General features: G+C 72.0%; 107 protein-coding genes (1 of these 107 running past the window's edge). 57 read left to right on the top strand and 50 right to left on the bottom strand.

The annotated features are described in order from the left end of the window. The 12 genes from ABZS69_RS26880 to ABZS69_RS26935 all read right to left on the bottom strand — a co-directional run. The coding region (locus ABZS69_RS26880) for a beta-galactosidase (protein WP_355377797.1) at nt 1–143 on the bottom strand (143 nt) is incomplete at its 3' end. 8 nt (nt 144–151) lie between these two features. Beyond that, nucleotides 152–1,183: a LacI family DNA-binding transcriptional regulator gene (locus tag ABZS69_RS26885; RefSeq protein WP_355377347.1), complete on the bottom strand. Its 1,032-nt coding sequence runs from the start codon at nt 1,181–1,183 to the stop codon at nt 152–154. Nucleotides 1,184–1,274: 91 nt separating this feature from the next. Further along, nucleotides 1,275–2,309, bottom strand: a complete 1,035-nt coding sequence (locus ABZS69_RS26890; RefSeq protein WP_355377349.1) for a LacI family DNA-binding transcriptional regulator — start codon at nt 2,307–2,309, stop codon at nt 1,275–1,277. Then, nucleotides 2,306–3,412 carry a Gfo/Idh/MocA family oxidoreductase gene (locus ABZS69_RS26895; protein ID WP_355377350.1) on the bottom strand — a complete coding sequence of 369 codons (1,107 nt, stop codon included), beginning with the start codon at nt 3,410–3,412 and terminating at the stop codon, nt 2,306–2,308. The genes ABZS69_RS26890 and ABZS69_RS26895 overlap by 4 nt, the downstream gene beginning before the upstream one ends. Then, entirely contained in the window at nt 3,409–4,281 is an 873-nt protein-coding gene (locus ABZS69_RS26900) for an amidohydrolase family protein (protein ID WP_355377352.1), read from the bottom strand. The genes ABZS69_RS26895 and ABZS69_RS26900 overlap by 4 nt, the downstream gene beginning before the upstream one ends. Before the next feature lie 40 nt (nt 4,282–4,321). Continuing rightward, on the bottom strand, nt 4,322–4,783 hold the full coding sequence (locus ABZS69_RS26905) for a VOC family protein (protein WP_355377354.1): 462 nt from the start codon (nt 4,781–4,783) through the stop codon (nt 4,322–4,324). After that, nucleotides 4,780–5,763 carry a transketolase C-terminal domain-containing protein gene (locus tag ABZS69_RS26910; protein ID WP_355377356.1) on the bottom strand — a complete coding sequence of 328 codons (984 nt, stop codon included), beginning with the start codon at nt 5,761–5,763 and terminating at the stop codon, nt 4,780–4,782. The genes ABZS69_RS26905 and ABZS69_RS26910 overlap by 4 nt, the downstream gene beginning before the upstream one ends. Beyond that, the gene (locus tag ABZS69_RS26915; protein WP_355377358.1) at nt 5,756–6,703 is read right to left on the bottom strand and encodes a thiamine pyrophosphate-dependent dehydrogenase E1 component subunit alpha; all 948 of its coding nucleotides are present in this window, start codon (nt 6,701–6,703) and stop codon (nt 5,756–5,758) included. The genes ABZS69_RS26910 and ABZS69_RS26915 overlap by 8 nt, the downstream gene beginning before the upstream one ends. Then, the gene (locus ABZS69_RS26920) at nt 6,696–8,036 is read right to left on the bottom strand and encodes an adenylosuccinate lyase family protein (RefSeq protein ID WP_355377360.1); all 1,341 of its coding nucleotides are present in this window, start codon (nt 8,034–8,036) and stop codon (nt 6,696–6,698) included. Before ABZS69_RS26920 ends, ABZS69_RS26915 begins: the two co-directional genes overlap by 8 nt. 2 nt (nt 8,037–8,038) lie before the next feature. Further along, nucleotides 8,039–8,797 (bottom strand): SDR family NAD(P)-dependent oxidoreductase, encoded by a 759-nt coding sequence (locus ABZS69_RS26925; protein ID WP_355377362.1) that lies wholly within the window; start codon nt 8,795–8,797, stop codon nt 8,039–8,041. 85 nt (nt 8,798–8,882) lie between these two features. Next, nucleotides 8,883–10,661, bottom strand: coding sequence for an aldehyde ferredoxin oxidoreductase C-terminal domain-containing protein (locus ABZS69_RS26930; protein ID WP_355377364.1), 1,779 nt, complete (start codon nt 10,659–10,661; stop codon nt 8,883–8,885). A 73-nt stretch (nt 10,662–10,734) separates the two neighbouring features. After that, nucleotides 10,735–11,580, bottom strand: coding sequence for an IclR family transcriptional regulator (locus ABZS69_RS26935; RefSeq protein ID WP_355377366.1), 846 nt, complete (start codon nt 11,578–11,580; stop codon nt 10,735–10,737). A 264-nt stretch (nt 11,581–11,844) separates the two neighbouring features. Between ABZS69_RS26935 and ABZS69_RS26940 the strand changes: the two genes are divergently transcribed. The 3 genes from ABZS69_RS26940 to ABZS69_RS26950 all read left to right on the top strand — a co-directional run bounded on the left by ABZS69_RS26940 (nt 11,845) and on the right by ABZS69_RS26950 (nt 16,928). Further along, nucleotides 11,845–14,331 carry a glycoside hydrolase family 3 C-terminal domain-containing protein gene (locus ABZS69_RS26940; RefSeq protein ID WP_355377368.1) on the top strand — a complete coding sequence of 829 codons (2,487 nt, stop codon included), beginning with the start codon at nt 11,845–11,847 and terminating at the stop codon, nt 14,329–14,331. Continuing rightward, on the top strand, nt 14,328–15,890 hold the full coding sequence (locus tag ABZS69_RS26945; RefSeq protein WP_355377370.1) for a carboxylesterase family protein: 1,563 nt from the start codon (nt 14,328–14,330) through the stop codon (nt 15,888–15,890). Before ABZS69_RS26940 ends, ABZS69_RS26945 begins: the two co-directional genes overlap by 4 nt. Nucleotides 15,891–15,956: 66 nt before the next feature. Beyond that, nucleotides 15,957–16,928, top strand: a complete 972-nt coding sequence (locus tag ABZS69_RS26950) for a glycosyltransferase family 2 protein (RefSeq protein WP_355377372.1) — start codon at nt 15,957–15,959, stop codon at nt 16,926–16,928. Between the two features lie 45 nt (nt 16,929–16,973). On the opposite strand, the gene ABZS69_RS26955 is transcribed toward ABZS69_RS26950, so the two are convergent. The 7 genes from ABZS69_RS26955 to ABZS69_RS26985 all read right to left on the bottom strand — a co-directional run bounded on the left by ABZS69_RS26955 (nt 16,974) and on the right by ABZS69_RS26985 (nt 23,538). Then, the gene (locus tag ABZS69_RS26955; protein WP_355377374.1) at nt 16,974–18,200 is read right to left on the bottom strand and encodes a glycosyltransferase family 4 protein; all 1,227 of its coding nucleotides are present in this window, start codon (nt 18,198–18,200) and stop codon (nt 16,974–16,976) included. Further along, nucleotides 18,197–19,438: a hypothetical protein gene (locus ABZS69_RS26960; protein ID WP_355377376.1), complete on the bottom strand. Its 1,242-nt coding sequence runs from the start codon at nt 19,436–19,438 to the stop codon at nt 18,197–18,199. Before ABZS69_RS26960 ends, ABZS69_RS26955 begins: the two co-directional genes overlap by 4 nt. Further along, nucleotides 19,426–20,175 (bottom strand): NTP transferase domain-containing protein, encoded by a 750-nt coding sequence (locus ABZS69_RS26965; protein ID WP_355377378.1) that lies wholly within the window; start codon nt 20,173–20,175, stop codon nt 19,426–19,428. Before ABZS69_RS26965 ends, ABZS69_RS26960 begins: the two co-directional genes overlap by 13 nt. Further along, nucleotides 20,172–20,834: an HAD family phosphatase gene (locus ABZS69_RS26970; RefSeq protein ID WP_355377380.1), complete on the bottom strand. Its 663-nt coding sequence runs from the start codon at nt 20,832–20,834 to the stop codon at nt 20,172–20,174. The genes ABZS69_RS26965 and ABZS69_RS26970 overlap by 4 nt, the downstream gene beginning before the upstream one ends. A gap of 89 nt (nt 20,835–20,923) precedes the next feature. Further along, the gene (locus ABZS69_RS26975; protein WP_355377382.1) at nt 20,924–22,084 is read right to left on the bottom strand and encodes a 2-phospho-L-lactate transferase CofD family protein; all 1,161 of its coding nucleotides are present in this window, start codon (nt 22,082–22,084) and stop codon (nt 20,924–20,926) included. Next, complete coding sequence (locus ABZS69_RS26980; protein ID WP_355377384.1) at nt 22,081–22,857, bottom strand: glycosyltransferase family 2 protein; 777 nt, start codon at nt 22,855–22,857, stop codon at nt 22,081–22,083. Before ABZS69_RS26980 ends, ABZS69_RS26975 begins: the two co-directional genes overlap by 4 nt. 3 nt (nt 22,858–22,860) lie before the next feature. Continuing rightward, nucleotides 22,861–23,538, bottom strand: coding sequence for a hypothetical protein (locus ABZS69_RS26985; RefSeq protein WP_355377386.1), 678 nt, complete (start codon nt 23,536–23,538; stop codon nt 22,861–22,863). Between the two features lie 661 nt (nt 23,539–24,199). Between ABZS69_RS26985 and ABZS69_RS26990 the strand changes: the two genes are divergently transcribed. Continuing rightward, nucleotides 24,200–25,381: an ROK family transcriptional regulator gene (locus ABZS69_RS26990; protein ID WP_355377388.1), complete on the top strand. Its 1,182-nt coding sequence runs from the start codon at nt 24,200–24,202 to the stop codon at nt 25,379–25,381. A 319-nt stretch (nt 25,382–25,700) separates the two neighbouring features. Here ABZS69_RS26990 and ABZS69_RS26995 read toward each other — a convergent pair whose 3' ends face one another. Genes ABZS69_RS26995 through ABZS69_RS27005 form a run of 3 tightly spaced genes read right to left on the bottom strand, consistent with a single transcriptional unit; the run spans nt 25,701 to nt 29,287 of the window. Further along, a complete protein-coding gene (locus tag ABZS69_RS26995; RefSeq protein WP_355377390.1) occupies nt 25,701–28,163 on the bottom strand; it encodes a protein kinase in 2,463 nt (820 codons plus the stop codon). Nucleotides 28,164–28,220: 57 nt separating this feature from the next. Then, nucleotides 28,221–28,481: a hypothetical protein gene (locus tag ABZS69_RS27000; RefSeq protein WP_355377392.1), complete on the bottom strand. Its 261-nt coding sequence runs from the start codon at nt 28,479–28,481 to the stop codon at nt 28,221–28,223. Next, nucleotides 28,478–29,287 carry a phytanoyl-CoA dioxygenase family protein gene (locus ABZS69_RS27005; RefSeq protein WP_355377394.1) on the bottom strand — a complete coding sequence of 270 codons (810 nt, stop codon included), beginning with the start codon at nt 29,285–29,287 and terminating at the stop codon, nt 28,478–28,480. Before ABZS69_RS27005 ends, ABZS69_RS27000 begins: the two co-directional genes overlap by 4 nt. Nucleotides 29,288–29,379: 92 nt before the next feature. Between ABZS69_RS27005 and ABZS69_RS27010 the strand changes: the two genes are divergently transcribed. Further along, a complete protein-coding gene (locus ABZS69_RS27010; RefSeq protein ID WP_355377396.1) occupies nt 29,380–30,156 on the top strand; it encodes a helix-turn-helix transcriptional regulator in 777 nt (258 codons plus the stop codon). An 85-nt stretch (nt 30,157–30,241) separates the two neighbouring features. Continuing rightward, nucleotides 30,242–31,159, top strand: coding sequence for a lytic transglycosylase domain-containing protein (locus ABZS69_RS27015; RefSeq protein ID WP_355377398.1), 918 nt, complete (start codon nt 30,242–30,244; stop codon nt 31,157–31,159). Nucleotides 31,160–31,190: 31 nt separating this feature from the next. On the opposite strand, the gene ABZS69_RS27020 is transcribed toward ABZS69_RS27015, so the two are convergent. Together ABZS69_RS27020 and ABZS69_RS27025 are read right to left on the bottom strand one after the other, a co-directional pair. Then, nucleotides 31,191–32,945 carry a glycoside hydrolase family 15 protein gene (locus tag ABZS69_RS27020; RefSeq protein WP_355377400.1) on the bottom strand — a complete coding sequence of 585 codons (1,755 nt, stop codon included), beginning with the start codon at nt 32,943–32,945 and terminating at the stop codon, nt 31,191–31,193. A gap of 81 nt (nt 32,946–33,026) precedes the next feature. Next, nucleotides 33,027–33,629 (bottom strand): hypothetical protein, encoded by a 603-nt coding sequence (locus ABZS69_RS27025; protein ID WP_355377402.1) that lies wholly within the window; start codon nt 33,627–33,629, stop codon nt 33,027–33,029. 63 nt (nt 33,630–33,692) lie between these two features. Here ABZS69_RS27025 and ABZS69_RS27030 point away from each other — a divergent pair, with 63 nt between their 5' ends. Next, nucleotides 33,693–35,123, top strand: a complete 1,431-nt coding sequence (locus ABZS69_RS27030) for a PLP-dependent aminotransferase family protein (RefSeq protein ID WP_355377404.1) — start codon at nt 33,693–33,695, stop codon at nt 35,121–35,123. A gap of 28 nt (nt 35,124–35,151) precedes the next feature. Here the strand turns inward: ABZS69_RS27030 and ABZS69_RS27035 are convergent, their stop codons facing one another. Continuing rightward, entirely contained in the window at nt 35,152–35,760 is a 609-nt protein-coding gene (locus ABZS69_RS27035; RefSeq protein ID WP_355377406.1) for a trimeric intracellular cation channel family protein, read from the bottom strand. Between the two features lie 10 nt (nt 35,761–35,770). Further along, the gene (locus ABZS69_RS27040; protein WP_355377408.1) at nt 35,771–37,231 is read right to left on the bottom strand and encodes an oligopeptide:H+ symporter; all 1,461 of its coding nucleotides are present in this window, start codon (nt 37,229–37,231) and stop codon (nt 35,771–35,773) included. A gap of 140 nt (nt 37,232–37,371) precedes the next feature. On the opposite strand from ABZS69_RS27040, the gene ABZS69_RS27045 reads away from it, so the two are divergent. From ABZS69_RS27045 to ABZS69_RS27055, 3 genes are all read left to right on the top strand, one after another. After that, nucleotides 37,372–39,213 carry an AMP-dependent synthetase/ligase gene (locus tag ABZS69_RS27045; protein ID WP_355377410.1) on the top strand — a complete coding sequence of 614 codons (1,842 nt, stop codon included), beginning with the start codon at nt 37,372–37,374 and terminating at the stop codon, nt 39,211–39,213. 682 nt (nt 39,214–39,895) lie between these two features. Then, complete coding sequence (locus tag ABZS69_RS27050; RefSeq protein WP_355377412.1) at nt 39,896–40,483, top strand: hypothetical protein; 588 nt, start codon at nt 39,896–39,898, stop codon at nt 40,481–40,483. Between the two features lie 149 nt (nt 40,484–40,632). Next, nucleotides 40,633–41,115, top strand: coding sequence for a hypothetical protein (locus tag ABZS69_RS27055; RefSeq protein WP_355377414.1), 483 nt, complete (start codon nt 40,633–40,635; stop codon nt 41,113–41,115). Nucleotides 41,116–41,198: 83 nt separating this feature from the next. On the opposite strand, the gene ABZS69_RS27060 is transcribed toward ABZS69_RS27055, so the two are convergent. After that, a complete protein-coding gene (locus ABZS69_RS27060; RefSeq protein WP_355377415.1) occupies nt 41,199–41,852 on the bottom strand; it encodes an NAD(P)H-binding protein in 654 nt (217 codons plus the stop codon). Nucleotides 41,853–41,957: 105 nt separating this feature from the next. Here ABZS69_RS27060 and ABZS69_RS27065 point away from each other — a divergent pair, with 105 nt between their 5' ends. The 3 genes from ABZS69_RS27065 to ABZS69_RS27075 all read left to right on the top strand — a co-directional run bounded on the left by ABZS69_RS27065 (nt 41,958) and on the right by ABZS69_RS27075 (nt 44,445). Continuing rightward, nucleotides 41,958–42,326 carry a helix-turn-helix domain-containing protein gene (locus ABZS69_RS27065; RefSeq protein ID WP_355377417.1) on the top strand — a complete coding sequence of 123 codons (369 nt, stop codon included), beginning with the start codon at nt 41,958–41,960 and terminating at the stop codon, nt 42,324–42,326. 153 nt (nt 42,327–42,479) lie between these two features. Then, nucleotides 42,480–43,469 carry a GTP 3',8-cyclase MoaA gene (gene moaA, locus ABZS69_RS27070; protein ID WP_355377419.1) on the top strand — a complete coding sequence of 330 codons (990 nt, stop codon included), beginning with the start codon at nt 42,480–42,482 and terminating at the stop codon, nt 43,467–43,469. A 4-nt stretch (nt 43,470–43,473) separates the two neighbouring features. After that, entirely contained in the window at nt 43,474–44,445 is a 972-nt protein-coding gene (locus ABZS69_RS27075) for an NTP transferase domain-containing protein (RefSeq protein ID WP_355377421.1), read from the top strand. Nucleotides 44,446–44,771: 326 nt separating this feature from the next. Here the strand turns inward: ABZS69_RS27075 and ABZS69_RS27080 are convergent, their stop codons facing one another. Beyond that, a complete protein-coding gene (locus ABZS69_RS27080) occupies nt 44,772–45,086 on the bottom strand; it encodes a DUF3099 domain-containing protein (RefSeq protein ID WP_355377423.1) in 315 nt (104 codons plus the stop codon). A gap of 99 nt (nt 45,087–45,185) precedes the next feature. On the opposite strand from ABZS69_RS27080, the gene ABZS69_RS27085 reads away from it, so the two are divergent. Further along, nucleotides 45,186–45,398, top strand: a complete 213-nt coding sequence (locus tag ABZS69_RS27085; RefSeq protein WP_185076887.1) for a dodecin — start codon at nt 45,186–45,188, stop codon at nt 45,396–45,398. A gap of 244 nt (nt 45,399–45,642) precedes the next feature. Continuing rightward, the gene (locus tag ABZS69_RS27090; RefSeq protein ID WP_355377425.1) at nt 45,643–46,200 is read left to right on the top strand and encodes a hypothetical protein; all 558 of its coding nucleotides are present in this window, start codon (nt 45,643–45,645) and stop codon (nt 46,198–46,200) included. A 147-nt stretch (nt 46,201–46,347) separates the two neighbouring features. On the opposite strand, the gene ABZS69_RS27095 is transcribed toward ABZS69_RS27090, so the two are convergent. Both ABZS69_RS27095 and ABZS69_RS27100 read right to left on the bottom strand, forming a co-directional pair. Beyond that, nucleotides 46,348–47,703 carry a metallopeptidase TldD-related protein gene (locus ABZS69_RS27095; protein ID WP_355377798.1) on the bottom strand — a complete coding sequence of 452 codons (1,356 nt, stop codon included), beginning with the start codon at nt 47,701–47,703 and terminating at the stop codon, nt 46,348–46,350. Between the two features lie 80 nt (nt 47,704–47,783). Then, complete coding sequence (locus tag ABZS69_RS27100) at nt 47,784–49,280, bottom strand: TldD/PmbA family protein (RefSeq protein WP_355377427.1); 1,497 nt, start codon at nt 49,278–49,280, stop codon at nt 47,784–47,786. 77 nt (nt 49,281–49,357) lie between these two features. On the opposite strand from ABZS69_RS27100, the gene ABZS69_RS27105 reads away from it, so the two are divergent. Together ABZS69_RS27105 and fabI are read left to right on the top strand one after the other, a co-directional pair. Then, nucleotides 49,358–50,053: a beta-ketoacyl-ACP reductase gene (locus ABZS69_RS27105; protein ID WP_355377429.1), complete on the top strand. Its 696-nt coding sequence runs from the start codon at nt 49,358–49,360 to the stop codon at nt 50,051–50,053. Between the two features lies 1 nt (nt 50,054). Further along, on the top strand, nt 50,055–50,819 hold the full coding sequence (fabI, locus tag ABZS69_RS27110) for an enoyl-ACP reductase FabI (protein ID WP_355377431.1): 765 nt from the start codon (nt 50,055–50,057) through the stop codon (nt 50,817–50,819). A 70-nt stretch (nt 50,820–50,889) separates the two neighbouring features. Here the strand turns inward: fabI and ABZS69_RS27115 are convergent, their stop codons facing one another. Beyond that, nucleotides 50,890–51,699 carry a hypothetical protein gene (locus ABZS69_RS27115; RefSeq protein WP_355377433.1) on the bottom strand — a complete coding sequence of 270 codons (810 nt, stop codon included), beginning with the start codon at nt 51,697–51,699 and terminating at the stop codon, nt 50,890–50,892. A gap of 136 nt (nt 51,700–51,835) precedes the next feature. Then, on the bottom strand, nt 51,836–52,783 hold the full coding sequence (locus ABZS69_RS27120) for an aldo/keto reductase (RefSeq protein ID WP_355377435.1): 948 nt from the start codon (nt 52,781–52,783) through the stop codon (nt 51,836–51,838). A gap of 124 nt (nt 52,784–52,907) precedes the next feature. Here ABZS69_RS27120 and ABZS69_RS27125 point away from each other — a divergent pair, with 124 nt between their 5' ends. From ABZS69_RS27125 to mshC, 5 genes are all read left to right on the top strand, one after another. Further along, a complete protein-coding gene (locus ABZS69_RS27125) occupies nt 52,908–53,594 on the top strand; it encodes an MSMEG_4193 family putative phosphomutase (protein WP_355377437.1) in 687 nt (228 codons plus the stop codon). Nucleotides 53,595–53,603: 9 nt separating this feature from the next. Further along, nucleotides 53,604–54,152 (top strand): DUF3090 domain-containing protein, encoded by a 549-nt coding sequence (locus tag ABZS69_RS27130; protein WP_355377439.1) that lies wholly within the window; start codon nt 53,604–53,606, stop codon nt 54,150–54,152. Further along, on the top strand, nt 54,149–54,913 hold the full coding sequence (locus tag ABZS69_RS27135; RefSeq protein WP_355377441.1) for an SCO1664 family protein: 765 nt from the start codon (nt 54,149–54,151) through the stop codon (nt 54,911–54,913). The genes ABZS69_RS27130 and ABZS69_RS27135 overlap by 4 nt, the downstream gene beginning before the upstream one ends. A 71-nt stretch (nt 54,914–54,984) precedes the next feature. Beyond that, on the top strand, nt 54,985–55,632 hold the full coding sequence (locus ABZS69_RS27140) for an NRDE family protein (protein ID WP_355377443.1): 648 nt from the start codon (nt 54,985–54,987) through the stop codon (nt 55,630–55,632). Between the two features lie 10 nt (nt 55,633–55,642). Further along, nucleotides 55,643–56,866 (top strand): cysteine--1-D-myo-inosityl 2-amino-2-deoxy-alpha-D-glucopyranoside ligase, encoded by a 1,224-nt coding sequence (mshC, locus tag ABZS69_RS27145; protein ID WP_355377445.1) that lies wholly within the window; start codon nt 55,643–55,645, stop codon nt 56,864–56,866. Between the two features lie 361 nt (nt 56,867–57,227). On the opposite strand, the gene ABZS69_RS27150 is transcribed toward mshC, so the two are convergent. Both ABZS69_RS27150 and ABZS69_RS27155 read right to left on the bottom strand, forming a co-directional pair. Then, entirely contained in the window at nt 57,228–57,968 is a 741-nt protein-coding gene (locus ABZS69_RS27150) for a CbiX/SirB N-terminal domain-containing protein (RefSeq protein ID WP_355377447.1), read from the bottom strand. After that, a complete protein-coding gene (locus ABZS69_RS27155; protein WP_355377449.1) occupies nt 57,965–59,128 on the bottom strand; it encodes a uroporphyrinogen-III synthase in 1,164 nt (387 codons plus the stop codon). Before ABZS69_RS27155 ends, ABZS69_RS27150 begins: the two co-directional genes overlap by 4 nt. Before the next feature lie 229 nt (nt 59,129–59,357). Between ABZS69_RS27155 and ABZS69_RS27160 the strand changes: the two genes are divergently transcribed. Then, on the top strand, nt 59,358–59,840 hold the full coding sequence (locus ABZS69_RS27160; protein ID WP_355377451.1) for a peptide deformylase: 483 nt from the start codon (nt 59,358–59,360) through the stop codon (nt 59,838–59,840). 68 nt (nt 59,841–59,908) lie between these two features. Here ABZS69_RS27160 and ABZS69_RS27165 read toward each other — a convergent pair whose 3' ends face one another. Together ABZS69_RS27165 and ABZS69_RS27170 are read right to left on the bottom strand one after the other, a co-directional pair. Beyond that, a complete protein-coding gene (locus ABZS69_RS27165; protein WP_355377453.1) occupies nt 59,909–60,151 on the bottom strand; it encodes a WhiB family transcriptional regulator in 243 nt (80 codons plus the stop codon). 73 nt (nt 60,152–60,224) lie between these two features. After that, the gene (locus tag ABZS69_RS27170; protein WP_355377455.1) at nt 60,225–60,815 is read right to left on the bottom strand and encodes an HAD-IIIA family hydrolase; all 591 of its coding nucleotides are present in this window, start codon (nt 60,813–60,815) and stop codon (nt 60,225–60,227) included. A 168-nt stretch (nt 60,816–60,983) separates the two neighbouring features. Between ABZS69_RS27170 and ABZS69_RS27175 the strand changes: the two genes are divergently transcribed. Together ABZS69_RS27175 and ABZS69_RS27180 are read left to right on the top strand one after the other, a co-directional pair. Further along, nucleotides 60,984–62,204 carry a glycosyltransferase family 9 protein gene (locus ABZS69_RS27175; protein ID WP_355377457.1) on the top strand — a complete coding sequence of 407 codons (1,221 nt, stop codon included), beginning with the start codon at nt 60,984–60,986 and terminating at the stop codon, nt 62,202–62,204. Continuing rightward, complete coding sequence (locus ABZS69_RS27180) at nt 62,201–63,388, top strand: glycosyltransferase (RefSeq protein WP_355377459.1); 1,188 nt, start codon at nt 62,201–62,203, stop codon at nt 63,386–63,388. The genes ABZS69_RS27175 and ABZS69_RS27180 overlap by 4 nt, the downstream gene beginning before the upstream one ends. 7 nt (nt 63,389–63,395) lie before the next feature. Here the strand turns inward: ABZS69_RS27180 and ABZS69_RS27185 are convergent, their stop codons facing one another. The 4 genes from ABZS69_RS27185 to ABZS69_RS27200 all read right to left on the bottom strand — a co-directional run bounded on the left by ABZS69_RS27185 (nt 63,396) and on the right by ABZS69_RS27200 (nt 67,058). Further along, entirely contained in the window at nt 63,396–64,349 is a 954-nt protein-coding gene (locus ABZS69_RS27185; RefSeq protein WP_355377461.1) for an NAD(P)-dependent oxidoreductase, read from the bottom strand. Between the two features lie 143 nt (nt 64,350–64,492). Then, nucleotides 64,493–64,984, bottom strand: coding sequence for a hypothetical protein (locus ABZS69_RS27190; RefSeq protein ID WP_355377463.1), 492 nt, complete (start codon nt 64,982–64,984; stop codon nt 64,493–64,495). A gap of 227 nt (nt 64,985–65,211) precedes the next feature. Beyond that, nucleotides 65,212–66,066 (bottom strand): PAC2 family protein, encoded by an 855-nt coding sequence (locus tag ABZS69_RS27195; RefSeq protein WP_350735337.1) that lies wholly within the window; start codon nt 66,064–66,066, stop codon nt 65,212–65,214. A 536-nt stretch (nt 66,067–66,602) separates the two neighbouring features. Then, nucleotides 66,603–67,058 (bottom strand): universal stress protein, encoded by a 456-nt coding sequence (locus tag ABZS69_RS27200; RefSeq protein ID WP_355377466.1) that lies wholly within the window; start codon nt 67,056–67,058, stop codon nt 66,603–66,605. Between the two features lie 179 nt (nt 67,059–67,237). Here ABZS69_RS27200 and metH point away from each other — a divergent pair, with 179 nt between their 5' ends. The 9 genes from metH (at nt 67,238) to ABZS69_RS27245 (ending at nt 79,631) form a co-directional block, all read left to right on the top strand. Next, nucleotides 67,238–70,702 carry a methionine synthase gene (gene metH, locus ABZS69_RS27205; protein ID WP_355377468.1) on the top strand — a complete coding sequence of 1,155 codons (3,465 nt, stop codon included), beginning with the start codon at nt 67,238–67,240 and terminating at the stop codon, nt 70,700–70,702. A 460-nt stretch (nt 70,703–71,162) separates the two neighbouring features. Continuing rightward, the gene (locus tag ABZS69_RS27210; protein ID WP_355377470.1) at nt 71,163–71,807 is read left to right on the top strand and encodes an HAD family phosphatase; all 645 of its coding nucleotides are present in this window, start codon (nt 71,163–71,165) and stop codon (nt 71,805–71,807) included. A gap of 98 nt (nt 71,808–71,905) precedes the next feature. Further along, complete coding sequence (locus ABZS69_RS27215) at nt 71,906–72,784, top strand: LysR family transcriptional regulator (protein WP_355377472.1); 879 nt, start codon at nt 71,906–71,908, stop codon at nt 72,782–72,784. 126 nt (nt 72,785–72,910) lie between these two features. Beyond that, a complete protein-coding gene (locus ABZS69_RS27220) occupies nt 72,911–73,381 on the top strand; it encodes a cellulose synthase (RefSeq protein WP_355377474.1) in 471 nt (156 codons plus the stop codon). A 265-nt stretch (nt 73,382–73,646) separates the two neighbouring features. Continuing rightward, nucleotides 73,647–74,645 (top strand): ABC transporter permease, encoded by a 999-nt coding sequence (locus ABZS69_RS27225; RefSeq protein WP_355377476.1) that lies wholly within the window; start codon nt 73,647–73,649, stop codon nt 74,643–74,645. 59 nt (nt 74,646–74,704) lie between these two features. Then, nucleotides 74,705–76,471, top strand: coding sequence for an ABC transporter substrate-binding protein (locus ABZS69_RS27230; RefSeq protein ID WP_355377478.1), 1,767 nt, complete (start codon nt 74,705–74,707; stop codon nt 76,469–76,471). A gap of 93 nt (nt 76,472–76,564) precedes the next feature. Continuing rightward, on the top strand, nt 76,565–77,578 hold the full coding sequence (locus tag ABZS69_RS27235) for an ABC transporter permease (RefSeq protein WP_355377480.1): 1,014 nt from the start codon (nt 76,565–76,567) through the stop codon (nt 77,576–77,578). Next, nucleotides 77,575–78,603, top strand: coding sequence for an ABC transporter ATP-binding protein (locus tag ABZS69_RS27240; RefSeq protein ID WP_355377482.1), 1,029 nt, complete (start codon nt 77,575–77,577; stop codon nt 78,601–78,603). The genes ABZS69_RS27235 and ABZS69_RS27240 overlap by 4 nt, the downstream gene beginning before the upstream one ends. After that, entirely contained in the window at nt 78,600–79,631 is a 1,032-nt protein-coding gene (locus ABZS69_RS27245) for a dipeptide ABC transporter ATP-binding protein (protein ID WP_355377484.1), read from the top strand. Before ABZS69_RS27240 ends, ABZS69_RS27245 begins: the two co-directional genes overlap by 4 nt. A 34-nt stretch (nt 79,632–79,665) precedes the next feature. Here ABZS69_RS27245 and ABZS69_RS27250 read toward each other — a convergent pair whose 3' ends face one another. From ABZS69_RS27250 to ABZS69_RS27260, 3 genes are all read right to left on the bottom strand, one after another. Next, nucleotides 79,666–80,349, bottom strand: coding sequence for a response regulator transcription factor (locus ABZS69_RS27250; protein WP_355377486.1), 684 nt, complete (start codon nt 80,347–80,349; stop codon nt 79,666–79,668). Then, nucleotides 80,346–81,521, bottom strand: a complete 1,176-nt coding sequence (locus tag ABZS69_RS27255) for a sensor histidine kinase (protein ID WP_355377488.1) — start codon at nt 81,519–81,521, stop codon at nt 80,346–80,348. The genes ABZS69_RS27250 and ABZS69_RS27255 overlap by 4 nt, the downstream gene beginning before the upstream one ends. A gap of 386 nt (nt 81,522–81,907) precedes the next feature. After that, nucleotides 81,908–82,768, bottom strand: coding sequence for a RecB family exonuclease (locus tag ABZS69_RS27260; RefSeq protein ID WP_355377490.1), 861 nt, complete (start codon nt 82,766–82,768; stop codon nt 81,908–81,910). A 115-nt stretch (nt 82,769–82,883) separates the two neighbouring features. Between ABZS69_RS27260 and ABZS69_RS27265 the strand changes: the two genes are divergently transcribed. Both ABZS69_RS27265 and ABZS69_RS27270 read left to right on the top strand, forming a co-directional pair. Then, nucleotides 82,884–84,020: a site-2 protease family protein gene (locus tag ABZS69_RS27265; RefSeq protein WP_355377492.1), complete on the top strand. Its 1,137-nt coding sequence runs from the start codon at nt 82,884–82,886 to the stop codon at nt 84,018–84,020. A gap of 344 nt (nt 84,021–84,364) precedes the next feature. Then, complete coding sequence (locus tag ABZS69_RS27270) at nt 84,365–85,840, top strand: FHA domain-containing protein (protein WP_355377494.1); 1,476 nt, start codon at nt 84,365–84,367, stop codon at nt 85,838–85,840. A 61-nt stretch (nt 85,841–85,901) separates the two neighbouring features. On the opposite strand, the gene ABZS69_RS27275 is transcribed toward ABZS69_RS27270, so the two are convergent. The 3 genes from ABZS69_RS27275 to ABZS69_RS27285 all read right to left on the bottom strand — a co-directional run bounded on the left by ABZS69_RS27275 (nt 85,902) and on the right by ABZS69_RS27285 (nt 88,700). Then, entirely contained in the window at nt 85,902–86,726 is an 825-nt protein-coding gene (locus tag ABZS69_RS27275) for a sugar nucleotide-binding protein (protein WP_355377496.1), read from the bottom strand. 136 nt (nt 86,727–86,862) lie between these two features. Further along, on the bottom strand, nt 86,863–87,375 hold the full coding sequence (locus tag ABZS69_RS27280; RefSeq protein WP_355377498.1) for a hypothetical protein: 513 nt from the start codon (nt 87,373–87,375) through the stop codon (nt 86,863–86,865). 236 nt (nt 87,376–87,611) lie between these two features. After that, nucleotides 87,612–88,700 (bottom strand): GNAT family N-acetyltransferase, encoded by a 1,089-nt coding sequence (locus ABZS69_RS27285; protein ID WP_355377499.1) that lies wholly within the window; start codon nt 88,698–88,700, stop codon nt 87,612–87,614. A 55-nt stretch (nt 88,701–88,755) separates the two neighbouring features. Between ABZS69_RS27285 and ABZS69_RS27290 the strand changes: the two genes are divergently transcribed. The 6 genes from ABZS69_RS27290 (at nt 88,756) to dop (ending at nt 97,953) form a co-directional block, all read left to right on the top strand. Beyond that, on the top strand, nt 88,756–89,607 hold the full coding sequence (locus ABZS69_RS27290) for a tRNA (adenine-N1)-methyltransferase (protein ID WP_355377500.1): 852 nt from the start codon (nt 88,756–88,758) through the stop codon (nt 89,605–89,607). A gap of 204 nt (nt 89,608–89,811) precedes the next feature. After that, a complete protein-coding gene (arc, locus tag ABZS69_RS27295; RefSeq protein WP_355377502.1) occupies nt 89,812–91,575 on the top strand; it encodes a proteasome ATPase in 1,764 nt (587 codons plus the stop codon). Nucleotides 91,576–91,713: 138 nt separating this feature from the next. Next, nucleotides 91,714–93,954, top strand: coding sequence for a carbamoyltransferase HypF (gene hypF, locus ABZS69_RS27300; RefSeq protein WP_355377503.1), 2,241 nt, complete (start codon nt 91,714–91,716; stop codon nt 93,952–93,954). Nucleotides 93,955–94,038: 84 nt separating this feature from the next. After that, entirely contained in the window at nt 94,039–95,205 is a 1,167-nt protein-coding gene (locus ABZS69_RS27305; RefSeq protein ID WP_355377505.1) for a pyridoxal-phosphate dependent enzyme, read from the top strand. A gap of 67 nt (nt 95,206–95,272) precedes the next feature. Beyond that, nucleotides 95,273–96,352 carry an acyltransferase gene (locus ABZS69_RS27310; protein WP_355377507.1) on the top strand — a complete coding sequence of 360 codons (1,080 nt, stop codon included), beginning with the start codon at nt 95,273–95,275 and terminating at the stop codon, nt 96,350–96,352. 86 nt (nt 96,353–96,438) lie between these two features. Then, on the top strand, nt 96,439–97,953 hold the full coding sequence (gene dop, locus ABZS69_RS27315; RefSeq protein WP_355377509.1) for a depupylase/deamidase Dop: 1,515 nt from the start codon (nt 96,439–96,441) through the stop codon (nt 97,951–97,953). A 31-nt stretch (nt 97,954–97,984) separates the two neighbouring features. Here the strand turns inward: dop and ABZS69_RS27320 are convergent, their stop codons facing one another. Continuing rightward, a complete protein-coding gene (locus ABZS69_RS27320) occupies nt 97,985–98,389 on the bottom strand; it encodes a hypothetical protein (protein ID WP_355377511.1) in 405 nt (134 codons plus the stop codon). Between the two features lie 147 nt (nt 98,390–98,536). Between ABZS69_RS27320 and ABZS69_RS27325 the strand changes: the two genes are divergently transcribed. After that, complete coding sequence (locus tag ABZS69_RS27325; RefSeq protein WP_188194040.1) at nt 98,537–98,746, top strand: ubiquitin-like protein Pup; 210 nt, start codon at nt 98,537–98,539, stop codon at nt 98,744–98,746. A gap of 35 nt (nt 98,747–98,781) precedes the next feature. Next, nucleotides 98,782–99,780 (top strand): endonuclease VII domain-containing protein, encoded by a 999-nt coding sequence (locus tag ABZS69_RS27330; RefSeq protein ID WP_355377512.1) that lies wholly within the window; start codon nt 98,782–98,784, stop codon nt 99,778–99,780. Here the strand turns inward: ABZS69_RS27330 and ABZS69_RS27335 are convergent. Both ABZS69_RS27335 and ABZS69_RS27340 read right to left on the bottom strand, forming a co-directional pair. Further along, nucleotides 99,753–100,814, bottom strand: coding sequence for a DNA polymerase IV (locus ABZS69_RS27335; protein ID WP_355377514.1), 1,062 nt, complete (start codon nt 100,812–100,814; stop codon nt 99,753–99,755). The two genes, ABZS69_RS27330 and ABZS69_RS27335, sit on opposite strands and share 28 nt — an antisense overlap. Before the next feature lie 225 nt (nt 100,815–101,039). Next, a complete protein-coding gene (locus ABZS69_RS27340) occupies nt 101,040–101,273 on the bottom strand; it encodes a hypothetical protein (protein ID WP_355377516.1) in 234 nt (77 codons plus the stop codon). Between the two features lie 359 nt (nt 101,274–101,632). On the opposite strand from ABZS69_RS27340, the gene prcB reads away from it, so the two are divergent. The 9 genes from prcB to ABZS69_RS27385 all read left to right on the top strand — a co-directional run bounded on the left by prcB (nt 101,633) and on the right by ABZS69_RS27385 (nt 109,257). Beyond that, on the top strand, nt 101,633–102,481 hold the full coding sequence (gene prcB, locus ABZS69_RS27345) for a proteasome subunit beta (protein WP_355377518.1): 849 nt from the start codon (nt 101,633–101,635) through the stop codon (nt 102,479–102,481). 21 nt (nt 102,482–102,502) lie between these two features. After that, a complete protein-coding gene (gene prcA, locus ABZS69_RS27350) occupies nt 102,503–103,294 on the top strand; it encodes a proteasome subunit alpha (RefSeq protein WP_355377520.1) in 792 nt (263 codons plus the stop codon). Nucleotides 103,295–103,649: 355 nt separating this feature from the next. Next, a complete protein-coding gene (locus ABZS69_RS27355; protein ID WP_355377522.1) occupies nt 103,650–104,219 on the top strand; it encodes a hypothetical protein in 570 nt (189 codons plus the stop codon). 153 nt (nt 104,220–104,372) lie between these two features. Next, on the top strand, nt 104,373–105,731 hold the full coding sequence (gene pafA, locus ABZS69_RS27360) for a Pup--protein ligase (protein WP_185076838.1): 1,359 nt from the start codon (nt 104,373–104,375) through the stop codon (nt 105,729–105,731). Nucleotides 105,732–105,835: 104 nt separating this feature from the next. After that, entirely contained in the window at nt 105,836–106,738 is a 903-nt protein-coding gene (locus ABZS69_RS27365) for an FKBP-type peptidyl-prolyl cis-trans isomerase (RefSeq protein ID WP_355377524.1), read from the top strand. A gap of 80 nt (nt 106,739–106,818) precedes the next feature. Then, nucleotides 106,819–107,718, top strand: a complete 900-nt coding sequence (locus ABZS69_RS27370; protein WP_355377526.1) for an FKBP-type peptidyl-prolyl cis-trans isomerase — start codon at nt 106,819–106,821, stop codon at nt 107,716–107,718. 15 nt (nt 107,719–107,733) lie between these two features. Further along, nucleotides 107,734–108,090, top strand: coding sequence for a hypothetical protein (locus tag ABZS69_RS27375; RefSeq protein ID WP_355377528.1), 357 nt, complete (start codon nt 107,734–107,736; stop codon nt 108,088–108,090). A gap of 9 nt (nt 108,091–108,099) precedes the next feature. Next, a complete protein-coding gene (locus tag ABZS69_RS27380; protein WP_355377529.1) occupies nt 108,100–108,744 on the top strand; it encodes a helix-turn-helix domain-containing protein in 645 nt (214 codons plus the stop codon). Between the two features lie 33 nt (nt 108,745–108,777). After that, complete coding sequence (locus ABZS69_RS27385; protein ID WP_355377531.1) at nt 108,778–109,257, top strand: DUF3291 domain-containing protein; 480 nt, start codon at nt 108,778–108,780, stop codon at nt 109,255–109,257. Here the strand turns inward: ABZS69_RS27385 and ABZS69_RS27390 are convergent. Continuing rightward, a complete protein-coding gene (locus tag ABZS69_RS27390; protein WP_355377532.1) occupies nt 109,203–110,270 on the bottom strand; it encodes a DUF3866 family protein in 1,068 nt (355 codons plus the stop codon). The genes ABZS69_RS27385 and ABZS69_RS27390 overlap by 55 nt on opposite strands. A 38-nt stretch (nt 110,271–110,308) precedes the next feature. Here ABZS69_RS27390 and ABZS69_RS27395 point away from each other — a divergent pair, with 38 nt between their 5' ends. The 4 genes in view from ABZS69_RS27395 to tatA are tightly spaced (at most 46 nt apart) and all read left to right on the top strand, a layout consistent with a single transcriptional unit that may run on beyond the window. After that, a complete protein-coding gene (locus tag ABZS69_RS27395) occupies nt 110,309–111,283 on the top strand; it encodes a WYL domain-containing protein (protein ID WP_355377533.1) in 975 nt (324 codons plus the stop codon). Between the two features lie 46 nt (nt 111,284–111,329). Beyond that, nucleotides 111,330–112,295 carry a WYL domain-containing protein gene (locus ABZS69_RS27400; RefSeq protein ID WP_192785549.1) on the top strand — a complete coding sequence of 322 codons (966 nt, stop codon included), beginning with the start codon at nt 111,330–111,332 and terminating at the stop codon, nt 112,293–112,295. Next, the gene (locus ABZS69_RS27405; protein WP_355377535.1) at nt 112,292–112,492 is read left to right on the top strand and encodes a hypothetical protein; all 201 of its coding nucleotides are present in this window, start codon (nt 112,292–112,294) and stop codon (nt 112,490–112,492) included. Before ABZS69_RS27400 ends, ABZS69_RS27405 begins: the two co-directional genes overlap by 4 nt. Before the next feature lie 29 nt (nt 112,493–112,521). Continuing rightward, nucleotides 112,522–112,664, top strand: partial view of a Sec-independent protein translocase subunit TatA gene (tatA, locus tag ABZS69_RS27410; protein ID WP_355377536.1) — the start only. The gene runs 208 nt beyond the window's last position; only the first 143 of its 351 coding nucleotides appear in the window; its start codon is at nt 112,522–112,524; the stop codon falls past the right edge of the window.

The raw sequence follows: 112,664 nt of genomic DNA on the forward strand, positions 1-112,664 counted from the left end.
AAGACGCCGATCGTGACGAGGTTGACCCCGGCGGCCCGCATCAGCTCGGCGTCCTCGGCCCAGACGTGCTCCGGCCACTGCTCGGGGTTGTAGTCACCGCCGAACAGCAGCCCGCGCCCGGCAGTGAGCGTGTGCGTGCCCAGTCGTCCCGTCAAGGTCCGGTCCTTTCGCCTTCGCGGGGTGGGGCGGAGCTGTCGCCGACCACGAGGCGGCAGGGCAGCAGCCGCTGCGCGGGCGGGCCGTCGCCCTCCAGCCGGTCGATGAGCATGCGGGCGCCGAGTCCGCCCAGCTCGGCGCTCGGCGGCTCCATCGTGGTGAGCCTGGGGTGGAACATCTCGGCGACCCGCGCCGACGACAGCACCAGCAGCAATGTCAGGTCCTCGGGGATGCGCCAGCCGCGCGCCGCCACGGCCGCGATCACCCCGACGGCCGCGTGGTCGTCCATCACCGCCAGCGCCGTCGTGTCGGGATGCGCGGCGACCAGCCGCTCGAACGCCTGCCCGCCCTCGTCGGCCGAGCCGGGCCGGAAGTCGTCCACGTACCCGATGCCGGCCGCGCGGGCGGCCGCGGCGAACTCCGTCCCGGCCCGGATCGCGGGTCCGTAGCGCGCCGCGTGCCGGTCCGCCGAAAGGTTGAAGAAGCCCAGCTTGCGGTGCCCGAGCCCGGCCACGTGCGCCACGGCGGCCACCGCCGTGGCAGCGAAGTCGATGTCGGCGTAGTCGATCGAGCCCGGGTCGCGGGTCCGCCCGATCATGCTGAACGGTACGCCGGCCGCCAGCAGGAACTCCGTGCGCTCGTCGTCCAGTCCGACCTCCATCAGCAGCACGCCGTCCACCAGCCCCAGCCCCGTGATGTGGCGCAGCTCCTCGATCGGGTCGGCGTGCTCGGGGGAGAGCAGCAGGTGGTAGCCCAGCTCGCGGGCCGCCTCCGCGGCACCGGTCGCGAACTGCATCTCGGTCAGCCCGAAACCGCTGCGCGGGGTCGGGTACAGCAGGGCCAGGATGCGGGTGCGCTTGCTCTGCAGCCCGCGGGCCAGCAGGCTCGGTCGGTATCCCAGCTCGGCCGCCGCCTGCTCGATCCGCCGCCGGGTGGCCGCCGCCACCGGGCGGGTGCCGTTGAGCGCGGCGGACACGGTGCTCACCGCCACCTGCGCCCGCTCGGCCACGTCACGTATCGAAGCCATCCCACTACCGATCCGCCTGGGTCGAAACGTTTCGCACAACGTAGGACGCGGTTTGCGGGACTGTCAATGGTGTGGAATCGGGCGTCCGAAATCAGGTTCCCGTACGCAGCACGTCGCCGCCGCCCGGGGCCGGGGGAGCGGTGGACTGGCGCTGGATCAGCTGGATCGGCCCGGCCAGCACCTCCGCCACCGTGTCCTCCGGCGCCAGGGCGGCCAGCAGGGTCACGCCGCGGCGGCCCAGCTCGCCCAGCGGCATGCGCACCGTCGTGAGCGCGGGATTGAGGTAGCCGGCCAGCTCCAGGTCGTGCACGGCCACGATCGAGACGTCCCGCGGGATCTCCAGCCCGGCCGCGCGCGCCCCCTCCATCGCCCCGATGGCCGAGGCCACGTTGGCGACGAACACCGCCGTCGGCCGCTCGGGGGCGCCCAGCAGCCGGGCCATGGCCGCCGCCCCGCCCGCCGGCGTGTAGTCGGCCGCCACGACCTGCCCCTCCGGCAGGCCGGCCGCGCGCATCGCCGCCGAGTATCCCGCCGACCTGCGCGTGGCGGTGTCGGCGCGCGACGGGCCCGCGAGGTGGGCGATGCGGCGGTGGCCGAGGCGTACGAGGTGCTCCACCGCCAGCGCGGCGGCCCGCGCGTCGTCGAGGATGACGTACCGCTTGACGCTCCTGCTGCGGTTGTTGAGCATGAGCCACGGAATGGCGGCCCGGTCGAGCTGGGCGATCAGCCCCGACTCGTCGCCGGTCCCGGCCAGCAGCAGGCCGTCGATGCGGCCCTGCCCGATCCGGTCCATGTAGTCGCCCAGCGCCGCGCCCGAGGCGCTGCCGGTGACCAGCACGTACCCCTGCGAGGCCGCCTCCGCCTCCGCGCCCTTGATGATCTCCGCGTAGACCGGGTTGGCGAAGTCGGGGATGAACAGCCCGAACATGTGCGCACGTGACGTGCGCAGGCTGCGCGCGGCCACGTTGGGCCGGTAGCCGAGCTCCTCGATCGCGGCCAGCACCCGCTCCCGCGTCTCCGGCCGGATGCTGAGCGTGGGGTCCTTGTTGACGACGCGGGAGACGACGGCCCGGTCGACCTTGGCGACGGCGGCGACGTCGGCCAGCGTGATCCGGGAGCGCTTCATGACGACGATCCTGTCCTGTCCGCCGGGCGGCAGCGCACGCTTTCGCCAGTGTCCATCGAGCGGTAGAGCGCGTCGAGCAGGCGCAGCGTGCCGAGGTTGTCCGCGCCGGACGTCGCCGGCTCGCCGCCCTCCGCGACGGCCCGCAGCAGCGAGCCCATCGGGCCGGCCACCGCGTCCGGCAGCCACCGCCGGGTCACCGGGTACGGCAGCCAGCCGTCCGTCGGCAGCGCCCGGCTGTTGACCGCCAGGGTGTCGGGGCGGCCGTGCGGGTAGTCGTACAGCAGGCCGAGCGTGCCCTTGATCGCGCCCTCGGTGCCGTCGATCCGGAAGGACGCCTCCTGGTCGCCGGCGCGGTTCTCGTGCGTGACGTGGACGAGCGCCCGCAGGTCGCCCGGGTAGACCAGCGTGCTCATCGTGCGCGTCTCGCCCTTGGCGAGCTGGCCCGGCGTGCGGCTGCCGGTGCAGAAGACCAGCTCGGGATCGCCCAGGATCGAGCGGATGGCGTCCAGGTAGTGGATGGAGTGGTAGACGATCTCCAGCCGGTCGGTGGTGACCAGCCAGTCCCAGGCGCTCCAGTCGGTGAGGATGTTCACGGTGAACGTCATCGCCGTCGGCTCGCCGATCCAGCCCGCGCGCACCATCGCGCGGGCGGCGGCGATGCCCTCGTCGAAGCGGAGCTGCTGGTTGACCGCGATCTTCAGGCCGAGGGCCGCCGCCAGGTCGACGAGGCCCCGGCCGGTCGCCACGTCCGGCGCGAACGGCTTCTGGCACAGCAGGTGCCTGCCCGCCGCCAGCGCCGCCCGCGCGATGCCGGGCTGCGCGCCGGGCGCGACGGCGATGTCCACGACGGCCACGCGCTCGTCGGCCAGCAACTCGTCGAGCGAGCCGTACGTCCTGGGGACCCCGTGGCGCCGGGCCACCTCGGCGGCGCGGCCGGCGTCGAGGTCGTACAGGCCGCTCACCTCCAGCCCGGCCTGCCGGTAGGCGGGCAGGTGGGCCACGTCCACGATGGCCCCCGCGCCGACGACGGCGACGGGCCGCCGGTGCGCGGCCGGGATCGACAGGTCGGCCGCGGCGGCGATGGGCGCGAACACGTCGATCACGGGGCGGCCTCCCGGGTGTGACCGGGCGCGTCCCGGAGGCCGTAGAAGCGGGTCGCGGTGCCGCCGAGCACGGCCGCGCGGTCGTCGGGCGACAATCCCGACAGCACGGCGTTCGTCTCGCGCCACACCTTCGCGTAGTCGCCGGCCAGCAGCGCCACCGGCCAGTCGCTGCCGAACATCAGCCGCCCGGGCCCGAACACCTCCAGCGCGTGCTCCACGTAGGGCCGCAGGTCATCGGCCGTCCACGTCTGGGCGTCGGCCGCCGTGTTCAGGCCGGACACCTTGGCGTACACGTCAGGGCACTCGGCCGCGCGGGCGAGCAGCGACGCCCACGGCTCCCAGCCCTTCGCCTCGATCGGCGGCTTGGCCAGGTGGTCGATCACCATCCGCAGCCCCGGCACCCGCTCGGCCAGCACCGGCACGTGCTCCAGATGCCGCGGCAGCACCGCCACCACGTCGAACGGCAGCCCGGCCGCGGCCAGCAGCCCGAGCCCCTCGATCACCGCGTCCCGGAGCACCCAGTCGGGGTCGGGCTCGTCGTGGATGAGGTGCCGCACCCCCGCGAACCCGGGATGCCGCCGGTACCGCTCCAGCGCCCCGGCGGCCTCGTCCGGCCGGTGCAGCGGCACCCAGCCCACCACGGCGCCGATGAAGTCGTGGGCGTCTGCCTGCGCGAGCATGGCGTCGGTGTCGGCGTAGGAGTCCATCGCCTGCACCAGCACCGTGCGGCCGACCCCCGCCGCCGCGAGCTGGGGGAGGAGCTCCGCGGGCTCGAACGTGCGGTGGATCGGCCCGTGCTCGGGCGTCAGCCACGGGTACGAGCCGGTCTCCAGGTTCCAGAAGTGCTGGTGGGCGTCGACGACGGTCATCCAGCCTCCTCACGTGATCAATCGTTTGAGCGTGCACATACTAGGGGGTGCCCGGCGGTTGCACGAGCTCCAAGGTGATGTCGTCGGGGTCGAGGAAGTAGCAGGCGTAGCCGCCCCTGTTCACCCCCGCGGTGATCGCCTCGGGCGGGTTGACGAAGCGCACCCCGGCCGCCGCCAGCCGGGCGTGCTCGGCCGGGGCGTCCTCGACGGTGAGCGCCAGGTGCGCGGCGCCCGGCAGGTGGCGGGCCGGGTCGCGCGGGGCGCCCCTGGGCCGCACGTACTCCACCAGCTCCAGGTCGTGCGTGGACAGGCCGCGCGGCTGGCCGGGCACGGCGAGCTGGGCCACGCGCAGCACGGCGTCGGGGTAGCCGACGAGCCTGCGGGTGTAGTCGTTGTCCTGCTCCTGCCGGTGCACCAGCGCGAACCCGAGCAGGTCGCGGTAGAACGCCACCGACCGGTCCAGGTCGGAGACCGTGAACGAGAAGTGCCAGACGCCCCTCATCGCTCACCCGCTCCGGCCAGCCGCCCGACCTCCTGGACGATCCGCGCGGCGTCGGGGACCAGGGCCTGCGCGAGGACCGGCGCGGCGGGCATCCGCACGTCCGGCGCGCCGATCCGGATCGGCGGCGCGGCCAGCGCCACCCCGGCGCCCGCGACGCGGGCCACGACCTCGGCGCCGAAGCCGCCGGTGACGTTCGCCTCGTGGACGACCGCCAGCCTGCGGGTGCGGCGCGCGCTCCCGACCACCGCCCCGGTGTCGAACGGGTTGAGCCACGGCGTCTCCAGCACCTCGGCCTCGACCCCCTCGCGGGCCAGCGCCTCGGCCGCCGCCAGCACCCGGTGGGTCATCGCGCCCCAGGTGACGACGGTGACGTCGGAGCCCGCGCGGCGGGTGCGCGCCCCGCCCATCGGCCGGACCGGGCCGTCCGTCATGACCGGCTCCTTCGGGCCGGAGTACAGCGTGCGGTTCTCGATCACCAGCACCGGGTCGTCGCCGTGCACGGCCGTCACCAGCAGGTCGTACGCGTCCTGCGGCGTGCTCGGCATGCACACCCGCAGCCCCGGCACGTGCAGGAACAGCGCCTCCAGGCACTGCGAGTGCTGCGCGCACGCGCCCGGCGCGCCGCCCTGCTGGGTGCGGATCGTCAGCGGGGCCCGCAGCCGCCCGCCCGACACGTAACGGACGTTGGCCGCCTGGTTGACGATCTGGTCCAGCGCCACCAGGGAGAAGTCGGCCCACATGATCTCGACGATCGGGCGGCGGCCGAACATCGCCGCGCCCACCGCGCTGCCGAGGATCGCCGACTCGCTGATCGGGGTGTCGAACACGCGGTCGCCGTACCGCTTGCGCAGGCCCCTGGTCACGCCGAACACGCCGCCGGGCACGGCGACGTCCTCGCCGTAGACCAGCGTCTCCGGCAGCTCCTCCATGAGGCGGTGCAGGGCCGCGTTCACGGCCTCGCCGTAGGACAGCTCACGCATACAGGTGCTCCCTCGCGGTGGCGGGGTCGGCGAGGGGCGCGGCCAGCGCCGCCGCGGCGGCGGACTCCGTCTCGGCCCGCGCCTCGCGCTCCACGGCGTCCAGGGCGGCGGCCGGCACCCCGTCGGCGAGCAGGCCCTCGCGCAGCCGGGCGATCGGCTCGCGCCTGGCGATCCGGTCCAGCTCCCCGGGCTGGCGGTAGGTCTCCGCGTCGCCGATGTAGTGGCCGACCAGCCGCTCGGTCATGCACTCCAGCAGCGTCGGCCCGCCGCCCTCGCGGGCCACCTCCAGCGCGTCGCGCACGTGGAAGCGCACGGCCTCCACGTCGTTGCCGTCGACGCGGTGCCCCGGCATCCCGTACGCGGCGGCGCGGTCGGCCAGGCGCGCGTTGCGCACCATGTCGGCGATCGGGGTCAGCTCGGAGTAGCGGTTGTTCTCGCAGACGAACACCACGGGCAGGGAGAACGCGGCGGCGAAGTTCATCGCCTCGTGCACCGCGCCCTGGTTCATCGCGCCGTCGCCGAAGACGCTCACGGCCACCCGGTTCGAGCCGTCGTGCCGGCCGGCCAGCGCCGCCCCGCACGCGATCGGCGCGCCCGCGCCCACGATCGAGTTCTCGCCGTGGAAGCCGTAGTCGGCCGCGGTGAAGTACGCCGAGCCGCCCCGGCCGCCGTTCACGCCGGTCGCGCGGCCCGCCAGCTCCGCGAACAGCGCCTGCGCCGGCACGCCCCTGGCCAGCGCCCAGCCGTGGCCGCGGTAGGTCGCGAACAGCGCGTCGTGCGGTTCCAGCCCGTCGCACGCGCCCACCGGGACGGCCTCCTGCCCGACGCACAGGTGCACCGAGCCGACGATCGGCCCTTCGGCCCGCAGGTCGCGCACCTTCTCCTCGAACGCGCGGATCCGCCACATGGCCCGCAGGTCCGCGAGCCTTCGTTCACTCATCGCCTCTCCATGCTTCGAGGGCCGCGGCGCAGATCGCCTCGGCGTCGCCGATGTAGGACTCGGGCGCGATGGGCAGCGGGCCCAGGCTCGCCAGCTCGTCCGGCCCCGCCACGTCGCGCAGCGCGTCGGCCAGCGCCCGCCCGCGCTCGCGGGCCTCGTGCGCCGCCTTGTAGACCAGGTCGTGCGCCCGCTCCCGGCCCAGCGCCGGGGCCAGCCGCATCATGTACGCCTCCGCCATGATCAGCCCGCCCTCGGCGTCCAGGTTGGCCCGCATGGCCTCCGGGTAGACCCGCAGCCCGGCGGCGACGTCGGCGGCCGTGGCCAGCGCGCCCGCGGCCAGCTCGGCCAGCAGCGGCACCACGTACCACTCGACCTGCCACTCGCCGGCGGCCCGCTCGTGGCCGGCCTCCATCGCCCGGAACAGGCCCGAGCTGAGCGCGCCCGCCGTGCCCGACATGCCGACGACGGCCTCGCAGCCGATCGGGTTGGCCTTCTGCGGCATCGTGGACGAGGCGCCGCGGTGGTGGCCGCCCGCCTCGCGTACCTCGCCGACCTCGGTCCTGGACAGGTCCACGACCTCGCGGGCGAAGCGGGCCGCCGTGGCCGCCAGGCTCGCGCAGGTCAGGCCGAACTCGGCGACGCCGTCCCTGGCCACGTGCCAGGGCACCTCGGTCGTGGCCAGGCCGAGCGCGCCGGCCACGCGCCCGCGTACCTGCCTGGAGCGCTCGCCCATCGCGGCGGACGTGCCGCCCGCGCCGAACAGCGACACGACGCGCACCTGCCGCGCCGCGCCGCGCACCCGGTCGCGCTGGCGCGTCACCTCCGCCAGCAGCACCGCCGCCTTCGCCCCGAACGTCGTGGGCACCGCCTGCTGGGCGTGCGTACGGGCGGCGACGACCGTGCCGGCGTGCCCGGCCACCAGCCGGGCCAGCGCGTCGCCGAACGAGCCGAGCAGCGCCCCCAGGCGATCGAGGGCCTCGCCCATCTGCAGGGCCAGGCCGGTGTCCATGATGTCCTGCGTGGTCGCGCCGTAGTGGACGCGGCCGTCGGGCCCCTCGGGGAGCGCGGCGGCGATCATCCGCACCAGCGGCAGGATCGGGTAGCCCACGTTGACCGCCTCCGACCACAGGCGCGGGAGGTCGATGTTCGCGGGCACGCAGGCCGCCTCGATGGCGCGCGCGTCGGCCTCGGAGATCACGCCCTCCTCGCCCTGGGCGCGGGCCAGCGCGGCCTCCGTGCGCAGCCAGGCGAGCACGGTCCGCTCGGCCGAGAAGATCTCGGTCATGGCGCGGTCGCCGAACAGCTCGGGGAGCAGCTTGAACGTCTGGCGCACGGTCAGTCCATCTCCAGTCCGCCGTCGACGTTCAGTGCCTGGCCCGTCACGAACGAGGCCAGGTCGCTGGCCAGGAACAGCACCGCGGACGCGACCTCCTCGGGCCGCCCGGGGCGGCGCAGTGGGGAGCGCTCGCCCACCTCCTTCAGGTAGCCGTCGCCCGCGCCGGGGCCGAACCGCCGGTCGCGGTCGGCGATGATCTCGTCCCACATGGGGGTGAGGAAGACGCCGGGGCACACGGCGTTCACCCGGACGGGGGCCAGCGCCTGGGCCGCGGACTTGGTCAGGGAGAGCAGGGCCGTCTTGGTGGCGGAGTAGTGGGCGGCGTCGGGGCGGCCCGAGCGGGCGGCCACCGAGGCCAGCGTCACGATCGAGCCGCTGCCCCGCTCGGCCATCGCGCGCCCGACGGCCTGGGTGAGCCAGAACGTGGCGTTGAGGTTGACGTCCACGATCCGCAGCCACTCGCCGGGCTCGATGTCGAGCAGCGGGGTGGTGCGCATGACCCCGGCGCAGTTCACCAGCACGTCGATCCGCTCGCGGGCGCCCGCCAGCGCCGCCGCCTGGGCCCGGTCGGTGAGGTCGGCCGGCCGCGCCTCGGCGCCCAGCTCGGCCGCCGCCTCGGCCAGCCGCGGGCCGTCCAGGTCGGAGAGCACGACGTCCGCTCCGGCCGCGGCCAGCGCGCGGGCGCACGCGAACCCGAGCCCTCCCGCGCCGCCCGTGACGAGCGCCGTCCGCCCGCCCAGGTCGATCGTGACAGCCATTCCCGATGGTCTCCCGTCCCTCGTTCAAACGATTGACCAGAACATAACTCGAACCACGCGAACCGAACAAGACCGTTTTCCGGAATCAGCGCCAGCCGAGCTCCTCGTAGAAGGCGGCGCGGGCGAGCTCGAACGACGCGCGGTCCAGCACCGCGCCCTCGTGCGGTCCCGCCGTGATGGGCTCCTCGTGCATCCGGGCCGGCAGCTCGTCAGGACCGCCGCCCTCGCGGAGCGCGTACGCGCGCATCGCGTCGAGCCGCGCCTGACCGGCCGCCAGCAGGTCGTCCACGGTGAACTCCCGCCCGAGGACGGCCGTGGCCAGGGCGCTCAGGCGGTCGAGGGTCAGCGGGCGGGTGGGGGAGGAGGCGAAGACGCACAGGTTGAGCGCGTCGAGCCCGCTCCACAGCCGCAGCAGCCGGGCGGTGCGCCGGCCCCGCTCGGCGTCGAGCCCGGCGACCGGCGCGGGCTCCGCCCCGATCAGCCGGGCCTCGCCGAAGCTGTAGGCGAGCCCGGCCACGGGGTCGAAGTCGAGGTCGTGCTCCAGCGCGTCGTAGCGCGGCCCGCCGGGGGCGATCGCGTACCCGAGGCCGATGCCCGGCTGGATGCGGGGGTCGAAGCAGGGCAGCTCGGTGCCCTTGACGGTCATGGCGTACGGGGCCGCGTCCGGCCCGAGCTTCGCGGCCGCCCGCGCCGAGCCCTCGGCCAGCAGATCGCCCATCTCGCCCGTGCGCCCTGCCACGTCATCGATCAGCCCGGGCAACGCCGCCGGATCGCCGAACGCGGGCCCGCCGGGGAGCAGGCCGCGCCCGGCGCACTCCATGGCGAAGGCGAGCGTCCCGCCGAGGGAAACCGGGTCCAGCCCGAGGTCGTTGCAGCGGGCGTTGGCGGCCAGCACGGCGTCGAGGTCGTCGATCCCGAGGTTCCAGCCGAGCGACAGGAACGCCTCCTGCCCCAGCCCGCCGGTCCGCCGCTCGGCCGGGCCGGGGGGCGCGTACACCTTGAGGCAGTCGTTCGGGCAGCCGGGGCAGGCCCCGGTGGTCGCCCCTGTGGGCGGCATGGCGCGCCCGTCGTAGTCACCCGCGGCGGGGACCCGCAGCCCGTGCGCGCCGGCCACCGAGAAGTTCCGCACCGCGGCGTAGCCGGGGGCGGGCGGGTCGCCCACCCAGCCGGCGAACCCGGGGAGCCCGGCCTGGAGCGCCGCCAGCGGGTTCGTGGCCAGCGAGTCGCGGTAGTAGGCGGCCAGCCCGGCGACCGCCCCGGGGTCGGCGACCTGCGCGGGGGCATCGCCGACGCACACGACGGCCTTGAGGTTCTTGGCCCCGAAGACCGCGCCGAGCCCGTACCGCCCTGCCGCGTAGGCGTAGTCGGTCACCACGCTCGCGTACCGCACGAGGTTCTCCCCGGCCGGCCCGATCGCCGCCACGTGCGCGCCCTGGCCGTGCCGCGCCCGCAGCGCGTCCGTCGTCGCGGCCGTGCCCAGCCCGCGCAGCTCCGAGGCGTCGTGCAGGGACACCTCTCCTCCCTGGACGAGCAGGTAGGACAGCCGCGCGGCCCGCCCCGTGACGGCCAGCGCCTTGGCGCCCGCCCCGCGCAGGCCCGCCGCGAACGGCCCCAGAGCGTGGGACTCCCCGGCCACCCCCGTCAGCGGCGACTTCGCCAGGAACACCGCCTTGGCCAGCCCCGGCGCCGCCGTCCCGCCCAGCGCCCCGGCCGCCACGTAGAGCAGCGTCCGCGGATCGAACGGATCGAGCCCGGCGGGCGTGCGCCCGGCCAGCAGCCGCAGCCCGAGCACGGACCCGCCGATCTCGCCCGGGTGGTGCTCCTTCTCCACGTTCCCGCTGGTCAGATCCACAATGAACGGCACGGTCAAGCCTCCATGGCGATGAGGAAAGCGAGCCGCACCACATCACACAACACCCAGGAAAGGCAACCCCCGGCTACGGCCGCTCCGGGTGCGAGCGCAGCCAGTGCGACAGCCCGCGGGCGGCGGTGACGACCGCCGGCACCAGCGTGCCCGGCTGCGGCCCGCCCACGCGCACCACGACCGACAGCGCGGCGATCACCTCGTCCTCCGCGCCCCGGATCGGCGCCGCCACCGACACCGCGTCCAGCGTGACCTGCCGGTCGCTGATGACGTACCCGTGCCGCCGCACCTCGGCCAGCGCGCAGCGCAGCCGCCCCGGATCGGCGATGGTCCGGTCGGTGAAGGCCGCCAGCGGCCCGGCCAGGTACGCCTCCTGCGTCGCGGGCGGCGCGTGGGCCAGCAGCGCCAGGCCGACGCCCGTGGCGTGCGCGGGGAAGCGCCCGCCCACCCGGCTGCGCACGGTGACCGCGTCCCTGCCGGAGATGCGCTCCAGGTAGAGCACGTCGGGACCCTCCAGGACGGCGAGCTGGGCGTGCTGGTGGGTGACCTCGTACAGGTCCTCCAGGTAGGGCATCGCGGCCTCGCGCAGCCCGAGCCCCCGCGGCGCCAGCGCGCCCACCTCCCACAGGTGCAGCCCGATCTGGTAGCGGCCGTCGCGGTCGCGTTCCAGCGCGCCCCACGACGTCAGCTCGTTGACCAGCCGGTGCGCCGTCGTCAACGGCATCGCGGTGCGGCGGCTGATGTCGGACAGGCTCAGCCTGGGGCACTCGCCGGAGAACGCGCTGAGCACGCTGAGGACCCGGCTCGTCACGCTCTGGCCGGCGGGCCGCCTGGCGCTACCGGGCTGTTGGGCGCCGCCGGGAGCGTGGGCGCCGCGGCGCCTCGTGGCCGCGGCCGGGCCGTCGTCGGTTGTGGTCATGGTCGCCGCCTCCCGGTCGGACCTCTCACCCCGCGAAGTTCCCGTTTTTTATGTTGTTTGCGGCAACGTAAACCCCGGCTGCCTGCGGGTCCAGCCCTCTATGCCCCAGAGTTTGTTGCGATGGGTAACAATCCTGAAACGCACCGAACGACGTTCTAAAAGTCTTCCGTTCAACGGAGAACACGGTTCCGCAACCTCTCCGCGGCTCATATGTTGCGGGCGCGACCCCAGCCGGTCGGCCCGTTCCTCGAAGGAGCTGTTCACATGGCTGAAGCGCTCAACCCGTCGCTGACCCGCCGCGACGCGGCCCGGCTGCTCGGCGCGGCCGCCGCCGTCGCCGCGCTCCCGTCGGGGTGGACCGCCCGCCGGGCGGACGTCGACGCGCTCCTGCGGAAGCTGACGCTGGCGGAGAAGGTCTCGCTGCTGCACGGGGCCAACGACCCCGCCTCCAAGGGCGAGGCCGGGTACGTGCCCGGCGTGCCGCGCCTCGGCATCCCCGAGATCCGCCTGGCCGACGGGCCCGCCGGGGTCCGCGTCACGGCCGGCGCCACCGCCCTGCCCGCGCCGGTGGCGCTCGCCTCGACGTTCGCGGCCGACCTCGCCCAGCGGTTCGGCGCGGTCATCGGCAGGGAGGGGCGCGCGCTGGGCATGGACGTCCTGCTGTCGCCGATGACGAACATCGTCCGCGTGCCGCAGGCCGGCCGGAACTTCGAGACCCTCGGAGAGGACCCGCTGCTGGCCGCCGCGCTCGTCGTCGGCGAGATCCGCGGCATCCAGGGCGAGGGCCTCATCGCCACGGTCAAGCACTACGCGGCCAACAACTTCGAGAACGCCCGCCAGACCGTCGACGTCAAGGTGGACGAGCGCACCCTGCGCGAGATCTACCTGCCCGCCTTCGAGGCCGCCGTGAAAGCCGGCGTGGGCGCGGTCATGGCCGCCTACAACCACGTCAACGGCGTGTACGCCGCCGAGAACCGGCACCTGCTGAGCGAGATCCTGCGCGACGACTGGCAGTTCGGCGGCTGGGTGATGTCCGACTGGTACGCCACGCACAGCGGCGCCCCCTCCCTCACCGCCGGGATGGACATGGAGATGCCCTTCGGCGTCAACTACGGGGGCCTGGCCGCCGCCGTCACCTCCGGGCAGCTGGCCGAGTCCGTCGTGGACGCCGCGGTGCGCCGCGTCCTGGTCCAGCTCGACCGGTTCGGCCTGCTCGGCGGCGGCCGGCCGCGGCCCGCCCCGGACCCGGCGGGCGGCGCCCGCGTCGCGAAGGAGATCGCGCTGGCGGGCGCGGTGCTGCTGCGCAACGAAGGGGACCTGCTGCCGCTGGGCCGCGCCGACCTGGCCGACCTCGCCGTCATCGGCCCCACCGCGGCCAGCCCCCTGGTGGGCGGCGGCGGCAGCGCCAGGGTGATCCCCGCGGGCGCGGAGAGCCCGCTGACCGCCCTGCGCCGCCAGGCCGGCCCGGGCAGCCGCATCCACTGGGCCACGGGCGTGGACCTGGAGGGAGTCCCGGTGCCCGCCTCCGCGCTCTCGCTGCAGCGCGCTCAGCAGGGCGGCGCCCCGCAGGCCGCCGCCCAGGTCGACCACACCGGCGCGGGCGCGCTGCCCGCCGGCTCGTCGTGGACGTGGACGGGCACGCTGACCGCGCCCGCGACCGGCGACTACGACCTGCGCATCCAGGGCGCGGGCGGGGTGCCGTCGTTCAACGGCTCGATCTCGCTGACCCTCGACGGCGTCAGGATCGGCTCCGTCGGCGCCCTCATCGGCGGCAACAGCAGCCTCATCGCGACCTCCGGCGGCCTGACGAACGCCGGCACGACCGTCCGGCTCGAAGCCGGGGTGGCCAAGCCCGTCACCGTCGCGGCCACCGGCATCGCCGGCACGCCGCTGCAGGTCAGGCTGGCCTGGGTGACCCCGCAGCGCCGCCAGGAGGCGCTGCGGGAGGCCGCCGCGCTGGCAAAGGGGGCGCGGGCGGCGCTCGTGTTCGCCTTCAACGAGGGCACCGAGGGCGCCGACCGCGCCGCCCTCGCCCTCCCCAAGGGCCAGGACCCGGTCGTCGAGGCCGTGGCCGGCGCCAACGCCCGCACCGCCGTCGTGCTCAACACCGGCGACCCGGTGCTCATACCGTGGGTGCGGAACGTGCGCTCGATCCTGCAGATGTGGTACCCGGGCCAGGAAGGCGCCGACGCCACCGCCACGCTCCTGCTCGGCGGCGCGAACCCGGGCGGCAAGCTGCCGGTGACCTTCCCCGTGCGGGCCGAGGACGCGCCCACCGCGCCGGCCGAGCGCTACCCGGGCGTGGGCGGCGTCGCGGACTACAGCGAGGGCGTCCTCGTCGGCTACCGGTTCTACGACGCCAAGGGCGTCGAGCCGCTGTTCCCCTTCGGGCACGGCCTGTCCTACACCCGCTTCCAGTACGGCGACCTGTCGGTGCGGGCCGCGGGCGGCGGGCTCAGCGTGTCCTTCACGGTCGCCAACACCGGCCGCCGCGCCGGGGTGGAGGTGCCGCAGGTGTATCTCGGCCCGCCGGCCGGCCCGCCGGTCCCGATGGCGCCCCGCGCGCTCGCCGGGTTCGCCAGGGTCCGGCTGTCGCCCGGCGAGCGGCGCCGCGTCACCGTGACGGTGCCGCGGCGCGCACTGCAGTACTGGTCGGACGGCCGGTGGACCCTCGCGGGGGGCCGCCGTACCGTCCACGTCGGGTCCTCCTCCAGGGACCTGCGTCTACGTCAGGAGGTCACAGTCCGATGAGACGATTACTGATCGCACTCGCCGCGGCGGTCCTGGCCGCCGCCGCCGTCCCCGTGCCCGCCGCCGCGTCGGGCGGTGATCGGCCCGTGGCGCGTGCCGACACCGGTCTCGTACGCGGGGCCCGCGCGGACGGCGTCGACAGCTTCCTCGCCCTCCCGTACGCCGCCCCGCCCGTCGGCGAGCTGCGCTGGCGGGCACCCCGGCCGGCGCCCGCCTGGCAGGGCGTGCGCGACGCGTCGCAGTGGGGCAACCGCTGCCCGGCCGCCGCCAGCACCAACGGCCCCCGCTCCGAGACCGAGGACTGCCTGTACCTCAACGTGTTCCGCCCCGCCGGCACGAAGGCCGGGCAGCGGCTGCCCGTGCTCTTCTGGATCCACGGCGGCGGCCTGCAGAACGGCTCGGCCAACCAGCACGACGGCACCCTGATCGCCCAGCTCGAGAACGTCGTCGTGGTGAGCGTCAACTACCGGCTCGGCGTGTTCGGCTTCCTGGCCCACCCGCTGCTGGCCGCAGAAGCGGATACGGGGGCGGGCACGTCCGGCAACTACGGCCTGCTCGACCAGCAGGCGGCGCTGCGCTGGGTGCACCGCAACATCGCCGCGTTCGGCGGCGACCCCCGCCAGGTCACCATCGACGGCGAGTCGGCCGGCGGCTTCTCCGTCTGCGCCAACCTCACCTCGCCCGCCTCGGCCGGGCTGTTCGCCCGCGGCATCATTCAGAGCGGGTCCTGCACCAGCCGCACGTACGCGGACGGCGAGCAGGCCGGCACCTCCATCGCCACCGCGCTCGGCTGCTCCGACCTGGCCTGCCTGCGCGGGCTGAGCGCGGCGAAGCTGGTCGACGGGCCGCAGTTCGCCTCGTTCCTGTACGGCACGCCCGCCCTGCCGGAGAACCCCGACACCGCCGTGCGGGCGGGCCGCTTCCAGCGCGTCCCCCTGATCGTCGGCGCCAACCGCGACGAGGGCCGCACGTTCCTGCAGGGCGCGCGCGGCTGGACCAAGGAGCAGTACGAGGGCTGGGTCCGCGGGCTCTTCCCCGACCGCGCCGAAGCCGTGCTGGCCAGGTATCCGTGGCCGGCGCAGTCCGACCAGTTCACCTCGGCGTACCTGGCGGCGGCCGTCTTCACCGACTCCGGCTTCCTGGCCGGCCTCGGCGGCTGCCCGACGCTGCGCTTCATGCAGGCCCTGTCCGCCCACACCCGCGTGTACGGCTACCGCTTCGACCACCGCACCGGCCCCGGCCTGACCCCCGAGCCGGTCGGCTACGAGTGGGGCGCGGGCCACGCCGCCGAGCTGGCCTACCTGTGGCCGAGCTTCGACAACGGCACCCCGATCGCGCCGACGTTCGACGCCTCGGAGCGGCGGCTGGCGCGCGACATGGTGCACTACTGGGGCTCGTTCACGATCGACGGGCAGCCCAGGGCCGCGCACTCCGCGCCCTGGCCGGCCTTCAACCGGACCTCGCTCGTCATGTCGCTGCGGGCGGGCGGCCGCTCGACGGCGGTCCCGCTGGCCACGATGCTCGCCGAGCACAACTGCGACCTGTGGGAGGCCGGCTGAGGTGATGCGCCGCGTGGGCCGCCTGCGGGATCATGGATGCCCCAGGACTCGCGAAGGGCGGCCCCCGTGACGAGAGTTTCCCTGATCGTGCCGTGCTACGACGCGGGCCGGACCCTGCGCCTGTGCCTGGAGTCGGCGCTGTCCCAGACCCGGCCGCCCGACGAGATCGTCGTGGTGGACGACGCCAGCGGCGACGGCTCCCCGGCCATCGCCGAGGAGCTGGGCTGCCGGGTCGTACGGCTCCCCGCCAACCGCGGCGTCTCGGCGGCCAGGAACGCCGGGGTGGAGAGCACCACCGGAGATGTGATCTTCTTCCTCGACAGCGACGTGGCGTTACGCCCGGACGCGGTCGCCAACGCCGTCAGGATCCTGGAGGAGGATCCCGGGCTCGGCTGCGTCCACGGCGTCTACGACACCGAGCCGCTCATCGACGACGGCCCCGTGGAGCACTATCGCCTGCTCCACCAGGTCCACTGGCGGCGCAGGCACCTCGGCGAGGTCAACAGCGTCGTGTTCGCGCTGGCCGCGATCCGCCGCTCGGTGTGGCTGGAGGCGGGCCGGCTCGACGAGGGCCTGCGCGACAGCGAGGACGTGGAGTACAGCAGCCGCCTGGCCGTACGCACCCGGATCCTGCTGACCGACGCCGTGATGGGCCGCCACGACGAGGGGCACCGGTTTCTGCCGGTGCTCGCCGAGCAGTGGCGGCGCGCGCTGCCGCTGATCCCGCTGGCTCTGGCCACGGCCAGGCGCGGCGCGGCCAGGCCGGAGAACGCCAACAGCCGGGCCGGGATCCTCGCCTGCGCGCTCGCGCTGGCGTCCCTGCCGCTGGGGCTGCTGCATCCGGGCCTGTTCGCGGTGCCGGTGGCGCTGGTGGGGTGGTTCGTGATGGCCGATCCGCCGCTGCTGCGGTTCGTGCGGCGGGAGCGGGGGGCGGCCTTCACCGCCTACTTCATGGCCGTCCACCTGGCGGTGCACGTGGTGCTCGTCACCGGCCTGGCGGTGGGCTCCCTGCGCGTGCTCAGGGGAGCTCCCGCCTGACCGTCACAGTCTGACTGTCACGGTCTGGCCTTCACGGTCTGGCCTTCACAGCCTGGCCTTCACCGCGGCGCGGTAGACCTCGGCCGTCTCGGCGGCGGCGCGCGACCAGCTGAGGCTCTCCCTGACGAACCGCTCGCCCCGCTCGGCCAGCCCCCGGCGCAGCGCCGCGTCGGACATCACCTCGATCACGCCCCGCGCGATGTCGGCGGGCTCGCTCGCCCGCACGAAGTACGCCGCGGGCCGGTCCGGATCGGGCCCGAGGAAGACGCGGGAGAAGCCGTCTCCCAGGATCGTCGCCCGGCCCATCGCCATCGCCTCGGTCGCCACCAGCCCGAACGGCTCGAACAGCGACGGGAACACGCACGCCGTCGCCAGCTCGTAGTACTCCAGCAGCTCCGGCCCGCCGACGAACCGCCCCGGGGCCAGCACCCGCCCCCGCAGCCCCGTCGAGGCGACGATCCGCTCGACGCCCGCGGCGTCCCCCTCGCCGACGATCACCAGCCGCAGCCCCGGCACCGCCCCGGCCGCCGACCGCATCGCCTCCAGGAGCTGGTAGACGCCCTTCTGCCGCTCGATCCTGCCCACGAACAGCAGCACCGGGTCCCCTTCCGGCAGCCCCAGCCGCTCGCGCAGGGCCGCCGCCCCGGCCTTCAGCGCGTCCCGGTCCAGTGACGGGAGCACCGCCTCGTACGTCCCGCCCAGCGGCACGACGTCGATGGGGGTCCGGCCCCAGCCGGCGGCCACGAGCTGGTCGCGCACCTCCGGCGTGGCCACCACCACCCGCCGGGACACCCGGGCCAGCCACCGCTCCAGCGCCGCGAACAGCTTCAGCGGGTCCCGGATGCTGCGCTGCGGCGCGACGCCGTACTCCGTGGTGTGCACGTGGAAGACCACCGGCAGCCGCAGCACGTAGTGGCAGAGCAGGCCCGACAGGAAGTTCGTCGAGTCGTGCACGGCGACCAGGTCGGGCCGCTCCCGGCGGCGGCGCAGCCGCAGGAAGTAGCGCCAGTTGCTGACCACGACGTTCAGCGCGAGCAGCAGGAACTCCGAGCGCCTGGTGCGGTTGAGCCGCTTCCCCCTGAGGAGGGGGCTCCGCGGCCGGTGCACGCGGACGCCGTCCACGATCTCGTCCACCGGCAGGCGGCCGTCGTCCGGCGTGAGCACCGTCAGCTCGTGGCCGCGGGCCAGGTACGGGGTGATCAGCTCGGCGTACCTGCCCAGCCCGGCGGTGATGTTCGGCGGGAACTGGTTGACGATGTAGGCGATCTTCACATCGGGCTCCGGTAGACACGCGCGGCCGCCGCCGCGACGACGGCCAGCAGGACGAGGTTGGCCAGCGCGAACCCGGCGAGCCCGCCCGCCAGCCCCTGCCGGCGGATGCAGGCCGCCAGGACGGCGAGGGCGGGCGGCGTCCCCGCCACCAGGCAGCCGATGAGCACCTTGGCCCCGCGCACCCCGTCCATGGACAGGGCGACCGAGTACAGGTTGAAGGCCGTGTGCGCCCCGATGCCCAGCGCCGACAGCGCCATCAGGCCGACCGAGTACGGGTACTCGCCGCCCATCAGCAGGAAGAACACCGTGCTCGCGGCGAACCCGAGCACCGCCGTGACCCCGGCGACCGCCGGGACCAGCCGGGCGATCCGCCGCATCAGCACCGGCTTGTTCGCGGTGGCCATCATGGGCAGCAGCATCAGCCCGATCCCGTCGGTGAACACCACGCCCAGCAACCGCTTGGGGAAGCCGTTGTAGACCGAGTACACGCCGACGTCGGCCGGGCCCGCCCAGTGGTTCAGGAAGATCACGTCGATGCCGAAGAGCACGCCGGTGAGCGCGGCGATGACGGTCACGTACATGCCGTGCCGGTACAGCGACCGGGCCAGCCGCGCCGACCAGAGCCGCGGCCGCACCCGCACCGCCGCCAGCGCCGCCACGGCGAACGCCACGTTCGTGGCGATCAGCGCGACCAGGTACGGCCCGGCCTGCCTGATCCCCAGCACCAGCAGGCAGTACGAGGCGGCGCCCAGGTACACGATCGCGATCGCCAGCTTGAGCCCCGCCACGAAGGCGAACCGCTTCAGCCCCCGCAGGAAGCTCTCGGTGAGCTGGTTGAGCGTCATCGACGCCGCCAGCGCCAGCCCGAAGGCGAGCGTGCGCGTGTCCACGTTCAGCGCGGCCGTGAGCAGCGGCGCCGCCAGCAGGCCCAGCGCGGCCAGCCCGGCGCTGACCGCCAGCGTGGCCGGCAGCGCCGTCGCCAGGAGCTCGGCCCGCCGCTCCGGCTCGGCCCTGGGCAGCTCCTGCAGCATCACGTAGTGCAGGCTCGTCAGCATCCCGACGGTGACGATCAGCGCGATCGACAGCACCACCGTGAACTGGCCGAACGCGCTCGCCCCCGCGCCCCGCGCGATGACCAGCGTGGTCGCCGCCGCCGTGCCGCTGGCCACCGTGCTCACCAGCGTCGGCCCCACCGCCCGCCGCAGCCCCGCCGCCCGGTGCGTTGTCAGGAGCCGCACCGCTGGTACGCCCGCCGCGCGAACTCCAGGTCCTCCGGGGTGTTGATGCCGCGCGCCTCGACCGGGTCCGCCACCGGCACGACGGTCACCGGCCGGCCCTCGGCCCGCGACAGGTGCGTCAGGAACGGCAGGAAGTTCACCTCGCCGGTGGCCGCGCCCGCCGCCGCCCCGGCCGCGTACCGCTCCCACGCCTCCCGCAGGCCGCCGGTGGCCAGGCAGAACACGCCGACGTCGCTGAGCCCGCCCGGACGGCACTCGTCGCCCTCGCGGGACTGCCGCACGCGTACGAGCCGGTCCCCGTCCAGCTCGTACTCCACGTACGGATCGGCCATCGGCACCAGCGGCAGCGTCAGCCCCTCGCCCGGATGGGCGGCCAGGACGTCGCGCACGGTCGCGGGGGAGAGGTTCGCCTGGTCGCCCCAGACCACCAGGATCGTCTCGTACGCCGCCCAGTGCGCGGCGGCGCCGAAGATCGCGTCCCCCATGCCGGTCGGCCGCTCCTGCACGCTCACCGACACCGCGCCCGCGCCGATCTCCTCGGCGGCGAGCTCCCGGAACGGGCCCTCGCCGTCGGGCGAGACGACGACGTGGACGTGCCGCGTCCACGGGCGCAGCCGCCGCAGCAGCAGGTGCCACACGGTAACTCCCTCGGCCACCTCGATCATGATCTTCGGGATGCCCCGGCCCAGCCGCGTCCCCCGCCCCGCCGCGGGTATCACCGCACATCTGTTTTTCACTGGCCCTCCTCCAGCAGGGAGACGATGTCGCCCAAGCCCCGTACCGCGAGCGCGCCGGGGGCGGGCTCGGCGGTGTGGACGTGCAGCGTGGCCAGGCCGGCGCCGACGGCGGAGGCCACCCCGTGGGCGGAGTCCTCCAGCGCGACGGCCTCGGCCGGGTCGACGCCCCAGCGGCGGCAGGCCAGGCCGTAGAACTCCGGGTCCGGCTTGCTCACCGGCACGTCGTCGGCGGTGAGCACGTCGCGGAAGCACGCCCCCAGCGACGAGCCCGCCAGCACCCGCTCCACCGACGCCCGGCTGCCGCCGGTGACCAGGTACGCCACCCGCCCCCTCGCCGCCAGCCGGTCGAGCAGCCGGCGCGCCCCCGGGAACGGCCCGACCCGGCCCGCCGCGACGAACTCCCGGTAGAGCCCCTGCTTGCGCCGTGCCAGCCGGGCCGCCGCGTCCCGGTCCCCGGTGAGGAGCGCGGCGACCTCGGCGGTGCTCGCGCCCGTGTGGTCGGCGTACCGGAAGGAGGCGAGCGCGGCCGGGGCGAACTCGGCGACGGCCTGCCGGAACGCGGCCTCGTGCGCGGGAAAGGAGTCCACGAGCGTCCCGTCGAGATCGCACAACCACACCCGCCGCCCGGCCACCGCCTCCACGCTCACGGACCCCCTCACCCGGCCACCGTCCCCGCGCTCATTCGGCCACCACCCTCGCGCTCACGGACCCGCTCATCCGGCCACCACCCCCGCGCTCGCTCACCCGCTCATCCGGCCCTGGCCAGCGGGATCTCGCCGAGCACGGCCCGCAGTGCCTCGGCGGTGCGCGGGCCGTCGTGCGTTCCGGGCCGCCCGGCGTCCTCGACGTCCGCGCCGATCCAGCGCGCCCCCGCCCAGCAGCCGCGCTCCACGACCACCCGGGGCACGGCGGGTTCCCCGGACGCGCCGCGCCGGCTGAGCACGTGCGTGATCGTGCGCCGCTCGTTGCCCGGGTCGCCCAGGTACGCCAGTGTGCGATCCACGAGGTCGGTGGCCGTCAGCCCCTGGATGTCGTGATCGCCCCCGAGGTTGACCACGAACACCCTGGCCACGGCCCGGCTCTCCGCGATCGCCCCGGCCAGCCCCGGCGTCAGGTAGCTGGGCAGGAGCGAGGAGTGCGGGGTGCCCGGCCCGTACACGATGAGGTCGCTGTTCCGTACGGCCTCCAGCGCCTCGGGGTTGGGCGTGACCCCGGCGGCCCGCCGCGCGAGCAACTCCCGCACGCGCTCCGGCGGCACCCCGGACGGCCCCGGCACCCCGGACGGTCCCGACAGCTCGGCCGGCGGCTCGCCCAGCAGGAACAACTCGCTGATGGCCACCGCGTCCTGAGGCGCGACGATGTCGGCCTCGTCGGCCAGCACCCGCCCGTCCTCCTTGAGCGCGACCAGGAACGCGTTCTCGCCGCCCGTCACGTTGAGCAGCCTCGCCGGCGACCCGAACGTGTGGGCGCACGCGCGTACCGCCGCGTTGAAGTCCTCGCCCAGCCGCAGGTACGCCCCCGCGAGCACCAGATTGCCCAGCGCGCAGTCGGCCAGGTCGAACCCGTCCGGCTCGGCGCGCAGCCGCCCGGCGAACACCCGCAGCTCCCGCGCGATCCGGTAGTCCAGCGGCCCGTCGGCCAGCCGCGCCAGGTCCGCGGCCGTGGCCCCGGCGGACAGGCGGCGTTCGAGCAGCTCGCGCCGGGGGTCGCCGGGGTCCAGGTGGAGCAGGAGGTTCTTGCGGAAGTCGGACGGGCCCAGCATGCCCGGCAGGTAGCGGCGCAGCGCGCCGGTGGACAGCCCGTTGTCGTACCCGTTGATCAGCAGGGACAGCTCCAGCCCCGGCACCCGGAGGAGGGCGCGCGCGATCCCCGCCGCGCCCCGCCCGCCGCTGAACATGGAGACCCTCACCGGACCTCCTCGTGGCCCGCGGGGACGCGCAGCACGCCGCGCCGCAGCAGCCAGTGGCGCAGCCCGAGGTAACCGACGAACAGGGCCCGGTCGCGCGCGCCCCGCCAGAACCGCCAGCCCCGGCTGCCGCCGCCCCGCACGCGGTGCTCGATCGGCAGCTCCACCCACGCGTGGCCCAGCTCGGCGACGCGGGCGGTGATCTCGGTCGAGCAGTTCATGCCCGCCGACTCCAGCGGCAGCGCCCGGAACAGCGGCCCGCGCACCACCTTGAAGATCGAGTTGAAGTCGCGGTAGCGGGTGCGGTGCAGCAGGTTGCTGACCGCGCCGCTGGCCGCCGACCCCCACCGGTACGGCAGGCTGTCGGCCTTCCTGATCCGGGCGCCCGAGAACGCGGGCCCCACCCCGGCCCGGATGCGCTCGATGAACCGGTCCAGGTTCGCGATCGGGAACTGGCCGTCGGAGTCCAGCAGCACGACCCAGTCCAGCCGGGTACGCGCGATCGCCGCCGCGATGGCGGCCCCCGCGCCGCGGTTGCGCTCGAACGTGACGACGACGAGCTGCGGGCACTCCGCCCGCAGGCCCTCAAGGATCTTCCCGGTCTCGTCGGCGCTGCCGTCGTCGCACACGACGATCTCCCACGCGCCGACCGCCGGGTTGCGCTCCAGGTACTCCCGCCACTCCGTCACGGCGGCCGTGATGTTGTCCGCCTCGTTGTACGCGGGCGCCGCCACCGAGATCTCGATGGGGGGCGCCGCGGCAGGCGCGTTCGGCAATGGTCACCTCCTCCGGGTGGCGTCCGCGCCGGCTCCCGTCAGGCGCGCGATCCAGCGGTCAAGGGGAAGCAGGTTGACCCCCACGATCAAGGGGACGTGCGCCAGCGTGAACCAGATCGCCGCGCCGAACGTGATCGGCCCGCCGGTGAACAGGTTGATGTGGGGGGCGTCGATGCGCTCGGGGAGCTGCACCGGGTTGACCACCTGCCACATCACGTCCAGGAAGCCCGAGAACACGATCAGCACCCCCGTGGCCATGATCTTCAGACAGCGGCCGGGGGAGCCGCCGCCGATCCGGTACGCGGCGGCGGCGGTGAGCACGATCCCCGGGTAGAGCAGCAGGTAGAGGTGGGTGTAGAAGCTGTCGCCGTGCGCCCGCGCGCCGTCGCCGTAGTAGAACCAGCTGATCCGCGGGATCAGGTAGCCGGTCAGGAAGACGAACGGGACGTACAGCAGCCAGTGCAGCCGTGGCGACACCCACGGGAAGAACGCGATCGCGCAGCACAGGAAGGCGAAGGCGAGCAGCTTGGCGACGAGCTGCCAGGCGGCGCCGATCTCGCGGGCGTGCGGGGTGGCCAGCCAGACGAAGGCGAAGCCGGCCGCCCCGATGGCCAGCGCGATCCACCAGATGTGCGCGGCCCATGGGCGCCGGGCGTCGAGAAGGGGGTCGGGATGGTTCAATGCCGGTCCTCGTGGAGGGGCGTCATGGGGGAGCGCGATCGCTCGCGGGAGCGCTCCCAAACGCAGTATGGCATCTGTGCTCGCGGCGATGGCCTCAATATCAAATATCGGACATGCCGGAATTGTCTGGCCTATTGACTAACCGTAGTGAAAGCGCAAAAGCCCAGCTCAATGCCCATACTTCAAAGTTTCTTGAAATATGGAACGTTTCACTCGCGAATCGGTATCAGTGGGCCTGCCTGGGCTGTCAAGCCCTCACTCTCGGGGTGATTGCAGCGGCCTGTCTTCCTTCATCCATTGAACAAACTTCGCCTTTTCTCGACATATCAGCAGATCAGATGAGGTCTGGTAGGCTTGGGAGCGCTCCCGCATCGAGTCTGCATTCTGGGCCCGAAACACCGGGTTCCGGATCCCCGTAACCAGCGCTCGCGGAGGATCCGGCCGGATGGCATCCCTTCGGGTCCTCGCGTCTGGCGTGCCGGCGCGCGAGGGCCGGACCGAATCCTCCGGGCAAGAACGTGGGCGTGCCGCAGGCCGAGAATCATCGGGCGATCCTACGAAATATCGGTTGTTGCCCACATATGTCCAACATATTTCACGTCAGAAAGCCCGACTTTTATCGCCTACCGCCGTAAGCCTAGCCAGTTGCCGAAGTAAGGTAATGGTTATGTCATCGGAATCCAACGGCCAGAGCGCCGGGGCTGGGGCGCTGCTGGCGATCCTCAGGGACGGCCGCCCCCGCACCCGCGGCGAACTGGCCCAGCTCACCGGTCTGTCCAGGTCCACCGTGTCGCAGCGGCTCGACGGGCTGATCGCCGGGAGCTGGGTGGTGGCCGCCGACGACTCGATCTCCTCCGGGGGCCGCCCGGCGGCGGTGTTCGCGTTCAACGAGGGTGCTCGGGTGGTGCTCGCCGCCGACCTGGGCGCCACCCGCGCCCGGCTGGCCGTGCTCGACCTCGGCCTGACCGTGCTCGCCGAACGCTCCGCCGAGCTGCGCGTCGACAGAGGCCCCGAGCCCACGCTGGAGTGGGTCGCCACCGCCTTCTGTGAGCTGCTGGCCGACACCGGGCACGACCTCGAGCAGGTGTGCGGGGTCGGCGTCGGGCTGCCGGGGCCGGTGGAGCACGCGTCGGGACGCCCGGTGAACCCGCCGATCATGCCCGGCTGGGACGGCTTCGACGTGCCCGGCTGGCTCGGCGCGCGGCTCGGCGCGCCCGTCCTGGCCGACAACGACGTGAACATCATGGCGCTCGGCGAGCACTGGGCCGCCGGGCCCGACGTCGACCACCTGATCTTCATCAAGATCGGCACCGGGATCGGCTGCGGCATCATCTCCGGCGGCGTGCTGCACCGGGGCGCGCAGGGCGCCGCGGGGGACATCGGCCACATCCGGGTCCCGGCGTCCGAGGCGCCCTGCCAGTGCGGCAACACCGGCTGCCTGGAGGCGGTCGCGGGCGGCGCGTCCATGGCCGCGCAACTGCGCGCCGCCGGGATCGAGGCGCACGGCAGCCGGGACGTGGTGGCGCTCATGCGCGCGGGCGACCTGCGCGCCACGCGCCTGGTCCGGCAGGCCGGCCGCGAGGTCGGCACCGTGCTGGCCGCGATCGTGAACTTCTTCAACCCCTCGCTCATCGTCATCGGCGGGGCGGTCGCGGAGGCGGGCGAGCAGGTGCTCGCGGGGGTCAGAGAGACGATCTACAGCCGGTCACTGCCACTGGCCACCCAGCACCTCGGCATCCGGTCCAGCCGGCTCGGCGACCGAGCGGGCATCGTCGGCGCCGCCGTCATGGTCGTCGACCACGCCCTCACCCCGGCCACCATCGACCGCACCACCGCCCTTTGACCCAGGACACCCCCACACCCGAAGCCTCGACCACGTCCGCACGCCCCTCTTCCGAGTGAACGATGGCCTGCGCGCGGCACCGGGTCCGTGGCGTGCGCTGTCCTTCCGGGTTCGGCACAAGGCACGCGGGCCCGCTGGAGCTCGGGGACGCCGGCGCGGCGTGTGGCGCTCTTCTGGCGGTGGCCCATTGTGTGCAGGCCCGCTGGGGCTCGGGGGCGTGCGGGGCCTCAGGCGGAGTGCCCGGTGTGGCGGCGCTCTCGAATGCGACGTCCTTGCGGGCCTTTCGGTGCGCCAGCCAGGTGGAGGCGGGCCGAGGAGGTCAGGCGGGGCCCAGGCTCCAGGTACGGAGGGTGCGGTCCTCGCCTGCGCCGGCGACCACCGGGTGGCCGCCCTGCTCGGTCAGCGCCACCGTCTGGATCGCCCCGCCGGGGCCGGGACCGAGCACGCCGATGATGTCGCCGTCGTCGAGGTTCCAGACGCGGACGATGACGTCGCCGTCCCACGGGCCGTGGGCGACGACGGCGATGGGTACGTCCCCCGAACGCCCCACGACGAGAGCCGCGGTCCCCCGGTCATCCGGGCTCTGGTCGCTGAACTCCCACTTCTTCCTGCGCTTGCCCGTGGCCAGGTCGTACACGCGCAGGGTCGCGTCCATGTGGGTCGAGACGACGACGGGCTTGCCCTTGATCTCACCGCAGGCCAGCCGGTCGATCCCGCCGATCTCCCCGGTGTAGAACGAGTGCGTCATCCTCCCGTTCGACAGCCGCCACACCCGGATCCGCTCCCCGCCGTCGCCCGTGACGAGCACGTCGTCCTCGCCCAGCCGGCCGAACGCCAGCCCTCTGGTTCCCTGGAAATGGTCGGTGATCGCGGGGCCGATCTGCTTGCCGGTGGAGATGTCCCACAGCCGCACGACGCTGCGGGTGTCCTTCATGAAGTCGTACTTCTCCGACACCGCCACCGCCTTGCCCGCGCCCGTGACGGTGACCGCGATGACGGGGTCGCTCACCTTGCGCGAGGCGAGGCTCTCACCGGTCAGGCTCCACAGCCGCATCCGCCCGTCATTGTGCCCGGAGGCCGCGACCGGCGTGCCGCCGATGTTGCCGGTGGCCACACTCGTCGTCGTGCCCCCGCCGTCCCCGAGCCGGGTGGCGGCCTGGCCCAGGTCCCACGTGAACACCGCCCCCTTGGCGGTCCCGCACACGACGGTGCTCCCCGCGGTGGCCAGCTCCGTGATCGTGCCGTCCGCTTTCGGCAGGGGCGCGGAGACGGCGAGCTGCGTCCCGAACGGCTCGTCGGACGGCGCGGGTGTCGGCGTCGATGTTGGTGTCGGCCTGGGCGACGCGCTGCCCGGGGACGGGCTTCCGCTGGGCGGCTGGCTCGTACGCCGGCCGTCCGGGTCGGGGAGGTCGTCCCTCGGGCGGAGGATGGTGAAGGCGGACACCGCGAGAGCGGCCGCCGCCGCGGCGGCCCCGCCGAGCACGGCCCGCCGGCTGACCGACCGGCCCCGACCGGCCTCCGTATCCGCATCCGCCACCGGCCCGTTCCCCGCCACCGGCCCCGCGGGCGCCGCGCCGTCCGTCCAGATGGCGTTCCCGGCATGGGGTCCCGTCTGAACGGCGTGCGGTCCCGGCTGGGCGGGGCTTCCGGCGTGGGGTCCCGTCTGAGCGGCGTTCCCGGCATGCGGGCCCGTCCCGATGACCGGGGAGCCGGAGGCGGGCTCGGCACCGGAGAGAGGCCGCGCCCCCAGGGGAGGCGGAGGCCCTGCGTGCGCCGCTCCAACGGGCGAAGGCGCCGTTCCCGAAGGCGCCGTTCCCGAAGGCGCCGTTCCCGAGGGAGCCGGACCCGACGATGGGAGCGCTCCAGCGGGCGGCGCCCAGGCGACAGGCTGCGCCGCCCCGGCGGGCGGACCTCCGGGGGCGGGGTGTGGCGGCCCGCTGGGTGGGGTGGTGGTTGCGGGGGTGGGGCGGTGGGTCAGGGGGCCGGGGTGGCGGATGAGCTGCTGGAGCAGGTCCGCCGGGGCCGGCCGGGCGGACGGGTCCTTGGACAGGCAGGTCTCGATCGTGCCCAGCAGGTGCGGCGGCACCCCCGTGAGGTCCGGGGTGCCGCTCAGGACGCTGTTCACCACGGCCGCCACCGTGTCCCCCGCGAACGGCGTGCGTCCGGTGGCGGCGAACACCATCGTCCCCGCCCAGCTGAACACGTCCGACGTGGGCCCCACCCGCTCGCCCCTGAACTGCTCCGGCGACATGTACGCGGGCGTCCCCACGGGCACCGATGTCCGGGTCGTCGCGTCGAGGGCCTTGGCGATCCCGAAGTCGATGACGATCGGCCCGTCGGGCCCCATCAGCACGTTGCCCGGCTTGAAGTCCCGGTGCACGATCCCCGCCTGGTGGATGGCCGCCAGCGCGGTCAGCGTGGAGATCGCCAGCCGGTCCAGCGCCCCGCCCGTACGCGGCCCCGACGTCCGGACCAGCGCCTGGAGGGTGTCCCCTGCCACGTACTCGCTCACGATGTACGGCCGCTCGTCCACCATCCCGACGTCCAGCACCGCGGCCGTGCAGAACGCGGCCACCCGCTGCGCCGCCTCCACCTCCCGCAGGAAGCTCTTGGTGATGTCCTCGTCATGGACGAGGTGCAGCACCTTGACGGCGACCTCGCGCCCGTCGTCCCCGACGCCCCGGTAGACCACGCCCTGCCCGCCGGAGCCGAGCACGCCGACGAGCCGGTACGGGCCGATCCGCGCGGGATCGCCCGACCGGAGCGGGCGCAGGTCCGGCATCCCGCTCCTCCCTCGGGCCAGATCGAGCGATCACACGATAAGGCCGAACGTCCGGGTTTACGACATTTTCTCGAAGAAGAATTCGTGCTTCAGGAACGACGTGTCGTATTCGTGCCCGGGATACGGCGGGATGAGCTGCGACGCCTGGAACAGCCGCCACCCGTCGCGCAACGCCTCCACCCCCGTCTCGTACGGCGGCTCGTCCCCGTCACCGGCCGTCGGTTCGGTGCGCCCGGTGCCGTCGTAGCGCGACCAGCCCACCACCTCCGCGTCGAGCGCGGAGGTGGCCAGGTAGAGAACCAGCACCTGCTGCTTCATGCGACCCTCCCGGGGCGGTTGTTCACGCGAGTCGTCCAGTAGTCGATGTCGAACGACGGATCGTTGGTCAGCGCCCGCCACAGCCGCACCCGGTTGTGGATCTCCAGCCGCCCCGTCGCGTTCTCGTACCAGGGGAAGCGCCGGTTCAGCTCGGCCACGACAGCGGGATCGTCCAGGTCGGAGGTGTCCCACAGCCGCACCTGCGGCACGGTCGGGTTGAAGCGGATCTTGAACATGTACCTGCGGACGTCGCTGTCATTGCGCCGCCCGCCGTGCCAGATGCCGTGGTGGAGCAGCATCACGGTCCCTGCGGGGCAGGTGAGCCGGGTCTGGCCGCGCAGGTTCTGGTAGCGGCCGGTGTCGCTCTCGTTGGTGCGGCGCAGGTGGCTGCCCGGCACCACGAGGGTGCCGCCCATCTCCGCCGTCACCTCGCGCGGGTAGTACATGAGCTGCACGTCGAAGGCGTCCATGCGGGTGTCGATGATGGCGTCGGCGTGCAGCGGCTGGGCGTGGCCGTTGCGCGGCTCGCGTACGTGCACGGCGTGGTGGTCGACGGTCGGGTCGGGGCCGACGAGCGAGTGCAGGGCGCCCGCGACGGCGGGCAGTTCGATCAGCCGGCGGACGAACGATCCCTCGGGGTAGGTCTGGGCGACCGGGGTGCCGTACGGGGGGCGCGGGATGCCCGCCTCCAGCACGTCGATCGCCTGGTCGTTGAGCTCGTCCGGGACGATCCCGTCGAGTCGCAGGTAGCCGGCGGCCACGAATCCGGCGACCTGTGCGGAGGTCAGCAAGCTGGTGGTTCGCATGCGTCAAAGGTAAAATCGAACACCGGCCATGTCGTGGGTTGTAATCATCAACCACTGGTCCATTTTCCCCCGCTGCGGTACAACTGAGCCCTGTGCGGCAGGTGACGATCGCGCTCTCCGAACCGCCCGTGGTGGCCGGCGCGGGCGCGGGCGTGCACGGCGTGGTCAGGCCGCACGACGTGTTCCGGCTGCCCGACCTGTGGCAGGTCCACCTGTACGGGTACGCCGCCGAGCTGGTCCTCGAAGGCACCGTGCACGCGATCAAGCCCGGCCACGTCAGCCTGATCCCGCCGGGCGCCGAGGTCCATTACCACTACCGGGGCAGGTCGGAGCACCTGTACGCGCACTTCAGGCTGCCCGGCGTCGACGAGCGGCGGGTCGTGGCCGTCATGCGGGACGCGGGGGACCAGGCGCCGCTCATCGCCGCCTCGCTGCGGCAGACCATCGCGGCCGTCCCCGACACCAGGGCGAGGGCGTCGGCCGAGGTGTGGACGGTCCTGTGGCGGGTCGCGAACCTGCCCGTCGCCGGCAGCGCCCACGCCGTCGTCGCGGCGGCCATGGAGTACATCGACGCGGACCTGGCCGCGCCGCTGACCGTCCCCGGCGTCGCCCGCGCCGCCGGGGTGTCGCACAACCACCTCACCCGGCTGTTCCGCGCCCAGACGGGCCACACGGTGGTCGCGTACATCCGCCGCAGGAGGCTGTCCCGCGCGCTGCACCTGCTGCGCGAGTCGACCCTGGCGATCCCCGCGATAGCGGCGGCGGTGGGCATCCCGGACCTGCAGGCGTTCAACAAGGCCTGCCGGCGCGAGCTGGGCGCTTCGCCCCGGGCCCTGCGCGCCAGCGGCCCCGACCGGCGAGGGTCCTGAGGGCGCGCAGGCGCTCCGGCCCGCCCGCGCCGGGCGCGTGTCCGATGCCGCGGCGGACGGGCCGCACCCGGTAGGTTGGCCGACCATGGAGGAACGCCACGATCATCACCGCCGCCCTGCCCGCGCTCTGGCCGCGATGGCGCTCGCCGCGCTCCTCGGCACGGCGGCCTGCGGCTCCCCGGGCCCGTCGGCGTCGGCGTCGGCGGCCGGCCGGCAGCCCTCGCCGGGCCCGTCCACCCCGCAGGCGAGCCAGGCGCTTCCCGCGCCCGACCAGAAGATCCCCGGCGACCCCGCCCGGCTGGCCGCCGCGCTCAAGGGGACCTCCGCCGCGCTCAACGCCGCGATCGACGCCTGGCCGAAGACCGGCAAGCCGCCCCGGGACGTCGAGCTCCTGGCCCTGCACCAGCAGCGCGTCTACCGCTACACGGCCCGCCACCCCGAGCTCGCCACCCGGGCCTTCACCCGCCTCCCCTCCGGCCTGGCCGCCCAGGCCAAGGACAACACGGCCGCCATCCGCGAGTTGCTCTCCCTGGCCCACCCGGTCAAGCCGTCGGCCACGTTCAAGGTCCAGCCCGCCCCGCCCGCCGCCGAGCTGCTCGCCCACTTCAAGAAGGCCGAGCGCCGCTTCGGGGTGGAGTGGGAGGTGCTGGCGGCGGTGATGCTGGCGGAGACCAAGTTCGGGCGGGTGAAGTCGGACAGCCACGTGGGGGCCCAGGGGCCGATGCAGTTCATGCCCGGCACCTGGAAGGCGTACGGCCTGGGCGGCGACGTCCAGAGCCCGCGTGACGCCGTCATGGGCGCCGCCAACTACCTGCGCGCCTCGGGCGCGCCCCGTGACTACCGCCGGGCGCTGTACGCGTACAACCACTCCCGGGCGTACGTGAACGCCATCCTCCTGCACGCCCGCCAGATGAAGCGGGACCCGAGGAACTACTACGCGTACTACAACTGGCAGGTGTTCGTGATCACCACGGCCGGCGAGCGCCGCCTCACCGGCCCGTGAGCCCCGGCCACGACGCCTCCCGGGGTGCCGGCTACGACAGGGCGCGGGCGGCGTGGATCAGGGGGACGTGGCTGAAGGCCTGCGGGAAGTTGCCGACCAGCCGGTCGTAGCGGGGGTCGTACTCCTCGGCCAGCAGTCCCACGTCGTTGCGCAGCACCAGCAGCCGCTCGAACAGGTTCTTCGCCTCCTCCTTGCGGCCCTGCATCGCCATCACCTCGACCAGCCAGAAGCTGCAGGCCAGGAAGGCCCCCTCCCCTCCGGGCAGGCCGTCCACGTCGTTGTCCTCGGCCAGCGGGTAGCGCAGCACGAACCCGTCCGACATGAGCTCCTTCTCGATGGCCGACACCGTCCCCACCACCCGGGGGTCGTCGGCGGGCAGGAAGCCGACCATGGGGATCAGCAGCAGCGCGGCGTCCAGCTCCGACGAGCCGTACGACTGCGTGAAGGTGTTGCGCCGGGCGTCGTAGCCCTTCGAGCAGATCTCGGCGTGGATGACGTCCCGCAGCGCGCGCCACCTTTCCACCGGCCCGGTGCGGCCGAACCGCTCCACGTACTGGACCGCCCGGTCCAGCGCCGCCCAGCACATCACCTTCGAGTGCACGAAGTGCCGGCGGGGCCCGCGTACCTCCCACAGGCCCTCGTCCGGCTCGTCCCAGTGCTCCTCCACGTAGTCGAGGAGCTCGCGCTGGATGGTCCACGCCCGGTCGTCGGGGGACAGGCCGCGGGCGCGCGAGACGAACAGGCAGTTCATCACCTCGCCGTACACGTCGAGCTGGAGCTGCTTGACGGCCTCGTTGCCGACGCGGACGGGCCGGGAGTCCTCGTAGCCGTCGAGCCAGTCGAGGCGCAGCTCGGGCAGCCGGCGCTCGCCCGCGACGCCGTACATGATCTGCAGGTCCTGGGGCCGGCCCGCGATGGCCCGCAGCAGCCACGCGCGCCAGTCGGCGGCCTCCTCCAGGTAGCCGGAGCTGATCAGCGCGTCGAGCGTCATCGTGGCGTCGCGCAGCCAGCAGAAGCGGTAGTCCCAGTTGCGCACCCCGCCGATGTCCTCGGGGATGGACGTCGTGGGCGCGGCGACGATGCCGCCGGTGGGGGCGTAGGTGAGGGCCTTGAGCGTGATCAGCGAGCGCACCACGGCCTCCCGGTACGGGCCCTCGTACGTGCATCGCGCGACCCACTCGGCCCACATGGCCGCGCTCTCGCTCAGCTGGGTCTCGGCGTCGATCCGCGGCGGCATCGGCTCGTGCGACGGGTGCCAGGTGAAGACGAACGGCAGCCGCTCGCCCTCCTTGACCGTGAACGTGGCCCGGTGCGCGTAGTCGCCGCCCTTCAGCGGCACGGGGGAGTGCAGCCACACCGAGTCGGGCCCGCCGATGGCCTGCAGGTGGCCATTATTGCGGCGCACCCACGGCACGATCCTGCCGTAGTCGAAGCGCACCCGCAGCTGCGTGGACATCTCCACGCTCCCGGAGACGCCCTCCACGATGCGCACGACGTCGGGGTTGCGGTCGCGGGGAGGCATGAAGTCGATCACGCGGACGGTGCCCGTCGGGGTGTCCCACTCGCTCTCCAGGATGAGCGTCTCGGGGCGGTAGCGCCGGCGGGTGGCCGGCTTGCGGCCCGTCGGGCCGAGCCACCAGTGCCCGTTGCGCTCGCTGCCGAGCAGTGACGCGAAACAGGACGGCGAGTCGAACCTGGGCAGGCACAGCCAGTCGATCGAACCGTCCCGGCCCACGAGAGCCGCCGACTGCATGTCCCCGATGAGGGCGTAGTCCTCGATCCGCATGCCTAGACGCTACTCGGGTGAGGGGTGATCCCGTGACCGGGTCCGATCATGTCGCGTCATGCCCGGTCCCGGTCACGGGGATCACGTCAGCGGGAACCAGCGGGTGAACAGCTGGGTCAACGGCCCGATGGCCAGCGCGAACACCAGCGTCCCCACGCCCACGGTGCCGCCGAGCAGCCATCCGGCGGCCAGGACCGTGACCTCGATGAGGAAGCGGCCCAGCCGTACCGACAGGCCGAGCCGCACCAGCCCGGTCATGATGCCGTCGCGGGGGCCGGGGCCCATCCCGGCGCCGATGTAGAGCACGGTGGCCAGGGCGACGGCGACGACGCCGAGCGCCACGTACAGGCCCTGAAAGGCCAGGTGCGACGGGGTGGGCAGCAGGAAGATCGCGCCGTCGGCGAACAGGCCCAGGACGACGACGTTGCTGATCGTCCCCAGGCCGGGCTTCTGCTTGAGCGGGATCCACAGCAGCAGCACCAGGGCGCCGATCGCGATGATGACGGTCCCGATGGACAGGCCGGTGTGCATGCCCAGGCCCTGGTGGAACACGTCCCACGGGTCGTTCCCCAGCCCGGACTCGACCTGGAGGCCGATGCCGGCGCCGTAGAGCGCGAGCCCGCCGTACAGCCTGACGAGACGCGCGGGAAGGGAACTGAGCCGGGGGACGATCGCTTCACTCATAGTGGCCCCAGATTGGCATCCGATCGACTTGCCAAAACAGGGCCAATCACGAAAAGTGGCCTTATGAGGCATCTGTCGGCGACCCAGGTGGCGCGGCTCATCAAGATCGACCCGGCCGCGCGGCCCTACTACCGCGCGCTCGCCGACGGCGTGCGCGCCCTCATCATGGACGGCCAGATCCCGGTACGCGTCCGCATGCCCGCCGAACGCCACCTGGCCGAGACCCTCAAGGTCAGCCGCACCACCGTGACCTCGGCCTACGACCTGCTGCGCGAGCGCGGCTACCTGGAGAGCCGGCAGGGCTCCGGCAGCTGGACCGCCCTGCCGGACCCGGCCACCGCGCCCGACAACCCGTGGCTCAGCACCGACGGCGACGGCCTCGTCCAGCTCCAGTGCGCCGCCCCGCCCGCCCCGTCGGCCCTTCGGCGGGCGATGCTGGAGGCGGTGGAGGAGCTGCCCCGGTACGGCATGGGCAACGGCTACGACCCCATCGGCCTGCCGGTGCTCAGGGAGCGCGTGGCCGCCCATTACACCGCCAGGGGCCTGGCCACCCGGCCCGAGCAGATCCTCGTCACGACCGGCTCCCAGCACGCCATCCAGCTCGTGCTCGGCCTGCTCGTCGGCGCGGGCGACCCGGTGCTCGTGGAGTCGCCCACCTATCCGCACGCCATGGACGTGGCCCGGCAGCGCGGCGCCAGGATCGTCCCGGTCGGCATCTCGCACGAGGGCTGGCAGGCCGACCTGGTGACGGGGGCCATGCGCCAGTCGGGGGCGCGGCTGGCGTACCTCATGCCCGACTTCCAGAACCCGACCGGCGCCCTCATGGACGACGCCACCCGCGCCGCCGTCGTGGGCGGGGCCCGGCGCGCGGACACCATGCTGCTGGTGGACGAGACGTGGGCGGAGCTGGCGCTGGACGAGGTGCCCCGCACCTCGCCGATGGCGGCGTTCGACACCGACAGCCGGGTGGTCAGCGTCGGCTCGGCCTCCAAGCTGTGGTGGGGCGGGCTACGCATCGGCTGGGTCCGCACCACCGCCGCGCTGGCGCGCCGGCTGGCCGTGTTCCGGGCGGCCGTGGACATCGCCAGCCCGGTGCTGGAGCAGCTCGTGGTGGCGCGGCTGTTCGACCTGATGGAGGAGACGCGCGCCGAGCGCCGCCGCACGCTGCGCGCCTCACGCGACGCGCTGGTGTCGGGGCTGCGCGAGCACCTGCCCGAGTGGACGTTCACGGTGCCGCGCGGCGGCGGCACCCTGTGGGTGCGCCTGAACGGCCAGGGCGCCACGCCGCTCGCGGAGGCGGCCGCCCACCACGGCGTACGCCTCGCGCCCGGCCCCTGGTTCGGCCTGGAGGGCACCCTGGAGGGCTACCTCCGCCTGCCCTACACCCAGCCGCCTCAGGTCCTGACGGAAGCGGTCACCCGCATCCGCGCCGCCCGCGACCACGGCCCCACCGGCTCCCGCCGCCCGACGGACGCGCTCATCGCGATGGTGTGAGCGTCCGCTCTCCCGCGACTCGCGCGCCTCACTCGCTGCTGCCCCGGGCCAACGGGGCGCGCCATTTGCGGCGCATCGCCAGGATCCGCAGCCCGAACGCCAGCACCGCCGCCGCCAGCGTCGCGGGCCAGCCGTGGAAACCGTAGGCCGATAGCGCCGCCATCACCCCCGACCCCAGCATCGCGGGCACCGCGTAGAGCTGCCGGTCGTACAGCAGCGTCGGGATCTCCCCGGCCAGCAGGTCGCGCAGCATGCCCCCGCCGATGCCCGTCACCACCCCCAGCAGCGCCGCGTGCAGCGGGGCGAGGCCGTACTCGAGGGCCTTCTCCGTCCCCACCGCGCAGAACAGCCCGAGCCCCGCCGCGTCCAGCACGAGGATGACCGGCATCACCCGCGCCACGTGCGGGTGCCAGAAGAACACGATCACCGTCGCGGCCACCGGCACGAGCACGTACCCGAGGCTCTGGAAGGCGGCGGGCCGGACGTTGAGGATCAGGTCGCGTACGACGCCGCCGCCCAGGGCGGTCATCTCGGCCAGCACCCCCATCCCGACCACGTCGAGCCGTTTGCGCACGCCCATGAGCGCGCCCGTCAACGCGAAGACGAAGATGCCGATCAGGTCGAGAAGTTCAGACACGTCGGAATATTTACCGTATGACCGGTTCGTGGTGCTCGGCCATCATGATCCGCAACTTCCGCGTGAACATGAACAGCGCGAGCCCGGCCACGACCGCCATCGCCGCCAGGACCAGGTAGTACATCGGCTCGGACAGCACCCGGCCGAGCCGCCCCGTCTGCCCGCCGACCGCGTCGCCCACCGAGAACGCGATGAACCAGACCCCGAGCATCTGCCCCTTGAACGCCTCCGGCGCCAGCTTCGTCGTCACCGACAGCCCGACCGGGCTCAGCGACAGCTCCCCGAACACCTGGATGAGATAGACGAGCACCAGCCACCACACCGACACCCTGCCGGGCCCCGCCAGCGCCGCGGCGACGGCCATGACCACGAAGCTCACCCCCACCATGACCAGCGCGAACCCGAACTTCTGCGGCGTGCTCACCCGCGTCCCCAGCCGCACCCACAGCGCCGCGAAGAACGGGATGAAGATCATGATGAACAGCGGGTTGAACGACTGCGTCGTGGCCGGCTGGATCGGGATGCCGAACAGCGACAGGTCGGTGTGGTCCCTGGCGAAGAACAGCAGCTTGCTCGGCGCCAGGTCGTAGATCATCCAGAAGACGGACGCGGCCACGAACAGCCAGATGTACGCCTTCATCCGGATCCGCTCGTCCTCGGTCAGGTCGTGGCTGCCCAGCAGGATGTACCCGAAATAGGCCACCGGCACGACGAGGATGACGACGGTGATCGCCACGGTGAGCCGGTCGATCGTGAGCGTGCCGGTCGCCGCCCAGGCGCCCAGCGCGATCGCCGTCGCCGCCACGATGGCCCCCGCCACCGGCCAGAACCGGCGGTGCGCCACGTGGACCGGCCGCTCGCCGATGCCCCGCAGGTGGCGGCCGCCCCACACATACTGGATCAGGCCGAACGCCATCCCGACGGCCGCCGCGCCGAACGCCAGGTGCCACCGGTCGCCGGTGGCCAGCCGGCCGACCACGATGGGCGCGAAGAACGCGCCCAGGTTGATGCTCATGTAGAACAGGGAGAACCCGGAGTCCCTGCGCGCGTCGTCCGCCTCGGGGTAGAGCCGTCCGACCATGACGGACATGTTCGGCTTGAGCAGGCCGGTGCCGACGATGATCAGCAGCAAGCCCAGCCACACGAAGAACGGCGACGTCACCGGGACGGCCATGCTGATGTGCCCCAGCATGATGACGAACCCGCCGCACAACACCGACCTGCGCGCCCCCAGGATCCGGTCCGCGATCCACCCGCCGGGCAGCGCCACCAGGTAGATGAGCGCGCCGTAGACGCCGACGACCGCCTGGGCCGTCTCCTGCGACAGGCCCAGACCGCTGTGCGCCGGCGACGCGGCCAGGAACGTGGCGAGGATCGCCCGCAGCCCGTAAAAGCTGAACCGCTCCCACATCTCGGTGCCGAACAGCGTGGCCAGCCCCCAGGGATGCCCGAAGAACGTCCTGCCGCTCATGCGCCGCCCCCTCTGTGCGCCCAGGCGATTACTCTACGTGAAGGACGGGGATCTCTCTCCTCAAGCTCTTGCCGCTACCCCCCTGGTGTGGTGCGATGCAGGCCACTCACGCAAGTGAACACTGACCGGAGGCGCGCGCCATGGCCGAAGTCCTCGAAGTCCGGGCCGAGATCGAGCGGCAGATCGCCGGCCGTACCGTTTGCGAACAGCTCAGGCACGCCGCCGAGCAGCACCCCGACGCCCCCGCCTACTCCGACCCCGACGGCGACGGCTGGAGCACGCTGACCTACGCGCAGGCGCGGCAGCTCGTCCTGGAGATCGCCGCCGGGTTCGCCGCGCTCGGGCTCGAACCCGGGGAGTCGGTGGCGGTGATGATGGTCAACCGCAGCGAGCACGTGCTCGCCGACCTGGGCGCCGTGCACGCGGGCGGGGTCGGCTGCACGGTGTACTCGACGTTCGCGCCCGACCAGATCGCGTTCGTGGCGGGGGACGTGGCCGCCAGGTACGCGGTGCTGGGCGGCCCGGCCGAGCTGGCCCGCTGGCAGCCCGTCCTGTCCCGCCTCGACGGGCTGCGCAGGATCATCATGCTGGAGGGGGCGCCGGCGGACGAGCTGTTCATGTCGTGGGAGGACTTCCTGGAGCTGGGCCGCACGCGCCTGGCCGCGGACCCGGCCCAGGTCGAGGCCCGCATGAGCGCGGTCACCCCCGACGACGTGGTCACCGTCCTGTACACCTCGGGCACCACCGGCATGCCCAAGGGCGTCCCCCTCACCCACGCGAACGCCTTCTACGAGGTCGCCGCCACCGACCGCATCACGAGCCTGCCCGTGCGGGGCACGCAGATCTCCTACCTCACGTACGCGCACATCGCCGAGCGCATCCTCAGCCTTTACCTGCCCCTGGTGAAGGTCTCCCACGTGCACTTCTGCACCGACCTGGCCAACCTGGGGGCGACGCTGGGGCAGGTCAGGCCGATGATGTTCTTCGGGGTGCCGCGCGTGTGGGAGAAGATGATGGCCCGCCTGCTCGCCGTGCTCGCCACCCAGCCTGAGGAGCAGCAGGCCGCCGTACGCGCGGCGATGCGCGCGGGCGCCGCGTACGTGGAGGCCGGCCAGTACGGGCGCGCGGTCACCCCCGAGATCCAGGCGGCCTACGAGCAGGCGGACGCGTCCCTGCTGTCGATCATCCGCGGCATGATCGGCTTCGACCGCGCCGAGTGGACCGCCACCGGCGCCGCGCCGCTGCCCGCCGAGGTGCAGCACTTCTACGCGGGGCTCGGGCTCAAGGTCATCGACGTGTACGGCATGACGGAGACGACCGGCGCGTTCACCGGCAACAGCCCCGCCTGCTACCGCCTGGGCACCGTCGGCAGGGCCGAGCCCGGCGTCGAGATCCGCCTCGCGGAGGACGGCGAGATCCTCACCCGCAGCCCGCTCAACACGCGCGGCTACGTCAACCGGCCCGAGGCCACGGCCGAGCTCATCGACGCCGACGGCTGGCTGCACACCGGCGACATCGGCACGGTCGACGAGGACGGCTTCTACCGGGTGGTCGACAGGAAGAAGGAGCTGATCATCACGGCGGGCGGCGAGAACATCTCCCCGGCCGAGATCGAGAACCATCTCAAGGAGCACGCCCTCATCGGCCAGGCCCTCGCGTACGGCGACAACCGGGCGCACCCGGTGGCCCTGCTGACGCTCGACGGGGAGGTGGCGCCGGGCTGGGCGCAGGCGCGCGGCATCGCGTTCGCCTCGCTGGCGGAGCTGGCCGAGCATCCGGAGGTGGTCAAGGAGGTCGAGACGGCCGTCGAGGCCGCGAACGCCAAGCTGGCCAGGGTGCAGCAGGTCAAGCGGTGGGCTCTGCTGGGCACCGAGTGGACGGCGGAGACCGAGGAGCTCACCCCGAGCCTGAAACTCAAGAGACGGATCATCCACGCCAAGTACGCGGACGTCATCGAAGGCCTCTACGGCGGCTCGCGCTGACGCGTAGGTCGCTCCCGGTTTTGCCATTCGTGGCGTGTGTCGAGGTCCTGGCCATTACCGGGCGGTTCCTACCGTCTCGATCATGACCAGAAGCCTTCTTCTCGTCTCGCTCGCGGCCGGGCCGCTCACCGTGCCCGCCCCCCCGGCCGCGATCGAGCCCGCCATCCGCGCGATCACCGTACGTCCCGCCGAGCCCGTAGTGGGGCCGAAGGACTCCGTGCGCCTGGTGATCGACGTCGTCGCCAAAGGCGTGCGAAGCAAGGACGGCGTCACCGTCAAAGTCGAACCTGGCGCGCCGCCCGGCCCCGTACTGACCGACAAGCTACCGATCCCAGTCCCAGTCCCAGCCCCGATCCCAGCTCCGGCGCCGGCCCCGGCGCCCGCCCCCGACACCGGCTCGGTGGGCACCGCTCCCGTCCCGGGCCCGGCCCCAGTCGGCCAGCCCGCACCCGCGAACCAGCCTCGACCGCGGGCTCATCCCCGGCCGGGGGTCCAGCCTCGACCGGGGGCTCATCCCCGACCGGGGGCACAACCTCGACCGGGAGCCCAGCCAGTGGTCCCGGCCCCGGCGCCCGCACCCGTCCAGGCACCCGATCCCGTTCTGGCACCCGGACCGGCCCAGGCTCCCGCCCAGGCACACGCCCAGGCCCCCTACCTCGACGCGCCACCCGCCGGACGACCGATGAACCCGGCACCCGTGGGCCCCAAGGAAGCGGCAGTGCTGCCGCAGGCGGCCGAAGCGTCGGGAGGAGAGACCCAGCCACGGCCGGTCTGGCGCAGCACGGGACCGGGATCCGTCGCGCCGGCCCGCATGGCCAACGGCTGGGAGACCTGGCGCTTCCTGCCCGACAAGCAGCTGAACCGCTTCTACCCGACCGGCATCTGGACGATCAGCGTCACCGCCAGGGGAGCGGGCGGCCGGGCGGTCACCGAGTACGCGTCGTTCCAGTTCAGGCGGGACACGAAGCTCACGTCGGTGCGGGCCGACAAACTCGAGGGCTCCGACCTCGTACGCCTGCGCGGCTCGCTCAGGCGGGTGGACCCGCGCGGCTACACCGACTACGGCCCGTTCGCCAGGCAGCAGCTGGAGATCCTGTGGCGGGGCGACGAGTCCACGGCCTGGGAGCAGATAGGGCAGACCACGACGGACGCCTCCGGGACCTTCGAGGCGACGGTCACGGGCCGCTCAGGGGGCCTCTGGCGCGTCCGCTATCCCGGAACAGGACACTACGCCTCAGACGCCTCCAAGTCCCGACAAATTACGCAATAAGAAATGTTGTTTCTAGCGCGGCCTTAAACCGCTGTTGCGGAATTGTGATCAACTTTACCGCAACTTTTCCTTACTCTTACGCGTCATTGGCGTTGACGTGCCCCGACTAGGGGCCGCGTTTGAGACGGGGAAGGAACTCCATTTTGAAGATGCGACGTCTAGCCGCCGGCCTGGCGGCTGCCGCCCTGGGCGCGACGATGGTGGCCACCGCCGCTTCGCCCGCGCTCGCGGACCCGGGCCTGGACCCGGATGTCGAGGGCTACACGAGTCTGCAGTTCGACGCGAACCCCGAGCCCGCGTGGCGGGGTCGCCCCATCACTCTCGAGGGCAAGCTCTCGGTGCAGTGCGACGATGACTACATCAACGGCTTCGTCTCGGTGCACCACGCCGACTACTGCAAGGACTCGGAGCGCTGGCACCGCCTGGGCTGGAAGCGGATCGTGATCCTCTTCCAGCCTGACGGCAGCGGCCGCTGGGAGTACGTGGACACCATCAAGACCAGCAGCAAGGGCTACTTCTCGACGCGGGTGCCCGCCCGTACGTCGGGCACGTGGCGCGCGGTCTTCGAGGGCTCCCGCTGGCTCTCCCCCGCGGAGGGCAAGGACTGGGTCAAGGTCGTCGGCCGCCGCTGATTTACCCCGAAACGCCCGGCCCATCCGGCCGGGCGTTTCCCATTTCCGCCCTTTCTCCCGGCACGTCAAAGAAGCGGCGGCGCCTAGTACGAGACGGCGACCTGGACGCGATGGTGCCGGGGCCGTTCGACCTCGTCCACCACCGCCACCGCCAGATCGGCGAACGAGAACGCGGGCTCCAGCGCCGGCACCCGCCCGCCCCCGATCCGATAACGCCCGGTCCGCGCCGCCACCTCGTCGAGGAACACGGGCGGCGGGGCGAGCACCACCCAGTCGAGCCCCGACCCCTCGAACACCTCCAGCTCCGCCGCGTGCCCCAGCGAGAACGCCCGCGCCTCGGCCGGGAAGTCCGGTGTGTCCACGAGCCGAACCCCGGGGGAGACCTCCAGCAGGCTCCCGATCCCGACCGCCACCAGCCGGGACACCCCGGCCCGCCCCAGCCCGCCGGCCAGCGCCCGCGCCGCCGCCGTGTAGAACTCCTCCGACGACACGTCCAGCCGGGCCGCCGCCTGAACGGCCGCGTCGTGCCCCGCCGCGATCTCCGCCACGCCGGCGAGGTCGGTGACGTCCCCGGCCACCACCCGCACCCCCGCCCCGGCCTCCGGCGGAACGGCGCCGGCCGCGTACTTCCCGGGATCCCGGACGACGGCCGTCACCTCGTGCCCCCGCCCGACCGCTTCCGAGACCACCCGCGCCCCGGCCCGCCCACCGGCGCCGAACACCACGATCCTGCTCACCCTCACCACACCCCTTCTCCCGGGGCCGGTCCCTCCCGGCCGCTCGTGGAGACGGTAAAGGGCGAGATATCGCTTTCCGCAACGATAGTTACCTACGATGTCGGGATGGCCGAGCCTCTTGATCCGGACATGTTCACGGGTTGCCCTCCGGTGGTCGCGCCGATCCGCATCGGCGACAAGTGGACCGCGAAGATCATCCGCTGCCTGGAGTCAGGCCCGCGGCGCTTCACGGAACTCCAGGCCCCGCTGCGCGGCATCACCCCGAAGGTCCTCACCGAATCCCTGCGCGCCATGGAGCGCGACGGCCTCCTCACCCGCACCCCGTACGACGAGATCCCGCCGCGCGTCGAGTACGAGCTGACCGACCTCGGCCGCAGCCTCCTCGAACCCATGAACGCGGGCTGTGAGTGGTCGAGAAAACACCTGGCCGAACTCATGCACGCCCGCGAGGCCTGGTACGAGGCGGCAGGATGAACACCCTGGGGCATTTCTCATGGCTCTGGCCTGGTCGTTCGGAATCGATCTAGGGAAGAAAGCGTTGTCGTGCCGTGAAGAGGGTGATTTTGAGCGGTGCCCGACGGGCGTCGTAGTCTGGCCCTCTGGCGAACGAACAGGAGGTGACGCCCCATGTTGCGAGACTCGTTCGGACGGGTGGCGACGGATCTGCGGGTGTCCCTCACGGACAAGTGCAACCTGCGCTGCACGTACTGCATGCCCCCCGAAGGTCTCGACTGGCTCCCCAACGCGCAGCTCCTGACCGCCGACGAGATCGTCCGCCTCGTGACGATAGGCGTGGAACGCCTGGGCATCACCGAAGTCCGCTACACCGGCGGCGAACCCCTCATCAGGCGCGAGCTGGTCGACATCGTCGCCCGTACCACCGCCCTGACCCCCAGGCCGCAGGTCTCGCTGACCACCAACGGCATCGGGCTGGCCCGGCTGGCCGGATCGCTGGCCGACGCCGGGCTCGACCGGGTCAACGTCTCGCTCGACACGCTCGACCCCGACACGTTCAAGCGGCTCGCCCACCGTGACAGGCACGCCGACGTCATCACCGGCCTGGCCGCCGCCGACGAGGCGGGCCTGCGTCCCGTCAAGGTCAACGCGGTGCTCATGCGCGGCGTCAACGACCACGAGGCCGCTGCGCTGCTGCGGTGGTGCCTCGACCAGGGCTACGAGCTGCGCTTCATCGAACAGATGCCCCTCGACGCCCAGCACGGCTGGACCCGCGAGGGCATGGTCACCGCCGACGAGATCCTCGAACGGCTGTCGGGCGCGTTCGACCTGACCGCGGACGACCTGGAGGAGCGCGGCAGCGCACCGGCCGAGCGGTTCCTCGTGGACGGGGGTCCCGCCCGGGTCGGGGTGATCGGGTCGGTGACGCGCCCGTTCTGCGGGTCCTGCGATCGGGTCCGGCTCACCGCCGACGGCCAGGTACGCAACTGCCTCTTCGCGACGGAGGAGTCCGACCTGAAGACGCGCATGCGCGCGGGCGCCTCCGACGAGGAGCTGGCCCAACGCTGGATCGCCGCCGTGGCACGCAAGCGCGCCGGCCACGGCATCGACGACCCGTCCTTCCTCCAGCCGGCCCGGCCCATGTCCGCCATCGGCGGCTGACGACGTGGCGCCCACGGCCGAGCACCCGGGCGGGGCGGCCTTCGACGCGGTCATCCTGGCCGGGGGAGAGGCGCGACGGCTCGGCGGGGCGGACAAACCCGGCCTCACGGTGGGCGGCAGATCCCTGGTCGAACACGTGGTGGCGGCCGTGGCGGGCGCCCGTACGACGATCGTCGTCGGCCCGGAGCGCCCGATCCCCGGGGTGGCGTTCGCCCGCGAGGACCCGCCGAGGAGCGGCCCCGTCCCGGCCCTGGCGGCGGGACTGAACGAGGTCTCGGCCCCGTGGGTGGTGCTCCTCGCCGGCGACCTGCCGTTCATGACCGCCTCTCACGTCACGGCCCTCCTGAACGCCGCCACCACCCAACCCCCCACCCCCGGAAGACCAACCCCCCGAATACCCGACAACGCCGCGGGGCCGATGTCCCGGAGCGCCGCAGGGGCGACGTCGTGGGAGGCCGCACCGCCGTCCGGAGACGCCCGGGAGCGGACGCCCGAGGAGTGGGTGGAGGCGGTCGGCGGGGTGGTGATGGTGGACGACGGCGGGCGGGAGCAGTGGCTGGCCGGGGTGTGGCCGACGGCGCGGCTCAAGCGGGCCCTCGCCGCCTACCCGGGCCGCTCGCTCAAAGGACTGCTCGGCCCCCTGACAGCCGTACGGCTGGCGCTGCCGGGTAGACCGTGGTTCGACTGTGACACAAAGGACGACCTGGAGGAGGCTCGCATGAACGTGCTCAACGAGTGGACCGCACTGGCCTGCAAGGAACTGGGCATCGACCCGGCCACCGTGGACCGCGACCTGATTCTCGACCTCACCAAGGAGGTCGCGCACGGCGTGGCCAGACCGGCCGCGCCGCTGACGGCGTACCTGCTCGGCCTCGCCCAGGGAGCCGGGACCGCCTCCGACGACTCGGCGGCGAAACTGATCACATTGGCGAAGAACTGGGGACAGGCCACCACCGAGACGCTGACAGACGACTGACACTCGAACGAACTCTTGAAGTCAAGCCGACCTCCCGCCCGAAGATTTCCTGTGAATAACGAGGCGGGAGGGAGTGCAAACGGTTTCGGGAAAGCGGCCCTATCGGACTGAGGTCGGCGTCGTCAAGCGGCTCGGCGTCGTCAAGCTGATCGATAACTTCACCCGGAAAAGGGGCGACGCCGGGTGGTTACGGGGGCAAACCACCCGGCGTCGCGTCATCGGCGTTCCGACGGGGGCCCGGAACGCCGGCACCAGCACTCCGACGGGGGACCGGAGCGCTTGGCTAAAGCGTACACCTACAACCCGTGGGATGCGTCAAGACTTAGTCACGACCCGATCTCGCGTCGATGCAGCGGTATCTCGGTTTGGTTAGCTTCAGGGGTCTCAAAGGTAGGCGGAGGGGCAGCCTTCCCTCTCTCATTGGCCCCGATTACGGCTATGTATGGCAAAAAGACAGCGGCCGCGATGAAGAGCAGCCGGTACGGCCACGGCACCGGCACCACGACCGCCAGGATCAGGCAGATCGTCCGGATGCCCATCTTGATGAGGTAGCCGATCTCGCGCTTGCGGATGTCGTCCGTCAGCGACGGCTTGGCGTCCGTGACCTGGTGGACGGCCGGTTTCCTGCGCCACCCCTTCATGTCTTCCACCGTAGACCCGGGACAGGCCGGGCGCGACCGGGCCCCGGTGCGGGAATAGGGGTCATGCGATCATGGCCTTCGAGTAAGGAGGATGTGGAGATGACGGATCGAACGTACCGGGTGACCGAGATCGTCGGAACGTCGGGGGAGAGCGTCGACGAGGCCATCCGCAACGGCATCAGGCGGGCCTCGCAGACGCTCCGTCACCTCGACTGGTTCGAGGTGACGGAGATCCGCGGGTATCTCGACGCGGGAGAGGTCGCGCACTTCCAGGTCGGCATGAAGGTGGGCTTCCGCCTCGAGGACGCCTGAACCGAAGGACGCCTCGAGGCCGGACGGCGGGTCGCCGTGGGCGGCGGACCCGTCGTCCGCACGAGGAGCACCCCCTGGGGCTGTGTACGGCCCTCTGACGGTCGCAGAGGGCGTGCGGGTCCCCGGGAGCCGTGGGACGGCCGAAGGATCAGCGTGGGCCAAGAGGCGGGCGCTCCGGTGCCGTACGCCGGAATGGAGCCGTCCCGCCGCTCCTCCCCGGAGGGGAGAGGTTAGATTGGCCGGTGTGAGTGTTGAGTTCCGGATCCTGCTGGTGTGCACGGCGAACATCTGCCGTTCCGCCATGGCGCAGGTGATCGCCGAGGCGATGCTCAACTCCGCGCAGCTGCCCGTGGCGACGGGGAGCGCGGGGGTTCGCGCGCTGGTCGGGCAGCCGATGGCGCCCCACGCGATCACGACCCTCGACCGGCTGGGCCTCGACGGCCGGGCGCACCGTGCCCGGATGCTGGACCTCGATCTGGTCAGGTCGGCCGATCTGCTGCTGACGATGGAGGCCGGGCACCGGGCCGTGGCCGTCGGCATCGATCCCCAGGTGGAGCGCAAGACGTTCACGTTGCCGGAGTTCGCGGAGCTGGCGGCGGGGGCGGGGCACCGCCGCTACCGGTCGGACACGGCCGAGCGGGCGCGGGCGATCGTCGAGTCGGCCGCCGAGCGGCGCGACGTCCGGCGGGCTCCGGAGGTGTACGACCCGTACGGCGGGCCGCCCGAAGGCTACGAGGCGTGCGCCAAGACCCTCGGCGAGGCCCTCAGCCACGCCCTGGGCGCCCTCCTGGGCCCCCGCTGACCTTCCTCCGACGGAAACGCCGCCCGCTTCGGGCCGGGATTCCTCCAGGGCCGCCTTCTTCGGGCCGGGAACGCGCGTGGAGGCCGGAGGACCCCCTGAGATCGAGGGCGAGGGGCCGCGCCCACCCGGACGCGGCCCTCGCGAAGGTCAGCTGGCCTGGCTGACCGTGGACATGTTGAAGTCCGGCACCCGCACCGCCGGCATGATCGTGCGCTGGAAGTAGTCGTTCCACTCCCGGGGCAGCGTGCGCTCGCCCGCCCCCACCTCCGTCAACCGCCCGAGCAGGTCCACCGGGCTCTCGTTGAAGCGGAAGTTGTTCACCTCGCCCACGACCTCCCCGTGCTCGACCAGGTAGACCCCGTCCCGGGTCAACCCGGTCACCAGCAGCGTCTGCGGGTCGACCTCGCGGATGTACCACAGGCAGGTGACGAGGAGCCCGTGCTCCGTGGAGGCGATCATCTCCTCCAGGGACCGGCCGCCCTCGGGGCCCGACATGATCAGGTTGCTGATCCCGGGCGTCACCGGCAGGCCGCTCAGCTCCGCCGAGTAGCGGGTCTGCAGCAGCGCCTCCAGGCGCCCGTCCCTGATCCAGTCGGTCGGCCCCAGCTGCAACCCGTTGTCGAAAACCGAGCTTTCCCGGCTGGAGGCGTGCGCCGTGACGAACGGCGAGCACATGATGCCCGGCGCCGACGGGTCGCTCGACAGCGTGACGGGCAGCGTGGCCAGCCGCTCGCCCACCCGCGTGCCCCCGCCTGGCTTGGAGAACACCGAACGCCCGTCGAGCGCGTCCCTGGCCCCCGCCGACCAGAACAGGTAGATCATCAGGTCGGCCACCGCGCTGGGCGGCAGCAGCGTCTCGTAGCGCCCGGCCGGCAGGTCGACTCGGGTCTTGGCCCACTCCAGCCGCTGCGCCAGCGAGGAGTCGAGCGCCGCGACGTCGACGTCGGCGAAGTCCTCGGTGGACACGCCCGTCCACGCCGACCGCTTCAGGTCGGCCGACTTGGCGTTGAGCTCCAGGCGCCCGGTCGGCTGGTCGTGCCGCAGCCGCAGACCCTTGGACGTGCCGAGGAACGTCGACGTCAGCGAGTGTTCGGCGAACCCGTACAGCCTCCTGCCGCCCGCCTCCGCCGCCGCGAACGCCTCGCCGAGCGCGGGCGCGAACGCCTCGAACACCCCGATGTCGGTCGGCTCGACGGCCGAGCCCCAGTGCGGCGACTCCGGCACGCCCTCGACGAGGGCGCGGGCGTCCTCGGCGGGCTGGGCCTCCCGAGCGGCCGCGTCGGCCGCCGCCACCACGGCCTCGAGCTGCTCATCGCGTACGGCGGCCCGCGACACGACCCCGACGCCCCGCCCCGCGATCGAGATCACGGTCAGCCGGGCGGAGCGGGCGACGCCGTTGGTCGTGAGCGTGTTGCCCGCGAACCGCAGGTTGGCCGTGGACTCCTCGTCCACCAGCACCACGCAGTCGTCGTTCGCCGAGAGCTCCAGGGCCTTCTCGACCATCTCCTGCGGAGAGGTCTGGAGCGGCAAGCCGGACCGGCTCTCCGAGAATCCGTGCTTATGGGTTCGCTCGCTACGCTCGTTCACGCCTTGCCACCCTCCTGAACGGTGTTGAGGATCCGCACGCCCTTGAACAGCGCCGACGGGCAGCCGTGGCTGACCGGCGCGACCTGGCCCGGCTGACCCTTGCCGCAGTTGAAAGCGCCTCCGAGCACGTACGTCCCCGGCCCTCCCACGGCCTCCATCGACTGCCAGAAGTCCGTCGTGGTCGCCTGGTAGGCGAAGTCCCTGACCTGCCCGGCCAGCTTCCCGTGGGAGATCTTGTACGCCCGCTGCCCGGTGAACTGGAAGTTGTAGCGCTGCATGTCGATCGACCAGCTCTTGTCGCCGACGATGTAGATGCCCCGCTCCACGCCCGAGATCAGCTCGTCGGTGGAGGGCCCGTCCGGCGCGGGGGCCAGCGACACGTTCGCCATGCGCTGGATCGGCATGTGCCCCGGCGAGTCGGCGAAGGCGCACCCGTTGGACCGCCCGAGCCCCTTCATCAGGGCCATCCGCCGGTCGAGCTGGTAGCCGACCAGGATGCCGTCCTTGACGATGTCGAAGCTCTGCCCCTGCACGCCCTCGTCGTCGTAGCCGATCGTGGACAGGCCGTGCGTGACCGTGCGGTCGCCGGTCACGTTCATCGGCGGCGAGCCGTAGACCAGCTCGCCCAGCTGGTCGAACGTGGCGAAGCTGGTGCCCGCGTACGCCGCCTCGTAGCCGAGCGCCCGGTCCAGCTCGGTCGCGTGGCCGATCGACTCGTGGATCGTCAGCCACAGATTGGACGGGTCGATGACCAGGTCGTAGTCGCCCGCCTCGACCGAGGGCGCCGCCAGCTTCTCCGCCAGCAGCTCGGGCAGCCTGGCCAGCTCGCCCTGCCAGTCCCAGCCCGTGCCCGTCAGGTATTCGTACCCGCGCCCGACCGGCGGCGCGAGCGTCGACATGTCGTCGAAGCCGCCCTCGTGCGCCTTCATCGCGTTGAGCTTGGGATGCACCCGCACCCGCTGCTGCGTGGTGACGGTGCCGGCCGTGTCGGCGTAGAACTTCTGCTCCTTGACCTGCAGCAGCCGCGCCGACACGTGGTCGGCGCCCTTCAGCAGGCCGGCCGACCAGTCGGCCAGCAGGCTCACCTTGTCGGCCGAGGACACCTCGAACGGGTCGACGTCGTACGCCGACACCCACACGGCCTCGGCGTGCACCGGCTCGGGCGCCAGCTCGATGGGCTCGCGGTTGATCGGGGCGCTCACCTCCGCCACCCGCACCGCCTGCTCGGCCACGGCCGCGGCGGCCTGCGGCGTAAGCTGGACGCCCGCCGCGAACCCCCACGTGTCGCCCTTGACGACACGCACGGCGTAGCCGAGGTCGTCGGCGTCCATGGCCCCTTCGAGCCGGGCGTCGTAGAGGCTGAGCGTCTCGGCTCTGACGCGTTCGAGCCGGAAGTCGGCGTGCTCGGCGCCGAGCTCGCGGGCGCGTTGCAAGGCGGCGTCCGCCAGCTGCCGCAACGGCAGCTCCAGGAAGTCGGGATCGATCTGGCGCATGTCCACGATCCTAACCCTGTGATCTTGTGCCACCCGGACAACCGCATACCCGCCGGTAGGAGATAGCGTCTGGTGCCATGGCACGCTCTGTACTCGTCACCGGGGGCAATCGCGGCATAGGCCTCGCGATCGCCCGTGAACTCGCCGCGGCCGGCGACGCCGTCGCGGTCACCTACCGATCAGGGGAGCCGCCCGAGGGCCTGTTCGGCGTGCGCTGCGACGTCACCAGCATGGCCGACGTCGAGGCCGCGTTCGACAAGGTCGAGGCGGAGCAGGGCCCGGTCGAGGTCCTCGTCTCCAACGCCGGCATCACCAAGGACACGCTGCTGGCGATGATGAAGGAAGACACCTTCACCGACGTCATCGACGCCAACCTGACGGGCGCCTACCGCGTGGCCAAGCGGGCCATCCGCCCGATGATGAAGCTCAAGCGCGGCCGGATCATCCTCATCTCCTCCGTGGTCGGCCTGTCCGGCCAGGCCGGCCAGGCCAACTACGCCGCCTCCAAGGCCGGGCTGGTCGGCTTCGCCCGCTCCCTGGCCCGCGAGTATGGCTCGCGCAACATCACGGTCAACGTGGTCTCGCCCGGCTTCGTGGCCACCGACATGACGGCCGACCTCGACCAGGAGGCGATCGTCTCCAACATCCCCCTCGGCCGTCAGGCGGCGCCCGAGGAGGTGGCACGCGTCGTACGCTTCCTGGCCGGCGACGACGCCTCTTACATCACCGGGGCCGTGATCCCGGTCGACGGCGGACTCGGAATGGGGCACTGACGTGGGAATTCTCGAAGGCAAGCGGATCCTCGTGACGGGCGTGCTCACCGACGCCTCGATCGCGTTCTCGGTGGCCAAGCTGGCCCAGGAGGAGGGCGCCACGGTGGTGCTCACCGGGTTCGGCCGGCTGAGCCTGGTGGAGCGCATCGCCAAGCGGCTGCCCGAGCCGGCGCCGGTGCTGGAGCTCGACGTCCAGAACAACGAGCACCTCGACACGCTCGCGGCCCGGGTGGGCGAGCACGTGGACGGCCTCGACGGCGTGGTCCACTCGATCGGCTTCGCCCCGCAGACGGCGTTGGGGGGCAACTTCCTCAACACCTCGTGGGAGGACGTCTCCACGGCCCTGCACGTGTCCACCTACTCCTTCAAGTCCCTCGCGGTCGCCTGCCTGCCCCTGATGAAGGAGGGCGGGGCGGTCGTCGGCCTCGACTTCGACGCCACGAAGGCGTGGCCCGTCTACGACTGGATGGGCGTGGCCAAGGCGGGCCTGGAGTCGTGCAGCCGCTATCTCGCCCGCGACCTGGGCAAGCACAACATCCGCGTCAACCTGGTCGCGGCGGGGCCGCTGCGTACGATGGCGGCCAAGTCGATCCCGGGCTTCAAGGAGTTCGAGGACAGCTGGCCGGAGAAGGCCCCACTGGGCTGGGACCTGTCGGACACGATTCCGGCGGCCAAGGCCTGCGTGGCGCTCCTGTCGGAGTGGTTCCCCGCGACGACCGGCGAAATCGTCCACGTGGACGGCGGCGTCCACGCCGTCGGCGCCTGATCAGAGGGTTACCGGCGTCACCGGCGGGGTCTCGCGGATCGCGGGGCCCCGCTTCTGAGTTCGCGGTCCGTCAGGCCACGCGGTGGCGGCCGTTGCCGCTGCCGGCGCGCGCCGGCTCGAAGGGGATCGACTCCACCGGATCCGTGCGCTGCCGCCGCTGCTGGACGATCCGCGTGGCCAGCACCGCCGACCCCAGCAGCGCGATCGTCAGCGCCGTCCCCAGCACGTCCGAGGCGGGCGGGCTGGGGCGTACCACCCGCTTGTCCTGCATCGGCAGGGTCAGCTCATGGGCGAACGGGTTGGGCCACAGCAGGTCCACCCGCGGCTCGTCCGTGTCGACCGTCTTCTTCTCGACCACCGGCCGTCCCGGGTCCACGGTCTGCGGGCGCTGGTCCGGCGCCGTGGGCCGCGTGCTGGGCAGGGACTCCACGCCCCATTCGCGGGGCCGCGACGTGCGCGAGGGAGAGGGGGCGGGCGAGGGGGAGAGCTTCTGCGTGGCCTCGCCTTCGCAGGCGATCCCCGGCAGGCAGGCGCTGTCCTGGGGGTCGTCCTGCCCCTTCGCGGAGGTGGAGGGCGACGGCGAGGAGTTGGCGTCGGGCGTGGCCTTGGTGGTCGGCGCCACCTCGCCGACCCGGCCGAGCACCTCGTTGGTCGTGTCGTTCACGCCGTCGGTCACCTTCTCGGTCGTCCCGCCGGTCAGGGTGTCGACCGTGCCGGTGAGCGTGTTCACCACGTCGCACAGCGTGTTGGTCACCCCGGAGAGCAGGCCCCCGTCGCGCGTGCAGTCCTGCGCGTCGGCCGACGCGGCTGTCGCGGCCCCTGGGACGGCCGCCAGCGCCACCGCGAGAACTCCAGCCGAGATCGCGGCCCTGCTCCCCATCCGTCCCCTCCTGCGTCGCTTCCGAGGGAAATCTTTATGGACATCGGACCTGAGACGCAGGCGTTTGGCAGGTAAAGTTGCGATTCGGTATCGAGTAGTGATACGCGAGGGGGCCTCTCGTTCCTGGGGCGAGGGGTCAGTCGGGTGACGACACGTCATCGAGGGCATCTCGGATCTCTATGGGCAGCACCACGTCCTCGGCCGTCAGGGCCCCGGTGAGCTGCGCGTGCGTACGGGCTCCGACGATGGCCGAGGCGATCCCCGGCTGATCGCGTACCCAGGACAGGGCGACCGCCAGCGGTGAGACGCCGAGCCCGTCGGCGGCGGTCATGACCGACTCGACCACGCTGCGGCTGCGCTCATCCAGATACGGCCGGACGAAGTCGGCGAAGTGCGGGGTGGCGGCCCGGGAGTCGGCCGGGATGCCGGTGCGGTATTTCCCGGTCAGCACCCCGCGGCCCAGCGGCGACCAGGCCAGCACGCCCACGCCCAGATGGGCGGCGGCGGGCAGCAGCTCGCGCTCGGCCTCGCGGGCCAGCAGCGAGTATTCGACCTGGGCCGAGGTGATCGGGATGCGGCCGGGGATCATCTGCTGGGTGACCGCCGCGGCGGCCAGCTGCCAGCCGGCGTAGTCGCACACGCCCGCGTAGACGGCGCGCCCGGAGGAGACGATCGCGTCGAGCGCGGCCAGGGTCTCCTCCAGAGGCACCTCGGCGTCGTACGTGTGCAGCTGCCACAGGTCGACGTAGTCGAGCCCGAGCCGGTTGAGCGAGTCGTCGACCGCGGCGATCAGGTGGCGCCTGGAGGCGTCGCGCGGCCGGCGGCCGGTCGGCGTCACCACGGCCTTGGTGGAGATCACCAGCTCCGACCGCGGCACGGAGTCGCGCAGCATCCTGCCCAGCAGCCGCTCGGAGTCGCCGCCGGTGTAGACGTCGGCCGTGTCGACGAGATTGCCGCCGGCGTCCAGGAATGTCCGGAGCTGGGCGGCCGCGTCATCGGCGTCGGTGTCACGCCCCCAGGTCATCGTGCCGAGCCCCAGCCGGGACACCGACAGGCCGCTGTGGCCGACATAGCGCTGCTCCATGATCCCGCCAGGTTACCAACAAGGAACCTGCTCATCGGGCTGCCGCACCACTGTTGTTCGCGGTTGACGCGGCGGTGGCGGCCCGTGGTGAAAAGTTGTGATCCACGCCTGGGACACTTGCCGGGTGACCACGCTGCTTTTGGCCCGCCATGGGCTGACGGACCTCACCGGCCCGGTGCTGGCCGGACGTACGCCGGGGGTGCACCTGAGCGAGGCCGGCCGGGCGCAGGCCGCGGCGCTGGCCGCCCGCGTCGCGGGCGTCAGGCTGGACGCCGTCGTCTCCAGCCCGCTCGAACGCTGCCGCGAAACGGCCCAGGCGGTCGCCGCGGGGCGCGAGACGGACGTGCTGATCGACGACCGGTTCATCGAGTGCGGCTACGGCGACTGGACCGGGCGCCCGCTGAAGGAGCTCGCCGAGGAGCCGCTGTGGCGGGTGGTGCAGGCGCATCCCAGTGCGGTGACATTTCCGGAAGGGGAGTCCCTGGCCGGAATGCAACACCGGGCCGTCTCGGCGGTCCGGGAGTGGAATCAACGCCTGGGGGAGAAGGCTGTCTACCTGGTTTGCAGCCACGGCGACGTGATCAAGTCGATCGTCGCGGACGCTCTGGGCCTTCATCTCGATCACTTTCAGCGGATAACAGCCGATCCGGCGGCCCTCACCATCATTCGCTATGCCCCCCTGCGTCCCTTTGTTCTCAGGCTCAACGATATGGGGGAATTGCGGCTCCCCGAGGATTCGGAGGAGAAAGACGGGGGAGAAAACATCACCGGGAGCGATGCCGCCGTCGGCGGCGGACCCGGAACCACGTAAGGTCAGCGTATGCCGGTCTTCGACTACGACCCACCAGAGAGGTTCGTCGCCGGTGCCCTGGGGCAGCCGGGCGCGCGCGCCTTTTTTCTGCAGGCCAGGGCCGAGGGCAGACTGACCACGGTGGCGCTGGAGAAGTTGCAGGTCGCCGCCCTCGCGGGCAGGCTCGACGAGCTGCTGGACGAGGTGCTGCGCCTGAGCGGGGGCACCGCGCACGTCCCCGCGCTGGCCCCCGCCGACATGGCCGACGAAGCGCCGCTCGACGTGCCCCTCGCGGAGGACTTCCGCGTGGGCACCATGGCGCTGGCCTGGGACGCGGAGAAGTCGCAAGTGGTGATCGAGGCGCAGGAGGTCGTCGACGAGGAAGACGTCGAGGCCATCGACCCCGCGGTGCTGCGCGTGCGCATCAGCGCGGGAGCCGCCCGAGCCTTCACCCAGCGGGCCCTCCGGATCGTCGCCGCGGGCCGACCACCCTGTCCGCTGTGCGGGCAGCCACTCGACGCCGCCGGGCACGTCTGCGTGCGCCTCAACGGATATCGCGGGGGTGAGGCGGCTTCATGACCGCTCCGGAGAGCGAACCGGCCATCAAGCCGTCCCGGCAGCCGTCCATGCAGGGGGATGAGGCCATCGCGCTGCTGCGCGACGGGCGGCTGGAGGTGGCCGGCCGCCTCGTCGAGGCCACCAACATGACGCTCTACTGCTCGGTCAAGCTGGGCTCCCGCTCGGTCGCCTGCGTCTACAAGCCGGTACGCGGCGAGCGCCCGCTGTGGGACTTCCCCGACGGCACGCTGGCCGCCCGCGAGGTGGCCGCGTTCGAGGTGTCGCAGGCGACCGGCTGGAACATCGTGCCGCCCACGGTCTACCGCGAGGGCCCCTTCGGGCCCGGCATGGTCCAGCTGTGGATCGACACCGAGCGCGAGATCGACCTCCAGCGGCTGGTCAAGAGCCGAAACCCGCTGGTGCGCCGGATGGCGGTGTTCGACGCGGTGGTCAACAACGCCGACCGCAAGGGCGGCCACCTGCTGCCGCTGCCCACCGGGCACGTCTACGGGGTCGACCACGGGGTCTGCTTCTCCGTGGAGGACAAACTGCGCACCGTGCTCTGGCAGTGGCGCGGCAAGCCCCTCGCCCGCGAGGCGGTGGCCGTGCTGGCCAAGCTGGAGCGCGACATCGAGTCCGGCTCGCTCGGGCGCAGGCTGCGTGACCTGCTGACCCTGGAGGAGGTCGAGGCCACCTGGCAGCGGGTCCGGCGGCTGCTGGACACCGGCGTGCACCCGTACCCCTCGGAAGGCTGGCCCGCCATCCCCTGGCCCCCGATCTGAACCGTTCTCCGGGCCCGCAAGGGCCCGCCCCTCCCTTCGGCGGCCGAAGCTCGTTTATTACCCTTTGCCCCATGTGCACGCTGATCGTGAGACCCGGGCGCACGCTCACCCTCATGGGCGTCAGAGACGAGTTCACCGATCGACCGTGGGAGGCGCCGGCCGAGCACTGGCCGGAACACCCGGGCCTGTTCGGCGGGCGTGACCTCAAGGCCGGTGGCACCTGGCTGGCCGTCAACCCGGCGGCCCGCCGCGCGGCCGCGCTGCTCAACGGGCACGGCCGGCCCGTACCGGAGAAGGACCGGCTCTCGCGCGGCCACCTGCCGCTGCGGGCCGCGTCCACGGGCACGCCCCCCGGCTCCGACCTGACCCGCTACGACCCCTTCCACCTGGTGCTCGCCGAGCTGACGCGGATCCGCATGTTCAGCTGGGACGGCGAGCGGCTGACCACCACCGACCTGCCCGACGGCGTCAGCATGATCGTGAACACGGGTCTGGACCCGGCGAGCGAGCGGGTCTTGGTCTACCTGCCCAGGTTCGAGAGCGAGACCTGGAGCGAACTCATCAAGGCCGAGCCGTCCTCCGACCCCGGCGCGCTCATCGTCCGCCACGAACTCCCCGGCGGCCGCGTCCTCGCCTCCCTGTCGGTGATGGAGGTCTCACTCTCGCTGGAGGGCGTGACCTACGAGTTCACTGACCTGACCGCTGATCGGGACAGATAGGCTCAAACACATGAGATCGTGGGCTGCCCAGAACGTTCCAAAGCTCCCAGGTGAGAGCATTCCGCTGAGTCTCTATGACACCTCGGCCAAGCAGGTGAGGCAGACCGATCCGGGGCCGACCGCCAGGATGTACGTCTGCGGCATCACCCCCTATGACGCCACCCACCTCGGTCACGCCAACACCTACCACGCCTTCGATCTCGTCGGCCGGATGTGGCGCGACGCGGGCCACGAGGTCCACTACACGCAGAACGCGACCGACGTCGACGACCCGCTGCTGGAGCGGGCCGAGCAGACCGGCATCGACTGGCGCGACCTGGCCGAGCGGGAGATCGAGCTGTTCCGCGGCGACATGGAGGCGCTGCGGATCCTGCCGCCCCGCGAGTACGTGGGCGTCACCGAGGTCGTCGGCCGGGTGGCCGAGCTGATCTCCCGGCTGTCCGCCAAGGGCGTCACGTACGTCCTGGACGGCGACGTCTACTTCAGCGTGGCCGACGCGCCCAAGTTCGGCCAGGTGTCCGGTTACGACGAGGCCGAGATGCTGGCCCTGTTCGCCGAACGCGGAGGCGACCCCGACCGGGAGGGCAAACGGCACCCCCTCGACTGGCTGCTGTGGCGCGCCGAGCGGCCCGGAGAGCCCGCCTGGGACTCCCCGCTGGGCCGGGGGCGCCCCGGGTGGCACATCGAGTGCACCGCGATCGCCCTGGACAACCTGGGGGGCGGCTACGACGTGGCGGGCGGCGGCTCGGACCTGATCTTCCCGCACCACGAGTGCGGCGCCTCCGAGGGCCACGCCCTCACCGGCGAGTGGCCGTTCGCCAAGTTCTACACGCACGCGGGCATGGTGGCGCTGGACGGCGAGAAGATGTCCAAGTCCAAGGGCAACCTGGTGTTCGTCTCCCGGCTGCGGACCGCCCACGACCCGATGGCGATCCGGCTGGTGCTGCTGGCCCACCACTACCGCGCCGACTGGGAGTACGTACCGTCCCTGATGGCCGACGCCGAGCGCCGGCTGGCGCGATGGCGCTCGGCGGCCGCCCTGCCCTCGGGGCCGCCCGCCGACGACCTGCTGGCCACGGTACGCGCGCGGATGGCCGACGACCTCGACTCCCCGGGCGCCCTGGCGGCGATCGACGCCTGGGCGGACGAGGCCCTCACCCACGGCGGCCCCGACCCCGCCGCCCCTGGCCTGACCCGCGACCTCACAGACGCCCTCCTGGGCATCACCCTCTAACCCCTCCCCACCGCCGTCACGCGACCGCCCCGGCGCCTCGTCGTGCGGGGCGCCGTCCGCGTTGCGCCGGACCCCGCCGCATGGCGTCTCTCCGACGCGGCGCGTTGAAGGAACCCCCTTGGTGGCCGCGATCCGTCGTCGTGGGCTGCGCGCCTCGCCGTGCGGTCGCCCGTCGGCCGAGACGCCCCGCACCACCCGGCGCCGGGTCGGTGGGACGTTGGACGGCGCGGGGCGGCGCAACGCGCACGGCGTCTCGCCGACGCGGCGCGGCCCGGCGAACGGCCGAACCGCCGGAAGCCGCATCCAGTCGGACAGCCGCACCCTGTCGAAGAGCCGGGCCCCCTCCGTTACGGCGCCCTCGTTACAGGGACGCCCGGTGCAGGCCGGACGCCTGGGGCCGGGCGTGGCGTTTGGGGAGGGCCGTGTCGTAGCGGTGCCAGATGAGGGCCGCCACGTCCGGGTCCGGCCCGAGGGGGTCGCTCACCACCTCCGCCCCCACCCCCGCCAGCCGGTCGTGGAAGTGGCCGGGCGCCAGTACGTACGAGGCGATGGCCACGCGCGCGGCCGGGGTGGAGGCGAGCCGTTCCATGGCCTCCTCCAGGGACGGCGAGCCGGCCGAGGCGAAGGCGGCCGTGACCGGCCGGGCCAGGCGGACGGCGAGCCGGTGGGCCGCGGCGCGGACGTCGGCGAGGGCGGACGGGTCGGAGGAGCCCGCGGCCCCCAGCAGGACCGCGTCCGTGGCGCGCAGGCCGGCTCGCGCCAGCTTGCGGGCCAGCGCGGACGTCAGCAGCCGGTGCGGCCCCAGCCACCCGGCGACGATCGCGTCGGGGCGGCGGGAGGCGATGACCTCCGGCAGGTCGATGTGGGCGTGGTAGCCGCCCGCCAGCAGCAGCGGGACGACGACCACGGGACCCCGGACGGCCGGCAGCACGTCGGACAGCAGGGGCGAGCTGATCTCGAGGTAGCTCAGCTCGACCCGATGCCCGGGACGGGCCCTCCTGACCGTCTCCGCCAGGGCCGACAGGGTCGCCTCCCCGGCGGGGCTGCGCGTGCCGTGCGCGGCCAGGACGAGCGTGGGCGTCGTTGGAGCGCGTTCGATCACAGCCCCGCCTCGTACAGGCAGGCGAGCCGGTAGCCGCGCTTGACCACCGTCTCCACGATCCCGCCCGGCCCGAGCGCCCGCCGCAGCCGCGTGATCGCCATCTCCACCGCGTGCTCGGCCGAGTCGCGGGCGACGCTGCCGGGCAGCACGACGCGCAGGTCGGCGCGGGACACCACGTGACCCGGCTTGTCGGCCAGGCGCTTGAGCACCGCCATCGGGGCCGGGGGCAGCGGGCGCAGCTCGCCGTCCACCACCACCGCGTGGCCGCGGATCTCCAGCTTGTGATCGCCCGCCACGAGCCGGGTCACCCCGTGCTCGGGCAGGTGCCGGGCCAGGGCGCGGGCCAGCGCGCCGAGGCGCGAGCGTTCGGGCTGCAGCGTCGGCACGCCGCGCGAGGCCAGCGGCTCGGCGGTGACGGGCCCGACGCAGGCGGCCACGACCGTCCCGTCGAACGCCGCCAGCAGTGACTCCTCCAGCCCCTCCGCGCGGGCCGCGCCCAGCATCGCGTGTACGGCGGGCGCGCTGGTGAAGGCCACCGCGTCCACCGAGCCGGAGATCGTCTGGCTGATGAGGCGGCGCAGCGGCGAGATGTCGCGGTACGGCAGCCACCGGTAGACCGGGATCTCGATCACCTCGGCCCCCGCCCGGCGCAGGTCCGCCACGAAGTCGACGAGCGGCTCGCCGTGCTGCTGCACCGCGATGCGCCGCCCGCGCAGGTCCTGGGCGAGCAGGTACTGCTTGACCTCCCCGCACGATTCGGTGGCGGGCGTCCAGTGGTCGTTGAGCCCGGCGGCGCGCACCGCGCCCCTGGCCTTGGGGCCGCGGGTCAGCAGGCGCGACCTGGACAGATGTTCGCCCAGATCGGCCGACAGGCCCCAGCCCTCGGCGGCGGCCATCCACCCGCGGAAGCCGACGCCGGTGGTGACGACCACGTCGTCGAGCGGCTGCGCCAGGCTGAGCCTGGTCGCGGCGAGCAGGTCGGCGTCCTCGGCCAGCGGGACCAGCCGGATCGCGGGGGCGCTGACCACCCGGGCGCCGCGCCGCTCCAGCAGCGCGCCGAACTCCTCGCGCCGCCTCGTCGCGGTCACGCCGACCGTGAAGCCCGACAGGGCGTCGGGGGCCGTCTCCGGGGATCCGCCCTCAAGGGCGAGCACACTCATGCCGGCACCTCCAGGTAGTCGAAGATGTCTGGCCGGGCCCCGAGCACCCGGCCAGGCATCACAGGCACGTGTGACGCAAGTGAGATCACCCTCCGATACTGCTTTCGGGTGGTTTCGACTACGGGTCTCCTCTGTTACCGCTGTGCTACAAGGCAGAATCCCAGGGGTTGGCCAGGCGCGGTCGAGGGAAACGTTGACGGAGACGACGTGGCCTATCGGGGAGTTGCGGGTGACGGTCCGGCCTATTCGCACGTTCGACGATCCGGTGCTGCGCTCGGTCGCGGCGCCGGTGCAGGACTTCGACCGGGAGCTGCGGCGCCTGGTCAAGTCGCTGACCGCCACCATGCGCGCCGGCGCCGGCCGCGCGGGCCTGGCGGCGCCGCAGGTGGGCGAGCCGGTGCGGGTGGTGGTCTACGCCTACGACGGCAAGTCCGGCCATCTGGTCAACCCGCGCCTCGAGCTGTCGGAGCGGCGGGTCACCGCCGACGAGGCGTGCCTGTCGGCGCCCGGGGTGTGGTGGCCACTGGAACGTTCCTACATGGTCACAGCGCGTGGTCGTGACATGCTGGGCAAGCCGGTGACGGTTCGCGCGCTGGGGGTGCTGGCCAGGGTGCTGCAGCACGAGGTCGACCATCTCGACGGCGTGCTGTTCAGCGACCACCTGGAGGCGGCCGAACGGGAGCGTTTCCTCGCGGCGGCCCTGCCCGGCTGAGCCGGGGGGGCGGGCCAGGAGCCAAGAGCCAGGAGCCAAGAGCCAGGAGCCAGGCGCCTCGGCCCGGGTCAGACGGCCGAGCGCAGGCTGAGCTCCCTGCGCTGCTTCGGGTCGGTGCCGCCCCACACGCCGTCGGACTGCCTCGTGGCCAGCGCGTACTCCAGGCAAGGCTCACGTACGGGACAGCCGGCGCACACATGTTTGGCCCGTTCGACCTGCGACTGGCTCGGCCCTTGCATGGAGATCGGGAAGAACAATTCCGGGTCCAGGCCGAGACAGGCGGCTCTGCGGGTCCAGTCGAGCATCATCATGTTGCTCGCGCCTACCCAGCCGACCTGGCCTCATACCTCGATTTGCCCCGGAGCCCGGACGGCCGTCCCCTGCTCACCAGCGGCTCCAGCCGAGGGCGCGGGCCCACGGCGTGGCGATGGCCGGCACCGGCGCCTCCGCGTCGCTCAGCACGATGTCGACCACGTCGATCAGGTCGTCCGCGACCTCGGCGGCCTGCTGGATCTCCTCCGGCCGCGTCTGCGGGGTGGGGACCAGGATGCCCCTGGCGCCGGCGGCCCTGGCCGCCTCCATGTCCCTGCCGAGGTCCCCGACGACCACGCAGTCGCGGGGGCTGACGTCGAGCACGGCGGCGGCCCTGATCACGAGCCCGGGCGCCGGTTTGCGGCAGGTGCAGCCGTCGACGTCGTCGTGCACGCAGATCGCCCAGGCGTCGAACGGGCCGAGCAGCTCCTCCACCCTGGCGTTCACCTGATCCATGTCGTCCGCGGACAGCAGGCCCTTGGCTACGCCGGCCTGGCTGGTGACCACGGCCACCGGCACCTCGGCCCGTCTGAGCCTGGCCACCGCCTCGACCGCGCCGGGCATGGGCTCGACGAGGTTCGGGTCGCCGTTGTACGGCACGTCCCTGATCAAGGTCCCGTCCCGGTCGAAGAGCACCGCGCCGGGCCGTCGCTTTTCGAACACCTTCCACCTCCGTCGCGTGCCCGCCAGCTACCCGGGCCCCAACCAGGCAAACAACTACTTAGCGTGACCAATTCCAGGTCATTTCTCTTGTTTGCGCTTCTCCTGGGCGTGGGGAGTGTTTGAGCATCGCTCCTCTCGGTAGCGGTTCCCGGCCTCTGAGGGGGAACGATGAGGTTTCTCGGCATCGACGCGATCTTCCATGATCCGGTCGCCGCCCGGTTCCCGCGCGCGGCGGCCACGAGCGGAGCGGGAAGCGCGGTGCTGTGCGAACCGACCCCGCGCCGCAGGACGAGAACCCTCACGCGCGCGTCCACCAGAAAGCAGGCCGCCCGCGCCGCGAGCCGCCGCCGCGGGGACGACCGGGGCCGGGTGCTGGTGGCGCGGCTGGACGGAGCCGGCGACGTGCTGCTGGCCGGGCCCGCCGTCAGGGCCGTGCGCACGCTGGCCCGCGAGCTGGTCTTCCTGGCCGGACCGAACGGCGTGCCGGCGGCCGAACTGCTGCCCGGCGTGGACCGGGTGATCGAATGGAGGGCCCCGTGGATCGAGCACGCCCCGCCGCCCGTCACCAAGGGCCAGGCCGCCGACCTGGTCGGCAGGCTCGCGGGCGTCGACGAGGCGGTGGTGCTGACCTCATCCCACCAGTCGGCGCTCCCGCTGGCCCTGCTGCTCAGGCTGGCCGGCGTCCGCAGGATCACCGCCATCAGCAACGACTACCCCGGCTCGCTCCTGGACGTCCGGCACGTCGTGGACGAGAGCCTGGACGTGCACGAGGCGGAGCGGATGCTGGCGGTCGCCAGGGCGGCCGGGTTCGAGTTGCCGAGGGGCGATGACGGCAAACTCGCTGTTCGGCGGCCATTGCCGGATATAGGCGGAGAATCGGGGCACTTGCTTGATGCCGGCGGCGCTGCCGGCAAAGGCACGTATGTCGTGGTGCACCCAGGGGCATCCGCCCCCGCACGGACCTGGCCGGCCGAACGGCACCGGCAGGCCGTGCGGGAGCTGGCGCAGGACGGACACCGGGTCGTCGTGACCGGCACCGAACGTGACCTCACCGCCTATGTCGCCGGCGACGCTGCCGTCGATCTCGGCGGCGTGACCACGTTCGCCGAGCTCGCCGCCGTCGTCGACGGCGCCGGCGTGCTCGTGGCGGGCGACACCGGTCCCGCGCACCTGGCCGCGGCGGTCGGGACACCGGTCGTGAGCCTGTTCGCCCCCGTCGTCCCTGCGGCGCGGCGGGCCCCGTACGGGGTGCCCGCGGTGCTGCTCGGAGACCAGGAGGCGCCCTGCCGCGGAAGCGGGGCGCGCACCTGCCCGGTGCCCGGGCACCCGTGCCTGTCCCATGTGACAAGCGAGCAGGTGGTCAAGGCAGTAAGGGAGCTGACCCAGTGAAGGTCGATCTCATCTCCGAGCACGCGGACCCGCTGGCGGCGGTCGGCGGCGTCGACTCCGGCGGCCAGAACGTCCACGTCGCCGAACTGGCGCTCGCGCTGGCCGGGCGCGGCCACACGGTCGTCGTCCACACCCGGCGCTCGTCCGAGCGGCAACCCGGGGCGGTGGCCATGGCGCCGGGCGTCACGGTCGAGTACGTCCCGGCCGGGCCGCCGGCCCCCGTGCCCAAGGACGAGCTGGCCCCGTACATGGCCGAGTTCGCCCAGCGCCTGGCCGACCGCTGGGCCGTGAGCCCGCCGGACATCGTGCACGCCCACTTCTGGATGAGCGGGCAGGCGGCGCTGCGGGCGGCCGACGGGGTGCCGGTGGTGCAGACGTTCCACGCGCTCGGCACCGTCAAGCGGCGCTGGCAGGGCGACGCCGACACCAGCCCCTCCCACCGCGTCGACACCGAGCGCGAGATCGGCAGGCGCGCCGACGTCGTGCTGGCCACCTGCGCCGACGAGGTGACCGAACTGCGCGCCATGGGGGTCCCCGGCCGGCGCATCGCGGTCGTGCCGTGCGGCGTGGACCTGTCGGTCTTCCGGCCCGACGGGCCGGTGGCGCCGCGCCCGGGCGGCAAGCTGATTCTCAGCATCGGCAGGATGGTGCCGCGCAAGGGCGTGGACACCGTGATCAGGGCGCTGCGCCGGATCCCGGACGCCGACCTGGTGATCGCGGGCGGCCGCGAGGACGACGAGGAGGCGGTCAGGCTGTACGAGCTGGCGCGGGCGTACGGGCTCGAACGCAGGGTCCACGTGATCGGCAGCGTGTCGCGCGAGCACGTTCCCGCGCTGATGCGCTCGGCCGACGTCGTCGTGACGGTGCCGTGGTACGAGCCGTTCGGCATGGTGCCGGTCGAGGCGATGGCGTGCGGCGTGCCCGTCGTGGCCTCGGCGGTCGGGGGACACCTGGACACCGTCGCCGGCTGCGGCGTCCTCGTGCCGCCGCGCCGCCCGCGCGCCCTGGCCAGGGCGCTGCGCGACGTGCTCGACGACCCGGGCAAGCGGGCGGCGTTCGGCGCGGCCGGGGCGGTCAGGGCCCGCCAGAGGTACGGCTGGCCGCGCGTGGCCGAGCTGACCGAGGCCGTGTACTCGCAGGTCATCGACGGCACGCCGTGCCGCCTGGCCGCCATCGGGAGCTGACCGCGTCCTAGCGCTCGTTACCGGCGCGCAGCCAGGCGAGGTAGTCGCCGACCGCCCGCTCGGTGTCGTACGCGGGCTCGTATCCCGTGTCCTCGCGCAGGCGGGTGATGTCGAGCCACGTGTCCGGCCCGGCGGGCTCGCGGCCCTCGGGCAGGCCGACCCGGGCGCCGGGGACGAGCTTCCTGATCGCCGAGATGACCTCGGCGTTGGTGGTCGGCCTCCCGGAGGCCACGTTGTACGTGCGGTGCGTCAGCCGGTCCGCGAGCTGGAGCAGGGCGATCGCGCGGCCGCAGTCCTTCGCGTAGCACAGGTCGATGCCGTCCTCCGCGTACGCGCCGGCGCGCAGCGCGGACAGGTCGGGCTCGGCGCCGCGGGCGGCCGCGTGCACGAGCTGAGGCGCGGCGAAGAACGGCGACCGGGCGTGGCCGAGCGGGCCCCAAATGGCGCCGATGCGGTAGTTGACCACGTCGAGCCCCATGGCGCCGGCCAGGTGGTCGCCGAGCAGCTCGCCGATCTTCTTGAACGCCGGGATCGGGTGGGCCGACGTCATCGGCAGGGGGAGGTCCTCCTTGAGCGCGCCCTCGCCGGGCACGCCGCCGTACACGCCGATCGTGCTGGCGATGCCGAGCCGCGTCACCTGCCACTCGCTCGCGGCGCGGAACACGTTCAGGAGGCTCCGTACGGCCCTGTCCGCGCCCTCCAGGGGCTGGTGCGCGCCGGGCGGCCAGGGCATGGAGCCGGCGAGGTGCACGATGCCGGTGATCTTGTGCCGCTCGCCGAGCGCCAGGAGGGCGGCCTCGTCGGTGAGGTCGGCCTGCTCGGCGACGACGGGTTCGTTCGCGAACGTCTCGGGCACCACGGCGGGCCTGCGCTGGACGAGCACGCAGGACTCGCCGAGGTCGAGCAGGGCGCGGGTGGTGTGCGTGCCGATGAAGCCCAGTCCGCCGGTGATCAGAATCATGGTCAGCTCTCCAAATCATCAGTGTTACTGACAATCAGCCTACCCCTAGAGATGGCGGGGGAGAAGCCGGGTCGCCGTTTTCCGTGCACGCGAAAACACCCCGGCCCCGCCATGGGCGGTCGCCGGGGTGCTGTCGCAGGATGTCAGGCGGGGACGGGGTCGAGGCGCAACTCGCGGACGATCTCGCGAGCGCTGGCCTCCAGCGTCGGGCTCATGTCGGCGCCGACGAACATCTCGAGGTAGGCCCGGTGGAAGCAGCCCGCGATCAGCAGTCGCGCGCTGGCCTCCGGGTCGACTTCGGGCCCTATCCGGCCCAGGCGCTGCTCGGCCGCCAGGTAGTCGGCCAGCGGCGCGACTTCGGTGCGCGGCCCCAGCCCCTTGTCGCGGACGGCCTCGCGGAAGCGGACCGTCACGTTCGGCGAGGTGAAGGCGGGCAGCGCCGCGCTCTGTACGTCGATGTAGTAATCAATGCCCGCCCGGATGACGGGGAGAAGATTGTCCGCTACGCACCCTTTTCCGATGCGGTGGGAGAGATTGTGAAGAATGCTCAGCCAGAGCGGAAGGCGGTCCTGCAGCAGCGCGAGGAAGTGGTCCACTGAGCCGCCGGGGCGGTCCTCCCGGAGGGAGACGGCCATCTCGAGGATGCGGCGCCTGGTGTCCTGACTTCTTTGGTGCGGGTCAACATGGGAAGTCGCCATGGCGTGCCTAACGTGCGCGGTTAGTTGAGTAGGCATCACGGTGCGAAGCCGAGGTTTTTTCTGGATTTATCGGGATGAATCTGGAGCCCCGACTTGATGTAATCTTGTACGGCCCCGATTATTACTCGAAATCTCGAAAAATTCGCGGTTTTTATCCCTGTGGGTTAGCTGTCAGTGTCCCGGTCCCGGCGGCGCAGGTAGCGCTCGAACTCGGCCGCGATCGCGTCGCCGCTGGCCTCGGGGAGCTCGGCGGCGTCCTTGCGCTCCTCCAGCTCCTTGACGTACTCGGCCACCTCGCTGTCCTGGGAGGCCAGCTCGTCGACGCCGCGCTCCCATGCGCGGGCCTCCTCGTCGAGGTCGCCCAGCGGCATCGGGATCTCCAGCACGTCCTCCAGGCGGCGCAGCAGCGCGAGCGTCGCCTTCGGGTTGGGCGGCTGCGCGACGTAGTGGGGCACCGACGCCCACAGCGAGATGGCGTCCAGCCCCGCCTCGCCGAACGCGTGCTGCAGCACCCCGACGATGCCGGTCGGGCCCTCGTAGCGGCTCAGCTCGAGGTTCGTCGAACGGGCCAGCGCCTCGTCCGTCGCGCCCCCGAGGATGGGCACGGGCCGCGTGTGGGGCGAGTCGTTGAGCAGCGCGCCCAGCATGACGGCCAGCTCGATGCCCAGCTCACGGCAGATCTCGATGATGTCGGCGCAGAACGAGCGCCAGCGCATGTTGGGCTCGATGCCGCGCAGCAGCACGACGTCGCGCTCCAGGCCCGGCGGGCGGGCGCGCAGCAGCCGCGTCGTCGGCCACACGATCGAGCGGGTCAGGCCCTCGCCCATCTCCACGACGGGCCGGGTGACCTGGAAGTCGTAGTAGTCGTCCGGGTCGAGCGCGATCAGCGGCTCGGCCTTCCAGGCGGACTCGAGATGGGCGATCACACCGCTAGAGGCCTCGCCCGCGTCGTTCCACCCCTCGAACGCGGCAATGAGCACCGGGTCTACGAGCTCGGGGAGCCTTTCGAGCTCAATCACGTGTCGCCTCCTCTCTCCATCGTCTCGCTTAGCCTATGCGGTCGGGGGGACTCGGCGTCACCGATCTCCCCGCGAACGCGCGACGCGCGTCCAGGGCGCGAACCCGCGAGCCCCGTCCCAGCACAGGAACCCTTCACCACGCCTCCTCGCCGACGAGCCCAGCCCTGGCCGCACCCCTCACCGCACCCGTCCGTAAGCCGTGCGCCGCCCGCGCCCCGCCTGCCTCCTGCCCCCGCCACGCCTCCCGCACCCCTGCGCCTCCGGCATTCCCATATCGGCGCCTCCGGCACCCCGCGTCTCTCGCACTTCCTGCACTCAGTCCCACGCCTCCGGATCTCTTCCGCCCCTGCACGCCCACGCCTCCCGCACGCGCCGGCTGCGGTGTCCGCGTCCGGTGCGGTCGGTGTGCCTTGTGTGGAATGTGCGGTCCTATGGGCCACATATGCCCCCTGTGGCCGCGTATCTACCGCTGTTTCGCACGCGTGATCATTTGCCCGCTCCCTCGCGCGCGCGTGCGCGTAAGCAAAGGGCGCGAATCAGCGGCCGTCGGTCGTGCGGACGATCAGCACGTCGCAGGCCGCCCGGTGGGAGACCGCGGACGGCACGGAGCCGAGCAGCCGCCCGGCCAGGCTGTTGAGCCCGCGGTTGCCCACCACGAGCAGGTCGGCGCGGTGCCGGGCGGCCAGCGAGACGAGCACGTCCACGGCGTCCCCCTGCTCGGCGGCCAGGACCACGTCGGAGGCGCCGGCCGCCGCGGCGTGCCCGCGCGCCGCCCGCAGGGCGTCGTCGGCCGGGGTGGAGCCGCCCACCTTGTACGCGAGGTCGCCCAGCCGGTCGGCGGCCGCCGCGCGCTCGCTCTCCCGCATCGGCAGGTACGCGCAGGCCAGGACCAGGGTGGCGCCGGTCGCCGCGGCCAGCGACGCCGCCGCGGAGACGGCGCGGAAGGAGGAGGCCGAGCCGTCGGTGCCGACGAGTACGGTGCGGTAGGCCACCGAGACCCCCAATTGGACGCGGCGTGCAATTGACAGTCGGTACGATAGCGTCCGCCGCACACCCCGGCGTCGCCCGGGCCCCGCAGACACCCCTGGAGCCCCGGTTTCGCGCCCAAGGCGAACAGGCGTACGGGCCGCTTGCGAGTGAGGCTCGAGACGCACCCGATAAGCTCTACCCCATGAGCATCTCCCCGTCCTTCCGAGAAGTGTTGTCCCAGCGCGTCATCGTGGCCGACGGGGCGATGGGCACGATGCTCCAGGCCCAGGACCCGACGCTCGACGACTTCCACGGGCACGAGGGCTGCAACGAGGTGCTCAACGTCACCAGGCCCGACATCGTGCGCGGCGTCCACGACGCCTACTTCGCCGTCGGCGTCGACTGCGTCGAGACCAACACCTTCGGCGCCAACTTCGCCGCCCTCGGCGAATACGACATCTCCGACCGCGTCTTCGAATACTCCGAGGCGGGGGCCCGGATCGCCCGCGAGGCCGCCGACCACTGGTCCACGCCCGACCAGCCGCGCTTCGTGCTCGGCTCCATGGGCCCCGGCACCAAGCTGCCGACGCTCGGCCACCTGCCGTACGCCCTCCTGCGCGACGCCTACCGCGACAACGCCGCGGGCCTGATCGCTGGCGGCGCCGACGCGCTGATCATCGAGACCTGCCAGGACCTGCTCCAGGTCAAGGCCGCCGTCATCGGCGCCAAGCGGGCCGCGGAAGACTCCGGCCGCGACATCCCGATCATCGCCCAGGTGACCATCGAGACCAACGGCGCGATGCTGCTCGGCTCCGAGATCGGCGCCGCGCTGACCGCGATCGAGCCGCTCGGCGTCGACGTCGTGGGCCTCAACTGCGCGACCGGCCCGGCCGAGATGAGTGAGCACCTGCGCTACCTCGCCCGCCACTCGCGGCTCAAGCTCTCCTGCATGCCCAACGCCGGCCTGCCGGTGCTGACGGCCGACGGGGCGTACTATCCGCTGAGCGCGCAGGAGCTGGCCGGCGCGCACGGCACCTTCACCCGCGACTACGGCCTGTCGCTGGTCGGCGGCTGCTGCGGCACCACGCCCGAGCACCTGCGCCAGGTCGTCGAGCGCGTCCGCGGCAAGCAGGTCGCGCCGCGCCGGCCGCACCCCGAGCCGGGCGCCTCCTCGCTCTACCAGACGGTCCCGTTCCGCCAGGACACCTCCTACCTGGCCATCGGCGAGCGCTGCAACACCAACGGCTCCAAGGCCTTCCGCGAGGCCATGCTGGCGGGCGCCTGGGACGACTGCGTCGAGACGGCCCGCGACCAGGCCCGCGACGGCGCCCACATGCTCGACCTGTGCGTCGACTACGTCGGCCGCGACGGCGTGGCCGACATGAAGGAGCTGGCGTTCCGGTTCGCCACCGCGTCCACGCTGCCGATCATGCTCGACTCGACCGAGCCCGCGGTGCTGCAGGCCGGTCTCGAGATGCTCGGCGGGCGCGCCGCGGTCAACTCCGTCAACTACGAGGACGGCGACGGCCCCGACTCCCGCTTCCAGAAGATCATGCGCCTCGTCCGCGAGCACGGCTCGGCCGTCGTCGCGCTGACCATCGACGAGGAGGGCCAGGCCCGCACCGCCGACTGGAAGGTCCGCGTGGCCAGCCGCCTCGTCGAGGACCTGACCACCAACTGGGGCATGCGGGTCGAGGACATCATCGTCGACTGCCTGACCTTCCCCATCGCCACCGGCCAGGAGGAGACCAGGCGCGACGGCCTGGAGACCATCGAGGCCATCCGCGAGCTCAAGCGCCGCTACCCGGGCGTGCAGACCACGCTGGGCCTGTCCAACATCAGCTTCGGCCTCAACCCGGCCGCCCGCATGGTGCTCAACTCGGTGTTCCTCAACGAGTGCGTCAACGCCGGGCTCGACTCCGCCATCGTGCACGCCTCCAAGATCCTGCCGATGGCCCGCATCCCCGACGAGCAGCGCCAGGTCGCGCTCGACATGGTCTACGACCGCCGCCGCGAGGGCTATGACCCGCTGCAGCGGTTCATGGAGCTGTTCGAGGGCGTCGACGCGGCCGCCATGCGCGCCGGCAAGGCCGAGGAGCTGGCCGCGCTGCCGCTGTGGGAGCGCCTCAAGCGGCGCATCATCGACGGCGAGCGCAAGGGCCTGGAGGCCGACCTCGACACCGCGCTGGAGCAGCGGCCCGCGCTCGAGATCATCAACGACGTGCTGCTCGACGGCATGAAGACGGTCGGCGAGCTGTTCGGCTCCGGGCAGATGCAGCTGCCGTTCGTGCTGCAGTCGGCCGAGGTCATGAAGGCCGCCGTCGCCCACCTCGAGCCCCACATGGACCGGCTCGAGGGCGAGTCGAAGGGCCGCATCGTGCTGGCCACCGTCAAGGGCGACGTGCACGACATCGGCAAGAACCTCGTCGACATCATCCTGTCCAACAACGGCTACCAGGTCGTCAACCTCGGCATCAAGCAGCCGGTCTCGGCCATCCTCGAGGCCGCCGACGACCAGAAGGCCGACGTCATCGGCATGTCGGGGCTGCTGGTGAAGTCGACGGTCATCATGAAGGAAAACCTGGAGGAGATGAACTCCAGGGGCCTGTCCGAGAGATACCCCGTCCTGCTCGGAGGCGCCGCCCTGACCCGCGCCTACGTCGAGCAGGACCTGGCCGAGCTGTTCGAGGGCGAGGTGCGCTACGCGCGCGACGCGTTCGAGGGGCTGCGGCTGATGGACTCGTTCATGGCCGTCAAGCGCGGGGTCGCCGGCGCGACGCTGCCGCCGCTGCGCGAGCGGCGCGTCAAGACCGGCGCCGTGCTGCAGCGCACCCCGGTCGAGCAGCTGCCCGCCCGCTCCGACGTGGCCGCCGACAACCCCGTCCCCACGACGCCCTTCTACGGCGACCGCGTGGTCAAGGGCATCTCCCTGGCCGAATACTCCGCCTTCCTCGACGAGCGCGCCCTGTTCCTCGGCCAGTGGGGGCTCAAGCCCACCAGGGGCGGCGCGGGGCCCGACTACGACGAGCTGGTCGAGCTCGAGGGGCGGCCGCGGCTGCGCATGTGGCTCGACCGCATCCAGACCGAGGGGCTGCTGGAGGCGGCCGTCGTCTACGGCCACTTCCCGTGCGTCTCCGACGGCGACTCGCTGATCATCCTCGACGACGACGGCAGCGAGCGCACCCGGTTCACCTTCCCGCGCCAGCGCCGCGACCGCCACCTGTGCCTGTCCGACTTCTTCCGCGCCAAGGACTCCGGCGAGGTCGACGTGGTCGGCTTCCAGGTCGCCACCATGGGCGCGAAGATCGCCGAGGCCACGGCCGAGCTGTTCGCCAAGGACGCCTACCGCGACTACCTCGAGCTGCACGGCCTGTCGGTGCAGCTCACCGAGGCGCTGGCCGAATACTGGCACGCCAGGGTGCGCTCGGAGTGGTCGATCGGCGGTGAGGAGTCGCTCGACGACATGCTCAAGGTCAACATCCAGGGCTGCCGCTACTCCTTCGGCTACCCGGCCTGCCCCAACCTGGAGGACCAGAAGCAGCTGTTCGAGCTGCTCAGCCCCGAGCGCATCGGGGTGTCGCTGTCGGAGGAGTTCCAGCTCCACCCGGAGCAGGCCACCTCCGCCCTGGTCGTCCACCACCCCGAAGCCAAATACTTCAACGTCTGACCCACACCCGCCGCCGGGGGATGGCGACTGCCATCTCACCGGTGCCGATGGCCCGTCACTCACGGGACGGGGGCGCGCCATCGACGAGGGCCGCTGCTCGGGTGGCTGGGTGGATGGGCGATGCTCGGTGGCCCGTTGCTCGCTGGGCGGGCGGACGGTGGTCGGTGGCCCGTCGCTCACCGGGTGGACGGACGGCGCTCGGTGGCCCGTCGCCTACTGGGGCGCTGCCGAGGAGCGTCGCCGCTCAGCCCGGCGGGCGGATGGTTGTTGCCCACGGGACGGGTGCGCTCGACGGTCCGTCGCCCACCGGGCAGGGACGCGGCGCCGAGGGGCTCGGCCCGGTGGGCCGAAGGCCGCCACCCTGGTGACCTCCCGAGCACGCCGGATGAGGGGTGGTCTCTTCGTGCACCGGCCAAGGCAGGGACAATGGAGGGCAAAACACTACCGATCGGGGGCAAACGTGGAAGCGGTCTTCTTCGACATGGACGGGCTGCTCGTCGACAGCGAGCGGGTCTGGCTGGAGATCGAGACCGACGTGATGGCCAGGCTGGGCGCCCAGTGGACGCCCGAGCACCAGGCCCACCTCGTGGGCGGCTCCATGGAGCGCACGGTCGACTACATGCTGGCCGTGTCGGGGTCCGACGTGCCCCCGGAGATGGTGCGGGAGTGGATGACCGGCGGGATGGTGCGGCGGCTGACGGCGGGCGTGCGCGTCATGCCGGGCGCCCTGGAGCTGCTGGGCGCGCTGCGGGACGAGGGAGTGCCCGTGGGGCTGGTCACCTCGTCGCTGAAGGAGATCGCGGAGGCGGTGCTCAAGAGCGTGGGGCGTGACCGGTTCGACGTCGTGGTCACGGCGGACGACGTCACGCGTACCAAGCCCGACCCCGAGCCGTACCTGACGGCCGCGCGGCTGCTCGGCGTGGAGCCGGTGCGGTGCGTGGTGCTGGAGGACTCTCCCAACGGCGTCGCGGCCGCGACGGCGGCGGGCTGCGCGGTGGTGGCCGTCCCGAGCCTGCTGGCCATCGACCCCGCCCCCGGCCGGCTGGTGGTCCCGTCCCTGGAGAACGTCACCGTCGCCGACCTCCGCGCCCTCATCACCGTCTGACGGGCTGAGCCGCCCTGGGCCGCCCTGGGCCGCCCCGGGCCGCCCTGGGCCGCCCTGGGCCGCTCCGGGCCGCCTCGACGCTAGGGTGAGGTGCACCGATGGATGTGACTCTGCGGCAACTCGATGTGTTCGTGGCGATCGTGGACCAGGAAGGGTTCGGGGCGGCCGCCGCCGTTCTCGGCATGAGCCAGTCCTCGGTGTCGCACTCGCTCGCCTCGCTGGAACGCGCGGTGCGGGGCGAGCTCGTGCACCGCGCCGCTCCCGTCCGGCCGACGCCCCTGGGCGAGGTGCTGCTGCCCCACGCCCGCGCCACGCTGGCCGCCGCCCGCTCCTTCGACGCCGCGGCCGCCGCCCACGCGAGCGCCGTCGCCCCTGGATCGATCGGGCTGGCCGTCCCCCCGACGGTGGCGCGCGGGCTGCTGCCCGGTCTTCTGCGGCTGTGGCACGAGCGGCTTCCCCACGTCGAGATCAGGATCTTCGAGGGCCTCGACGAGGAGATCGAGGAGTGGCTGGAGAGCGGCGCGGTCGACGCGGCCGTGCTCATCGACCCGGAGCCGATGCCCCGCGGCGGCCTCCACCTCGCGACCGACGCCTACGAGGCCGTGGTGCGCAGTGACCACCCCCTGGCGGGCGAGGAGTCCGTCGAGCTGGCCGATCTGCTGGACGACCCGCTGCTGGCCACCACCTCCGGCTGCGAGACCCAGGTCAGACGCCTGCACTCCCTGACCGGCCTGCCCTACCGGCCCACCCAGCGCATCCGCGAGCTCGCCACGCTGCTGTCCATGGTGGAGGCCGGGCTCGGCGTCGCGATCGTCCCGTCCCTGGCCGCCGGCATGATGCCGGGCACCCTCACGCTGATCCCCCTGCTGCCGCGGCTGGAGCGCCGGCTCGTCCTGACCGGCCCGGCCGCCCGCCCCTGGCATCCGAGCGTCGCCGCCATCCGGGACCTGTGCGCCGAGGCGGCGCCGACCTGGTGACCGCCGCCGCCGGACAGCCCGGCGCCGCCTGCGTGACCCCTAAGGGGCAAGTGGTTCTCGCGGAGGAGGAGCGGGCGGCGTTTCGCGTGCCAGGATGGAAACGTAGTCGACACGAGGAGTGGCGTGATGCTCAATCCGACCCTCTGGCTGCCGCTGTGCGCCGGACTGACCCTGCTGGGCCTGGTGCTCAGTTTCCTGGCCTTCAGGCGCAGGGGAGCGGCCTCGGGCATCCGGGTCGCGGCATGGGCGCTGCTGCCGGCGGCGGCCTACCTGACGGGCGCGCTGCAGATGTTGTGGACCGTGGGCACGACCATCGTGGGGTTCGTCACCGGCCTGGTGTTCAACCCCTTCACCTGGGCGGGCGTGGCCGTGGCGGGGTTGTCGGTGGTGCTGTTCGTGGCGTCGGGAGTCATGCGCGGCAGGAAACTGGCGAGCTTCAGGAGGAAGACCCCCGATGAGGCCCCCGAGGTTAAGCCCTCAGCGAACAAAACCGTCCCCAAACCACAGCAGCCCGCCGTCGCCCCGAAGCAATCTCCCAAGGCCGAGGACGATTTCGCGGATATCGAGGCGCTGCTCAAAAAGCGTGGCATCAGCTGAATCCAAGGACGAAATCGGCAATGTCACAGTTCCGAGACGCAACCGGGACGGCTCGTAGACATTCTCCTCAAGATCGATACGAATGAGTTTCTGGTGAATCACAGTTAAGCCACATAGAGCACAGAGGGACTAGTCACACCAGCTCAGGCCATAGATTCTGCCTCCTGGGGCCGCGACACGCGGACCTCGCACGCATGGGCGCACTACCCTGACCGGGACCGCGCCGACACGGACGATGTCGTCTGGAATCCAGGGGGCTACTGGCATGACCGCACCGCTCGATGTTCCGGAATCGGCCATCGAAGCAGGGCCGGAGACCGCTCTTGAGGGGGCGGGGACCTCGGTCATCAGGGGACGTTCCCTGGGGCAGATCGCGTGGATGCGCCTCAAGCGCGACCGCATCGCGATGACCGGTGGCATCGTCATCCTCCTGCTCATCCTGATCGCCGTCTTCGCCCCGCTGCTGGTGTCGTGGTTCGGGCACCCGCCGGGCGAGTGGCACCGCGAGAAGCTCGACCCCTCCATCGGGGCGCCGCTGGGCGCCTTCGGCGGCATCAGCAGTGACTTCCTGTTCGGCGTGGAGCCCGACTCGGGCCGCGACCTGTTCAGCCGAGTCCTGTACGGGGCCCGAATCTCGCTGCTGATCGCGTTCTTCGCGACGCTGCTGTGCGTCGTGCTCGGCACCGTGCTCGGGATGATCGCCGGCTTCTTCGGCGGCTGGATCGACACCGTCATCAGCCGCCTCATGGACATCTTCCTGGCCTTCCCGCTGCTGGTGTTCGCGCTGGCGCTGGCCGGCGTCATCCCCGACAAGGCGTTCGGCATGTCGGGCGACACGCTCAGGATCAGCCTGCTGGTGTTCATCATCGGCTTCTTCAACTGGCCCTATATCGGGCGCATCATCAGGGGCCAGACGCTGTCCCTGCGCGAACGGGAGTTCGTCGACGCCTCCAGGAGCCTGGGCGCGCGCAACCACACCATCCTGTTCAAGGAGATCCTGCCCAACCTCCTGGCGCCGATCCTCGTCTACTCGACGCTGCTGATCCCCTCGAACATCCTGTTCGAGGCCGCGCTGTCCTTCCTCGGCGTGGGCGTGCGGCCGCCGACTCCCACGTGGGGAGGCATGTTGTCGGACGCCGTCCACAACTACCAGGTGGCGCCCAACTTCATGATCTTCCCCGGTCTCGCGATCTTCATCACCGTGCTGGCGTTCAACCTGCTCGGTGACGGCCTCAGGGACGCCTTCGATCCCAAGGCCCGATAGACCCTCGTGAGTTTTTCAGCAAGTTCTCAACTCCTAGATACAAGGGGTGTGTCAGGTCGATGAAGATAAGATCAAAGGCGTCGGCGGTGGCGATGACCGCCACTCTCGCCGTGGTCGTGTCGGCGTGTGGCGGTGGCGGCGGCGCCAAGAGCACCAGCGGCACCGGCAGTGACGAAAAGCCCGCCAGCCAGTACAACGCGGGTGTCACGCAGGTCGTCAACCCGTCGGAGAAGACCGGTGGCACCCTCCACATGGGCATGCCGGGCGACTTCGACTCCGTCGACCCGGGTGACCAGTACTACGGCTACGCGTGGAACTTCTCACGCCTGTACACGCGCGCGCTGACCATGTTCAAGCCGGTGCCGGGCGAGGAGGGCCTGCAGCTCGTCGGCGACCTGGCCGAGGGCCTGGGCACGCCCAGCGACGGCGGCAAGACGTGGACGTACAAGCTGCGCACGGGCATCAAGTTCGAGGACGGCAGCCCGGTGACGTCGAAGGACGTCAAGTACGCCGTGGCCCGCTCGCTGGACAAGGACATCCTGCCCAGCGGCCCGACCTACTTCAACGACTGGCTCGACGTGCAGGGCTACACCGGCCCGTACAAGATGAAGGACAAGCTCGACGACTTCAAGGCCGTCGAGACGCCTGACGACCAGACCATCGTCTTCCACCTGAAGAAGGCGTACGGCGGTTTCGACTACTTCGCCATGCTCCCGCAGACGGCCCCCGTGCCCGCCGCCAAGGACACCGGCTCGAAGTACAAGGAGCACCCGGTCTCGACCGGCCCCTACATGTTCAAGTCGCACGAGCTCACCAAGCGCATCGAGCTCGTGAAGAACCCGAACTGGGACCCGGCCACCGACCCCAACCGCAAGCAGCTCAACGACTCCGTCGAGGTGCTGCTCGGCCAGAACGAGGACGACCTCGACCAGCGGCTGCTGTCCGGCAAGATCGACGTCAAGATCAACAGCACCGGTGTGGCGGCCAACGCCCGCAAGACGGTCCTGACCGACCCGAAGGTCAAGCAGTACGCCGACTCGGCCGCGATCGACCGGACCTGGTTCACCAACATCAACGGTGACGTCAAGCCGTTCGACAACATCCACTGCCGCAAGGCCGTGATGTACGCGGCCGACCGCGCCGCGCTCCAGGGCGCCTACGGCGGCCCCGACGCCGGTGGCGACATCGCGCTCAGCCTCATGCCGTCGAAGATGACCGGCTACCAGAAGATCGACCCGTACGGCGTCGAGGCCAACCCGACCGGCGACGTCACCAAGGCCAAGGAAGAGCTCGCGGCCTGCGGCCAGCCCAACGGCTTCAGCACCACGATCTCCTACCGCAACGAGCGCGCCGCCGAGAAGCTGACCGCCGAGTCGCTGCAGCAGTCGCTCGGCCGCGTCGGCATCAAGCTGGAGATCAAGGGTTACCCGCAGGGCGACTACTTCAAGCTGTACGCCGGCAAGCCCGACTTCGCCAAGAAGAACAACCTCGGCCTCATGGTCTACGGCTGGGGCGCCGACTACCCCGAGGGCTTCGGCTTCTTCCAGCAGATCGTCGACAGCCGTGTCATCCGCGACGCCGGTAACACCAACCTCAGCGTCAAGGACCCGAAGATCGATGAGCTGATCGACCAGGCGGCCGGCGAGACCGACGCCGCCAAGCGCAACGCCATCTGGGCCCAGGTCGACAAGCAGGTCATGGACTCGGCGTACATCCTGCCCTACGTCTGGGCGCACGGCCTGTTCTACCGGCCGCCGACGCTGAAGAACGTCTTCGTCAGCCAGAACTGGGGCATGTACGAGTACCTCACGCTGGGCACCCAGTAACCGGTCAGGCGACCCCGCCGGACACGTACGTCGAAAGCAGGTGAAGGCTCCGGCGGCCGGGCTCACGAGGCCCGGCCGCCATGGCCGAGATCAGTGTTCACATACATTCTCAGACGGTTGATAGCGGCCGTCATGCTGCTCTTCGTGGTGAGCATCACGACGTTCGCCATCTTCTTCCTCGTGCCTCGGCTCGCTGGGATGTCCGCTGACGACCTCGCCTCCCGCTACGTCGGCAAGGCCGCCAATGAACAGGTCATCCACGACACCGCGATCCGGCTCGGGTTCTACGACCCGCTCGTGGTCCAGTACGGGCGGTTCGTGAAGGGCATCTTCGTCGGCGTGGAGCGCAACTACGGTCCCGGCGTCGAGCTGTGCCCGGCGCCCTGCCTCGGCTACTCGTACGTCACGCAGAACCCGGTCCTGCCCGACCTGCTCGACCGCATACCGATCACCCTGTCGCTGGCGATCGGCGCGGCCGTGGTGTGGGTCGTCTTCGGCGTGGCCACCGGCGTGGTGTCCGCGCTGCGGCGCGGCAGCTTCTTCGACCGCGTCTCCATGGGCGTCGCCCTGGCCGGCGTGTCCCTGCCGATCTTCTTCACCGGCATCGTGTCGCTGGCCATCTTCCGTGACCAGCTCGGCCTCGTCGGCGACGTCGCCGACTGGGTGCCGTTCAGCGAGGACCCGCTCATCTGGGCCAACAACCTGATGCTGCCCTGGATCACGCTCGCCTTCCTGTACGCCGCCGGTTATGCCCGGCTCACCAGGGCGGGCATGCTGGAGACCATGTCGGAGGACTACATCCGCACGGCCAGAGCCAAGGGCCTGCCCGAACGCGTCGTGGTGCTGAAACACGGGCTGCGGGCCACGCTCACCCCGGTGCTGACCATGTTCGGACTGGACCTGGGCCTGCTGCTCGGCGGCGCGGTGCTGACCGAGAGCACGTTCTCGCTGCCCGGCATCGGCAAGTACGCCAGAGACGCCATCGAGCGCAACGACCTACCCCAGGTGATGGGCGTCACCCTGGTGGCGGCCACCTTCATCATCCTGGCCAACCTGATCGTCGACCTGCTCTACGCGGTCGTGGACCCGAGGGTGAGGCTGGCATGAGCGCGTTCCTGCAGGTCAAGGACCTCAAGATCCACTTTCCGACCGACGACGGCCTGGTCAAGTCCGTCGACGGGCTGACGTTCGACCTCGAGCGCGGCAAGACGCTCGGCATCGTCGGCGAGTCCGGCTCCGGCAAGTCGGTCACCAGCCTCGGCATCCTCGGCCTGCACAAGGGCAAGGGCGCCAACGTCTCCGGGGAGATCTGGCTCGACGGCGAGGAGCTCGTCGGCGCTACCCAGGAGCACGTGCGCGGGCTGCGCGGCAAGAAGATGGCGATGATCTTCCAGGATCCGCTGTCGTCGATGCACCCCTTCTACACGGTCGGCGACCAGATCATCGAGGCGTACCGCATCCACCACAAGGTCACCAAGGCCGTGGCGAAGAAGCACGCCATCGACATGCTCGGCCGGGTCGGCATCCCCGAGCCGCAGAGCCGCGTCGACTCCTACCCGCACGAGTTCTCCGGCGGCATGCGCCAGCGCGCCATGATCGCCATGGCGCTGTCGTGCGACCCGGAGCTGCTCATCGCCGACGAGCCCACCACCGCGCTCGACGTGACCGTACAGGCCCAGATCCTCGACCTCATGGTCGACCTGCAGCGCGAGTTCAACTCCGCGCTGATCATCATCACCCACGACCTGGGTGTGGTGGCCGAGCTGTCCGACGACATCCTCGTCATGTACGCGGGCAAGTGCATCGAGTACGGCAGCACCGACGACATCTTCTACCGTCCCGAGCACCCCTACACCTGGGGTCTACTGGGATCGATGCCCCGGCTCGACCGGGAGCCCACCGAACGGCTGCTGCCGATCAAGGGCTCCCCGCCGTCGCTGATCAACGTGCCGCCGGGCTGCGCCTTCCACCCCCGCTGCCCCTACGTGGAGCGGACCGCGGGCAAGGCCAGGTCCGAGGTGCCGGAGCTGCTCCAGACCCAGGGCGGCCACCTCGTGCGCTGCCACATGGACCGGACGGAGCGGCGGGAGCTGTGGGAGAACGAGATCAAGCCACTGCTGGAGACCCAGTGACCGAGCCCAAGAACGAGCCGCTGCTTTCCGTCCAGAACCTGGAAAAGCACTTCCCCGTGACGAAGGGCCTGCTCAAGCGGCAGGTCGGCGCCGTCAAGGCGGTCGACGGGATCAGCTTCGACGTGTTCAAGGGCGAGACGCTCGGCCTGGTGGGGGAGTCCGGCTGCGGCAAGTCCACCACCGGCCGGCTGGTCACCCGGCTCCTCGAGCCCACCGCCGGCAAGGTGGTCTTCGAGGGCGAGGACATCACGCACATGGGGCAGGGCAAGCTCAGGCCGCTCCGCCGTGACATGCAGATGATCTTCCAGGACCCGTACTCGTCGCTCAACCCCCGCCACACGGTCGGCACCATCGTCGGGGCGCCGTTCCGCATCCAGGGCGTCCAGACCGAGCACGGCGTCAAGCGGGCGGTCCAGGACATCCTCGCCCTGGTCGGGCTCAACCCCGAGCACTACAACCGCTACCCGCACGAGTTCTCCGGCGGGCAGCGGCAGCGCATCGGCATCGCCCGGACGCTCGCGCTCAAGCCCAAGCTGATCATCGCCGACGAGCCGGTCTCGGCGCTCGACGTCTCCATCCAGGCCCAGGTCGTCAACCTGCTCGAAGACCTGCAGAACGAGCTGGACCTCACCTACGTCGTGATCGCCCACGACCTGTCGGTGGTGCGGCACATCAGCGACCGGGTGGCCGTCATGTACCTCGGCAAGATCGTGGAGATCGGCGACCGCAAGCAGCTCTACACCGCGCCGATGCACCCGTACACCAACGCCCTGCTGTCGGCCGTGCCCGTGCCCGACCCCAAGGCGCGCAGGGAGCGCGAGCGCATCCGGCTGACCGGCGACGTGCCCAGCCCGCTCAACCCGCCGCCCGCCTGCCGCTTCCACACGCGGTGCTGGAAGGCGCAGGAGATCTGCAAGAAGGTCGAGCCGCCGCTGGAGGAGCTGGCGAGTGGCCACCGGGTCGCCTGCCACTTCCCGGAGAACGCCCCGGCCGCCGCCGCCGAAGCCGCCCCCGCCGCCGCGTCCTGACCCCGGGCGCGCCCGCCTGGGCGCGCCCGCAGCCTCAGGAGTAGGTGCCCGGGGTGATCAGGCCGGTCTCGTAGGCCAGCACCACGGCCTGCACGCGGTCGCGCAGCCCCAGCTTGGTCAGCACGTTGCCGACGTGCGTCTTGACCGTCGTCTCGCTCACCACGAGCTTGGCCGCGATCTCCGCGTTGGACATGCCCTTGGCGATCAGCCGCAGCACCTCCAGCTCCCGCTCCGTCAGCCGGTCAAGCCGGGCCGGAGCGGGCTGCTCGTACGCCGACGGCAGCCGTTTGGCGAACCGGTCGAGCAGCCGCCGCGTCACGCTCGGCGCCACGATCGCGTCGCCGGCCGCCACCACCCGGATCGCCTGCACCAGCTCGTCGGGCGGCACGTCCTTCAGCAGGAACCCCGACGCGCCCGAGCGCAGCGCCTCCACGATGTACTCGTCCAGGTCGAACGTCGTCAGCACCAGCACCTTCGGCACGTGCGCCGTCGGCGCCGCCTCCCGCACGATCCTGCGGGTCGCCTCGATGCCGTCGACCCCCGGCATGCGGATGTCCATCAGCACCACGTCGGGCAGCAGCGCGCGCGTCTGCTCCATGGCATCCTTGCCGTCGCCGGCCTGGCCCACCACCGTGATGTCGGGCTCGGCCTCCAGAATCAGGCGAAATCCCGTACGCAGCAGCGGCTGGTCGTCCACCAGCAGCACTCTGATCGTCATTGGCCGTCCTTCAACGGGAACCTCGCCCGCACTTCGAAACCGCCCCCCGGTAGCGGACCGATGTTGAGGATTCCACCATAGAGTGCGACCCGTTCGCGAATGCCCACCAAACCATGCCCTGACCGCGCGGACACCCCGGCCGCGCCCAGCCCGTCATCCTCCACCCGTACGTCCAGCTCACGGGGGTCCTGGCGGACGGTCACCACGGCCTTGGCCCCCGTCCCCGCGTGCCGCAGGCTGTTCGTCAGCCCCTCCTGGGCCAGCCGGAACGCGGCCAGGTCGACCCCGGCCGGCAGCGGCCGCGGCTCGCCCTCCAAGATCAGCTGGGTCGGCAGCCCCGCCTCGCGCATCTGCTCCACCAGCGCGGGCAGGTCCCGCACGCCGGGCTGCGGGCCCAGCTCGGCGCGGGCGTCGGTACGCAGCACCCCGACGATGCTGCGCATCTCCGTCATCGCCATCCGCCCGGTGTGCTCGATCGCCGACAACGCCTCGCGCGCCAGGTCGGGATCGGAGGCCAGCACCCGGCGCGCCGCGGCCGCCTGCACGGTCATCACGCTGACGTGGTGGGCCACCACGTCGTGCAGCTCGCGGGCGATCCGGGAGCGCTCCTCGGCGCGGGCGGCCCTCGTGTCGGCCGCGTGCGCCCGCTCCAGCCGCTCCGCCCGGTCCTTGAGCTCGTCCAGGTACGCCCGGCGCAGCCGCAGGCTCCGCCCCGCGCCCCACACCGCCACCAGCACCACGGCCACCACGACGTGCTCGCTCCAGCTCGCCGCCCTGAGCGGGCCCGCCAGGGCGCCCAGCACGTACGTCACCAGCGAGATCATCAGCCCCGCCAGCGCCATCGCCAGCCCGCGGTAGGAGGCCACCGAGTAGAGCAGCATCAGCCCGGCCAGCCCAGAGACCCCGGTTCCGTAGCCGAGCACGGTCAGCAGCGTCTCGGGCACCAGTTCGGCGCACATGGCCGCCAGCGGCCACCGCCTGCGCGCCGCCACGGGCACGCACGCCAGCACCACCAGGACCCCGCCCAGGGGGTCGGGCGCGCGCATGCCGTCCACCGCCAGCCCCTGCGCCTCCAGCCGGTCGGGGCCGTAGAGCACGAACATCGCCACCGACGCCGCGGCCACCACCCCGGCGAGCACCGTGTCGTGGAGCGTGGTCCGGTCTATGCGCACCGCTTCACTGTAGGCCCAGGTGAAAACCCGTAACCTCCTCCCTCGGGAGGATTACCGCCCATACATCCTCAAACGCCACAGCCTGCGGGGTGGGGGCGCCCTGTGCTCGCTGACGGCGTACCCGCCTGCGGCCATACGCCGCCACGTGGGCTGAGCGCCACTGCACCGGCTGGGAGTCGCCGCCCGGCTGAGCGCCGCGTGCGTTGCGCCGGGCAGCGCCGTACCCCGTCTCGCCGCACCGGCGCCTGACAACCCCGGCCCTGTGATGCACGGCCGAGTGGCGCAGGGTGGCTAAGTGGCGCGTCCGATGTGCGGCAACCCCGTCGCGCTCGGGCTCGTACGTGGGGCTGGGTGGGGCCGACGGGGAGGGGCGGATCAGGGGGTGGTCAGAGTTCGTCGGTGGCGGCGCGGCGGTGGGTGCGGACGGTGTCGCCCGGTTGGCGGTCGGGGACGGGCGGGGGTGTGCCGCCGAACTCCGGGCACAGGGCCTGGTGGTCGCACCAGTCGCACAGGCGGCTGGGGCGGGCGCGCCACTCGCCGGACTCCAGGGACCGCTCGATCGCCGCCCACAGCGCCATCACCTTGCGCTCGGTGGCCAGCAGGTCGGCCTCGTCCGGGGCGTAGCGCAGCACCTCGCCCTGCCCGCCCAGATAGACCAGCTGCAGCAGCCGGGGCACCTGGCCGCGCAGGCGCCACAGCACCAGCGCGTAGAACTTCATCTGGAACAGCGCCTTGGCCTCGAAGTCGGGACCCGGCGCGCTGCCCGTCTTGTAGTCGACCACCCGGACCTCGCCGGTCGGCGCCACGTCGAGGCGGTCGACGTAGCCGCGCAGCATCAGCCCGCCGTCGAGGACCGCCTCCACGTAGAGCTCGCGCTCGGCGGGCTCCAGCCGTGTCGGGTCCTCCAGCGTGAAGTAGCGCTCCAGCATGCCGCGCGCCTGCGCCAGCCACTCGGCCTGCTCGGCCTCGTCGGCGAACATCCGCGAGTATTGCGAGTCTTCCTCCAGCAGGCGATGCCACTGCGGCTCCAGGAGCTCCAGCGCCGCCTGGACCGAGCGCCGCGGCGCCGGAAGGTCGTAGAGGCGCTCCAGGACCGCGTGCACCACCGTGCCCCGCACCGCAGCCTGCGAAGGCTTCTCGGGGAGCTGGTCGATCACCCGGAAGCGGTAGAGCAGGGGACATGTCATGAAATCGCCCGCCCGGGAGGGGGAGAGAGCTCCGATGATCACCGGTTCGGTCAACGTCATGCACCGCACTCTAGGTCAAGAGCCCGACAGAATAGCCCTTGCGCAACGAGGATCACACGATTCGGCGCGTAGCATCAAGGCAGCAACAGCACGTAATGGACGTTCAAGGAGTGCGGTGAGCGAGCAGAGCCCGCGGCAGGAGTTCTCCGGTCTTCGGATGGGGAGGCCGTTCGGCATTCCGGTGTACGTCTCATGGACCTGGTTCATCGTGGCGGCCTTCATCACGATGATGTTCGGCCCGCGGGTGCGCCAGATGCTGCCCGAACTCGACAGCACGGCCGCGTACGCCGTGGCGTTCGTGTTCGCGGTGCTTCTGTACGTGTCCGTGCTGCTGCACGAGCTGGCCCACAGCGTGCTCGCCAAGTACTTCGGCCTGCCGGTGCGCAGGATCACCCTCTACCTGCTCGGCGGCGTGTCGGAGATCGAGAAGGAGCCGCCCACGCCGGCCAAGGAGTTCCTGGTCGCCGCGGCGGGGCCGGCCCTGTCGCTGGGCCTGGCCGGGCTCGGCCTGGCCGCCGACGTCTATGTCGTCAACGGCGGCGGCATCCCCGAGGTGCTCGTCTGGCAGCTGTGGATGGCCAACCTCATCGTCGGCGTGTTCAACCTGCTGCCCGGCCTGCCCCTGGACGGCGGCCGGATGCTGCGCGCCGGGGTCTGGAAGCTGACCAAGAACCCCAGCTCCGGCACCATCGTCGCCGCCTGGGGCGGCCGCGTGCTGGCCGTGCTGCTCGTCGTGTTCCCGATCGCCACGGCGCTGCAGAGCGGCCAGGACATCGACCCGACGGACCTGCTGTGGCCGTTCGTGCTGGCCTCGTTCATCTGGCTCGGCGCCTCCCAGTCGCTGCGCGTGGCCAAGATCCGCGCCAGGATCCCGCGGGTCAACGCCCGCGCCCTGGCGCGCAGGGCGATCCCGGTGAGCGCCGAGACGCCGCTGTCGGAGGCGCTGCGGCAGGCCGCCGAGCGCAGCGCGGGCGCCCTCGTCGTGGTCGGCCCCGACGGCCAGCCGCTGGCGATCGTGAACGAGGCCGCCGTCCAGGCCACCCCCGAGCACCGCCGCCCCTGGGTGAGCGCCGGCTCGGTCGCCAAGTCCCTGGAGCCCACCATGGTGCTCGCCGCCGACCTGGAGGGAGAGCCGCTCATCGACGCCATGCGCGATGCCCCGGGCAGCGAGTATCTGCTGGTGGAGCGGGGTGGCGAGATCTACGGGGTGCTCGCCACGGCCGACGTGAACCGGGTTTTCACCGGCGTCTGATTTGTCCCACTCGTTTAAGCGGCGGGCCATGGATAGGGTCGTGTCCAGCAGTTTCGGGCGGCCGGAGCCGACTCCGGCCGGTTACTGCGATGTGACGACTGGCCGATAGTGTTCTGTTTGGCCAAACTTGCACAGTTAAGAGGCTTGTTGCGATCCACCGGTTCATCGAATCGAGATGACGTGGCCGCGACACGGCCTCTTCGTCTGGGTATGCGTATGGCTGGTGGCCGGCACGGCAGTGCGGGTGCCGTAATAACGCCGGCTTCCGGGGAGGAGAAACGAGTGACCGAGCGCAGCGAGGGCACCGATGGGCAGCGCAGCGCCGTCGTCATGAGGGAGGACGCATGACCGACCAAGGCTTCGGGGTGGTGCGTCCGCTTCCCGGTAACGGGCTGGTCGCCTACGCGGGCGGGCTGCTGCTGGTGTGCGACGCCGGCGAGGCTGCGGCCGACGACCTGCTCGACGCGCTGCGCGAGACCGCCGCAGCCGGCGGCGACGGCAGGGCACTGGCCCGCCGCGCCGCGCAGGTGCTCGCGGCCAACATGGCGGGCGACCCGGCCACCTGCGCCGTCGCCGGCCGGGTGGGGGAGGGCGTGGCCGTCCTGGTCAGCGGCTCGGCCGCGGCCGTCATCGCCACCCCCGGCGGCGAGACGCGGCTGGCCGGCAGCGACTCGCTGACCTGGGCCGACCGGCTCGTGTCCGGGCCCGTCGAGCGGGTCGAGCTGAGCCTGCCCGGCGCCGGCACCCCGCATCCCGCGGTCCGCTTCGACGGCGGCGTGGTGCACGGCGGCGGCCTCGTGGGCGACCTCACCGAGCAGTCCTCGGCGCCCGCCCCGTCCAGGCCGCTCACCAGCGAGATGCCCGCCACGGCCTTCCACCTCGAAGCCGACCTGGTCCCGCAGCCGCCCGCGCCGGTGGAGCGGCCCCCCTACCCGCTGGCCGACCAGCCGCCGGTCGTGCCGGGGCCGCCGTCGGGCCCGCAGCCCGCGCCGGTGATGGAGCAGCCTCCGTACGCCCATCCGCAGGACCAGCCTCCGTACGCCCATCCGCAGGACCAGCCCCCGTACGCCCACCCGCAGGACCAGCCGCCCTACCTCACGCCGCAGGAGCAGCCGGCCCCCTTCTTCCCGCCGCCGCAGGAGCAGCCGCCGCCGCTGCCGGAGCAGCAGCAGTTCCCCTCCTACGACGAGCCGCCCCTCGGCAACGGCGTGGCCGACCAGCCGGTGCCGCAGCACCTGGGCCCGGCCGACCACTTCGACCAGCCCCCGCCACCCGTGCTCGGCCCGCCCGACCACTTCGAGCACCCGGGCCCGCCGCCGCAGGAGCAGCAGCAGGACCACGGCGACCGGCCCCTGGTCTACGGCGTCGACTGCAAGAACGACCACTTCAACGACCCCCGCTCGCCCTACTGCGCGGTCTGCGGCATCGCCCTGGTCCAGCGCACCCTCGTCCCCTACAAGGGGCCGCGCCCCTCGCTCGGGGTGCTCATCCTCGACGACGGCACCGCGCTGCCGCTGGAGAGCGACTACCTGCTGGGCCGCGACCCCGAGCGGGCGCCCGAGGTGGCCGGCGGCACCGCCAGGCCCGCCAAGGTGACCAGCCCGGACGGCTCGGTGTCGCGCCGCCACCTGCGGGTGGCGCTCGACGGCTGGGACGTCAACCTGGTCGACCTGGGCTCGGTCAACGGCACCCAGATCCAGCCGCCCGGTGACCCCAACTTCTACGACATCCCGCCGAACGAGCCGGTCACCATCGCCCCCGGGACGACGGTCCGGGTCGGCGTCTCCCGCACGCTCCGCTTCGAGGCGCACCGGGGATAACCCGGCTGCCCGAACGCCCGCGTCCCCGCCCCGGGGCCGCGGGCGTTCTCGTACGCCGCCGTCAGGGGGTCAGGAACTCGCGGGCGCCGCGCAGCCTGGTGCGCAGCCGCCGCTGCGTGGCCGTGCAGTCCAGCCGGACCTCGAACGGGCCGCCGAGGCCGGCGTCGGCCCGGCGACCGGCCGGCAGGCGGGCCGGGTCCAGGCCCTCCCGCCGGGCGATGAGCACCCCCAGCTCGTGCCGGTTCACCGCGTCGCACCCCGCGACGTGCAGCATCCCCGAGAGCCCGAGCGTCGCCGTCTCCACCAGCGCCGCCGCGAGGTCGCCGACGTGCACGGGGCACTTCACGTCGTCGGTGAACAGCACGCCCGCGCCCCGCCCCGTCGCCAGCGAACGCACCCGCGACTCGTGCACCGAGCCGCCGTCCCCGACGATCAAGGACGTCCTGGCGACCGCCGCGTCCGGCAGGACCGCGCGTACCGCCGTCTCGGCGGCCGCCTTGGCCGCCCCGTACGGGCTGACCGGGTCTGGCACGCACGCCTCGTCGTAGCGCGCGGTGGCCCCGGAGAACACGGCGTCGCTGGAGACGTGCACCAGCCGCCCGCCCAGCCGCGCGACGGCCACGGCGACGTGCGCGGCGCCGTCCGCGGTGGCCGCCCAGTCGCTCTTCCCGTACGCCGCGTTGACCGTCACCTCCGGCCCGAACGCGTCAAGCGCGGCCGCCACGTCCTCGCGCGAGCGCACGTCCAGGCGCAGCCACCGCGTCCCTGGCCGCTCCGGGGGCCGGGCGGTCAGGTAGGTGGCGCCCACGTCGTGGCCCGCGGCCACGCAGAGCCGTACGAGCTCGGCGCCGAGGAACCCGCTCCCGCCCACAATGAGAATCCTCACGGACGGCTACGTTACCCGCTCCCAGTAAGCCCACGATTTACTGATAAATGAGCAAATATCGGTAAAAACTTCGGCGTATGGGGTGCGCGGGAAGCGGCCATTCCACTCCCGATCGGGACGGGCAACCGGTCGTCCCTTACCCCAGGATCCGGTCGCCTCCAACGGGTCTGCCCGGCGGCTGGGCCGGACGGAACGCCCGTACCCCCCGCAACAGCCGCACCGCGGCCTCCAGCCCGCTGGCCGCCTCCAGCGCCCGCCCGGCGGCGGTCGCGAACCGGCCCAGCAGATGCTCGTCCCCGTCGCCGAACGCCCGCCCGGCGACCCACACGAACGCGTGGTCCCGCGTCGCCAGCGGCAGGGGAGCGGCCAGGAAGCCCGGCTCGCCCACCGTCGCGTCGCGCGCCAGCCGGACCGCCGCCGGCACGGTCGCCAGCTCTTTCAGCACCCCGGACTCGGCCAGCCACCTGCGCACGCGCAGGGGATCGCCGGGAGGGGTGTACGTATGGATCGCCTCGGCCTCCAGCCGGCGGGCGTCCACGCGCACGAATCCCGCGTAGGCCGTGCCCGTGACGGCGGCGGCGGTGCGCGCCAGCCGGTCGAGCAGGTCGGCGGCCTCCAGGCAGGAGAACGAGGCGATGAGTTCACGCATGGCGGCATTGACATGGTTGTATGGCATCGCGGTGGTCCCTCGGGGGGAGGAGAGTTCGCGCGGCCCGGTCGCGCGAAACCGACGTCTGAAGTGCGGTGCCCTGACTATCACCCTCGACGCGGCTCCTGACTAGCCCTCAACAGGAAATCAGGATTTCTCCCGCCCGGAGCCCGCCCGGAGCCCGCCCGGAGCCCGCCCGGAGCCCGCCTGGAGCTCCCCGTGCCCGTCGCGGCGCGTCAGGCGGGCCGCAGGACCGACCACGCCACGTCGTCCACCCGCGTCCCGTCCTCCTTGACGAACAGCCCCCGGTGCACGCCCTCCCTGCTGAACCCGGCCCGCTCCAGCACCGCGTGCGAGGCCGTGTTGCCCGCCTCGGTGCCGGCCACGATCCGGTGCAGCGCCGTGTTCGCGAACGCCCAGTCCACCAGCAGCCTGACCGCCCGCGTCATGAACCCCCTGCCCCGGAACCCCGGCACCAGCGAATAGCCCACCATGGCCTGCCCCAGCGAGGGGACCACGTGCGCCAGCTGGATGTGCCCGGCGAACGCCCCCGACGCCGCGTCCCTGACGGCCAGCTCGATCCGCTGCCCCGACACCCACCAGTAACCCGTGGACCGGCAGCGCCGCTCGTGCTCCTCCAGCGTGCCCGTCGGCCCGAAGTGGTATTCCGCCACGGTCGGGTCGCCCAGCATCCGGTGGAAGTCGGCGGCGTCCTCCGCGGCCAGCGGCAGCAGCCGCACCACGCCGTCGCACAGCTCGCCGTCCGCGAAGAACGGCAGGTACGGCTCCGCCGGCGCCGCGTCCCCCGCGAGCCGGGCGAAGGTGACCATGTCGACGTAGCGGCCGTCCCGCAGCCGCTTGGCGTCCCGCCGGCGCCCCTCCTCCAGGAAGCCCGCCTTGACGGCCACCCGCAGGCTCGCCACGTTCTCCACCGCGGCCTGCAGCTCGACCCGGCGCACCCCGTGGTCGAACGCCCAGTCGGTGACCGCCCTGGCCGCCCTCGCCGCCACGCTCCTGCCCCGCGCCCACGGCGCCACCAGGTAGCCGATCGAGGCCACGCCCCACTGGTCCGGCACGCGCAGGCCGACGGAGCCCACGTACCGGCCGTCCTCCGTGATCACGAACTCGGCGCCGCCGTCCGACCACTTCGCCGCCGCGTTCTCCAGGTGGCCGCGCGCGTCCTGCGGCCCGTACGGCGACGGGAGCAAGGGCAGGAACCGGGCGGTAACCGGGTCGTTGCACGCCTCCACGATCGCCTCGATGTCCTCCTCCGCGGGAGGACGCAGGATCAGGGGGCCGGTGGAGATCACGTCGCGCGGGAGCATCCCCCATAGATACCGTGCGTCCGGACGCCCTCGAAAGCCCTATAACCTTGCGGCCATGGGTTTCCGCAGGCATGGGCCTTTCCAGGCGGGGGATCAGGTGCAGCTCACCGACCCCAAGAACAAACGCCACACGATCACGCTCAAAGAGGACGGCGTCTTCCACACCCACAAGGGCGCCATCCCGCACAGCGATCTGATCGGGCAGCCTGAAGGCTCTGTCGTGCGCTCCTCGGGCGGCACCCAGTACCTCGCCTTCCGCCACCTGCTGCAGGACTACACGCTGGCCATGCCGCGCGGCGCGGCCGTCATCTACCCCAAGGACGCCTCGATGATCGTCGGCATGGCCGACGTCTTCCCGGGCGCGCGGGTGATCGAGGCCGGCGTCGGCTCCGGAGCGCTGACGTGCTTCCTGCTGCGCGCCGTCGGCCCCGACGGGCACGTCACCTCGTACGAGCGGCGCCAGGAGTTCGCGGACGTGGCGAGCAAGAACGTGGAGAAGTTCTTCGGCGGCCCCATGGACGACAACTGGCGCCTGGTCGTCGGCGACCTGGTCGCCTCCATCGACGAGGCCGACGTCGACCGGGTGATCCTCGACATGCTCGCCCCCTGGGAGTGCGTCGACGCCGCCGCCAAGGCGCTCACCCCGGGCGGCGTGATCTGCTGTTACGTCGCCACGACCACGCAGCTGTCCAAGACCGTGGAGACGATTCGCGATCACGGGTGTTTCACGGAGCCGCATGCGTGGGAGACCCTGGTTCGCGACTGGCACGTCGAAGGGCTCGCGGTAAGACCCGATCATCGGATGATCGGTCACACGGGATTCCTTGTCACCGCCCGCCGCATGGCGGACGGAGTGACGCCCCCGCCGAGACGCCGTCGACCGAAGGGGACCACCGAAGAACTATGACAATTTGGCCACGAGGGTGCGTTGGTGCGTGACACGGGAACAGATTGTCGTGTTCCTGTGCTGGGAGTATTAAACGCACTATTGGGGATTAATCACCGAACACTGAATGTCACTCTACGAACACTGCCCGGCCAGGTTACGGAGGGGCCCGAGATAGGTAAGGTCCTTAGTAGTCGCCCTCGACTGGGAAGGAGGTGACGGGGCGTGGCAGCTCGCGATGATGCTGAGGCTCGAGCCGCGCAGCGCGAACGGGAGGTCGCTGATCTTTCAACACAGGTCTCCTTCCTGCAGGAGGAGATCACCGCGCTGAGGCGGAAGCTGGCCGAGTCACCCCGTCAGGCCAGGGTCCTCGAAGAGCGTCTCCACGAGGCGCAGGCGAATCTCGCGGCCGTGACCGGCCAGAACGAACGCCTGGTCGCCACACTCAAGGAGGCCCGGGACCAAATCGTCGCTCTCAAGGAGGAGGTCGACCGGCTGGCGCAGCCGCCATCCGGTTTCGGCACCTTCCTCGAGACCAGAGAAGACGGCACCATCGAGGTGTTCACCGGCGGCCGCAAGCTCCGCGTGAACGTCAGCCCTGCCGTCGACATCGACTCGCTGCGGCGTGGCCAGGAGGTCATGCTCAACGAAGCGCTCAACGTGGTCGAAGCCCTCGGCTACGAAGAGGTCGGCGAGATCGTCATGCTCAAAGAACTGCTCGACGAGGGAAAGCGGGCCCTGGTCATCTCGCACGCCGACGAAGAGCGCGTCGTGCGACTGGCCGAGTCGCTGGTCGGCCAGCCCATCAGGGCGGGCGACTCGCTCCTGCTCGAGCCTCGCTCCGGCTACGTCTACGAGCGCATACCCAAGTCCGAAGTCGAAGAGCTCGTCCTCGAGGAGGTCCCCGACATCTCCTACGAGGAGATCGGCGGCCTCGGCAGGCAGATCGAGCAGATCAGGGACGCCATCGAGCTGCCCTACCTGCACGCCGACCTGTTCCGCGAGCACAAGCTCCGGCCCCCCAAGGGCGTGCTGCTGTACGGGCCGCCCGGATGCGGCAAGACGCTTATCGCCAAGGCGGTCGCCAACTCCCTGGCCAAGCAGGTCGCGGAGAAGACCGGCCAGTCCGGCAAGAGCTTCTTCCTCAACATCAAGGGCCCCGAGCTGCTCAACAAGTACGTCGGCGAGACCGAGCGGCACATCCGCCTGGTCTTCCAGCGGGCCAGGGAGAAGGCCTCCGAGGGCACCCCGGTGATCGTGTTCTTCGACGAGATGGACTCGATCTTCCGCACCCGAGGCTCCGGCGTCTCCTCCGACGTGGAGAACACCATCGTCCCTCAGCTGCTGTCGGAGATCGACGGCGTCGAGGGCCTGGAGAACGTCATCGTCATCGGCGCCTCCAACCGCGAGGACATGATCGACCCGGCGATCCTGCGGCCCGGCCGCCTGGACGTCAAGATCAAGATCGAGCGGCCGGACGCCGAGGCGGCCAAGGACATCTTCTCCAAGTACCTCATCGCCGACCTGCCGCTGCACCCGGACGACCTGGCCGAGCACTCCGAATCGCGCGAGGGCACCATCCAGGGCATGATCCAGAGCGTCGTCGAGCGCATGTACACCGAGAGCGAGGAAAACCGCTTCCTCGAGGTGACCTACGCCAACGGCGACAAGGAAGTCCTCTACTTCAAGGACTTCAACTCCGGCGCGATGATCCAGAACATCGTCGACCGCGGCAAGAAGATGGCCATCAAGCAGTTCCTCGAAACCGGCCAGAAGGGCCTGCGGGTGCAGCACCTGCTCACGGCCTGCGTGGACGAGTTCTCCGAGAACGAGGACCTGCCCAACACCACCAACCCCGACGACTGGGCCCGCATCTCCGGCAAGAAGGGCGAGCGGATCGTCTACATCCGCACGCTCGTCTCCGGCAAGCAGGGCACCGAAGCCGGCCGGTCCATCGACACCGTCGCCAACACCGGTCAGTACCTGTAGAACCCCTCGAACGGGAGGGCCGCCACGGCCCTCCCGTTCGCATGTCCGCACCCCCGGCCCCGGAGGCGGCGCGACGACGCCGAAGGTGACACGGCCGATACGCATGCGCGCCGCCCCGAACAGGCGCACACTGGGCTGATGACCACGCTCAAACGAGTTGACGTGCACGTCGAAGGCGTCGTCCAGGGCGTCGGCTTCCGCCCCTTCGTCCGCTCGCTCGCCAGCCGTCTGGGCCTGGCCGGGCGCGTGCGCAACGACGTCGACGGGGTGCACATCGAGATCGAAGGCGCTCTGGCGGGCGTCGAGGAGTTCCTGACCGCGCTCGAACGCGACGCGCCCGCCCTGTCCGAGATCGAACGCGTCACCGTCGTCAGCGCCCGGCCCGCCGGCCACCGCGGCTTCACCATCGCCGCCGGCGTCCCCTCCGGCCCGCTGCGCCCCCTCGTCTGCGCCGACCGCGCCACCTGTGACGACTGCCTGCGCGAGCTGGCCGACCCCGCCGACCGCCGCCACGGCTACCCGTTCATCAACTGCGCCCGCTGCGGGCCCCGCTTCACCATCGTGCGCGGCGTCCCCTACGACCGGCCCCTGACCACCATGGCCGGCTTCGGCATGTGCCAGGCGTGCGCCGCCGAGTACCACGCCCCAGGAAACCGCCGCTTCCACGCCCAGCCCACCTGCTGCCCCGCCTGCGGGCCCCGGCTGCGGCTGCGCGACGCCCGCGGCACCGAGCTGTGCGGCGACCCCGTCGCCGGCGCCGTCACCCTGCTGCGCGCCGGGCACGTACTCGCCGTCAAGGGCCTGGGCGGCTTCCACCTCGCCGTGCCCGCCGCCGACGAGCGGGCCGCCGCCCTGCTGCGCGGCCGCAAGCACCGGGAGGAGCAGCCGTTCGCCGTCATGGTGGCCGACCTGGCCCAGGCGCGGCGGCTGTGCGAGATCGACGAGCACGCCGCCGAGCTGCTCACCGGCCGCGCCCGGCCCATCGTGCTGCTGCCCCGCCTGCCCGGCGCGCCCGTCGCCGCCTCCGTGGCGCCCGCCACCCGCAGCCTCGGCCTCATGCTGCCCTACACGGCCCTGCACCACCTCCTGCTCGCCGAGCTCGCCGAACCCATGGTCCTCACCGGCGCGAACGTCTCCGGCGAGCCCATCGCCTACGAGGACGACGACGCGCTGACCCGGCTCAGCGGCATCGCCGACGCCTTCCTCGTCCACGACCGCCCCATCCACGTACGCACCGACGACTCGGTCGTACGGCCCATGGCCGGCGAGGTGACCGTGCTGCGCCGAGCCCGCGGGTACGCGCCCGAGCCGCTCGCCCTGCGCTGGCCCGCGCCCCGGCCGGTGCTCGCCTGCGGCGCCAAGCGGAAGAGCACCTTCTGCCTGGTCCAGGGGCGGCGCGCGTTCGTCTCCCAGCACATCGGCGACCTGGAGAACCACGAGACGCTGCGGTCGTTCGTCGAGGGCATCGACCACTACTGCGGCCTGTTCGGCATCCGGCCCGAGGTCGTGGCGCACGACCTGCACCCCGGCTACCTGTCCACCCGGCACGCCATGGAGATCCGCGGCGCCGAACTCCTCGGCGTCCAGCACCACCATGCCCACATCGCCTCCTGCCTGGCCGACAACGGCGACCCCGGGCCCGTGCTCGGCGTCGCCCTCGACGGGCTCGGCCACGGCCCCGACGGCACCCTGTGGGGCGGCGAGTTCCTCCGCGCCGACCTGACCTCCTTCGAGCGCCTCGGCCACCTCGCCCAGGTCCCCATGCCGGGCGGCGCCGCCGCCGTCCGGCAGCCCTGGCGCATGGCCGCCGCCTACCTCGGCGACGACCACCACGGCCTCGACGTGGCCCGCCGCAACCCCTGGGCCGAGGCCCTCGCGCTCGCCCCCACCGCCCCGCTGACCTCCAGCGCGGCCCGCCTCTTCGACGCCGTCGCGGCGGTGCTCGGCCTCCGCGACAAGATCACCTACGAGGGGCAGGCGGCCATCGAGCTCGAACAGCACGCCGACCCGGCCGAGCGCGGCACGTACGAGGCCGGGATCGCCCGCGGCGACCTGCTCGTCGTGCAGGGCGCCGACCTCGTCCGGGCCGCCGCCGCGGATCTGGCGGCCGGGGCCGGCACCCGCGCGATCGCCGGCCGCTTCCACAACGGCCTCGCCGACGCCGTCACCCGCGCCTGCGACACCCTGCGCGACTCCACCGGGCTGTCGGCGGTGGCGCTGTCGGGCGCGATGTTCCAGAACGCGCTGCTCCTGGAGGGCACCGTGGCCCGGCTGCGCGCGGCCGGGTTCCGGGTGCTCAAGCACGTGCGCGTGCCGCCCGGCGACGGCGGCGTCAGCCTCGGCCAGGCCGCCGTCGCCGCCGCCCGCGACCGCGCCTGACCGCCCACCCGTCCCGCATCGGCCCTGTTCCGGCGCGGAGTGGCGGGCCGGGGGAGAACGGCGGGCCCGCCTAGCATGGCGATCATGGAGTACCTCAACCCCGCCCGGGCCCCGTACACCGCGCACGACCGCGCGCTCATCGGGACCGAGCACGCCCGCCAGGCCCGCGCGCACTTCGCCCGGCACCCCTCCTACCGGCCCACGCCGGTGCACACCATTCCGGGCCTGGCCGGGACCGCGGCCGTCCACGTCAAGGACGAGAGCGGGCGCATGGGGCTGGGCAGCTTCAAGGCGCTCGGCGGCGCGTACGCCGTGCACCTGCTCGCCGAGCACGAGGGCGGCGGTACGCCGTTCGTGTGCGCCAGCGCGGGCAACCACGGGATCTCCGTCGCCTCCGGAGCCGCCGAGGTCGGCGTGGACTGCGTCGTGTACCTCAGCGAAGGCGTCCCCGAGGCGTTCGCCCAGCGGCTGCGCGGGCTCGGCGCCGAGGTGCGGCGCAGCGGCGACGACTACGACGCCAGCATGGCCGCCGCCATCGAGGCCGCCGAGCGGCACGGCTGGCGGCTGGTCGCCGACAGCTCCTGGAACGGCTACACCGGCATCCCGCTCGACATCATGCGCGGCTACACCGTCCTGTTCGACGAGCTCGCCGACCCGGGCGCCCTGCCCGCCGTCCCCCCGGAGACCGGCAGCCCTGCCGCGTCCTCAGGGGCGCCCGCCGGTCTCGAGGCGTACTCGGGCAGCCTCAACGGCTCCTCTGCCGCGACCGGCGGCCACAGCGCGCCCCGGAGCGCCGCGGGCGCGCCCACCCACGTGTTCGTCCAGGCCGGCGTCGGCGGGCTCGCCACCGCCGCCGCCGGATACGTGCGCGACCGCTGGGGCGAGCAGCCCAAGATCGTCGTGGTCGAGCCGGAAGCCGCGGCCTGCCTGCTCGAAAGCGCCCGCGCCGGCGAGCCCGTACGCGTCCAGGGCGGCCGCACCACCCTTGGCCGGCTCGACTGCCTGGAACCCTCCCTCATCGCCCACCAGTTCCTCCACCACCTCGCCGACCTCTACATGACGATCACCGACGAGCAGGCGGCCGACGCCGCCCGCCTCCTGGCCGGGCACGGCGTGCAACTGTCGGACTGCGGCGCCGCCGGAGCCGCCGGGCTGCTCGCCCTCACCCCGGCCGCCCGCGACGCGCTCGCGCTCGACGACGCCTCCCGCCCCCTGGTCGTGGGAACCGAGGGCCCGGTGGAACCAAAGTGATCCAGGTGACGTCAAAAATGGCGTGCACGCACCTAACCGGCCCAAGCATGCTCGGGGGGACGGCCGGTTGGCCGAGCTCGACCTCCTGCGCTTCATCGCCGCCCTGGCCGTCGTCGCCTTCCACTATCTGGTGGCGTACGCGTCCATCTGGGGGGCCAGGCCCGCCGCGCTGTTCCCGCCGCTGGCGCCGTTCGCGGGGTTAGGCATCCTCGGGGTCGAGCTGTTCTTCATCATCAGCGGGTTCGTCATCCTCATGACCGTGTGGGGGCGCGGCCTCGGCGGGTTCGCCCACTCCAGGCTCGTGCGCCTCTATCCCGCGTACTGGCTCAGCCTCGGCGCCACCGCGGCGCTCTACGGGCTCACCGGCGCCAAGGCGCTGGACCCAAAACTTTCACCAGGCGAATACCTGGTGAACGCCACCATGTTCCAGCGGTTGTTCAAGGTCACCGACGCCAGCCAGGTCTACTGGTCGCTCTGGGCCGAGCTCCGCTTCTACCTGCTGATGTCCATCCTGGTGATCATCGGGGTCACGTACGGGCGCGTCCTGATCTTCTCCGGCGTCTGGCTGGTGGCCGCCTTCGGTGCCGACCTGCTCGGCAACGAGGTCGTCAACGAGATCGTCATGCCCGACTACGCGCCCTACTTCATCGCCGGCATGTCCCTCTACCTCATCCACAAACACGGCAGCGCCTGGCTCCCGTGGCTCTACGTGGCCGGCGGGTACGCCATGTCGATCGGCTCCGCGCTCGACCGGGTGCACCGGCGCGTCGACAACGTCGGGTTCAAGAACATGCCCGTCACCGACGTCAGCGTGATCATCACCATCACGCTGATCTTCGCCGTGATGGCCGTCGCCGCCCTCGGGCTGATCCGCCTCAAACCGTCCAAGACGCTCACCGCGCTCGGCGGCATCACATACCCGCTTTACCTGTTCCATGGCGTCGTCGCGGTGGCCCTCATCCCAGCGCTCACCGGCCACATGCCCCCCTGGGCCATCGCCACCACGACCATCCTGACGGCCGTGGTGCTGTCGTATCTCGTGTACTCCTTTGCCGAACGCCCCATCCAGCGGCTACTCAAGCCTCGCAGACCCCCGCAAACCCCATCAGCTCCGGCCGTACAGGTTGAAAAGGCGTCGGTGCCATAACTCTGTGGCCTTGGGGCACTGTGAAGGGCATAGGCTCGGGCATATAAACGGCGGATAGACAGACCCGGACGAACAGAGGGTGTTGGATGACGGTGCGTCGGGTGATGGGCATCGAGACCGAGTACGGCATCTCCGTACCCGGCCAGCCAGGCGCCAACGCGATGGTGACCTCCTCACAGGTCGTCAACGCCTACCTGGCCGCCTCGGCGGCCCGGGCGCGCAGGGCCCGATGGGACTTCGAGGAAGAAAACCCCCTACGCGACGCGCGCGGCTTCGACCTGGCCAGGGAGGTCGCCGACTCCAGCCAGCTGACCGACGAGGACCTTGGCCTCGCCAACGTCATCCTCACCAACGGCGCCCGGCTCTACGTCGACCACGCCCACCCCGAATACAGCTCGCCCGAATGCACCAACCCCCGGGCCGCCGTCATCTGGGACAAAGCCGGCGAACGCGTGATGTACGACGCCGCCACCCGGGCCTCCGCGATCCCGGCCAACGCGCCCATCCAGCTCTACAAGAACAACACCGACGCCAAAGGCGCCTCCTACGGCTGCCACGAGAACTACCTCATGCGGCGCGCCACCCCCTTCGCCGACATCGTCCGGCACCTGACCCCCTTCTTCGTCTCCCGCCAGGTCGTCGTCGGCGCCGGCAAGGTCGGCATCGGCCAGGACTCCCGCGGCGAAGGCTTCCAGATCAGCCAGCGCGCCGACTTCTTCGAGGTCGAGGTCGGCCTCGAGACCACGCTCAAGCGGCCCATCATCAACACCCGCGACGAGCCGCACGCCGACCCCGAGAAGTACCGGCGGCTGCACGTGATCATCGGCGACGCCAACATGTCGGAAATTTCGACATATCTGAAGCTGGGCACCACCGCCCTCGTCCTCGCCATGATCGAAGAAGGCTTCCTCACCCGCGACCTCGCCGTCGAGAACCCCGTACAAGCCCTCCGGGCCGTCTCCCACGACCCCACCTGCCGCTACGAGATCGCCATGCGCGACGGCCGCAAGCTCACCGCCGTCCAGCTCCAGATGGAATACCTCGAACAAGCGCGCAAATACGTCGAAGAGCGAGGCACCGCCCAAGAGGAGATGAACAAGGACATCCTCGACCGCTGGGAATCCGTCCTCACCAGACTCGCCGAAGACCCCATGCAGCTCTCCCGCGAACTCGACTGGGTCGCCAAACTCGAACTCCTCGAGGGCTACCGCACCCGCGACAGCCTTCCCTGGTCCCACCCCAGGCTCCAGCTCGTCGACCTGCAATACTCCGACATCCGCCCCGACCGCGGCCTCTACAACCGCCTCGTCGCCCGCGGACGCATGCAACGCCTCGTCACCGAAGACGAGGTCCAGCGCGCCGTCGAACACCCGCCCACCGACACCCGCGCCTACTTCCGCGGCCGGTGCCTGCGCCAATACAGCGAATCCGTCGCCGCCGCCTCCTGGGACTCCGTCATCTTCGACATCCCCGGCCGCGAATCGCTCCAGCGCGTACCCACCCTCGAACCACTGCGCGGCACCAAGGCCCACGTCGGCGAGCTCTTCGACCGCTGCCGCACCGCCGCCGAACTCGTCGCCGCCCTCACCGGCGGCGACTAGCCGCTCCGGCGGAGACCGGCCCTCCGGTCTCCTAGAGCAGGCCCACGCCCAGCGTCAGCGTGCCCACCGCCAGGCACGCCCCACCCGCCACCGTCAACCAGATCAACCTGCTCGGCTTCGTGTCACTCGGACGCACCACCGACAGGAAGAAACCCAGCGGCATCAGGATCGGCGCGGCCACGATCAACGTCCGCGTCAGCGCCTTCACGCCCTCCGGCAGACTCGCCTGGTCCACGTACAGCATCGCCACCAGGGAGAACAGCACCAGCACGCCCGCATGCGCGTGCCCGGCCCGCCACAGGCCACGCCGGACGGGGTTGTCCAGATAGCCCGGGACGTCGCGCATCAGGAACTTCAGCAGGGTGACGCCGCCGAAGGCCACACCGGGGACTGTGATGAGGAGCACACCAGCCGTGCTCAGGGATGCGGGGGACATCGGAACCTCCTCGTGTGTCGGTGGTTCCATTATTGGATAGCTTGGCTATCTAGTCAAGCCGGCAAGATCGCTGGGCGATCGGCGCGAAATGTCGCCCGGTTCGGGGAAGATATGCCTTAGAGGCAGTCCCCCAACCGGAGGTAGGACATGGCAACCAAGGACACCGGCGGCCAGAAGCAGACCGGTCGGCGCGAGACCGAAGTCGAGGAGACCGAGGCCTCGGCGGCGCCGGACGTTCAGGAGCGGCAGGAGAAGCTCACTGACGACGTCGACGCAATTCTGGACGAAATCGACGAAGTTCTCGAAGAGAACGCAGAGGAATTTGTCAGGTCTTACGTACAGAAGGGCGGACAGTAGGGGGTAAATCGGACATAGGGAAGGAGGGAGGATCGGTGGAGACGCCGGATGGGTGTAAGCGGTGCCCGGACTGCGGGGAGGAAAAGGAGGTTGCCGAGTTCGGGCGCAATAAGCGGATGGCCGATGGGCTGGCGCGATATTGCAAGGCCTGCTTCCAGCGGCGTCACATGCAGAGTTATCGCAAGCGCATGGAAGAGCAAGGGAAGACCGTGCGTGAGCGCGTCGAAGTGCCTGATGGGCAGAAATACTGTCCCCGTTGTGCGGAGATCAAGCCTGTCGCCGACTTCGGAAAGAACAGGTCGCACAAGGACGGGCTCACCGATTACTGTAAGCCGTGTCATAACCGAGTGACGCGCGAAAACCGCATCGAGCACCATGGCAGCACTCGCAACTACCACCTGAAGCGCCGTTACGGCATCACCGAGGACGACTTCGAGCGCATGCTCGCCCGCCAGGGCGGGCTCTGCGCCGTCTGCCGGGCCGTGCCCGGCACGTTCGTCGACCACAGCCACGCGACCGGCCAGGTCCGGGGCATTCTCTGTTTCAACTGCAACAACGGGCTCGGCCACTTCGGCGACAATCTGGTGTTGCTGGAGTTGGCTGCCCTTTATCTGGACGGGGAGATTCTCTGGCCCGAGTTCGTTGCCCTCCCGCGGCCGCGCGCCTCCGATGAGGTGGCGCCGACGCGGAGTTATCACCTGACGCGGCGATATCAGGTGCGGCATGAGGACGTCGAGCGGATGATCTCGGCTCAGCATGGTTTGTGTGTGGTGTGCTGGGATCGGCCGCCCGAGCATGTGGACCATTGTCATCGCACCGGGGATGTGCGATATGCGCTGTGTCTGCCGTGCAATACGGGGATCGGGCAGTTCCGGGATGATCCCGGTGTGGTGTGGCGGGCGCTTTCTTATGTGGAGGCGACCGTTGAGGATTTCGACGACGTCGAGGTTTCGGAGGAGGAGCTTCGGGGGCTGATCGAGGCTGAGGAGAGGCTTCGGGGGGAGTTCTATTCGACGGTGTCGAGGGTGGGCTGATCGGCTTCGGGGAGGGTGTAGTCGACGGCGACGCCCAGGAGGCGGACCGGGCGGGTGAGGTCGAAGCGGGTGAGGATGGTGAGGGCCGCCTGCTGGACGGTGGCCGGGTCCGTGGTGGGGGCGGGGAGCTTTGACTGGCGGGTTCGGGTGAGGAACGGGGTGAAGCGGACCTTGACCGAGACCCGGGTGATTTCGCGGCCGGCTTCGCGGGCGTCGTGGGCGACCTGGGTGGCGAGGGCGGCGATGTGGTGGGCGATGTCGGCTTCGTCGGTGAGGTCGTGCTGGAAGGTGGTTTCGCGGCTGTGGCCGCGGGCGACCCAGGGTGTGGTGACGACTTCGGCTTCGCCTTTGCCGAGTGCGAGGTAGCGGTACCAGGGGCCGTTGGTGGGGCCGAAGTGGCGGGCGAGGCCGGCGGGGTCGGCGGCGGCGAGCTGGGCGACGGTGTGGAGGCCGAGGGCGGCGAGCCTTTTGGAGATCTTGGCGCCGATGCCCCAGAGGGCGTCGGTGGGGCGGTTGTTCATGATCTCGGCCCAGTTGTCGCTGGTGAGGCGGTAGATTCCGGCGGGTTTGGCGAGGCCTGAGGCGAGTTTGGCCTGGTGCTTGTTGTCGCCGATACCGATGGAGCAGGACAGCTGGGTGCGCTCTTGTACGGTTCGGCGGATGGTGTCGGCGAGGGTTTCCGGGTCGTCGGTGGTGGCGCCGAGGAAGGCTTCGTCCCAGCCCCAGATTTCGACGCGTACCGGGAATTCGCGGAGTACGGCCATGACGTGGGCGGAGGCGGCTTCGTAGGCGGGTGGGTCGCTGGGCAGGAAGATCGCTTCGGGGCAGCGTTTGAGCGCGGTGCGCAGTGGCGTGCCGGAGTGGACGCCGTGTTCGCGGGCTTCGTAGGTGGCGGTGGCGGCGACGGTGCGGGGTTGGGTGGGGTCTCCGGAGCCGCCGACGACGACGGGTTTGCCGCGGAGCTCGGGGTGGCGGAGGAGCTCGACGGCGGCGATGAACTGGTCGAGGTCGACGTGGAGGATCCAGTCCCTCATGGCTCCAAGTATCCCAAGTGTGTCGTGGGGTGGTGTGGAGCCTGCCGTCGCGGTGGTCGAGGGCGGGATGGTCGGAGGCGCGGTGGTCGGGGGCGGGGTGGTTGGAGGTGGGGTGGCGATGGTGACGGCGGCGGTCTCATCGGGGCTCCTGCCGCTGACGGTGGCGGCGGGGGGCCACGAAGGCGCAGCCGACCGGGCAGGTGCGCATCAGCTGGCGCGCCGACGTCAACGACGAGGTGCTCGTCGCCGACCCGTGCTGGAGCTCGCCGCTGGCCCGTGCTGGAGCTCGGCGCCGACGAGATGCTGCCCGTCACCGCCTACTGCCGCGACCCGGCCGGCTACCCGCAGGTCTGCCGCGCCGCAGGAGGCCGCCGCCGAGTGCTTGAAGGTGAGCGGGTCCCAGGCGAGCCCGGGGTTCTTGGAGTACGGGTTGAGCATGCGGGCGGGGCCGCCGGGCATGCGGACGGGGCCGCGGCTTGGGGTCGCCGAGGCCGCTGCCGCCGTGGAGTTGCCGGTAGAAGCCGGGTACGTCCGCGATCGTCAGGGGGAACGCCGCCCGCGCCGGTGCCGCAGGGCGTGAGGGGGACTGTGGCGATCGCCGCAGGTCGGCGGGGAATCGCAGGCCGGTCTCCTTGTTCGGGACGTGCGGGCATGCCGGCGGTCGCACGGCCGCGGGGAGCCGTAAGGAAACGATCCGAACACGGAACGGGGTGGCGTGTGATCACGCGGGTTCGCCGTGAGCTGATCGTGGGAAGTGCAGACAACAACGCAACATGAGTAGGGTCGCCCTAGGAACACTGACGTTTGGAGGGAGTCGCGTGGCATCGCACAGGGATCTGCCCGCCGGCTTGGTCAACCAGCTTTTCAGCAACACCGGAAGTTCCTCGTTCACGGAGTTTGTCAGCTCGTATGCGCCGGATTTGCTGCCGCAGCGGGATGAGGTGCTGGCCACCCCGATCGGCGACCAGGTCCCGCACGCGACGACGATCGTGGCCGCCACCTTCGCCGGTGGCGTGCTCATGGCGGGCGACCGGCGGGCGACGTCGGGCAACATCATCTCCCAGCGCGACGTGGAGAAGGTGTTCCGCACCGACGACTACTCGTGCATGGGCATCGCGGGCACGGCCAGCACCGGCATCGAGTTCGCCCGGCTGTTCCGGGTGGAGCTGGAGCACTACGAGAAGCTCGAGGGCCGCACGATGTCGGTGGCCGGCAAGGCCAACCGCCTGGCCACCATGATCAGGGGCAACCTGGCGATGGCGATGCAGGGGCTGGTGGTGGTGCCGCTGTTCTCCGCGTACGACCCCGACAAGGACGAGGGGCGCATCTTCAGCTACGACGTCGCGGGCGGGCCGTACGAGCGGGACAGGTTCGACGCGATCGGCTCCGGCTCGATCTTCGCGCGCGGCTCGCTGAAGAAGCTCTACCGCGACGGCGCGACGGCCGACGACATGGCGATGACCCTCATCCAGGCCCTCTACGACGCCGCCGACGACGACTCGGCGACCGGTGGGCCCGATGTGACCAGGCGGATCTGGCCGATCGTGTCGGTGATCGACGCGGACGGTTTCCGCCGGCTGAGCGAGGAGCAGGTCTCCAACTACGTGGAGCAGATGCTCGAAGCCCGCCTGATCTCGCCCGACGGCCCCATCGCCCCGCTGCGCTAGAAAGGACCACCGCACGTGTCCATGCCTTTTGGATATGCGTCCCCTGAGCAGATCATGCGGGACAAGGCCGACTACGCGCGCAAGGGCATCGCGCGGGGCCGTTCCGTCGTCGTGCTGCAGTACGTCGACGGCATCCTGTTCGTCGCGCCCAACCCGTCGCGGGCGCTGCACAAGATCAGCGAGATCTACGACCGCATCGGGTTCGCGGCCGTGGGCCGTTACAACGAGTTTGAGGAGCTGCGGCTCGGCGGCATCCGCTACGCCGACATCAACGGCTACACCTACGACCGCTCCGACGTGACCGGGCGTGGCCTGGCCAACCTGTACGCCTCCAACCTGGGCCGCATCTTCACCGAGTCGATCAAGTCGCTGGAGGTGGAGGTCGTGGTCGCCGAGGTCGGCGAGACCAAGGACGGCGACGCGATCTACCGGCTCACCTTCGACGGGTCGGTCTTCGACGAGCACGGCTTCGCGGCCATGGGCGGCCAGGCGGACGCGGTGTCCACGCGGCTCAAGGAGCGCTACCGCGAGTCGATGTCGCTGGCCGACGCGCTGGAGGTGGCGCTGACGGCGCTCACCGAGCCGGGTGGCGAGCGGCCGCCGGTGGCACAGCTGGAGGTGGCGGTCCTCGACCGCAACCGGGAGCACCGCAAGTTCCTGCGGCTCACGGGCGCCCGCCTGGAGCGCCTGCTGGCCCAGACCACCACCCCGCCCGCGCCGGCCACCCCGCCGCCCGCGGCCAAGCCTTCGGGGGACACCCCGCCTCCCACGGGGCCTGAGGGCGACGTGGACGACGGCTCGTCGCCGCTGTAACCGTCCCGCTTTCCGAACCCGCCAGGGGCCGCTACGGCGGCGTCTGGCGGGTTTTTCGTTGGCCTCCGGTACGGGGGGTGGGGGTGCGGCGGCGGTGAAGTGCGCATGGTCCGGCGGCCGACGCGGTGAAGGGTGGGCTGGAGGCCCGCGGCGGGAGCGGCAGGGCTTGGGGAGCGCGGCCGGTGGCTCGGGGAGAGGGCGTGGCGGTGGCTCGGGGAGAGCGGGCGGCGAGGGCTCGGGGGAGTGGGAGTGGTGGGGGAGTAGGGGAGTGGGAGTGGTGAGAGGTTGGGGGAGTGTGATCTGTATCACTGGAGTAGGGGCGAACTTCGGACGGTGATGGCGGATCTCAGAATCCGTGAACACTCCCAAGCGTGGTTTCCTGGTGGCAGGTGCCGCCGTGGCCGTGGTGCTGAGCTCCGGCGTGGCCGCCCACGCCGCCCCCGCGGCCGTCGGCGCGGCGGGCGTGGCGGGCGCGTCGTCCGTGGCCACCGCCGCGGCGTTCCCCAAGTTCAAGGCGCCCAAGCCCTTCGGCACGAGTTTCCAGGCCGACCCGAAGCACGACTTCACCAAGGGCATCCACTCCCGTCACGACGGCGTCCTGCGCGGCCGGATCACCGAGATCCGCGGTGACGTGGCCGAGTACCAGCCCATCAAGTGGAAGAAGGGCACCGAGACCGAGGGCTACTTCGTGGCCCCGCCCGAGGGCGACGTCACGGCGTACGCCTCGACTGTCGCCAAGGACGTGGTCTACCTGTCGGCGTTCGGCTGCGGGAAGTCGGAGGGCGGCATGACGGTCAACCGGGACACGGGGCTCGGCAACAAGCGTTGCGCCAGGTCGGTGCTGATGAAGCGGGACGGGAAGCCCGCGCTCATCACGGTCTACAAGGGGAAGATCGTCCAGGTTCAGGAGATCTGGACTCCCTGACGCCGCAGGCCCTGGAACGGCGGGAAGACGGCACCGCGCCCCGTGGGGGCGGGCGCGGGACGAAAGGGATGAACAAGGGGTCTCAGAGGACCGGGTGGGAAAACACCTGGAAGATCTCTCCCGCTCGCCGATCCGTGGGCATAGTGTGAGGTGATGGATCGTCGCATCTTCGGGCTGGAGAACGAGTACGGTGTGACCTGCACGTTCAGGGGGCAGCGCAGGCTGTCGCCCGACGAGGTCGCGCGCTACCTGTTCCGGCGGGTCGTGTCCTGGGGCCGATCGAGCAACGTCTTCCTTCGCAACGGCGCGCGTCTCTACCTCGACGTGGGCAGCCATCCTGAATACGCAACACCCGAGTGTGACAACGTCATCGAGCTCGTCACCCACGACAAGGCGGGCGAGCGCATCCTCGAGGGCCTGCTGGTCGACGCCGAGAAGCGGCTTCGCGAAGAGGGCATCGCGGGTGACATCTATCTGTTCAAGAACAACACGGACTCGGCCGGAAACTCCTACGGCTGCCACGAGAACTACCTGGTCGGCAGGCACGGGGAGTTCGGGCGGCTGGCGGACGTGCTGATCCCGTTCCTGGTGACGCGGCAGATCATCTGCGGGGCCGGCAAGGTCCTGCAGACGCCCCGCGGCGCCGTCTATTGCGTCTCACAGCGGGCCGAGCACATCTGGGAGGGCGTCTCCAGCGCCACCACCCGGTCCCGGCCCATCATCAACACCCGCGACGAGCCGCACGCCGACGCCGAGCGGTTCCGCCGCCTGCACGTCATCGTCGGCGACTCCAACATGAGCGAGACCACGATGCTGCTCAAGGTCGGCGCCACCGACCTGGTGCTGCGCATGATCGAGTCGGGCACGGTGATGCGGGACCTGTCGCTGGAAAACCCGATCAGGGCCATCCGCGAGGTCTCCCACGACATGACCGGCCGCCGCAGGGTGCGCCTGGCCAACGGGCGGGAGGCCTCCAGCCTGGAGATCCAGCAGGAATACCTGTCCAAGGCGAAGGACTTCGTCGACCGCCGCGGCGGCGACGCCATCGCCCACCGGGTGCTGGAGCTGTGGGAGCGCACGCTCAACGCGGTCGACACCGGCAACCTCGACCTGGTCTCGCGGGAGATCGACTGGGTGACGAAATACCAGCTCATCGAGCGCTACCGGAAGAAGTACGACCTGCCGCTGTCCTCGCCCAGGGTGGCCCAGCTCGACCTGGCCTACCACGACGTGCACCGCAAGCGCGGCCTGTTCTACCTGCTGCAGAAGCGCGGCTCGGTGGAGCGGGTGGCGTCCGACCTGAAGATCTTCGAGGCCAAGTCGGTGCCGCCGCAGACGACCAGGGCGCGGCTGCGCGGCGAGTTCATCCGCAAGGCGCAGGAGAAGCGGCGCGACTTCACCGTCGACTGGGTGCATCTCAAGCTGAACGACCAGGCCCAGCGCACGGTGCTGTGCAAGGATCCGTTCCGGAGCGTGGACGAGAGGGTGGACAAACTCATAGCCGGGATGTAGCGCTTCGTTTACCTCGGGCCTACCCGGAAGTCGGGTAGGGTGACGCGAATCTGCCGTCTTTCCGAGGGAAACCCATGCGCCGCGCTATGGCCGTACTGGCCGCCGTGCCATTGATCCTTTTCGCCGCCGCGTGCGGCTCCGACGGTGCGAGCACCGGCGCCACCACCGGCGCCGGCACGGGGGTCAAGGTCACCGGTGACGTGGGCGCCAAGCCCACGGTGACCTTCCCCTCCGGCACGCCCGCCACCAAGTCGTCGTACGAGGTGATCCAGCCGGGCAACGGCGACGGGATCAAGTCCGGCGACCGCGTGATCGTCAACCTGACCGTCTACAACTGGGACGGCAAGGGCAACGGGGTGCAGGGTTCCTCCTACGACACCAAGAAGCCCGAGACGATCGCGGTCGACCAGCAGATCCCGCAGGTGCTGCAGGAGGGCTTCACCAAGGTCAAGCACGGCGGGCGGCTGCTGGCCGTGCTCGCCAACGACTCCGTCCCCGCGCAGCAGGCCACGCAGCAGCCGGCCGAGCCGACGAAGGTGTTCGTGTTCGACATCGTCGGCACCCAGCCGCCGCCGCTGAAGGCCGCCACGGGCAAGGAGACCGGCGAGAGCCTCAAGGGCGTCAAGGTCGTCAGCCCGGGCGGCGACAAGGCGCCCACGCTGACCACGAAGACGGACGACAAGCCGTCGGACAAGCTCGTCGTCAAGACCCTCATCGAGGGCACCGGCCCGAAGGTGGAGGCCAGCCAGACGCTCACGGTCCACTACACGGGCAAGCTGTGGGGCTCCGACAAGCAGTTCGACTCCAGCTGGGAGCGGGGCCAGCCGGCCGAGTTCCCGCTGTCGGGGGTCATCAAGGGCTGGCAGGAGGGCCTGGCCGGGGTGCCGGTCGGCAGCCGGGTCGTGATGAGCATCCCGCCGGACCTGGGCTACGGCGACCAGGAGCAGCAGGGCATCCCCGCCAAGAGCACCCTGGTGTTCGTGGTGGACATCCTGGGCGCCGCCTGACCCACGACCCCGTCCGGCCCGCCCGCGCGGGCCGGACGCGGTAGCATCGCCAGGCCCAGCCCCGCCGCGTGGGAGGACCGATGCGCCGCCGCCGTACCGCCGCGATACTGCCGGTCCTGCTGCTGCTGGCCGGCTGCGCGGGCGGCGTCGCGCGCGACCTCGGCATGACGGTGGGCGGGCCGTTCGGCGCCAGGCCGACGATCGCCTTCGCGGGCGGCGGGCCCGCCGCGGGGCTGCGGGTGGAGGAGCTGGAGAGCGGTGCGGGCGCCCCGCTCGGCGCCGACGACCTCGCGATCGTCCAGTACACCGCGCACGTCTGGGACGGCAGGGACAACCGCGTGGTCGACTCCACCTTCGACCGGGGCACCCCGGCCGCGTTCGCGCTGGGCGAGCTGCCGCCGGGGCTGGACGGCGCGCTGCGGGGCCGCCGGGTCGGCAGCCGGGTCGTGGCCGCCGTCCCGCCGCAGTACCGCGGCGGCGCGCAGCCGCCGCCCGGCGTCGGGCCAGGAGACGAGCTGGTCTACGTCGTCGACATCATCGCCGCCCACCCCAAGGGCGCCTCGGTCGAGGCGGGTGGCGGCTCGCTGGCGGGCGTGCGCGTCACCGCCGGCGCCCCGCCCGCGCTGGAGGTGCCCGCCACCGCCCCGCCGCCCGCGTTCGAGGCCAGGGTGCTGGTCAGGGGTGAGGGGCGCGGCACGCGGGCCGGGCAGCTCGTGGTCGCCCAGTACGAGGGCGCGGTCTGGGGCAGCCGCCGCGTCTTCGAGGCCACCTGGACGAGCGGCCGCCCCAAGGCGTTCAAGGTCGGCGACGGCGGCGTGCTCAAGGGGTGGGAGCGGGCCCTGGTGGGGGTGCCGGCCGGCAGCCGGGTCCTGATGGTCGTCCCGCCCTCGTACGGCTACGGCCCCGCCGGAGACCCCGCCCACGGCATCACGGGCACCGACACGCTCGTCTACGTCGTGGATCTCATCGCGGCGTATTGAGGCAGGATGAGCCTCATGATCCGTACATTTCTCGTCATCGTGTCGGCTTTAGCGGTCCTTCTCGGCGGAACGACGGCCGCGTCCGCCGCCGCCGGCCCGCCCTTCTGTAAGGGCGTCAAGAAGCCCTGCGTCGTGGGCGGCGACGCCGGCACGACGTGGGTCAACACCTCCGCCTCCAGCAAGGCCCAGGCGAAGGCCGTGGCCGACCGCGTGCTGCGCAACGCCAAGGCCGCCTACCGCAAGTACCGCGCGCCCGAGTGGGTCGACATCTGGGTGATCAAGAAGGGCGCGTGCTGGCGCAGGTACGGCAACGTCCCGTCCAACGCCAGCCGCGCGTGCACGTACAAGCACGTGGAGCGGAAGCTTTCGTAGACTCCCGATGTGAGTAGCGACGACCTCGACGCGCTGGCCCTCCTGCACGACCCCGTACGCCGCAGCCTGTACGCGGCCGTCGCGGCCCGCGGCGGCGACGTGGGCAGGGGAGAGGCGGCAGAAGCCGCGGGCGTCTCCAGGACCCTCGCCGGCCACCACCTCGACAAGCTCGTCGAGGCGGGGCTGCTGGAGAGCGGTTTCCGGCAGCAGGAGAAGAAGGGGCCGGGCAGCGGCCGGCCCGCCAAGGTCTACCGCCGGGCCAGGGGCGAGCGGTCGGTGAGCCTGCCGCCGCGCGACTACGCCGCGCTCGCCTCCGTCCTGGCCGAGGTCGTGGACGCGCTGGGCGCCGAGGAGCGGGCCGAGCGGGTGGCGCGCGAGGCCGGCGCCCGGCTGGCCAAGGGGCACGCGGGCGAGCCCGTCGAGCGGGTGCTCCAGGAGCGCGGCTACGAGCCGTACGAGGAGGGCGGCGCGCTGCGCCTGCGCAACTGCCCCTTCCACGTGCTGGCCGAGGAGCAGCCGCTGCTGGTGTGCTCCATGAACCTGGCCCTGTGCCAGGGGCTGCTCGAAGGGCTCGGCGACGAGCCGGACCGGGCCAGGCTCGACCCGCGGCCGGGGGAGTGCTGCGTCTCCCTCTCTAAAACAAATGAGGATTGACATAGAAGGCGGACGGGTGGTGTGCTGAGCGTCATGCATCTCGCTGAGCTGAACATCGCCCATCTGCGCGCGCCCATCGACAGTCAGGAGCTCGCCGAGTTCGTCGCCCTCCTCGAGCCCGTCAACACCGTCGCCGACGAGGCCCCCGGGTTCGTGTGGCGGCTGAAGGAGAGCGAGAGCGACCCCACCGCCACCGTCATCCACGACTACGGCGACCACCTGCTGCTGAACTTCTCGGTGTGGGAGTCGCTGGACACCCTGTGGAACTACACCTACCGCAGCGCCCATCTGGGCGTGCTGCGCCGGCGCAGGGAGTGGTTCCTGCGCCTGGCGGAGCCGTACATGGTGATGTGGTGGATCCCCGAGGGTCACATCCCGACGCTGGCCGAGGGGATGGCGCGGCTGGAGCGCCTCAGGGCCGAGGGGCCGAGCCCCGAGGCGTTCACGTTCAAGGACTCCTACGACAGCAGCGAGGCCGCCAGCCTGCCCGCCGCCGCCGAGGCCAGGAAGTAGGGCAGGTCCTCCTCCAGGCCCCTGCCCATCGTCGACAGGCGCACCGGCGACTCCCGCAGCGCCTCGTGCAGGCCCTCCACCGGCACCGGCACCAGGCGGTGCCGGACGGCCAGCAGCTCGGACTGGTCCCTGACCCGCTCGCCGAACTCCCCGGGCAGTTCCGGCACCGGCACGTCGGCGGGCGTCAGGGCGACCCGCCCGTAGGCGGTCAGCGAGTGGTGCGAGACCCCGTAGTGGCGCTCGCGCAGGTCGCCCTCGCTGACCCGCAGGGCCGCCACCGGGCGGCCGCGCAGCACGCCCGCCGCGTTGACCGCCTCGCCCGCCGACACGCCGGAGAACCCCCATTTGGTGCCCGTGCCCAGATTGCCGGGACCCTGCGTGACGATCGCCACGTCGGCCTCCAGCACGTGCCGGGCCGCCAGCAGCCCGGTGTGGACGGTCACCGCCTCCACGTCGCCGCCGAACGACTGCCCGACCGTCACCACGCCCGCCAGCCAGCCGATCTCCCGCAGGCGGGCCGCCGCCATCGAGAACCACACCGGCAGCGCGCCGCCGTCCTGCATCACGTACGCCACCCGCGTGCCGGGCCGGTCGGCGTACAGGCCGCACAGGATCGGGGCCAGCGCCGAGTGCAGGTCGGCGACCACGACCGGCATCCCGTCCAGGGAATCGGCCTCGCGCAAACGGTCGTGATGCGGGGAGTCCTGCTCGTCGGCGCCCAGCACCGTGGCCTGCAGCGGCGTGTAGCGCGCCTTCACCAGGTGCCCGGGACCGGCGGGATCTTGCGGCAAACGGTTAGGGACGGCCACCACCATGGCGTAACCTCCCGTACCGAGACCCATCGCGAGCGCGGTCGTGTTGAGCAGCACCTCGTCACCGGGTTCCGGGCGGCCGACCAACGGAGGATAGGCCAGAGCCCGGCACTCCCCCTCGGGGACGGCGACGTCCAGCTCCACCGCTCCCGGCCACTCGCGTCGGATCCGTACAACCTCGCCCTTGCGCCATCTGATCACGGGGGCAGGGTAGCGTCGATGGAGGAGGAGTGAGGCAGATGTCGCGCCGGAAGACCGAACGGTTGCTCAATCTCGTGATCTGCCTGCTCGCCACCCGGCGGCCGCTGTCGGCCGAGCAGATCCGCCAGGCCGTCCCCGGCTACGACCGCGATGGCGACGAGGCGTTCCAGCGCATGTTCGAGCGTGACAAGAACGAGTTGCGCGAGATCGGCATCCCCATCGACGTGGTGCGCGACCCCTGGGAGGACGAGCCGGGCTACCGGATCGAGCGCGAGTCGTACGAGCTGCCGGAGATCACCCTGGAGCCCGACGAGGCCGCCGTGCTCGGCCTGGCCGCGCAGGTGTGGCAGCGGGCCAGCCTGGCCGAGGCCGCCTCGGGGGCGCTGCTGAAGCTGCGCGCCGGCGGCGTGGCCACCGACCGGCCCGTGGGCGCGTCCATGGGCGGCGTCATGGGTGGCGGCGCGCTGGAGCTGCGCGTGGACACCCGGGACCCGGCCTTCCCCGCGCTGTGGGACGCCGTGCGCGACCGGCGCGTGGTGCGCTTCGACTACCGCAGCGCCGGCAGCGAGAGCGTGCGCGCCCGCACCGTGGAGCCGTGGGGCGTGGTCAGCCGCAACGGCCGCTGGTACGTGGCCGGGTTCGACCGCGACCGGCAGGCACCGCGCGTCTTCCGGCTCAGCCGCGTCACCGGGCAGGTCACCGTCATGGGCAGGCCCGGCGCGGTCGAGGTGCCCCAAGGGGTCGACCTGCGGGGTATGGTCGGCTTCCCGGACGACTCGACCGACGAGCGGGTGGCCGTCGTCCGCGTCCGCCAGGGGGCGTGCGAGGGGCTGCGGCAGCTCGCCGCGGCCGTGCGCGCGGGGGACGGCGGGTGGGACGAGGCCGATCTGCCCTTCACCGACCCCGAACGCCTGGCCGGCTGGATGGCCAGCCTCGGCGCCGACGTGGAGGTCGTCGAGCCGCCGGACGCCCGCGAGGCCGTCATCCGCCGACTGAAGGGGGCAATGGCATGACAGGGGTGACCACCGGGTCGACCACCGGACCCGGCGAGGAGCTGCGATGAGCGGGTCGGCCGACCGGCTGCCCAGGCTGCTGGCGCTGGTGCCGTACCTGATGTCCCACCCGGGGGCGCAGGTCGACGAGGTGGCCGCGGTGTTCGGGCTGAGCGAGAAGCAGCTCATCGACGACCTGCAGCTCGTGTGGATGTGCGGGCTGCCCGGCCACACCCCCGGCGACCTCATCGACGTCTCCTGGGACGGCGGCGAGATCATCATCGACAACGCCGAGACCATCGCCAGGCCGCTGCGGCTGGGCATCGACGAGGCCAGCGCGCTGCTGGTCGCCCTGCGGATGCTGGCCGCGACCCCCGAGCTGGCCGAAGTGCCCGGCGACGCGCTGCCCCGCGTGACGGCCAAGCTGGAGCGGGCCGCCGGCGAGGGCGCCGCCACCCTCAGCAGCCAGCTCGCGGTCGACGTGGACGCCGCCCCCGACGCGCTGCCGCGCGTGCGCGAGGGGCTCACCAGGGGCCGCCGCCTGTCGCTGCGCTACTACGTGCCCGGGCGCGACGAGGTGACCCCGCGCGAGGTCGATCCCACGCGGGTCGTGGTCGTCGACGGCCGCACCTACCTGGAGGGCTGGTGCTACCGGGCCGAGGCGATGCGGCTGTTCAGGCTCGACCGGATGCTCGGCGTGGAGGTGCTCGACGTGCCCGCCGACCCGCCGGCGGAGGCCGAGCCCATCGATGTCACCCGGGGCGTCTTCCGGCCCTCGCCCACCGACGAGCTGGTGGAGCTGGAGCTCAGCGCGGCCGGGCGGTGGGTGGCCGAGTACTACCCGTGCGAGCAGGTCACCGAGCTGGGCGAGGGGCGGCTGCGGGTGGCGCTGCGGGCCCGCGACGAGGACTGGATACTCAAGCTGGCGCTGCGCCTGGGCGACACCGGCCGGGTCGTCTCACCCCCTGAGATGGCCGAGACCGTCCGCCAGGAGGCCGAGCGGGCCCTGGCCCTGTACGCTCACCAGTCATGACGTGGATCTACGTGGCGGGCGGGCTGTGCGTGGCGGGGCTCGTCGTGGTCGGGGTCGCAGGTGCCCGCGTCGTCGTGGCGGCACGTAATCTGAAGAGGGAAATCGCCGAGGCGACGGCCCAGCTGGAGCCGAGGCGGGTCAGATTGACAGGCCGGGGGGATGAGACCATGCCCCAGGCAGCGTACGATCGTGGCTGAAACAGGCACTCGCTAGAAAAGGGCGTTTCATGTCGAATCTCGGAGTCCCCGAACTCCTGATCATCGCGCTGGTGCTCGTCCTGCTGTTCGGTGCGAAGAAGCTGCCCGAGATGGCCCGCGGCGTCGGCCGGTCTCTGCGCATCTTCAAGTCCGAGACGGCCAAGCTCCGTGA

The organism is Nonomuraea sp. NPDC005650 (assembly GCF_040605375.1).
Lineage (GTDB): Bacteria > Actinomycetota > Actinomycetes > Streptosporangiales > Streptosporangiaceae > Nonomuraea.

Excerpts from the sequence above, each read along its gene's own strand:
- ABZS69_RS27000 (WP_355377392.1), bottom strand. The coding sequence starts at position 28,481 with ATGAAGCAGCAGGTGCTGGTTCTCTACCTGGCCACCTCCGCGCTCGAC.
- ABZS69_RS27080 (WP_355377423.1), bottom strand. The coding sequence starts at position 45,086 with ATGAAGGGGTGGCGCAGGAAACCGGCCGTCCACCAGGTCACGGACGCC.
- ABZS69_RS27215 (WP_355377472.1), top strand. The coding sequence starts at position 71,906 with ATGGATGTGACTCTGCGGCAACTCGATGTGTTCGTGGCGATCGTGGAC.
- ABZS69_RS27185 (WP_355377461.1), bottom strand. The coding sequence starts at position 64,349 with ATGATTCTGATCACCGGCGGACTGGGCTTCATCGGCACGCACACCACC.
- ABZS69_RS27285 (WP_355377499.1), bottom strand. The coding sequence starts at position 88,700 with ATGCTCCCGCGCGACGTGATCTCCACCGGCCCCCTGATCCTGCGTCCT.
- ABZS69_RS27140 (WP_355377443.1), top strand. The coding sequence starts at position 54,985 with ATGTGCACGCTGATCGTGAGACCCGGGCGCACGCTCACCCTCATGGGC.
- ABZS69_RS27370 (WP_355377526.1), top strand. The coding sequence starts at position 106,819 with ATGCGCCGCCGCCGTACCGCCGCGATACTGCCGGTCCTGCTGCTGCTG.
- mshC (WP_355377445.1), top strand. The coding sequence starts at position 55,643 with ATGAGATCGTGGGCTGCCCAGAACGTTCCAAAGCTCCCAGGTGAGAGC.
- ABZS69_RS27220 (WP_355377474.1), top strand. The coding sequence starts at position 72,911 with ATGCTCAATCCGACCCTCTGGCTGCCGCTGTGCGCCGGACTGACCCTG.
- ABZS69_RS27400 (WP_192785549.1), top strand. The coding sequence starts at position 111,330 with ATGAGCGGGTCGGCCGACCGGCTGCCCAGGCTGCTGGCGCTGGTGCCG.
- ABZS69_RS27385 (WP_355377531.1), top strand. The coding sequence starts at position 108,778 with ATGCATCTCGCTGAGCTGAACATCGCCCATCTGCGCGCGCCCATCGAC.
- ABZS69_RS26935 (WP_355377366.1), bottom strand. The coding sequence starts at position 11,580 with ATGACCACAACCGACGACGGCCCGGCCGCGGCCACGAGGCGCCGCGGC.
- ABZS69_RS27405 (WP_355377535.1), top strand. The coding sequence starts at position 112,292 with ATGACGTGGATCTACGTGGCGGGCGGGCTGTGCGTGGCGGGGCTCGTC.
- ABZS69_RS27165 (WP_355377453.1), bottom strand. The coding sequence starts at position 60,151 with ATGATGATGCTCGACTGGACCCGCAGAGCCGCCTGTCTCGGCCTGGAC.
- ABZS69_RS27115 (WP_355377433.1), bottom strand. The coding sequence starts at position 51,699 with ATGGGGAGCAGGGCCGCGATCTCGGCTGGAGTTCTCGCGGTGGCGCTG.
- metH (WP_355377468.1), top strand. The coding sequence starts at position 67,238 with ATGAGCATCTCCCCGTCCTTCCGAGAAGTGTTGTCCCAGCGCGTCATC.
- ABZS69_RS27055 (WP_355377414.1), top strand. The coding sequence starts at position 40,633 with ATGCGACGTCTAGCCGCCGGCCTGGCGGCTGCCGCCCTGGGCGCGACG.
- ABZS69_RS27240 (WP_355377482.1), top strand. The coding sequence starts at position 77,575 with ATGAGCGCGTTCCTGCAGGTCAAGGACCTCAAGATCCACTTTCCGACC.
- ABZS69_RS27120 (WP_355377435.1), bottom strand. The coding sequence starts at position 52,783 with ATGGAGCAGCGCTATGTCGGCCACAGCGGCCTGTCGGTGTCCCGGCTG.
- ABZS69_RS26995 (WP_355377390.1), bottom strand. The coding sequence starts at position 28,163 with ATGCCGGACCTGCGCCCGCTCCGGTCGGGCGATCCCGCGCGGATCGGC.
- ABZS69_RS26940 (WP_355377368.1), top strand. The coding sequence starts at position 11,845 with ATGGCTGAAGCGCTCAACCCGTCGCTGACCCGCCGCGACGCGGCCCGG.
- ABZS69_RS27190 (WP_355377463.1), bottom strand. The coding sequence starts at position 64,984 with ATGGCCGTCTCCCTCCGGGAGGACCGCCCCGGCGGCTCAGTGGACCAC.
- ABZS69_RS27325 (WP_188194040.1), top strand. The coding sequence starts at position 98,537 with ATGGCAACCAAGGACACCGGCGGCCAGAAGCAGACCGGTCGGCGCGAG.
- ABZS69_RS27305 (WP_355377505.1), top strand. The coding sequence starts at position 94,039 with ATGGAGTACCTCAACCCCGCCCGGGCCCCGTACACCGCGCACGACCGC.
- ABZS69_RS27065 (WP_355377417.1), top strand. The coding sequence starts at position 41,958 with ATGGCCGAGCCTCTTGATCCGGACATGTTCACGGGTTGCCCTCCGGTG.
- ABZS69_RS27020 (WP_355377400.1), bottom strand. The coding sequence starts at position 32,945 with ATGCGGATCGAGGACTACGCCCTCATCGGGGACATGCAGTCGGCGGCT.
- ABZS69_RS26885 (WP_355377347.1), bottom strand. The coding sequence starts at position 1,183 with ATGGCTTCGATACGTGACGTGGCCGAGCGGGCGCAGGTGGCGGTGAGC.
- ABZS69_RS27040 (WP_355377408.1), bottom strand. The coding sequence starts at position 37,231 with ATGAGCGGCAGGACGTTCTTCGGGCATCCCTGGGGGCTGGCCACGCTG.
- ABZS69_RS27025 (WP_355377402.1), bottom strand. The coding sequence starts at position 33,629 with ATGAGTGAAGCGATCGTCCCCCGGCTCAGTTCCCTTCCCGCGCGTCTC.
- ABZS69_RS27085 (WP_185076887.1), top strand. The coding sequence starts at position 45,186 with ATGACGGATCGAACGTACCGGGTGACCGAGATCGTCGGAACGTCGGGG.
- ABZS69_RS27100 (WP_355377427.1), bottom strand. The coding sequence starts at position 49,280 with ATGCGCCAGATCGATCCCGACTTCCTGGAGCTGCCGTTGCGGCAGCTG.
- ABZS69_RS27045 (WP_355377410.1), top strand. The coding sequence starts at position 37,372 with ATGGCCGAAGTCCTCGAAGTCCGGGCCGAGATCGAGCGGCAGATCGCC.
- ABZS69_RS26900 (WP_355377352.1), bottom strand. The coding sequence starts at position 4,281 with ATGACCGTCGTCGACGCCCACCAGCACTTCTGGAACCTGGAGACCGGC.
- ABZS69_RS27250 (WP_355377486.1), bottom strand. The coding sequence starts at position 80,349 with ATGACGATCAGAGTGCTGCTGGTGGACGACCAGCCGCTGCTGCGTACG.
- ABZS69_RS27155 (WP_355377449.1), bottom strand. The coding sequence starts at position 59,128 with ATGAGTGTGCTCGCCCTTGAGGGCGGATCCCCGGAGACGGCCCCCGAC.
- ABZS69_RS27340 (WP_355377516.1), bottom strand. The coding sequence starts at position 101,273 with ATGCCCGGCGGCCCCGCCCGCATGCTCAACCCGTACTCCAAGAACCCC.
- ABZS69_RS26905 (WP_355377354.1), bottom strand. The coding sequence starts at position 4,783 with ATGAGGGGCGTCTGGCACTTCTCGTTCACGGTCTCCGACCTGGACCGG.
- prcA (WP_355377520.1), top strand. The coding sequence starts at position 102,503 with ATGCCTTTTGGATATGCGTCCCCTGAGCAGATCATGCGGGACAAGGCC.
- ABZS69_RS26925 (WP_355377362.1), bottom strand. The coding sequence starts at position 8,797 with ATGGCTGTCACGATCGACCTGGGCGGGCGGACGGCGCTCGTCACGGGC.
- ABZS69_RS27135 (WP_355377441.1), top strand. The coding sequence starts at position 54,149 with ATGACCGCTCCGGAGAGCGAACCGGCCATCAAGCCGTCCCGGCAGCCG.
- ABZS69_RS27230 (WP_355377478.1), top strand. The coding sequence starts at position 74,705 with ATGAAGATAAGATCAAAGGCGTCGGCGGTGGCGATGACCGCCACTCTC.
- ABZS69_RS27015 (WP_355377398.1), top strand. The coding sequence starts at position 30,242 with ATGGAGGAACGCCACGATCATCACCGCCGCCCTGCCCGCGCTCTGGCC.
- hypF (WP_355377503.1), top strand. The coding sequence starts at position 91,714 with ATGACCACGCTCAAACGAGTTGACGTGCACGTCGAAGGCGTCGTCCAG.
- ABZS69_RS27260 (WP_355377490.1), bottom strand. The coding sequence starts at position 82,768 with ATGACGTTGACCGAACCGGTGATCATCGGAGCTCTCTCCCCCTCCCGG.
- ABZS69_RS26910 (WP_355377356.1), bottom strand. The coding sequence starts at position 5,763 with ATGCGTGAGCTGTCCTACGGCGAGGCCGTGAACGCGGCCCTGCACCGC.
- ABZS69_RS26990 (WP_355377388.1), top strand. The coding sequence starts at position 24,200 with ATGGTTATGTCATCGGAATCCAACGGCCAGAGCGCCGGGGCTGGGGCG.
- ABZS69_RS27280 (WP_355377498.1), bottom strand. The coding sequence starts at position 87,375 with ATGCGTGAACTCATCGCCTCGTTCTCCTGCCTGGAGGCCGCCGACCTG.
- ABZS69_RS27375 (WP_355377528.1), top strand. The coding sequence starts at position 107,734 with ATGATCCGTACATTTCTCGTCATCGTGTCGGCTTTAGCGGTCCTTCTC.
- ABZS69_RS26915 (WP_355377358.1), bottom strand. The coding sequence starts at position 6,703 with ATGAGTGAACGAAGGCTCGCGGACCTGCGGGCCATGTGGCGGATCCGC.
- dop (WP_355377509.1), top strand. The coding sequence starts at position 96,439 with ATGACGGTGCGTCGGGTGATGGGCATCGAGACCGAGTACGGCATCTCC.
- ABZS69_RS27030 (WP_355377404.1), top strand. The coding sequence starts at position 33,693 with ATGAGGCATCTGTCGGCGACCCAGGTGGCGCGGCTCATCAAGATCGAC.
- ABZS69_RS27130 (WP_355377439.1), top strand. The coding sequence starts at position 53,604 with ATGCCGGTCTTCGACTACGACCCACCAGAGAGGTTCGTCGCCGGTGCC.
- ABZS69_RS27105 (WP_355377429.1), top strand. The coding sequence starts at position 49,358 with ATGGCACGCTCTGTACTCGTCACCGGGGGCAATCGCGGCATAGGCCTC.
- ABZS69_RS27320 (WP_355377511.1), bottom strand. The coding sequence starts at position 98,389 with ATGTCCCCCGCATCCCTGAGCACGGCTGGTGTGCTCCTCATCACAGTC.
- ABZS69_RS27225 (WP_355377476.1), top strand. The coding sequence starts at position 73,647 with ATGACCGCACCGCTCGATGTTCCGGAATCGGCCATCGAAGCAGGGCCG.
- ABZS69_RS27005 (WP_355377394.1), bottom strand. The coding sequence starts at position 29,287 with ATGCGAACCACCAGCTTGCTGACCTCCGCACAGGTCGCCGGATTCGTG.
- ABZS69_RS27095 (WP_355377798.1), bottom strand. The coding sequence starts at position 47,703 with ATGGTCGAGAAGGCCCTGGAGCTCTCGGCGAACGACGACTGCGTGGTG.
- pafA (WP_185076838.1), top strand. The coding sequence starts at position 104,373 with ATGGATCGTCGCATCTTCGGGCTGGAGAACGAGTACGGTGTGACCTGC.
- ABZS69_RS27395 (WP_355377533.1), top strand. The coding sequence starts at position 110,309 with ATGTCGCGCCGGAAGACCGAACGGTTGCTCAATCTCGTGATCTGCCTG.
- ABZS69_RS26945 (WP_355377370.1), top strand. The coding sequence starts at position 14,328 with ATGAGACGATTACTGATCGCACTCGCCGCGGCGGTCCTGGCCGCCGCC.
- ABZS69_RS27175 (WP_355377457.1), top strand. The coding sequence starts at position 60,984 with ATGAGGTTTCTCGGCATCGACGCGATCTTCCATGATCCGGTCGCCGCC.
- ABZS69_RS27270 (WP_355377494.1), top strand. The coding sequence starts at position 84,365 with ATGACCGACCAAGGCTTCGGGGTGGTGCGTCCGCTTCCCGGTAACGGG.
- ABZS69_RS27335 (WP_355377514.1), bottom strand. The coding sequence starts at position 100,814 with ATGAGGGACTGGATCCTCCACGTCGACCTCGACCAGTTCATCGCCGCC.
- ABZS69_RS27050 (WP_355377412.1), top strand. The coding sequence starts at position 39,896 with ATGAACCCGGCACCCGTGGGCCCCAAGGAAGCGGCAGTGCTGCCGCAG.
- ABZS69_RS27290 (WP_355377500.1), top strand. The coding sequence starts at position 88,756 with ATGGGTTTCCGCAGGCATGGGCCTTTCCAGGCGGGGGATCAGGTGCAG.
- moaA (WP_355377419.1), top strand. The coding sequence starts at position 42,480 with ATGTTGCGAGACTCGTTCGGACGGGTGGCGACGGATCTGCGGGTGTCC.
- ABZS69_RS26890 (WP_355377349.1), bottom strand. The coding sequence starts at position 2,309 with ATGAAGCGCTCCCGGATCACGCTGGCCGACGTCGCCGCCGTCGCCAAG.